The organism is Curtobacterium caseinilyticum, assembly GCF_030363035.1.
In the GTDB taxonomy this organism is placed as follows: domain Bacteria; phylum Actinomycetota; class Actinomycetes; order Actinomycetales; family Microbacteriaceae; genus Curtobacterium; species Curtobacterium caseinilyticum.
The window spans coordinates 57,672-173,014 of record NZ_JAUCMN010000006.1 but is presented as its reverse complement, the minus strand read 5'-3'; the positions used below and the strand labels follow the sequence as shown (position 1 = coordinate 173,014).

The window sequence follows — 115,343 nt, the reverse complement described above, 5'->3', positions numbered from 1 at the left end:
TCCCAGGCGATGACGACGGCGCCGGACTTCTTCGCCGCGGCGACCTGCGTGCCGAGCTGCGAACCGTCGGCGGCACCGATGATGATCGCCTTCGCGCCCTTGGTGATCATCGACTGGATCTGGCCCTGCTGGTCCGGGACCGGGTTGCCGGCGTTCGCGTACTGGATGTCGGCCTTGAAGCCGGCGTCCTCGATGGACTTCTCGAAGGCTTCACCCGCGAGCACCCAGTTCTGCGAGGTCTTGGCGGGGAGCGCGACGCCGATCAGGGCGCCCTTCTCGATCTTGACGTTCGAGGCGCCGCCCGACGCGGAACCGGAGCCGGAGTCGTTGCCGCGGGCCGAGCAGCCGCTGAGGGCCAGGCCCGCGACGAGTGCCAGACCGATGCCGGCGATGAGCTTCTTGCGCATGAGATTGCTTTCTCTTCGTTGAGGAGTGGTGCTGTGGTGGTGAGGGATCGTGCGGGCGGCCACCGGTGCGGCCGCCCGCCACGCGTTACTGGACGTTGACCTTCTCGGGCTGGTCCTCGATGCTCCGCGGCTGCTGCGCGGCCACCGTGTTCTGTTCGGTGTCCTTCCGCTGGAACTGCTTGAGCATGCCGCCGATCAGGGACGGACGGCCCTGCGACTTGGAGTAGACGTCGAAGGCGACGGCGACGAGCAGGACGAGACCGCGGATGATCTGGACGCGGTTGGACTCGAGGCCCACCAGCGAGAGACCGTTGGACAGCAGGGCCATGACGAGACCACCGATGATCGACCCGGAGATCGTGCCGATGCCACCGGCGACCGCGGCGCCACCGACGAACACGGCGGCGATCGCGTCGAGCTCCCAGCCGGTGCCGTCGGCGGGGCCCGAGGCGCCGGAGTAGCCGACGAAGACCATGCCGGCGATCGCGGCCAGGACGGACATGTTCATCATGACGAAGAAGTTGACCTTGCGGGCGCTGACGCCGGAGAGGACCGCGGCGTTCGCGTTGCCACCGACCGCGTAGACCTGGCGGCCGAAGATCGTGTTCTTGGTGAGGAAGCCGTAGACGATGGTCAGGACACCGAGGATGATCGCGACGACCGGGATCGAGGTGCCTGCAGGGCCGGCGGCGAACAGGTACGTCGCGACGAGGGTGACGGCGACCAGGATGCCCGTGCGGACGATCGAGACCCAGAGCGGGACGACCTCGGCCTGCATCTTCTTGCGACGCTGGCGACCGCGGAACTCGAGGAAGACGAGCACCAGGCACGTGACGATGCCGAGGATGAGCGTGCCGTTCGAGAACCCGAAGTCCGGGCCGAAGTCGGGCAGGAAGCCTGAACCGATCTGCGCGTAGTCGTCCGGCACCGGCTGCGAGGTCGAGTTGCCGATGATCTGGTTCGCACCGCGGAAGATGAGCTGGCCGGCCAGGGTCACGATGAAGGCCGGGACCTTCACGAACGCCACCCAGAAGCCCTGCCACGCACCGACGGCCGCGCCGACCGCCAGGCCGAGGATGATCGCGGCCCACGCCGGGAAGTTCCACTGCGCCATCGACTGGGCGACGATGATGCCCGTGAAGGCCGCCACCGAACCGACCGACAGGTCGATGTGCCCCGCGATGATCACCATGACCATCCCCAGCGCCAGGATGAGGATGTAGGAGTACTGCAGGAAGACGTTGATGATGTTCGTCGGCTCGAGGATGAGCCCGTTGGTCAGGATCGAGAACAGGATCAGGATCGCGATCAACGCGATGATCATGCCGTACTGGCCGATGCTGTTGCCCTTGCCGAACAGCAGTTTCAGGTTCTTCATGAGACGAGTGCGCCCTTCTGCGCGGAGGTCATGCTGCGCATGAGCGTTTCGGGATCGGCCTGGCCCGCGGGGACGTCAGCCGTGATCTGGCCCTCGAAGATCGTGTAGATCCGGTCGGAGAGGCCGAGGAGTTCGGGGAGCTCGGAGGAGATGAGGATGATGCCCTTCCCCTGTGCCGCGAGCTGCTGGATGATGCCGTAGATCTCGAACTTCGCGCCCACGTCGATGCCGCGGGTCGGCTCGTCGAGGATCAGCAGGTCCGGGTCGGTGAACATCCACTTCGACAGGACGACCTTCTGCTGGTTCCCGCCGGACAGCTTGCCGACGTTGTCCTCGACCGACGGCACCTTGGTGCGGAGCATCTTCCGGTACTTCTCGGCGACGTCGTACTCCTTGAGGGAGTCGACGACACCGGCCTTCGAGATCTTCGGCAGGTCGGCGGCGACCGTGGAGCGCTTGACCGTGTCGAGCAGGTTGAGGCCGAGCGCCTTGCGGTCCTCGGAGACGTAGCCGAGGCCGTTCGCGATCGCCTGCTGGACGTTCGTGACCTTGATCTCGTGGCCGTCCTTGATGATCTGACCGTCGACGAAGGTGCCGTAGGAGCGACCGAAGATGCTCATGGCGAGCTCGGTGCGACCGGCGCCCATCAGGCCCGCGAAGCCGACGATCTCACCGCGGCGGACGTGGAAGTTCGAGCCCTTGGCGACCAGGCGCGAGGGGTCCTGCGGGTGCTGGACGGTCCAGTTCTTGACCTCGAAGAAGACCTCGCCGATCTTCGGCGTGCGGTCCGGGAAGCGGCTCTCGAGCGAACGACCGACCATCCCGCGGATGATGCGGTCCTCGTTGACGCCGTCGCCCTTCACGTTCAGGGTCTCGATCGCCTTGCCGTCACGGATGATCGTGATCTCGTCGGCGATCTGCTCGATCTCGTTGAGCTTGTGGCTGATGATGATGCTCGCGATGCCCTTGGACTTCAGCCCGACGATCAGGTCGAGCAGGTGCTGCGAGTCGTTCTCGTTCAGCGCGGCGGTCGGCTCGTCGAGGATGAGGAGCTTGACGTCCTTGTGCAGGGCCTTCGCGATCTCGACGAGCTGCTGCTTGCCGACGCCGAGGTTCTTGATCTGCGTGTCCGGGTCCTCGTCGAGGCCCACGCGGGCGAGCAGGTCCTGGGCGCGGAGCTGCGCGCTGGTCCAGTCGATGACGCCGAAGCGGCCGGGCTCGTTGCCGAGGAACAGGTTCTCGGTGATCGACAGCTCGGGGATGAGCGCGAGTTCCTGGTGGATGATGACGATGCCGGCCTGCTCGGACTGCTTGATGTCCTTGAAGCGGACCTCTTCGCCCTCGTAGACGATCTCGCCGCTGTAGGTGCCGTACGGGTAGACGCCCGACAGCACCTTCATGAGCGTGGACTTGCCGGCGCCGTTCTCGCCGCAGATCGCGTGGATCTCGCCGGCGCGGACGCTGAGCGACACGTCCGAGAGCGCCTTGACACCAGGGAACTCCTTGGTGATCGACCGCATCTCGAGGATGGTCTCGGCGCTGGTGACGGACCTGGTGGCCAGGTCCGGTCCCTGTGGGGTTGACGCCACGGTGCATCTCCTTCTGCCGCTGCGGTGCGGCAGTCCTTCGGGTGGTGAGCTGCGGCATCGGGGGCGCAGGAGCACCTGCGTGGACCTCGTTGTCGCGTCCGGTGTCCTGCTGCGGGTCGTTCCCGACCCGGAGTGTGACAGCCATGTGACCGTTCACATCAGCAGAACGGAGGTAATTTACGCACAGCCCCGTTGCGGCTGTCAATTCGGTTTGGTCGCGTTTGTGTAACGGCCCGCGTGATCTGGCGGAACCCGGGCGCGGCCGTCCCCCGAGGTGGGGTGTCGGCGGGCCGGCACGCGGGCACCGGGCTGGTCCGGACGCGGGCACGAGGGCGCGTCGGTGGAGCAGTAACTGTCGGGTCCGGCGGTCGTACCAGACGTCTTCTGCTCCACGGACGCGGCACCGGCGCTCGGCACGGCAGGACGGGCGGACGGGAGGCGCGGGGCGGGCCCGCCCCGCGCCTCCCGTCCGGCCGGTGGTCGCGTCAGCGACGCCGCGGTGCGCCCGTCGACCCGCGCACCACGAGCTGCGGCACGAGGTCGACGGGACGGAGCGCTTGGTCCTCCGACGGCAGGAGCAGCTCCACGCAGCGTCGCCCGAGCTCCGGGAAGTCCACCTGCACGGTGGTCAGCGGCGGCCAGAGGTGCTTCGCCTCGGGGATGTCGTCGTAGCCCACGACCGACAGGTCACCTGGCACGTCGAGCCCGTACGACCGTGCGGCGTGCATCACGCCGAGCGCCATCGCGTCGTTCGAGCAGAAGATCGCGGTGCAGTCCCGGTACCGCAGGAGCTCGCGGCCGGCGTGGTAGCCGAAGTCCGCCGTCCAGTCGCCGAGGATCGGCGGCACGACCGGCATGTCCCGGTCGGACATCTCGCGCAGGAAGCCCTGCATGCGGGCCTCGGCCTCGATCCAGTCCTGCGGCCCGGCGATGTGCCGGACGTACTCGTGCCCGAGGTCGAGCAGGTGGGCGGTGGCGAGCCGGGCGCCCTCCATCTGGTCGATGAAGAGCGTCGTCGGTTCGTCGCCGATGCTCGTGCGGAGCGCCACGTAGGGCGTCCGCATGCCGAGCTCCTCGATCAGGTCGAAGACGCGCTGCTGCGGGGCGATGACGATGATGCCCTCGACGTCCTGGTCGAGCAGGTGCCCGAGCCCGTCCCGCACGGCCTCGTCGGTCGCGGCCGCGATGTTCGACGTCGTCACGGAGTAGCCCCGGGTCACGGCAGCGTCCTCGATCGCCTGCATCGTGGCCGCCGGTCCGTAGTGCGACCGCTGCGCCGTGAGCACGCCGATCGTGTGCGTCCGGCTCGTCACGAGGGCACGAGCGGCGCGGTTCGGCCGGTACTGCAGCTGCTCCATCGCCGCGAGGACGCGGTCCTTGGTCTCGGCGCGGATCGCGTCCGAGTTGTTGAGCACCCGCGACACCGTCTGGTGCGAGACGCCGGCGACCCGCGCGACGTCGCGGATGCTGGGCGAGCGCGGTTGCTGTGTCCGCGGTGACGCCATCGTTGCTCTCTCCCGCCCGGGGCCGTGGCACCTCGATGTGCACGTTCACATTCCGAGCCAGATCATTATGCACGCCCACGGCCTCCGCGCCAGCCGAGCCGGGGCTGGACGTCGGGGCCGCGGTGCTGCGGAGGTCTACAGCCAGTTGCGCTTCCGGAACACCAGCCAGAGGATCCCGGCCAGCGCGAGCATCGCGACGATCGCCACCGGGTAGCCGTACCGCCAGTGGAGTTCGGGCATGTGGTCGAAGTTCATGCCGTACACGCCGGCGATCAGCCCCGGGGCGAACAGGATGGCCGCCCACGACGAGATCTTCTTGACCTCCTCGCCCTGGCGGTGCGCGGCCCGGGCGAGCTGGCGGCTCTCCTCGCCCTGCGCCAGCGACGCGCTCGTCATGCGTCGCATGGCCTCGTTCTGCTCCTGGCTGACCAGCGTGGCGTGCAGCGTGAGCGCGTTCTCGAGCAGCGCCCGGAACGAGTCGACCCGCTCGGTGACGCGCAGCGCGTGGTCGAGCACGTTGCGCAGGCGGTGCTGGACCTCGTCGTCGACGCCGTACTTGTCGGCGCCGCGCAGGAGCCCGCGGACCATCGCCGGCACCGGAGCGGTGGCGCGCTGGAACGCCAGCACCTCGCTGAGCAGCTGGTAGATCCGCTTCGACACGCCGGGGTCGACCTGGCCGGCGAACAGCTGGTCCTCGATCGCGTCGACCTGGTCCTGGATGACCTCGACGACCGGGGCGTAGCCGTCGACGATCTCGTCGAGCACGGCGGCGGTGACGGCCTCCGAGCCCTTCGCCAGGAACTCCGGATCGGCCTCGACCCGGCAGCGCACGGCGGCGAGGTCGGGCTTCGCGGCGTGCCGGACGCTCACCACGAAGCGGGCGCCGACGAACAGGTGGACCTCGCCGAACTCGACCTCGTTCGTGTCGGCGCGGTGCCACGCCGGCCGCAGGACCAGGAACAGTGTGTCGCCGTAGCGCTCGAGCTTCGCCCGCTGGTGTCCCTTGCGAGCGTCCTCGACGGCGTTCTCGTGCAGGCCGAACTCGTCTGCGACGGCCGCGAGCTCGGCGTCGTCGGGCCGCAGCAGGCCGATCCAGGCGAGGTCGCCGCCGAGGTCGCCGCCGAGGCCGGGGGACAGGGTCGTCGGACTGCCGACGCGACGTCCCGCGACGTAGACGGCGTTGTCGATGCGTGCCATGTCGTGCTCCTCGTGCTCGGGAGCAGGCAGGCGCGAGTCCCCGGGCCGGCCGGGGCAGGGCGGGCACGCCCTCCGGTCGTTGCGGAGCGGAGCGTGCGTCAGCGAACGGGCACGGCGACGACCGGGGCGGTCGTCCGGCCCGATCGAGGATGGTCACCCGACATCGCGCCTCACCTGCCCTTCGGTTCGTCCGTGGCCGCCAGGGCGCGACCGACGGGCAACGCTACTCCGCGAGCGGACGCACGTCGAGCCGGGGGCAGGCAGGGCGCAGGCAGGGCAGGACGCCGGCAGGGCGGGGCGCCGGTGGGGCGGGGCGCCGGTGGGGCGGGGCTGGGCAGCGGTCCGCCCGGTGGTGCGGGTCGGTCAGCGGGTGACGTGCAACCCCTGCTGCTCGAGCTCGGCGAGCTGCCAGCCGAGCCACGGGCTCCACGCGAAGGGCGCACCCGCGACGGACTCGCGCAGCGACTCCTCGGAGACCCAGGCGTACTCGGCGACCTCGTCGTCCGCGGGGGCGGGCACGTCGTCCGTGACCGCGCGGAACACCGGGCAGACCTCGTTCTCGACGATGCCCGAGGCGTCGACCGCGCGGTAGCGGAAGTCGGGCAGCACGAGCTCGACGTCGCGGACGGTGATGCCGAGTTCGCGCGAGGCGCGGCGGGCGATCGCGTCCTCGAACGCCTCGTCCGGGCCGGGGTGGCCGCAGAACGTGTTCGTCCAGACGCCCGGCCAGGTCTTCTTGGTCAGCGCGCGACGGGTCACGAGGACCTGACCGTCGGTGTTCCGCACGTGGCACGAGAACGCGAGGTGGAGGGGCGTGTGGTCGGTGTGCACCGCGAACTTGTCCGCGGTGCCGACCGGGGTACGGTCATCGGCGAGCAGGACGACGGTTTCCGGGAAAGTGTTCATCTGCCCCGATAGGTTAGGCCAATGAGCGAGGAAGCGGCCACCGTGGCGCACATCGACCTCGCACTGGTCGACGACTGCATCGAACGCTTCTTCGCGGTGTCGTCGGCTCGTGCGCGTCGGTTCGGCAGACCGTCCGAGGAGCTCTGGCGCGTGCTCCGCAAGGCGAGCATGGGCGGCAAGCGGTTCCGGCCCCGCATGGTGCTCACCGCGTACGCCGGCCTGGGCGGCACCGACGCCCACGCCGCCGCCAACGTCGCCGCCGCGTACGAGCTGCTGCACACCGCACTCGTCGTGCACGATGACGTCATCGACCGCGACTGGTCGCGCCGTGGCGAACCGAACGTCGCCGGGTCCTTCCGTGACACCGGCACCACCGGTGGGCTCGCGCTGCCCACCGCCGAGCACCGCGGGCTGAGTGCGGCCGTCATCGCGGGTGACCTCGCGCTCGCCGCCACGACCCGGTTCATCGAGGCCTCCGGCGTGACCGGCGAGCGTCGGGAGCAACTGCTCGAGATCCTCGACGACGCGGTCTTCGCGAGCGCCGCGGGCGAGATGACCGACGTCGACCTCGCCCTCGGTGTGATGCCCTCGGTCGACGAGGTCCTGGCGATGGAGCGGGCCAAGACGAGCGTGTACTCGTTCGAGGCGCCGCTGCAGTCCGGTGCCGTGCTCGCCGGCGCCCCGCAGTCCGTCGTCGAGGCGCTCGGTGCCTTCGGGCGCGAGGTCGGCATCGCGTACCAGATCGTCGACGACCTGCTCGGGGTCTACGGCGACGAGACCGTCACCGGCAAGTCCGTGCTCGGTGACCTGCGCGAGGGCAAGCGCACGATGCTCATCGCCCACGCGGCGACCACCGACTGCTGGGACGACATCGCCCCGTACCTGGGCGACCCCGACCTGACCGAGGAACGCGCGGTCGAACTCCGTGCGACCCTGGAGACCTGCGGCGCGAGGTCCGCGGCCGAGGCCCGGATCGCCGAGCACGCCGCCCTCGCCCGCGCCGAGCTCTCGGCCCTGCCCTACGAGCTTGCCGAACGACTGGAGCACCTGGTGTCCGAACTGCTGGAGCGCGTGCGGTGACCCAGACCGCACCGCCGCGTCTGCCCCTGTACGACGCGACCGCCGAGGCTGCGTCCGGCGTCGTGATCGAGCGCTACTCGACGTCGTTCGGGCTCGCGAGCCGACTCCTGACGAAGGACACCCGCGAGCACATCCGGAACGTCTACGCCCTGGTCCGCGTGGCGGACGAGGTCGTGGACGGCCCGGCGACCGAGGCCGGTCTCGACCACGACCTCGCCCGCACCGTGCTCGACGAGCTCGAGGCCGACACCGAGCGGGCGATCGCGCTCGGCTTCTCGGTGAACCCCGTCGTGCACGCGTTCGCCCGCACCGCCCGCACCACCGGGTTCGGACCCGAGCTGACGAAGCCGTTCTTCGCGTCGATGCGGATGGACCTCGAGCGCACCGAGCACGACCAGGAGTCGTTCGACCGGTACGTGTACGGCTCGGCCGAGGTCGTCGGCCTGATGTGCCTGCGCGCCTTCGTGCACCGCGCCGGCCGGCCGACGTTCGACGACGCCGTGCTCGTGGACGGCGCCAGGGCCCTCGGCGCCGCGTTCCAGAAGGTCAACTTCCTGCGGGACCTGCACGCGGACTTCGAGGTGCTCGGCCGCTCGTACTTCCCGGGCGTCGACGTCCGCACGTTCGACGAGGGGACGAAGGAACGCCTGGTCGCCGACGTGCAGGCGGACCTCGACCGCGCCGCGCTGACCGTGCCGCTGCTGCCCGCCGACGCGCGCAAGGCCGTCGGGCTGGCGCACGCGCTGTTCCAGGAGCTCAACGACCGCATCGCCGCCTGCCCGGCGGACCGACTGGTCACCACGCGGGTGCGCGTGCCGAACCCGGTGAAGGCGCGGCTGGCCGCGCAGGTGCTCGCCGGGCGCGCGCCGCTGCGGTCGCGCGTGACCCACCACCGGCCGGGAGGCTCCTCGTGACCCCGCCACGCGCCTCCCGTCCGACCGCCCCCGGCTCGAAGCGCACGGTGCCGGCCCGACGTGCCGTCGTCGTCGGCGGCGGCATCAGCGGACTGGCGTCCGCCGCGCTCCTGGCGCGGGACGGGTACGCCGTCACGGTGCTCGAGCAGCGCGACCAGCTCGGTGGCCGTGCCGGCTCGTGGGAGCGGGACGGCTTCCGGTTCGACACCGGGCCGTCGTGGTACCTCATGCCCGAGGTCTTCGACCACTTCTTCCGGCTGCTCGGCACCACCGCCGACGCCGAGATGGACCTGGTGGAGCTCGATCCGGGCTACCGCGTCTACAGCGAGGGACACGACGAGCCGATCGACCTGCTCGCCGACCGCGAGGCGAACATCGCGCTCTTCGAGTCGATCGAGCCCGGCGCCGGCGAGCGGCTGCGGAAGTACCTCGACTCCGCCGAGGACACCTACGCGATGGCCGTCCGTCGGTTCCTCTACACGACGTTCCAGGACCTGACGAAGCTCGCCGCACCCGACGTGCTCCGTCGTCTGCCGAAGCTCGCCCGCCTCCTGCTCCAGCCGCTGTCGACGTTCGCCTCGAAGGCCGTGCGGGACCGTCGGCTCTGGCAGGTCCTCGGCTACCCGGCGGTGTTCCTCGGGACGAGTCCGTACGCGGCGCCGAGCATGTACCACCTGATGAGCCACCTCGACCTGGCCGACGGCGTGCTCTACCCGAAGGGCGGCATCACCGAGGTGATCTCGGCCGTCGAGCGGGTCGCCCGGCGCGAGGGCGCCGCGATCACCACGGGCGCGGCCGTCGAGCGGATCGTCGTCGAGGACGGGCACGTCACGGGCGTGGTGCACCGCGACGCGTCCGGTGCGTCGCACACCGTGCCCGCCGACCTGGTGGTGAGCGCCGCCGACCTGCACCACACCGAGCTGCACCTGCTCGACGCGGATCACCGGACCTACCCGGAGCAGCACTGGCGGAAGCGCGACCCGGGGCCGAGCGCCGTGCTCGTCTACCTCGGGGTCGACGGCCCGGTGCCCGGACTGCTGCACCACACCCTGGTCTTCACGGCCGACTGGGAGGCCAACTTCGGCGCGATCTTCGGGAAGGACCGGCACGTGCCGGACCCGGCGTCGATCTACGTCTGCGCGCCCTCGCTGACCGACGACACCGTCGCACCCGAGGGGTCGAGCAACCTGTTCGTCCTCGTGCCACTGCCCGCCGACCTGTCCATCGGCAAGGGCGGCGTCGACGGGGCCGGCGACGCCGAGGTCGAGCGGATCGCCGACCGTGCCATCGACGTCATCGCGGAGCGCTCCGGTGTGCCGGACCTGCGCGACCGGATCCGCGTCCGTCGCACGATCGGTCCGCAGGACTTCGCCGACGACTACAACGCGTGGAGCGGCTCGATGCTCGGGCCGGCGCACACCCTGGCGCAGAGCGCGTTCTTCCGCGAGAAGAACGTGTCCGGCAAGGTCGAGGGGCTCTACTACGCGGGTGCCTCGACGACGCCGGGGATCGGCCTGCCGATGTGCCTGATCAGCGCCGAGGTGCTGCTCAAGCGCATCCACGGTGACACCTCCACCGAGCCGCTGCCGACGCCGTTGCCGGCGTCGGGGCGGGCCGGGGCGTCGTCGTCGGTGTCCGCCCGGTCCGCGGGCTGATGCCGGGGGCGTACCTCGCCGGACTCGTGGTGTCGATCGCCGGCATCGCCGTGCTCGACGCCCGGTACCGGTTGTTCTTCTGGCGGAGCCCCGTGCGGGCCGCGGCCGTGATGCTGATCGGGCTCGTGTTCTTCCTGGTGTGGGACGTCGCCGGGGTGCACCTCGGCATCTTCTTCATCGGGCACAACGACCTGCTGACCGGGGTGTTGCTCGCACCCGAGGTGCCGCTCGAGGAGGTCTTCTTCCTCGTGCTGCTCTGCTGGACGACGATGGACCTGTTCGGAGCCCTGCGCCCCGTCGTGGCCCGGTGGCTCGACCGGTCCCGCCCGGACCACGTCGACGAGGGACGTCGCTCGTGACCGGGACGACGACGTACGCCCTGCTCGCGGTGCCGTTCCTGGCGGTGGCGGCGCTCGTCGCGGTGGCTGCCGGCATCGTCGCCGCCCGTCGTCGCGGGGTCGGCGAACGCCGGGTCGGTGGTCGGTGGGTCGGCATCGTCAGCGCCGTGGTCGCGGGAGCGGTCCTGCTCGTGATGACCGGCGTCTTCAACAACGTCATCGTCGGGCTCGGGATCGTCGCGTACGACCCCGCGCTCGTCTCGGGCGCGCGCATCGGCCTGTTCCCCGTCGAGGACCTCGCGTACTCGATCGGTGCCGCCCTGCTGCTGCCGAGCTCCTGGGTCCTGCTCGAGCGCCCGGGCACCGAGCGCCCGGACAGCGAGCGCCCAGGGACCGATCGCCCGGACACCGGGCGCCCTGGTACCGAGCGCGCGGGCCGCGCGGTCGGTGCCGCGCGGCCGGTACGGTCGGAGCGCCCGCGCCGGCCGTCCCGCCGACCGGACCAGCCACCCCGCCGACCGGAGGAGACCCCGTGACCGTGAGCAGTGCCTCCAGACCGTCGACGCTCCGCGCGCTCTTCGTGTCGTCGCGGCCGATCAGCTGGGTGAACACCGCCTACCCGTTCGGCGCCGCCTACCTGCTCGGCAGCGGGGTGGGCGTGGACGGCGGTGGCGGCTTCTCGCTCGTCGCGTTCCTGGTCGGCGTCGTGTACTTCCTCGTGCCGTACAACCTGGCGATGTACGGGATCAACGACGTCTTCGACTACGAGTCCGATCTGCGGAACCCGCGGAAGGGCGGGGTCGAGGGGGCGCTGCTCGACAAGAGCGTGCACCGGGCCACGCTGTGGGCGGTCGTCGTGACGAACGTGCCGTTCCTCGTCGCGCTCGTCGTGCTCGGCGCCCTGAGCGGCAACGGGCCGTGGTCGTGGCTGGTGCTCGCGATCAGCGTCTTCGCGGTCGTCGCGTACTCGGCACCGGGGCTCCGGTTCAAGGAGAAGCCCTTCCTCGACTCGCTCACCTCGTCGACGCACTTCGTGTCGCCGGCGGTCTACGGGCTCGCGCTCGCCGGCCCGCACTGGACGCCGGCGCTCGTCGCGGTGTGCGTGGCGTTCTTCCTGTGGGGCGTGGCCTCGCACGCGTTCGGCGCCGTGCAGGACGTCCTGGCCGACCGGGCCGGTGGCATCGGCTCCGTGGCGACCGTCATCGGGGCCCGGGCCACCGTGCGCCTGGCGTTCGTCGCGTACCTCGTGGCCGGCGTCGCGCTGCTGTTCTCGGACTTCCCGGGGCCGATCGCCGCGGTCGTGGTGATCCCCTACGCCCTCAACGTGCTGCCGTGGTGGAACGTCACCGACGCGGGGGCGGAGGCGGCGAACGCGGGCTGGAAGCGCTTCCTCTGGATCAACTACCTGGCGGGGTTCATCGTCACGATGGCGCTCATCGCATACGCGTTCACGCACTGACGCGGCCGCGGCGGGCGCACCGGGCGCGCCCGGTCCGCCCGCGCCGCACCCCGCCCGTCCCGCCGAGGTTCCGAAATTCCGGAACATCGGCCGGCTGGACGGCGAGTCGTGGAACCTCGGCGCGGCACACGCGGCGAGTCACGGAACCCCGTTGACGAACGTCCGGGCAAGCCGGGCGAGCCGGGCCCGCCCGGCGGTCCTGCACGCCGCGTCCGGGGCCCCTGACAGACTGGACGCACGCGCCGCGGGAGTCGTGGTGCGCCGGTCACGAAGGAGTGCACGCATGACGGTCCGCATCATCCACGTCGGTCTCGGAGGTTGGGGCGGCAACTGGGCCCGCACCGCCATCCCGCAGGTCACCGAAGTGGAGGTGGTCGGGCTCGTCGACCCGGTCCCGGCGACGCTGGACGCCGTGCGCGCGGACCTCGGCCTGCCGGAGACCGCCGCGTTCGCCTCGCTCACCGAGGCCCTCGCCGCGGTCGAGGCCGACGCCGTCGTCATCACCGCACCGGCCGTCACCCACGTGCCGCTCGCGCTCGAGGCGCTCGAGGCCGGCAAGCACGTGCTCGTCGAGAAGCCGTTCGCCAACTCCACCGAGGAGGCGCTCACCGCCGTCCGCCGCGCCGAGGAGCTCGGCCTCGTGCTGCAGGTCAGCCAGAACTACCGCTGGTACCCGGCGCCGCGTGCGGTCAAGGAGCTGCTCGCGGCGAAGGAGCTCGGCGAGCTCTCGGCGATCAACATCGACTTCCGGCAGTGGGACAACGACCAGCCGGTCGAGACCTACCCGCACTACCGGTTCCCGCACCCGATGATCAACGACATGGCCATCCACCACTTCGACCTGATCCGCATGGTGACGGGGCAGGAGGCCGTCCGCGTCTACGCCCGCGCTTCGTACCCGTCGTACAGCAAGTACCAGGACGAGGCCGTCACCTCGATGATCATCGAGCTCGAGGACGGACTCGTCGTGAGCTACCGCGGCAGCTGGCTCTCGCGCGCGCCGAGGACCGCGTGGGCGGGGGAGTGGAGCATCCAGGGCGAGGACGGTGAGATCTGGTTCACGAGCCGCGACGGGTCGCCGAGCGAGATCGCGGGCGACCGGGTCACGCTGCGCGCCGACCAGGACGCCGAGGCCGAGGCCGTCGAGCTCCCGACGCTCGAGCACACGGACCGGCAGGGCGGGCTGCAGGCGTTCGCGCGCTCGGTCGAGGGCGGCCCGGCACCGGAGACGAGCGGACGCGACAACCTGCGGAGCCTCGCGATGATGGAGGCAGCGGGTCGCTCCGCAGTGTCCGGCGTCCCCGAGGACGTCGTCCTGCCCGAGTAGGCCGCCTCGGGTCCCGGGCACACCTGGTGGCTTCGGGTGTACCTGGTGGTTCCGGGCGTACCTGGGTCCGTGCGTACCTGGTGGCTTCGGGCGTACCTGGTGGGTCCGGGCGTACCTGGTGGTGGCTTCAGGCGTACCTGGCGCTTCCGTGCGTACCTGGCAGACACTGGCGCACCTGGCAGTTCCGGGCGTACCTGGTGAATCCGGGCGTACCTGGTGGCTCCGTTCGACCCGGTACGCCCGTTCCCACCAGCCATCGCGACCGTTCTGGGAAGGAACGGGCACGCGGGAACGCACGTCACGACGGACGGGAGGCACGGGGCGGCGCCGCCACGCGCCTCCCGTCCGTCGTGCACTCGGCGTCACTGCCGCGCGAGCGACAGACGGACGCCTCTCCCGCGCATCCTGTCGCTTCCGCGCCACGGTCAGAGCGACGCCGGCCCCGCGCCGCCCCGCGCCGCGCTACGCCCGCGCCGCGCTACGCCCGCCCCGCGGCGCGGCGCGGCCGCCCCGGCCGAACGCGGGCCCGTGGCCGGGCCCGCTACGCGACGCCGGCCACGCGGCGCGCCTGCGCGGCCGCGGCGCGGCCGCGGCGCGGCCGCCCCGGTCGAAGGGCCCGTGACCGGGCCCGCTACGCGACGCCTGCGACCCGCCGGGCCTGCGCGACCGCCGCGCGGACGCCCCGGTCGAACGCGGGCCCGTGGCCGGGCAGGACGTGCCGTGCCTCGGTGTCCTCGAGGCGGGCGAGCGACGCGACCGCGGTGTCCACGTCGGCGGTCGCGGCCGGGGCGACGATCCGCGGCCCGATCCCGCCCGTGTACGGGTCGAAGGTGACGAGGGCGTCGCCCGCGATCAGCGCGTCACGGTCGGCGAAGTGCAGCGCGACGTGCCCGTCGGTGTGCCCGGGCGTCTCGATGATCCACGGGTTCCCGGGGACCTCGGCACGGGACACCATCGGCTCGGTCTCGTCGATCCCGTCGACGGTGGCCGCACCGGCGAGCAGCATCCGACCGAGCGGCGCGAGCCCGCCGGGGTGCACCGCGACGAAGCCGAACCGGTTCGTCTGCGGCCGGTACGAGTACGGGTGCGCGGCGAGGTCCCGGTCGCCCGGGTGCACGTGGACGGGCGTGCCCCACTCCCGGTGCATGCGCGCCGCGGTGCCCACGTGGTCGAAGTGCCCGTGCGTGAGCAGCAGGGCCTCGACCCGGGCCGGCGAGTACCCGAGGTCGTGCACGGCGAGCAGCAGGTGTGGCCACACGGCGGGGAGCCCCGCATCGACGACGAGCAACCGGTCCCCGGTCTCGACGAGGTACGTGTTGGTGTGCGCGATCTCGAGGCGGTGGATCCCCTCGGCGACGTCCCGGAACAGCATGGCCTGCACCGTAGACCGCGGCTGCTGGAGGCGGTACCGGACCGATCCTGGTAGGCACGACACATGGCCAAGGACAGCATCCCCGAGCTGGAGCTCGCGAACGTGCGCACGCGCGAACGCCTGACCGACAGCGTCACCGAGATCAAGCGGCGCTCGGACGTTCCTGCTCGCGCCCGGCTCGCGGTCGCGAAGACCCGGCAGCGCTGGCACCGCGACCCCACCCCGCTCGTGGCGATGGGCGTCACCGCGGCGGCCGGGATCGCGGCGATCGTCCTCGGCACGCGCATCGGCCGGACGGACGCCGGGCACCTGGACCGCCCCGCTGCCTCGACGGCGTTCACCGCGCTGCTGCCGTTCGGCGCTCGGGGCGGGTTCGACGCCGACCAGGCGAAGGACGGGCGCAAAGGTCGGAAGGCCCGCCGCAAGGCGGCCGAGGAGTCCCTCGAGCGCGACCCGGTGCACAAGAACCGGGTGAAGCAGCGCGCGGGCATCGCTGCCGTGCAGCGTCGGGCGACCAAGAACCGCAAGCAGGCCGCGAAGCGGTCGAAGGCAGCGGCGAAGGCCGCGGCGAAGGCGAAGGGCTAGACGATGGCGCGCAAGGAGCAGGACCTCCAGCAGGACATGCAGCACAAGCCGTCGCCCGACGACCCCCGGAAGCCGGACAGCCCGACGGACCTCACCAAGCCGTCGTTCACGTACACGCTCAAGAAGACGCTCCGCGAGTTCTCGAGCGACCAGTGCACCGACCTGGCGGCGAGCCTGACGTACTACACGGTGCTCGCGCTCTTCCCCGGGCTGCTGGCCGTGGTGTCGATCCTCGGGCTCGTGTCGAACCCGAAGGACACGATCGACAGCCTGCTCGAGGTCATCACGAACGTCGGGGGCGGCCAGGTCGCGGACCTGCTCCGGAGCCCGGTCGAGGGCCTCGTCCGCTCGCCCGCGGCGCCGATCACGTTCATCGTCGGTGTGCTCGGTGCGCTGTGGTCGGCCTCCGGCTACGTCGGTGCCTTCGGCCGCGCGATGAACCGCATCTACAACGTCCGCGAGGGCCGACCGATCTGGAAGCTCCGCCCGACGATGCTCGGCGTCACGGTGTTCACGGTCGTGCTGCTCGTCGTCGGTCTGCTCGTGCTCGTCTCCGGACCACTCGCCCGGGCCTTCGGCGACGTCATCGGGCTCGGCGACGTCGCGGCCCTCGTGGTGTCGATCGTGCAGTGGCCGATCCTGCTCGCGGTGATGATCGTCATCGTCGCGGTGCTCTACTACTGGGCGCCGAACGTCCGCCAGTCGAAGTTCAAGTGGGTCAGCGGCGGTGCCCTGGTCGGCATCGGCATCTGGATCATCGCGAGCGTCGGGTTCGGCTTCTACGTCGGCAACTTCTCGAACTACAACGCCACGTACGGCTCCCTCGGTGGTGTCATCGTCTTCCTGCTGTGGATCTGGATCACGAACAACGCGCTGCTGTTCGGCGCGGAGTTCGACGCCGAGCTCGAGCGCGGACGCCAGCTGCAGGCCGGCATCCGCGCCGAGGAGGACATCCAGCTCCCCGAGCGCGACACCCGCCAGATCGAGAAGCAGGACGAGAAGCACGCGCAGGACGTGCTCGAGGGGATCAAGATCCGCGAGAGCGCCGGTCGCACGAAGGACTGACGGGTCCGGCGCGGCGCGCGCCGGTCCTGCACCGGCGCGGCCGTGACCGGCGCTCGTCCACAGCCTGGAGGCGCGGTGCCGCCCCGCCTCGCCGGCTCCGTAGGGTGGGACGCATGACCGACACCGCACCTGCCGCCGCCCGTCCGACCGCACTCGTCACCGGGGCGACCCGGGGGATCGGTCGGGCGATCGCGCTCGACCTCGGCCGGACGCACCACGTGCTCGTCGGTGGGCGGACGGCAGCGGCGGTCGACGAACTCGTCGCCGAGCTGCCGAGCGCGGCGCCGTTCGTCGGGGACCTCGGTGCCGGCGACGTGCCCGCGCTGCCCGGCCGGCTCGACGTCCTCGTGCACAGCGCCGGGGTCGAGCAGGGCACCCGGATCGCCGACACGTCGCGCGAGGTCTGGGAGCAGGTGTTCGCGACGAACGTCTTCGCCGTCGCCGAGCTCACCCGCCTGGCGCTCCCTGCGCTCCGAGCGGCGCGCGGCATCGTCGTGCCGATCAACAGTGGCTCCGGGTTCACGGCGGGCCCCGGTGGCGGGGTCTACGCGGCGTCGAAGTTCGCGCTCCGGGCCTTCGCCGACGCCCTGCGTGAAGAGGAGCGGGCGAACGGCGTCCGGGTGTCGAGCGTGCACCCCGGCCGGACCGACTCGGACATGCAGCGTGCCCTGACCGAGAAGCTCGGCGAGGACTACGACACCGCGTACTACCTGGCGCCCGAGGACGTCGCTGCGGCCGTGCGGACCGTCGTCGACCTGCCGGAGCGCGGCACGATCGAGTCGCTCGCCATCCGGCCGACCCGGAAGCGCTGACCCCGGGCGAGCGGCCGGGTGCGCCCTCGGCCCCTGGTCGAGCGGCCGGGCTGTCAGGCCTCGGGGAGGTACTCGTGTGCGAAGGACGGGACGACCGCGGCGATGTGGTCGAAGTCGTGATCGGCGGTGAGCACCACGGCCGCGTTGGCAATCGCGTACGCGGCGATCTGCACATCGACGGTCCCCGCGCCACGGACGTAGCCGCCCGCCCAGAGAGCCGTCTGGATGGCGAGGACGTCATCGACGCCGGGGTGTTCATCGGCAGGGAGCCACTGCGCCATGTCCTCCCGGAACGCGGCGTGCTCGTCCGCATCGCGCGCGGAGAAGCAGTACTCGAGCACCTGTGGCGGGCAGGCCAGGATCAGGTCCCGTGCAGCGATCTCCTGCAACCGCCGCGTCATCGCCGGGAACCGTGCCGCCTTCCACCAGACGGAGTTGTCGACGATGAACGCCGTCACGCGTCGTCAGCGGGGACGCCGGGCGAGCGGTAGTGCACGACGGGCGCGTGCGTCTGCTCGTCGGTGAACGTGCGGCCGAGGATGCGCTCCACGGCTGCTGGCTGACGGCGGACGGCGATCAGCGTCTGCAGTGCGCGTGTCACGACGTCTCGGTTGGTCCGCGCTCCCGTGAGCGACTTGGCGATGTCGAGGACGTCCGGATCGAGATCGATGGTCGTCACGGTCATGATGTGCTCCGCTCTTCTGGTCCCAGTACTATACAACCGCTTGTATAAACGGCGACTCCTGATCAGGCCGCAACTCGATCCGATCCGTCAGGTCGAGCCGCTCGAGGAACGCCTCGTCGTGGCTCACCACGACGAGGGCTCCCCGGTACGCCCGCAGCGCGTCGACGAGCTGGTCGACGCTCGTCAGGTCGAGGTCGTTCGTCGGCTCGTCGAGCACCAGGAGCTGCGGCGGCGGATCGGCGAGCACGAGGGCGGCGAGAGCGACCCGGAAGCGCTCCCCGCCCGACAACGACCCGACAGGTCGACCGACGGTGTCGCCACGCACGAGCAGCCGAGCCAGCCGGTTGCGCAGCTCGGCGTCGGGCACGTGCGGCGCGGTCCGCCGGACGTTCACGAGGACCGAGGCGTCGTCGTCGAGCCCGTCCCGCCGCTGCGCGAGGTAGCCGGACCGGTCGACGTGCGAGACCGCTGCGGTGTCGGGCAGCGGGTGCTCGCGGGCAGCCGCGCCGCCGACGAGCTGCTCGAGCAGCGTCGTCTTGCCGACACCGTTGTCCCCGACCACGGCGAGACGCTCCGGACCCTCGATGACCGTGTCCCGGCCCCGGACCGTGATCGTCGCGATCCGCCGTGACGCGGGGACGTCCGGGTCGGGCAGCGCGACGTGCAGGGACTCGTCGTCGCGGAGTCGCAGCTCGGCCTCCCGCACCGCGGACCGCGCCTGCTCCTCGGCCGAGCCGTGCGCCGCCCGGAGCCGCCCGGCGGTCTGCTCCGCCTGTTTCCGCTGCTCGTTCGCCAGGATCTTCGGCACGGACCGAGCGGCCTCGCGCCCGGCCCGGGCCCGTCGGGCGATCTTCGTCTCGGCCTCGATGCGCTGCCGCTGTTCGGCGCGGTGTCGCTGCTCGGCGACCCGGACCTCGCGGGCGACGGCTGCCTGCTGCACGGCGAGGTGCTCCTCGTACGCACTGAACGTCCCCCCGAACACCGTGGCCGATCCGCTGCGGAGCTCGACGGTCTCGTCGACGTGCTCGAGCAACTCCCGGTCGTGGCTCACGACGACGAGGGTCCCGCGCCACGTGTCGACCAGGTCGAGCAGGGCTGCCCGGGACCGGCGGTCGAGGTTGTTCGTCGGCTCGTCGAGCAGGGCGATCGGACGCCCGCGCAGCCGGATGCCGGCGACCGCCGCGAGCACCGCCTGCCCGCCGGAGAGCGTCCCCACCGGTCGGTCGAGGTCGACGCCGTCGAGGGCCGCGACGTCTGCGAGTGCGGCGGCTGCCCGTTCCTCGACGTCCCAGTCGTCGCCGATCGTGTCGAAGTGCTCGGGTGCGGGGTCGCCGCCGAGGATCGCGCGCAGCGCCGTCAGGGCCGCGCCGACGCCGAGCAGGTCGGCGACGGTGTCGTCCGGACGGGTGACGAGCCGCTGGGGCAGGTGGTCGACGGGGCCGGTGGTGCGGACGGAACCGGACGTGGGGTGGAGCTGACCTGTGACGAGCCGGACCAACGTGGACTTGCCGGCCCCGTTCCTCCCGACCAGGCCGGTGCGGCCACGGCCGAAGGCGGTGGTCAGGTGGTCGAGCGCGACGGAGCCGTCGGGCCAGGTGAAGGTGAGGTCGTGCAGGACGACGGACGGTGTTGCGGGCATGGGGGTGCCTCCGGGATCGTGAGCTGGGCGCACGACACCGATCCCGCTCGACGCGCCGACGGCACGACAGGGGGAGCACCCGAGGGGGCGCGACGACCAGGGCGCCCGACGGGGCGCGACGATCACGGTGTCAGCGCGAGGACTGCGCGGTACCGGTGATCGACAGCAATGCGGCTCTTCCGTCGGGGACCCCCGTGACCGCCACCCGTGCCGCCGGTCGGTCTCCCGCCCCGGCAGCCCCGCGATGACGACGAGGTGCTGCCACGCTAGCCCTGGTGCAGCGTCGGGGCAAGAGGTGACAGGCTGGGGGCATGCCGGAGAACCTGCTGCCCGACCCGACCGCGAACCCCGCGACCCTGCTGCCCGAGGAGCCGGAGGTGACCGCCGCGCTCGCCGCCGACGCTCCCGTGTCGAGCGTCGTCGTGTCGCACCCGTCCTCGAGCCTGGCGTGGGCTCTGCTCGCCGACGAGGCCTGGGAGCGCGGGGCGACCCTCGAGTCCTACGCGTACGCCCGCGTGGGCTACCACCGCGGACTCGACGCGCTGCGGAAGGCGGGCTGGCGCGGTGCCGGGCCGGTGCCGTGGTCGCACGAGCCGAACCGGGGCGTGCTCCGGGCGCTGTTCGCCCTGCGCCGCGCGGCCGAGGCGATCGACGAGCCGGGCGAGCCGGAGCGCCTGACGGACTTCCTCGACCAGAGCGACCCCGAGGCGCTCCGCGCGCTCTCCGCCGGCGAGTAGCGCGGCGGCTCGGGCTCGCCCTGCACCTGCGGAACCAGGTTCCGGACACAGCACCACGGAAGAACGCGGTGTCGTGTCCGGAACCTGGTTCGGCGCGGGAGCTCCTCGCCCGCGCCGCCCCGTGCCCTACCCGAGCACCACGCTCCACGAGAACGCCTGCGGCCACAGCTGGTGCTCCGGCAGCACGTCGAGCCCGCACGCCCGCGACCCGAGCCCGTGCTGCGCCGCATCGAGGTACAGGTACGTGTGGTCCGGCGTCGGCAGCTCGTACGGGTGCATCGCCTGCGCGAGCTGCTGCGCGGTCCACGGTGAGAGCGTGAAGCCCGCCCGGTGCGCCCCGACGGTCGACACCGTGAACGGACCCACCGCGAGCGTCCGCAGCCCGGGACGATGGCCGGTCTCCTGCGGCATCGAGTAGTCCACGGTCAGCGAGCGCACCGGGGCGGAGAAGCGGCCGACCCGAGCGGCGTGCGACGAGTCCGCGTAGGACTCCGCCGGCCCGGTCCCGAACCACTCCGCGGTGTCGTCGAGCAGCGACGCCGGCAGGTCGAACCGCACGCCGATCCGCGGCCAGGTGACGTCCCACGCCCCGAACGGCACCGCGTCGGTCTGCAGCAGCAGCCCGTCGTCGGTGAGCGTCCAGCGGTGCGTGACGTCGACGCCCCACCCGCTGTTCGCCGCCGCGACCCGGATGCGCTGCTCGAGGCCGTGCGCGGTCCGGTCGACGGACACCAGTCGGTGGGTCAGCCGGTCGAGCCCACGCTCACGCCAGCGGACCGCGGACGCCGGAGCGTCCGGGTCGCCGACGCCCTTCGTCAGCACCGGATCGGCCGTCTCGTACCCGCCCTGCGAGGCCAGGCTGTCGTTGTCCGTCGGCGCACGCCACAGCTCGAGCCGCGGCCCCGCGACCTCGTGCCCCTTCCAGGACACCAGGTCACCGCGGGCGGTGAAGGTCCCCTCGCCGAGACGGTCGCCGTCCCAGCCCTGCCGGGAGGCCCTGGGCACGTCCGCCGCGCGGCTCGCCACGAGCCGCTGCGTGCGTGCGACGACGTGGCCGGTGTCCGCCCACGCGGTCGGCCCCGCCAGCTCCGCCGTCACGTCGAGCCACAGCTCGTCACCGGGGACCAGGGACGCGGCGTCCGCGGCGGCCGCGAGCACCTCGTCGGGCACCGGGACCGTGGCCGACTGCCGGGCCGCGACCACACCGGGGGTGAACCGCCCGCTCGCCTCGACGACGCCGTTCCGCGCGAGGGTCCAGCAGAACCGCAGCCCCGCCGTCGATGCGGAGTGGTACCGGTTCTCGACGAGCACGGTCGTGTCCGAGAGCGAGAACCGGATCGGGGCGACCACCGCGGCGAACTCCGCCAGGCCCGGGGTCGGGGTGTCGTCGGGCAGCACGAGGCCGTCCATCACGAAGTTGCCGTCGTGCACCACCTCGCCGAAGTCACCGCCGTACGCGAAGTAGTCCTGCCCGTCGGCGGTCTGCGCGAGCAACCCGTGGTCCCGCCACTCCCAAACGAACCCGCCGTGCAACCGCGGGTACTTGTCGACCAGGGCCTCGTACTCGGCGATCTGTCCGGGGCCGTTGCCCATCGCGTGCACGTACTCGCAGTGCAGGAACGGCTTCGAGCGCTGACGCGCTGCCTCGGCCGGACCGCACTCGAGCAGCGGGGTCTCCGGCCCACCACCGATCGACTCGGTCTCCTGCAGCGTCGGGTACATCCGCGAGTACACGTCGGTGTAGGCGCCGGTGTAGTCGCCCTCGTAGTGCACGGGGCGTTCGTCGTCGCGGTCGTGCACCCACTGCGCCATCGCGGCCAGGTTCCGGCCGGTGCCGGACTCGTTGCCGAGCGACCACATCACGATCGACGCGTGGTTCTTGTCGCGCTCGACGGTCCGGGCCATCCGGTCGAGGTAGGCGTCGCGCCAGGCCGGGTCGTCCGAGGGGTTGCCGACCCAGTCGGTGAACAGGAACCCGTGGGTCTCGAGGTCGCACTCCAGGACCACCCAGAACCCGAGCTCGTCGGCGAGGTCGAGCACGCGGGGGTGCGGCGGGTAGTGCGAGGTGCGGATCGCGTTGACGTTGTTCCGCTTCATCAGCGCCATGTCCGCGCGGGCGTGCTCCTCGTCGAACACCCGGCCCCGGACGGGGTGGGTCTCGTGCCGGTTCACGCCGTGGAACACGACCCGCTCGCCGTTGACCAGGAAGCGATCGCCGACGATCGCCACCGTGCGGAAGCCGAGCCGGAGCGAGACGGTCTCGCCGTCGGAGGCCACGGTGGCGTCGTACAGCTTCGGCACCTCCGCGCTCCAGGGTTCGACGCCCTCGACCGTGATCGGCGCGACGTCGTCGGCGGACGCCCACACGACGTCGACCCCGGCCTCGGGCACGGCGAAGCGCACCGGGAACACGGCGTCGAGCGTCGGGAACGTGATCGTGCCCGTACCGGTCTCGGGCCGTCCCGAGGCCGCGGTGCCCGCGGTCGCGGCGCCGCCGAGGGTCGCCGTCCAGCCGGCGCGCACGAACACGTCGTCGATCGGTGCGGCGGGCCGCGCGAGCAGCGTGACGTCACGGAAGATGCCCGGCAGCCACCACTGGTCCTGGTCCTCGAGGTACGAGGCGGCGCTCCACTGGTGCACCCGGACGAGCAGCTCGTTGGTGCCCGGCTGCAGCAGCGACGTCACGTCGAACTCGGTGGCGAGCCGCGACCCCGTCGACCAGCCCACGAGGGACCCGTTCAGCCACACCCGGAAGTGCGACTCGACGCCGTCGAAGCGCAGCAGCACGCGGGCGGCGCCGTCGAACGAGTCCGGCAGCGAGAACGTCCGCCGGTGGTCGCCGGTGGGGTTCTCCTCGGGCGGGTGCGGCGGGTCGATCGGGAACGGGTACTGCAGGTTCGTGTAGCTCGGCGCACCGTGTCCGTGCAGGACCCAGTGCGACGGCACGGGGATGCTGCCCCACTCGTCCTCCGCGGCGGACACCCCGGGCACCGGGACGTCCGCGACGGGCGACCACCAGAAGTCCCACTCCCCGTTCAGCGACAGGGACGGGGCGTCGGTGTGCAGCCACGCCCGCGGCGCGAGTCGGGTGTCGGACCCGGGCGCCGTCGAGGCGAGCGCCGCGAGTGCATCGGGCGTGGTGGACGTGGGCGAGGAGGACGAGTGAGCAGCGATGGTCAACCCTTGACCGATCCTTCCGTGAGGCCCCCGCGCCAGAAGCGCTGCAGGACGATGATCGCGATCACGAGCGGGATGACCGAGACGAGCACTCCGCCGGTGGTGAGCTGGTAGAACTCTGGCAGACGATCGACCTGTGCCCGCCAGTTGTTCAGTCCCAGTGTGATCGGGTACAGCTCCTGGTCTGCCAGCATGATGAGCGGCAGGAAGAAGTTGTTCCAGATCCCGACGACCTGGAACAGGAACACCGTGACGAGCGCGGGCGTGAGCTGGCGCAGCACGATGCTGTGGAAGATCCGCATCTCGCCGGCCCCGTCGATGCGGGCCTGCTCGAGCAGTGCCGTGTCGACCGAGGCCGCCGCGTACACCCGGCAGAGGAACAGCCCGAACGGACTGACGAGGCTCGGGATGAGCACGCTCCAGTACGTGTCGGTCAGGCCCATCGTCGAGAAGAGCAGGAACAGCGGCAGCGCCGTCGCGGTCCCCGGCACGAGCACGCCGCCGAGGATCGTGCCGAACACGAGCTGGCGGCCGCGGAACTCGTACTTCGCGAGCGCGTAGCCGCCCGCCGCCGCGAAGTACGTCGCCAGGACCGCGCCGACACCCGAGTACAGGACGCTGTTCGCGATCCAGCGGACGAAGATCCCGCCGTCGTACGAGAACACCTGCTGGATGTTGCTGAACAGGGCGAACTCGCCGCCGAACCAGAACCCGTTCGTCGCGAAGAGCGCGCCCGTCGTCTTCGTCGCGGCGATGACGACCCAGTACAGCGGCACCAGGAAGTAGATCGCGACGATGACGAGGATGCCCGTCACGACGATCTGTGAGCCGGGAGAGCGGTCGAGCTTGCGACGCTGGTGCGCCGTGATCGACGTGGTGTCGACGGGCACGGCGGTCTTCGCCGTCGCCGGCGCCTGGATGGTCTCGCTGGTCATGCTTCATGCCCCCTTGCGGTCAGCCGGGAGGCCCGTGGCGGCCCCGGTGGTCGTGCTGCGGTCCGTGACGCTGGTCGCGGTGCGCGAGCCGGTCGCGGTGCGCGACCCGCCGCCGGTGGTGACGCGCCCCTGGAGCGCACGCCGCGCCTCCAGGCCGTCGCGCTTGGCACGCTTCCGCTGGTCGCGCTCGTGCTTCGGCGCGCGGTTCGTCAGCGCGAGGAACGCGAACGACAGGACGAACGCGGCCAATGCGATGATCACGGCCTGCGCGCTCGCGACGCCGTACTCGTTGAAGGCGAACGCGTTCGTGTACGCGGCGTAGTTCGGCGTGTACTCCGTGTCGATGGCCGGTGCGACCGTCGACAGGATCTGCGGCTCCGCGAAGAGCTGCAGCGTGCCGATGATCGAGAACACCGTCGTGAGCACCAGGGCCGGAGCGATGAGCGGGATCTGGATCCGCCATGCGACCTGGAACGCGTTGGCGCCGTCCACCTTCGCGGCCTCGTAGACCTCGCCCGGGATCGACTTCAGCTGCGCCACGATGATGAGCATGTTGTAGCCGGTGTACGTCCACGTGACGATGTTCGCGATCGACCAGAGCACGCTGTCCGCACCGAGGAAGTCCGGCTGCAGCCCCACCGACTGCAGCAGGTCGACGATCGGGGACAGGCCGGGCACGTACAGGAACGACCAGAGGATCGTCGCGATGACGCCCGGGACGCCGTACGGCATGAAGTAGACGGCCCGGAAGAACGCGGGCCAGCGGGCGCTCGCCGACTCCAGCAGCAGTGCCAGGATCGTGCAGGCGATGATCATGACCGGCACCTGCACGATGCCGAAGAGCAGCATGCGGCCGATCGACGCGACGAAGCCGGCGTCGTTCAGGGCGGTCACGTAGTTGTCGAAGCCGGCGAAGCGGCCCGTGACGCCGTCCTCGCCGAACAGGCCCTCGCGGTCGACCGTCGTGAAGCTCTGGAACAGCGCGCTGATGATCGGGATGACGAACGTCAGCACGAACAGCGCCAGGAACGGGGCGAGCAGGATCCACGGGGCGCGCTTCTGGGCGCTCGTGGCCTTGGTGCTTGAGCGGAAGCCGGTGCCCGGCCGGGTGACGGTCGTCGGGCGGTCCTGGGTGGCGGTCATCGTGCGGTCCTCACGCTCAGGCCCTTGTCGCGGAACGACTGGACGATCTCCCGCTGGGCGAGCTCGACGGCGTCGGTGAGCTTGAGCCCACCGGTGAGCTTGCGGCGGAACTGGTTCTGCAGGCTCGTGAAGGCCGACTGGGTCACGGGGGACCACGACCACTCGAGGTTCTGCTCCTGGGCCGAGGGGACGAAGACCTCCTCGTTGTAGTTCTGGCCGGAGAACCACTCCGACGGCTGTTGGCGGGCCTTGCCGATGTAGTCCGCGGCGGGTGACCACCCGATGCCGCAGTACTTGATCATCGCGTCGACGCCCTCCTTCGAGGTGGTCATCCACGTGATGAACTCGAGCGCCTCCGCCGGGTGCTTCGCGTTCGCCAGCACGGCGGCCGTCGAGCCGCCGATCGAACTCGAGCCGTACCCGGTGCCACCCCACGTCTGCATGGGTGCGACCTTCCACTTGCCCTCGCCGCCCTGCACGGACTGGATGAGGGCGTCGCCCCAGCTCGCGCTCGTGACCGCGGCAATCTTCCCGCTCGCCGCGGCGGCGTACCAGCCGGGGGAGTACGCGCCGGCGCTGGTGTCGACGAGCTCGTCGTCGATGACCCCGTCGAAGAACTCGGCGACCATCATCGTCTTGTCATCGGTCATGTCGACGACCCAGGCGTCGCCGTCGGTCCGGAACCAGCGCGCGCCGGCCTGCTGCGCGTACGCGGCGAACGGCGAGGCGTCGGCCACCGGGAAGACCTCGAGGTAGTTGCCGTTGCCCGTGCCACGGACCTTGTCGGCCAGGTCGCGCCACTCGTCCCACGTCGTCGGGGGTTCGCCGCCGGCCTGCTCGAGGATCGCGGTCTGGTAGTAGAAGCCCATCGGGCCGGTGTCCTGCGGGATCCCGTAGACGCCGTCGACGAACTGGACCTGCGACCACGCGGCCTCGTCGTAGCGGTCCTGCACGTCCTTCGCGCCGTACCGGGCGAGGTCGACCAGGCCGTTGGCGAGCATGAACTCCGGGATCTGCCGGAACTCGACCTGCCCGATGTCCGGACCACCGCCGGCCGCGAGCGCCGAGTACATCTTCTGGTACCCGCCGGCGTTGCCGCCGGGGATCCAGTTCGCGGTGACCTGGATGCGGGGGTTCTTCGCGTTCCACACGTCGCAGACCTTCTGCAGGTCCTTGAGCCAGGCCCAGTAGGTCAGCTGGACGGTCGCGCCACCCGCTGCGGCGGGGACCAGCGGGGCCTTGTTCACGTTCGTCGAACCCGGGACGGCGCAGCCGGCGAGCAACCCCGCCGCGGCCGTGCCGAGCCCGAGGCCCAGCAGGTTCCTTCTCGTCATCACACGTCGGGATGGTGTCGGCGTCATTGCCTGAGCTCCGGTTCGTCGTCGGATCGGGTTCTCCGCCAGCAAAGCACAAAGCCGAGCGAAGCTGTGCGTTCACGAAGATTCACAGGGGGCCGTGACCGGATCGTGCTCGTGCTCGTGTCCGTACTCGGCTGCGTGTTCGCTCTGACCTCCGAGCGCCACCAGCGCCGAGCGCGCAGCGTGGTCGGCACGCAGAACACCGAAGCCGCGAGCGGCCCGACAGCGCCGTCGGCGGCACGAACGGGAGGACAGCCCATGACCGATCGAGGCAGCAGCACGAACGGACCCCGGATCGACGACGAACTCGCGCACGAGGCGCAGAGCATCGTGCAGGGCCACGGCAGCAACGCGCACGTCGAGGAGTTCCGGCAGGCAGAGCCGGTGCCGGACGACACCGACGACGCCGAGACCGTGACGGCGTCCGGGTACGACGGCGAGGTCGAGGGGGCGCTGCGACCCGACACGACGGACACCACCGCCGACGGCTCCGGGTCCGACGCCGTCTTCACCACCGAGAGCGACGAGGACGGGGGCCGCTGATGGCCCAGACCACCCGCGAGGCCAGCGCCCTGCAGTCCGAGGTCGTCCAGGCGCTGCAGGCCCCCGGTACCTGGACCTGGGCGTACGTCGACGCCTCGGGCAACCGTGAGGACCCCCGGCGCATCGCCGCGCTGCAGCGACGGACGGTCTCGGACTCGCTCAAGGGGCAGGGGTCATCGGCCCGCGCCCTCGAGATCATCGAGGAGGAGCTCGTCGAGCAACCGGGGGTGCCGGCACCGGTCGCCCGCTACGTGCTCGTGCGCGACGACGACCTCGTGCTGAGCGAGGTGCTCCCCGGCCACCTGCACGGCCAGGAGTCGATCGGCACCGGGGCCGTCCCCGACCTGCTGCCCCTGCTCGCCCACCGCCCGTTCGACCTGCCGTTCCTGGTCGTCACCGTCGGCCGCGAGGGCGGTGGCTTCCGCGGCTACCGCCTCGGGCACGCGCCGAGTGGTGCCGCCGAGGACGAACAGCGAGTGCAGGGCCGCACCGACACCCTGCACAAGGCGAAGTCCGGCGCCGGGTGGAAGCAGCCGCACTGGCAGCAGCACACCGAGGAGATCTGGAAGCAGACCGCGGGCGAGGTGGCCGCGTCGATCGAGGAGGCCGTCCGCGCGACGTCGCCGCGACTCATCGTCGTCGCGGGAGACATCCGCGCCCGGGAGCTCCTGCGCGGTGAGCTCTCGACGGCGACCCGCGCGCTCGTCACCGAGGTCGCGGTCGACCCGCGTGCCGACGACGCGTCGGAGAAGGCGCTCGTGCAGCACGTCGACCTGGCACTCGCCCGGATCCTCGCGTCGCGGCGGCACGACGTGCAGGACCTGCTCCGCACGCACGAGGGCCGCGGCGACAACGAGAGCGTCAGCGGGCTCGGCGCGGTGGTGTCGGCGCTGCAGCAGGCCCAGGCCGCGGTCGTCGCACTCGACGCGGGCGCCCTGGGCGACCGTTCGTTGCTCGCGCTCGACGCGGCACCGTGGGTCGCGACCGCTCCGGAGCAGGCGGCCGGGGCGACGGTGCTCGGGCACGTGCCGGCGGTCTGCGCGCTCGTCCGGGCGATCGTCCTCACCGACGCCGAGCTCGTCCTGGTGAACGCGGCCTCGCTGCCGAGCGGTGCCCCCGCGTCGGCGCTCCTGCGCTGGCCCGTCGGCCCCACCGTCCCCGCCTGATCCTGCCGTCCGTTCCGCGAAACGCCACGTGGGCGGCTCCTCGCAGCGACATCCCGCTGCGAGGAGTCGCCCACGTTGCGTCTTGCGGGCTGAACGGGTCGGGTCGGGCCGGTTCAGCCCGTGGCCGGGTCAGTCGTGGGAGCGATCGGCGCGCGGGACGACCGGCAGCGCGAGCAGGGGCAGGGCGGCCACGATCGCGAACGACGCCGCGAAGCCGAGCAGCCCGACGAGCGCGCCGACACCCGGGCCGACGGCGCTCGCCGCCAGGAACTGCCCGGTGTTCTGCGCCCCGAGCGCCCGACCGGACCAGGACGGTCCCGCCGCCTCGGCCACCGACGTGTAAGCGAGACCGTTGTCCGCCACCGTGACGCTCGTCGCGACGACGAGGAACACCGCTGCGGCGGCCCAGTGCGCCACGTCGACGAGCGCGAGCACGCCCATGACGACGGCAGCCGCGACCGCCACGACACGGAGGGGTCCGACCCTCGAGCCCGCACGGTCGCTCCACGCACCCACCAGGATCCGCCCGACGGCGCCGACGAACTGCGACATCCCGACGAGGAGTCCAGCCGCCGGTGTCGACCACCCGAGGCCCACGAGCCAGACCAGCCCGTACGTGGAGAGCGTGAACTGCGGCACGACGAGCAGCACCGACACCACGTGGACCCGCCACAGGAACCCCGACGACCGGTACGGGTTGCCCGGGGTCGTCGCGCCGGCTCCGGTGGGCGCCGGTCGTGGTGGGTCGGTGATGCCGGCGGCGCACAGCACGGTGAGCACGGCGCACAGCGCGAACGGCAGGACGAGTGCGGTGCGGATGCCCTGCGACTCGGTGAGCACCGGGACGGTCACCGCGGCGAGCGTCACGCCGAGTGGTTGCGACATCTGCCGGATGCCCATCGCCAGCCCGCGGCGCTCCTTCGGGAACCAGCCGACCACCACGCGTCCGCTCGCCGCGTTCGTCGACGCGCTCGTCATACCGGCCGCGAGGAACGCGATGCCGAGCAGCAGCGGGTCGCCCGCGGTCGCCCACGCAGCCACCACCGTGAGCGTCGTCAGGGCGAGTCCCCCGGCGATGACGACCCGTTCGCCCACCCGGTCGGTCACGGCTCCCCAGGCGATGAGCGTCAGGACCAGGCCGACCGTCGGCGCGGCAGCGAACAGCCCGGCGGACGCGAAGGGCATCCCGCTCGCCACGAGGTGCGGGATGAGCAGCGCCGGCGCGGAGACGACGAGGGTCCCCGCGGCCTGCGCGGCGACGCCGAGTGCGAGCATCGTCCACGCCCGGGCCGGGACGACGGTCGGCGATGCGGTGACGCGCTGTGCAGACACGGTGGTTCCGATCTGGAAGCAGTTGGTATACCACAACGGTATACCAACTCTCGTCGAACCGCACTATGCTGGTCCGCCGTGACCGAGACGACCGAGAACGCCGTGCCCGTGTCGCAGACGAGCCAGCTCTACGACAACCTGCGCGAGGCGATCCTGACCCTCGACATCGCCCCGGGCGAGCGGATCTCGGAGCGCGGGCTCGAGGGGCGGTTCCACGCCTCGCGGACCCCGGTCCGTGCCGCCCTGTCGCGGCTCGAACGCGAGGGCCTCATCCTGCACGAGGGGCGCTCGTGGACCGTCACCCCGATCGACCTCGACGAGATCGCGTCGCTCGCTGAGCTCCGCGGCGTCCTCGAGCCCGCTGCGGCTCGGCTCGCCGTCGCGCGCGCGTCCGCCGAACAGCTCGACGGGGTCCGTGCGCGCCTCGACGGCCTCCGCGGCACCCCGGACCGCGAGGCGGGCATCCGCATGGGCTCGACGTTTCACCTCGACCTCGCCGCACTCGGTGGCAACCGCTTCGTGACCGACGCCATCGCCGACGCGTTGACCCGGCTCGAGCGCACCCGGTGGATCGAGGTGCGCACCGCCGAGGCGCGCGACGCCGCCTGGCACGAGCACAGCGCGATCCTCGACGCCGTGCGCGCCGGCGAGGCGGACCGGGCGGCCGACCTGCTCGCTGCGCACGTCGCGGGGACCAACGATCGCCTGCTCGCCTGGATCGCGCAGGAGCGCCGACGCCTGCGTGGGGCAGGCATGGCCATCGTCGGCAGCGCGGAGCTGCTCGGCGGGACCGACCCGGCCGAGGTTGCCGCGCGCTGACGGCAGCACGCAGGCTGAGACCTCTGCGCGCTGACCGCAGCACGCAGCCCGAGTCGGTCGCGCGCTGACCGCAGTGCGCAGAACGGGTGCCGCGCTGCACCCGCGGCACCGCGGGACGTGGCGACGGGCGGGACGGAGCCGGCCCGTGCCTCCCGGCCGGCTCCTGCCCGCGGGATCAGCCCCTGGTCGTCGGTTCCTCGGAGCCGTCGAGGTCGTGGGCGGCGGACGCCGCCCCGTACTCGGTGTGGGCGAGGAGCGCGTCGCGCACCTCGGCCTCGTCGGTGGTGAGTCGGATGGCGTGCTTGCTGCCGGACCGCGTCGACTGGGACATCGTGTTCCTCCTGTGTGCGTGGGCATCGGTGGTGATGCGCTTCCTCACGGGACGTTCTGAGGTCGCAACAGTCTGCGTCCGCTCGTCCCCGACGCGCAAGCACCTCCGGCGCCCTGTGGAGGAGCGGATTCCGAGCCCGTGCCTAGGATGGTCCGGCCGCGCACCGGCGCGGCGGCCAGGTGCACGTCGGACGGGAGGCACGGCATGAGCACGCAGCGCACCGCACCTCCCACGGTCTACGACGTCGCGTCCCAGGCGGGCGTCTCCATCGCCACCGTCTCGCGCGTGCTCCGCACGCCGGACGCCGTGCGCGAGGGCACCCGTGACCGGGTCCAGGCGGCCATCCGGAGTCTCGGCTACGTGCCGTCGGGCAACGCCAGGGCCCTGGCCGGCAAGCGGACCGGCGTGGTCGGACTCCTGCTGCCCGGGTTTGACGTCGTGCCGGACGAACGCCCCGACCTCGTCACCGACGGAGGTGTCCGCGTGGTCGACGACCGCCGCCACGTGACCCAGCCGTTCTCGTCGAACCTGTACTTCGACGAGGTCCTGCGCGGTGCCGAGACCGAGGCGTGGCAGCGCGGCCTGGCCCTCATGGTGGCGGCGGGGCGCGGGTCCTCGCGGGACGTCATCGTCAACGACGTCGCCGGTCGTGTGGACGGACTCGCGGTCCTGGCCCAGACGGTTCCCGACGACCTGCTCGAGCACGTGGCCCGCCGGATCCCGGTCGTGGTGCTCGCCGACGACCGACGCTCCCACGGCTTCGACTCGGTGAGCGTCGACAACGCCGCCGGCATGCGGACGCTTGCGTCTCATGTGATCGGACGGCTCGGCATCCGGTCGCTGGCGTACCTGGCGGGCCCGATCGACTCGCCCGACGACATGGAGCGCTCGGCGGGGTTCCGACAGGCGCTCGCCGATCACGACCTGGCGGTGTCGGACGTCCGGGTGGTGCACGGGGACTTCGGTCGAGCGCGGGCGCGCGAGCTCGCGGCGGCCCTGTTCGACGGCGCCGACGTCCCCCGCGGCGTCATCTGCTCGAACGACCAGTCGGCGCTCGGGGTGCTCGACGCCGCCGGAGCGCGGGGGCTGCAGGTGCCGGAGGACGTCGCGGTGACCGGCTTCGACGGCATCGACGCCGGGCGCTTCTCGGCGCCGCCCCTGACGACGGTGCACCAGCCGATGGGGGAGCTCGGGCGAGCGGCGGTGCGGGCGATCGTCGACCGGTTCGAGCGGCGCGAGGGACCCCCGCGGGCCGTGCGGCTGCCGGTCGAGGTCCTGCTGCGCGAGAGCTGCCCGCCGGCGCTGTAGTGCCGGCGGCGGTGGTCCGGCCCTGCCGGCTCCGTGCGCCACACCCTGATCGGATCCGGCGACCGGCGGTCGGCGACCGGCGGCCGGCGACCGGCGGCCGGCGACCGGCGACCGGCGACCGGCCGATCGTGTGGACGACGGGCCGGGCCCGTTCGGAGCCCCGATGTCCGGAGCCGAGGTGTGGACGGTGTCAGCGCTCGACTGCTGCGGGGATGCCCTGTTCGACGCGGTCCGCACCGGACGATGGACAGGGGGCGCCGTGGCGCTGGTCGGACGCCGTCGTCGACGGGGGCAAGCTGAGTGCCCGTTCGTACTCCGAGCAGACGGCGTCCCAGGTGTACACGGCCCGGGCGCGGTCTCGGACCCGGCGGCGGAGTGACCGTTGACGGTCGCGATCGTCGAGCAGGTCGATCACGGCGGTCGCGATGGCGTCGGGTTCCGCGGCGACGAAGGCGGCGCCGGTGTCGTCGAGCACCTCGCGGTTGTAGACCGTGTCCCGCGCGACGGTGGGAGCGCCGCAGTGCATCGCCTGCACCAGTGCCGGGTTCGTGCCCCCCACGCTGTGCCCGTGGAAGTAGGCGCTTGCATGGCACCAGAGGGCAAGGAGTCGCGAGTCGTCGGCGACGTGGCCCAGCCAGTGCACTCGGGGGTTCCGCGTGGCGAGTGCTGCGACGCGCTCGTCGAGCTCACCCCCGTACCCGGACGACCCGACGACCACGACCTGGTGACGCTCGGCGATGCGTTCCGCTGCCGTCAGGAACTCCGGGATGGTGTTCTCCGGGACGAAACGGGCGACGACGAGGGCGAACGGCTTGCCGGTCAGGTGGGCGTCGTCAGCGCTGAGGGGGAGCGTCCCCACCTCGCTGCCGCCGTAGGGGATCATCGTGCCCGTCACCCCGAACTCCCGTTCCCAGTACCGACGGATCGCTTCTGCGTCGAAGACCAGCTGGTCCGCGAACCGTGCGGTGCACCAGGCCCCGGCCCGGAAGACCGCTCGCGCGAGCCGGCCCCACTTGGCGCGTTCCCACTCGAGGCCGTCCACGTTGACCACCGAGCGGATGCCGGCGGCCCTGAGCAGAGGGAGCCAGAAGCCGTTGGCGCAGTTCATGACGAGCGCCGCATCGGGCCGACGACGGACCGCGTCGAGCGTCGCGGTCAGTCCGAAGGTGAGCGTGGAGAGCGACTTCGACTCGGCCCCGCGGGTCGTGCGGCGGATCACGCGGGTGTCGAGCGCCGGGTCGTCGTCACGCTCCTGTCCGGGCCGGCCGTACACCGTCACCTCCCGTCCGGACTCCGCGAGGTGCGGGGCGAGGTGCCGGACGGCCGTCTCGAACCCTCCGTAGTACGACGGGTACCCCCGGGTTCCGATGATGGCCATGCGCTGCATACGACTCCCTTTCCGGCAACATTCTACATGTCATTGCCCGAACAGGCGCTATGGGGTGTCACTCCCCGGGTTGCAACGAGTGATGTAAGCGCATACATTGAGCGCAGCACACACTCGACACGGAGGTCGACCGAGCAATGACGCTTCCCCCACAGCGCACGCGCGGGCCCCGCGACCCGCGCCCGGACGGACCGCGCAGCCCGCGCACACCTACCCGCCGCCGCGGCCGCATCGCCGCCGCCATCGCCGGCCTCGCCGTCGTGGCCCTCGTGGCCACCGGCTGCAGCATCCAGGTCCGCTCCCAGCCGGACCCGAGCATCGGCAAGGACACGATGCTCATCAACGCGGACCGCGGCAACCCGCTGTTCGACCGCAACTTCAACCCCTACATCCCGAACGCCCGCACCGCGAGCAAGTGGATGTACGAGCCCCTCATCGAGATCAACCCGCTCGACGGCAAGGGCACCCCGTGGCTCGCGAGCTCGTGGGAGCTGCCGGACGCGCGGACGATCGACATGCCGATCCGGAAGGGCGTCGAGTGGTCCGACGGCACGCCGTTCACCCCCGCGGACGTCCTCTTCACGTTCGACCTGCTCAAGAAGTTCCCGGCGATGGACGTCAAGGGCGCCTGGCAGCACATCGACCGCATCGAGCGGGACGGCGACCACCTCGTCTTCCACCTCAAGGGCGAGGACGTGCCGAGCCTCAACATCATCGGCGCGACCTACATCCTCCCCGAGCACCACTACGGCGGGGTGAAGGACCCGGTCACGTGGCGCGACCCGAACCCGGTCGGCACCGGCCCGTTCGTGCTCGGCAACTACTCCGACCAGCAGTACTCGATGGACAAGAACCCGACGTACTGGCAGGCCGACAAGATCGCGATCGAGCACCTCGTGCTCCCCGCGACGAACACGCAGCTCGACACCGTCACGCGCGGCTACGACTGGGCGTACTCGTTCATCTCGGACGTCAAGGGCACCTGGGGTGCGGCGTCGCCGGACAACAAGTGGTGGTTCCCGGCGGGCGGCGTGATCGGCCTGATCCCGAACCTGACGAAGGCGCCGTACGACGACGTCAACGTCCGCAAGGGCATCTCGTACGCGCTGGACCGCGACGGCATCGCCGAGACCGCCTCCGAGGGCAACCTCAGCGCCGCCGGCCAGACCGGCCTGATCCTGCCGAACCAGGAGCAGTACCTCGACCCGTCGATCCCCGACAAGGGCATGATCACGCAGGACACCGATCGCGCCCTCGCCGAGTTCGCGAAGTCCGGGTACGAGCAGCAGGGCGGCAAGCTCGTCAAGGACGGCAAGCAGCTCGAGATCAACCTGATGACCGCGAACGGGTACTCGGACTGGCTCCGTGCCGCGCAGCAGGTGCAGCGCGACCTCGGGAAGATCGGCGTGAAGGTGCAGATCCAGGCCCCGCAGCCGGCCGGGTACCAGCAGAACATCAACAACGGCAAGTTCGACATGGCGATGGGCGGCATGGGGAACGGCGACGTCTTCCAGGCCTACAACTCCCTGCTGTCGAGCGACTTCTACCAGCCGGTCGGCAAGTCGACGGTGAACAACTTCGAGCGGTACAAGAACGCGGACACCCAGAAGCTCCTCGACGAGTACCGCGGCACGACCGACCGGGGCGAGCAGCGGCGGATCCTGGACCAGCTGCAGGCCATCGTGTACGACGACCTGCCCGTGATCGGCATGTACTACGGCGGACTCTGGGGCCTGTTCAACACCGGCAAGTTCGTCGGCTGGCCGAGCGCCGAGGACCCGTACATGGCACCGCAGAACTACGACTCGGCCCCGCTGCTCATCTTCACGAAGCTCCGGCTCCGTGACAGCGCAGCAGGCAAGCAGATCCTGGAGGAGCAGGCCAAGTGAAGTACATCCTCCAGAAACTCGTCCTCTTCGTCCTCACCCTCTGGGCTGCGGTCACGCTGAACTTCGTGCTCCCGCGCCTCATGCCGGGCAGCCCGTCGGACGCCGCGCTCGCGAAGCTCAGCCAGAACGGCCCGGTCACCGACGCGACGAAGAAGGCCATCGAGGCCCAGCTCGGCGTCCCCAGCGGCAACCTCTGGGACCAGTACGTCAGCTACCTCCACCAGGTCGTCACCCTCGACTTCGGCACGAGCTACACGTTCTACCCGCAGCCCGTCGGTGACCTGGTCGGCCGCGCGCTGCCCTACACGCTCGTGCTCGTCGGCACCGTGACGATCCTGGCGTTCGTCATCGGCACGCTGATCGGCGTCGCCGCGGCCTGGAAGCGCGGCACCTGGCTCGACTCGCTCCCGACCCTGTCCGGCTCGTTCATGTCGACGTTCCCGTACTTCTGGACCGCACTGCTGCTGTTGTTCTTCCTCGGCTACGTGCTGCACTGGTTCCCGACGACCGGGGCCTCGTCCGCGACGAGCGTCCCGGGCTGGAACGGCACGTACATCGGCGACGTCCTGCAGCACGCGGTCCTGCCGGCGGTGACGATCCTCGTGACGAGCCTCGGCGGCTGGATCATCGGCATGCGCAACGCGATGATCAACACCCTCGGCGACGACTACGTCACCTTCGCCGAGGCGAACGGTCTCCGAGGTCGCACGGTCGCCGTCCGGTACGCCGCACGCAACGCGATCCTGCCGAACCTGACCGGCTTCGGCCTGGCGCTCGGCGGCGTGGTCGGCGGCTCGGTGTTGGTCGAGCAGGTGTTCGGCTACCCGGGCATCGGCTACCTGCTGTTCAACGCCGTGATCGGGCAGGACTACCCGCTCATGCAGGCCCTCTTCCTGATGATCACCGTGTCGGTGCTCATCGCCAACTTCATCGTGGACGTCCTGTACGGCGTCCTGGACCCGAGGACGCGCCGATGATCCGTAACTCGCGATGGGCGGCGTGCTCTGCCCACAACCACCACCCGAGGACGCGCCGATGACCAACACGCGCACACCGAACGAGACCGTCGCAGTACGGACCCAAGACGAGCAACAGCAGAACAACGACCAGCAGGCCCCCTCCAAGCTCCGAGCAGCAGCCCGCCAGTTCGGCGTCGTCTGGAGCAACACCAAGGCCCGCATCGGCCTGTGCATCCTCGCCTTCTTCGTCCTCGTGGCGATCGCCGCCCCGCTCCTCGCCCCGTACGGCGCGAGCCAGAACGGCTTCGAGCGCAACGCCGACGCCACGTGGGCGCACTGGATGGGCACCACCGCCGCCGGCGAGGACGTCCTCTCCCAACTGATCTACGGCGCCCGGGTCTCCGTGCTCGTCGGTGCAGTCGCGGGCTTCCTGTCCACGCTCGTCGCCGTCGCGATCGGCCTGAGCTGGGGCTACATCCGCGGCTGGGTCGCCGAGGTCATCGGGTTCATCGTGAACCTGTTCCTCGTCATCCCCGGCCTGCCGCTGATGATCGTCATCGCGGCCTACCTGCAGAACGGCGGCATCGCGGTCATCATCGCCGTGATCGTCGTCACCGGTTGGGCCTGGGGCGCCCGCGTCCTCCGCAGCCAGACGCAGTCCCTCCGCAGCCGCGACTTCGTCACCGCCGCGCAGTTCTCCGGCGACGGTGCGACGCGCATCGTGTTCCGCGAGATCCTGCCGAACATGACGAGCCTGATCGTCGGCAGCTTCTTCGGTGCCGCGACGAGCGCGATCCTCGCCGAGGCAGGCCTCGAGTTCCTCGGACTCGGCGACTCGTCCATCGTCAGCTGGGGCACGATCCTGTACTGGGCGCAGAACTCGAACGCGCTGCTCACCGGTCAGTGGATCCTGCTGTTCGCCCCCGGCCTCTGCATCGCCCTCCTGGCGATGAGCCTGACCCTCATCAACTTCGGCGTCGACGCCGTGTCCAACCCGCGGCTGCGCGAGGGCGCGCGCCGCAAGCGCAAGGAGGTCACCGCATGAGCGGCGCAACCACCGACGGACTGGAGGCCCGTGGCGGCGGCGCCACGCGCCTCCCGTCCGACACGACCCAGCAGGACGTCCTGCTCGACGTCCGCGACCTCTCCGTCGTCTACGAATCGGCCGGCCAGACGGCCGTCCAGGCCGTCGACCACGTCTCCTTCTCGCTGCGCAAGGGCGAGTTCGTCGGCCTGGTGGGGGAGTCCGGCTCGGGCAAGTCGACCCTCGGCTACGCGCTCACCCGGCTGCAGAAGCCGCCGGCGCGCACCAACGGCGGCAGCATCGTCTTCGGTGGAGCGGACATCCGCGACCTCGACGACGAGGCCCTGCGCCAGCAGCGCCAGGGCGGCTTCGCGATGGTCCTGCAGTCCGGGATGAACGCGCTCAACCCGGTGCGCACGATCCGCAACCACTTCATCGACGTCTTCAAGGCCCACGGGCACGTGCCGCGTGAGCGGTGGGACGGTCGGATGCGCGAGCTGATCGGCAAGGTGAAGCTGCCCGAGACGATGCTCGCGCGCTACCCGGGGGAGCTCTCCGGCGGCATGCGGCAGCGCGTCTCGATCGCGCTGGCGCTGTCGCTCGAGCCGCAGCTCATGGTGTTCGACGAGCCGACCACGGCGCTCGACGTCCTCGTGCAGCACGCGGTGATGGACACGATCATCGAGCTGCAGCGCTCCGAGGGCTTCACCGCGATCCTCATCAGCCACGACCTCGGCATCGTGCTCGAGGCCACCGAGCGTGTGCTCGTCATGCACGAGGGACGGATCGTCGAGGACGGCCGCTCGCTCGAGGTCCTCCGCGACCCGCAGGACGACTACACGAAGATGCTGCTGTCGCACTACGCCGACCCCCGCGCAGAGGTCGTCAGCCTGCCGGGGTTCCCGGACCGCTCGCAGCGCTCGGTCTCCCGTCAGGAGACGACGTCGTCGTTCGCCACCGTCGGGTCGCGCGAGCGCAGCGCCGCGAAGAACCCGATCGTCGTCGACCACCTCGTCAAGACCTATCCCGCACCCCGCCGCGGCGAGCCGCCGGTGCAGGCCGTGCGCGACGTGTCGTTCACCCTCGAGCCCGGGCAGTCGCTCGCCCTCGTCGGCCAGTCCGGCTCGGGCAAGTCGACCATCGCGAAGATGCTCACCGGCGTCGAGCAGCCGAGTTCGGGCACGGTGCGCTTCGGCGACACGGACGTGGCGAAACTCGGCAGGCGCGGGCTGAAGGACCTGCGCTCCGAGGTGCAGATGGTGTTCCAGGACCCGTACGCGGCGCTCAACCCGCTGCACACCGTCGAGTACATCCTGTCCCGGCCGATCGCGAACTACACCGGACTCCGCGGGCGTGATGCTCGTCGGCGGATGCTCGAGATCCTCGAGACCGTGGGGCTGACGCCGGTCGAACAGTTCGCGCAGAAGCTCCCGCACCAGCTCTCCGGCGGCCAGCGGCAGCGCGTGGTCATCGCCCGGGCACTGGCGAGCGACCCGCAGGTGATCATCGCCGACGAGCCGGTGTCGATGCTCGACGTCACGCTGCGCGCCGGCGTGCTCGCGCTGCTCGAGGACCTGCGTGAGCAGTGGGGCGTCTCGCTGCTCTACATCACGCACGACCTGCTGAGCGCGCGGCTCATCACCGACGACATCATGGTGCTGCACGACGGCGCCGTGGTCGAGCGGGGGCGCACGGCCGAGGTGCTGCAGCACCCGCAGGACGACTACACCGTGGCGCTGCTGGACGCGGTGCCGAACCCGCGGCGGGCACTGCTCGCATGACCATGTCGTTGGACTTCCCGTCCGTCCCGTCGTTCGGCCACCTCCCCACGCCCGAGGGTGTCGACGTCGTCGGCATCGACCTGCCCGTCGGCCGGCTCACCGCCTACCGCGTCGTCCCCGCGGGGGAGTCGAAGGGCACGGTCCTGATCGTCCCGGGCTACACCGGATCCAAGGAGGACTGGCGCACCTTCATGCCGCTCCTCAGGGACGCCGGCTGGACCGCGGTCGTCATCAGCCGCCGCGGCCAGGCCGACTCGGCCGCGCCCGCGGACCCGTCGGACTACTCGCTCGAGGAAGAAGCGGCCGACGTCGTCCGGGTCGCGGCACTGCTCGACGACGGCGCGCCCGTGCACCTGATCGGGCACTCGCTCGGCGGGGTCATCGCCCGCGAGGCCGCCATCGCCTCGCCGCAGTCGTTCCGCAGCGTCGTGCAGTTCTGCTCCGGCCCGTACGGCTGGCCCTACCGCAAGGTCACGGAACTGACGATCCTGCACGACACCGGCGGCAACCTCCGCCAGCTGTTCGACGCGACGAACCCGCTCTGGGCGTACCGACCCGACGAGGAACTCCCCGACGACGTCCGGATGGTCCGCGACCGCTTCGACGCCACGAGCCCACTGAGCGTCGTCGCGGGCGGGCACATCCTCGAGGACCACACCGACTCGTCCGCCGAGCTCCGCGCGACCGGGCTCCCGGTCCTCGTGGCACACGGCGAGTGGGACGGCGCATGGCCGATCCCGTGGCAGCGGCAGATGGCGGAGGACACCGGAGCACGCTACGAGGTCATCCCCACGAGCTACCACGGCCCGCACGTCGAGAACCCGGCCGCGACCATCGCGCTGTTCGACGACTTCCTCGGCCGGCAGGCGCCGGCTCGCACCTGAAAGGCACCATCATCACCACGCTGCAGTTCCCCGACGGCTTCCTCTGGGGCGCCGCCACCGCCGCCCACCAGATCGAGGGCAACAACGTCAACTCGAACTGGTGGGTGCACGAGCACGAACCCGACACCACCATCGTCGAACCCTCCGGCGACGCCGCGGACAGCTACCACCGGTACCGCGAGGACATCCGGATCGCGGCCGACCTCGGCCTGAACTCCTACCGGTTCAGCATCGAGTGGGCACGCATCGAGCCCGAGCGCGGCCACGTGTCGCGTGCCGAGGTCGACCACTACCGCCGCATGGTCGAGGCCTGCCACGAGGCCGGCATCGAGCCGATCGTCACCCTCATGCACTTCACCGTGCCGCGCTGGTTCGAGCGTGACGGCTTCTGGCGCGCCGACGACGCCGCCGACCTGTTCGCCCGCTACACCGAGGCCGCGCTCCCCGTCGTGCAGGACGGCGTCCGCTACGTCTGCACGATCAACGAGCCGAACATCGCCGCGATGCTCGCCGGGGGCGAGGACGCCTCGAACCTCGTCGCGTACGGCCTGCCCAACCCCGACCTGCACGTGGCGGACCAGCTGCTCGCGTCGCACAAGCGCTCCCGCGAGGTCCTGTCGCAGGTCTCCGGGCTGCAGTCCGGCTGGACCATCGCGACGCAGGCGTTCACGCCTTCCGGCGAGGAGGGGTCCGAGGAGATGCTCCGCGAGTACGGGTACCCGCGCGACGACTGGTACCTCGAGCAGGCCGCCGGCGACGACTTCCTCGGCGTGCAGGCGTACACCCGGACGTTCATCGGCCCCTCGGGTCCGCTGCCCGTCGCCGACGACGTCGAGACGACCCTGACCGGGTGGGAGTTCTACCCCGAGGCCTCCGCCGACGGGCTCCGCAGCGCGTGGGAGCTCTCCGGTCACGTCCCGCTGATGATCACCGAGAACGGCATCGCCACCGCCGACGACTCCCGCCGGGTCGCCTACACGCAGGGCGCCCTCGAGGGGATCCACCGCTGCATCGAGGACGGCATCGAGGTGTTGGGCTACCAGCACTGGTCCCTCCTCGACAACTACGAGTGGGCGTCGGGCTACCGCCCGACGTTCGGGCTCGTCGCCTGGGACCGTGAGACCTTCGCGCGGACGCCGAAGGACTCGGCGCGCTGGTACGGCAAGGTCGCGCAGGCCAACGCGCTCGAGACGCGTCGCGACTGACGCGACCCCGTGTCCGGACTGGAGGCGCGGTGCCAGCTGGCACCGCGCCCCCCGTCCGTCACGTGCCGGCGCCCGCCCCGCCCCCGCCCCCGTCAGCGCCGTCGTCGCCGTCGTCGGTGGAGCAGCAACCGTCGGGTCGCGCACCCGCGGACGACAGTTCCTGCTCCACTGACGTCGGCGGGGCGGGTGACCGTCGTGTCAGCGGGTCGCCTCGTCGCTCGACGGGTCGTCGGCCACGTACGCCTCACCGACGGCGTGTGCGTCGAACCACGCGAGCAGCACCTCTTCCGCCTTGCGCGAGCCGCGCGCGCGGGCGATGTCGAGCGCCGTGCGGCCCTCGGCGTCGAGGACCGTGACGTCCGCGCCGCGCTCGATGAGGGCCTCGGTCGTACCGCGCCGGTCGAACCACGCGGCGGCGTGCAGCGGAGCGAAGCCCCAGCGCGGGTCGACCTCGTCGAGTCCGGTCGGGTCCGCACCGAACCCGTCGAGTTCGAGCGAGAGCCCGCCGACGTCACCGTGCCCGGCAGCCCGGACCGCGGGCGCGGCCCACTCGAGCCAGCCGTCCGGTACCGGGCCGTGCCAGCCGTGGGTGGGGCGTGTCTCCAGGTCGGACCACGCGGACTCGGCGACGGGACGGACCTCGACCACCACGTCGCGGAAGTGCACGGCGAGCTCGCCGGTGGGGGAGAACAGCAGGCGGAGCTCCCAGACGTCGGCATCGACGTGGGCGATCTCGCCGCGGGAGACCTGCACGTCACCGGCGAGGACCGCGAGCGGCTCGGTGTCGGCCGGCTCGAGGACGGCGCGGTCGAACTCGAGCGTCACGCGAGCGTGGTTCCACCGGCGCCAGAGCCCGTCGGGGGTGTCGAGGACCTCGTCGGTGCGAACGACGACGACCGCGCGGACCGTGTGCGTCGGGGTGTCGTCGATGCCCGCGGTGTCGAGGCTGCCGGTCGGCGTCGTGGTCTCGGTCTCGGTCCACTCGGCGACCCGGGCCTCGTTCCAGGTGACGGAGGCGAGGGCGGCGACAGCTGGGGGAGCATCGGTGACGAGGCGGGCGAGATGCTCGGCGTAGCCGTCGACGTCCTCGAGGGAGACGTACCCGACCCCGGGCCAGCCCACTCGACTCCATCGCACGGCTCGACCCTAGCGGGCGTCGTCGTGCGCGGGCCCTGACCGGACGTCGACCACCTCGGGACGAGCGTTCCGGTCTGGCCCGCCGTCTCGTGCTCGCGAGACCGCTCGACGGAGGCGAGCCGTGATCGGACGCTCGACGGTGACGTGGAGCACCACCCCGACCGCGAAGGTGACCACCACCGCGGCGCCGTAGCCAGCCCAGATCCAGCCCGCCCCGCCGAGGCCGAGCAGACCCAGCGCAACCGGGATGCCAGGCGCGATGAACGGGTGCGAGAGGTAGATCGCGTACGTAGCGTCCCCGAGGAACTCGAGCCATCTCGGCACCCGACGGTGGAGCCATGGCTCCGCGGCGACGACGAGCGTCATCGTGACGAGGACAGCGATGCTCTTCGCGATCCGCGCGAAGTCGCTCACCGCGTCGTCCGGTGCTTGCAGCGTCCACGCGAAGCACCAGAGGGCGATGATCCACGTGAACCACAGGAGGAGTCGTCGGTTGTCGTGGTCGGCGGTCCACTTCGCCAGCGCCATGCCCGCCAGGAAGAAGAGCACGATCGGGTCGCCGTAGAAGGCCCAGGCTGGCCACGAGTCGCCTCGGACGACGTGACAGATCGTGAGGACCGATGTCACGAGCGCGCAGAGCGTCATGGGGTTGACCCGGGTCGCGAGTGCGAGCGTGACGAGCGCGTAGAACAACATCTCCATCTCCAGGGTCCAGCCGACACCCAGCAGTGGGACGACCTTGCCGTCGATGTTGCGGCTCGGGAGGAACGCGTAGGACAGCCACACGACACGTGGTGAGAGGGCAGCGTGCAGGACGACCGCCGGTGCCAGCGCGAGCACGAGCACCTTCACCGACGTCAGGATCCAGTAGAGCGGCACGATCCGGATGACGCGGCGCACGGCGAACATCTGCCAGCTCGGGGAGCGTGGCTGCTGCACTGCCAGCTGCATCACGAAGCCGCTGATCACGAAGAACGCGTAGACGCCGAGCCGTCCGCCGTCCCACACGACGACCGAGGGATCGAGGCGCTCCCGCACGTAGAGCATCGTGTGTTCCACCACGACCATGACGGCAGCGATCGCGCGGACCGCCTGCAGGCCGCGGTAGACCTCTCCGGAAGGGATGCTGTTCAGCGGTGTGGATGACCTGAGCATGCTGCGATCGTCCCTCGTCGCGACCGACTGATGTGCATGTTCGACATTTCTGTGGATCACCGTGTCTCGGTGGTTCCGCGCCGACGCCGCGGCACACGGCGTCGCCGTCGTCTGCTCCCCGCGCGGGCGTCGTCGTCCTCCCCGTACCCGTAGCCGTACCCGTAGGGGTCCGCGCCGGAGCGGCGGAGCATCGTGAGGACGATGCCGAGCGGCCGAGAGTCGAGGGTCTCGAGCACCCCGAGGGCGCGGACCAGCTGCTGGTGTCGGGACCGACCGGCTGCCGCGACGACGACGGCTCCGGCTCCGAGCTTGCTGAGGACGGCCGCGTCGGTGACGGGCAGCAGGGGTGGCGAGTCGATGAGGAGGTAGTCGACGCGGGTCTCGAGGTCGTCGATCAGGGCACGCATCGCCCTTGAACCGAGGAGCTCGCTCGGGTTCGGTGGTGTCGCTCCGGCGGGCAGCACCAGGAGCCCGTTCCGACCCCACGGCTGGATCACGTCGTCGAGCTCGGCGCGCCCGACGAGGAGTTCGGTGAGCCCCACGCTGCCCTCGATGCCCATCACCTCGGCGACTCTCGGCCGGCGCAGGTCGGCGTCGACGAGTGCGACCCGCGCCCCGCTCTCGGCGAGGGCGACGGCGAGGTTCGCGGTGGTGGTCGTCTTCCCCTCGCCGGGCATCGCCGACGTGATCACCACCGTCGTGCACCGGTCACGGTCCGGCTCGACGAACAGGAGGTTCGTCCGGAGCCCGCGGAAGGCCTCGGCCGCCGGGCTCCGCGTCCCGGCCTGCACGATCAGGGGTTCGGACGCCGCGTTCGGGTCGAACGAGATCTCGCCCAGGATCGGGGCGTGCGACAGCGCTCGGACGTCGTTGCTGCTGCGGACACGGGTGTCGGTCGCGTGCCGCAGGAGCGCGAGGGCGACGCCGCCGATGAGCCCTCCGGCGAGACCGAGCGCGAGGTTCACGGTCCGGCGGGGCGAGCTCGGGGTGGTGGGCGGCAGGGCTGGGTCGGTGGTCTCGATGCGGACGAGGCTCGGTCCACCGTCCACGGGCTTCTCGAGGTGTTCGGTGACCACCTCGCGGAAACTGGCGCCGATGGCGTTCGCCACCGCGGCAGCACGGTCGGGATCTGCGTCGACGACGGAGACGGTCAGCAGCACGGTGCTCTGCGGGCTGGCGGCAGTCACCCGACCTGCGAGCTCCCTCGGCGTCTCGTCGAGGTGGAGTTCGGCGATGACCGGCTGCAGGACCCGCGCGCTCCGCACGACGCTCGCGTAGGAGCGCGTCTTCTGCTGTGCGGCGTTGTTGCCCTGGCCGATCTCCGTCGCGCTCCCGCTCGAGCCCTGGATCGAGACGAACAACTCGGTCGTCGCGGTGTACGTGACGTGCGAGACGGCCGTGATCGCGAGTGCGGCCCCGATGCCGAGGGCGACGAGGACGGCGACGGTGGTCCAACGGGCGCGGACCACGCGGAGGAACTCTTTGATGTCCATCGGGTTTCTTCCTGGTGTCAGTGGGGGGTGAGGGTCGTGGGCGGCTCGTCCGCGGCGACCAGGGATGCGAGCAACTCGGGCTCGTAGACGGAACGCAACTGACGGTCGTTGCCGCCGCCGTCGACGTTCTCGAGCCGGAGCGGTCGACTGCCCGCGGGTTCGGGGACGTGGACGAAGCGTTCCCACGGCAGTGCTGAGACCGGACGGACGGCCCGTCCTGCGCGGAGGACCGCTCGGTGCAACCACAGGTCGTCTGCGCGAGGGGCGCGCGCCGCGAAGGCGTCGCCCTCGTCGGCGAGCACGGCGAGCACGTCCGGGGTGAGGGCGAGCCCCCATCCACCGCCGGGGACGTGCCGTCGGTCCGCGCCGCCCTCGGCGACCGCGGTCCACTCGTCGTAGGGCGCGATGTCGCCCTGCGTGACGGCGATGCGCCGGACACGGTGCGCGAGGGTGTCGGTCGGGTGGCGTTCGGCGGCGATCACCAGCGTCGCGAGCCAGTCGTGCGGGAAGAACCAGTCGTCGTCGGCGGTCACGAGGAGTTGCCCGTCGGGCTCCAGCGCGAGACCGAAGTACTTCTTGTGCGGCCCCCAGTCCGGACACGATCGGAGCTCGAGTCCGCGGCGCTCGAGCCGGGTGAGCGCGGGTGGCAGTGTCGTGCGCCGAGTCTCCTCGTCGAGCCAGAGCACCAGTCTGCCGGGGCGCAACCGCCCGACCGCGATGCTCTCGATCGCCAGGTGCACGGACCGGAGCCGAGCCCCGTGGGTCGTGAGCGAGACGGTCGGGCCGTCGGGCGCCGTCACAGCGTCCCGCGAGCAGCGGTTCTGTGCGGTGTACCGGGCGACGAGCGCCGCGGTCCTCGCCTTCCGGACGACGAGCGGACGTGGGGGTGTCATGGGGCCTTCCTCCTCGTTCGAGTGGTGCTGATCCGGACGGACACGAGGTCACCGCGTCGGAGACCGAAGAGCGATCGGATCGGGACGTCCGTGGTCCATCGCAGGGCCACGAGGTTGCCGAGGCTGCTGACGGCGTTCCCGACGACGGTCGCGACGGCTGCTCCCATGGCGCCCGATCCGGGAGCGAGCACGAGGAGCGTGACGACGCTCGACACCGCTGCGCCACCGAGCGACAGGGACCGGAGCCCGGGTCGTCCGGCTGCTGCGAGTCCGACACCTGCGATGGAGCCCGGCGTGCTGCCCGCGATCCCGATCAACAGCACGGCGGCCACGGGGACCGCGTCCGAGAAGTCGATCCCGAAGAGCGCGGGGACGGCGAACGGCAGGACCGCTGCCAGGGCCGCGCACGTGAGGAGCGTGGCGCACGTGGTGACGCGCGCCACGCGGCCGAGTGACGTGGGGTCGTTGTCCGCGCTCTGGCTGGAGAACGTCACCTCCCGGACCGCGTTCGACACGACCGTCGGGAGGTCGCTCACGCTGACGGCCACTGCGTAGATCCCGAGCGCTGCAGTCCCGGCCAGCGGCGTGAGCAACGTCTGGTCGAGTCGCACCAGGACGGTGCCGGCGAGCGAACCGAGCCACACGCGGACGCCGTAGGAGAGCAGCACTCCTGTTGTGCCGCCGCGGCCCCCACCAGCTCGTGATCGCGGACAACGTCCGAGGAGCCGGACGTACACGAGTGCGCCGAGTGCAGGGCTCAGAGCGATGGTCAGGACCGCGGCGGGGACGGTGAGTGCGTCGGTCCACGCGAGGGCCGCGATCACGACGAACCGACCGCCGTGGGTGACCGTCCGTTCCAGCGCAACGAGGGTCCACGCCCGGAGGCCGGCCGCCGCCGCCTGCAGGAGTGCCGCAGCCAGGTTCGGCACCAGGGTGAGGGAGGTGAGACCGATCAGGTCGCCGAGCTGTCGGTCCGACCCGGCGAGGTCGTTGCGGACGAGCCCGACGACCGCCGCGGCCAGGAGTCCGATCACGACCGCGACGGGGGTGGCGGTCGCGAGAGCGCGGCGCGCAGTGACGGAACCGCGTGCGACGACGTGGGTCACCGCCGCAGGCAAGCCCAAGGACGTCAGCGCGGTGGCGAGGAGGAGCGGGGCCGTCGCAGCGGCCGTCGCGCCGCGCCCGGTGACCTCGAGCGACGTCGCGAGCACGGGGGCGGTGCCGAGCGCAGCGAGTGGCGCGACGCCGTTCCCGAGGACCGTGACGAGGACGTCTCGACCGGTCCGGGTCATCGGATCGCCCGGAGCTCGTCGGCGGAGGGGCGACACTCCTGCTGCCGGGCGGTGCTGTCCACGCCTTCGATCGCGAAGCCGGCGAGCATGCAGGCAAGCGTCGGCAGCCCGCCGGGTACGGCGATCGAACTGAACGTCTCGGCGCAGACCACGACCACGGCGGCGGTCATCGCTCCGCCCGGGACGGAGGTCCCCGAACGGGCACGCAGCAGCATCATCACCTGGGACGCGACGAGCGCGACGGCCGGGAGGGCCCCCCAGTCGAGCGCGATCATGATCAACGGGTTCTCGAAACTCGTACCCAGTCCCAGGTCCCGTGCCGTCTCGGTCGCCTCGTCTGCACCACCGCCGAGGAGCGGCGAGGCGAACGCCGCCGGCAGCCCCACGGTGATGCCCGTGAACCGCGCGTCGGCCGACCCGTCGTCGTCGGCGAGCTTGGCGGCGAAGTCGACGAGCAACGAAGGACTGACCGCGAGGATGACCATCACGGCAGCAGCCCCCGCGGTGAGGACGGCGGCACCGTGCAGGAACGGCATGCGACGGCGCGCGACGACCCCGATGAGTCCGAGCAAGCCCGCGACCAGGGCAGCCCGGGACTGGGTCGCGACGATGGTGCACAGCAGGAGGAGGCAGACGGCACCTGCGGTGCGGTCGAGGCGGAGACCCGTCGCCAGGGGCAGCGCGGCGGCCAGGAACAAGCCGAGGGTCAGGGGGTGGTCCATCGTGCCGAGTGCCCGCTGGAAGTCGGGGGTCCACCAGTACGCCTCCTCGAACGCGTCGAGGTACGGCTGCCGCAGGGCGCCGATCTGCACCGCGAGGGAGACGCCCGCTTCGATCGTCGCGAGCCCGAGCACCGTGTGCCCGAGCAGACGACCGGCGCGGCGGTCTTCCTTGACTGCGCGTTGCACCAGGAGGTACCCGAGTGGTGGCGTCACCACGGTGGTCAGGAAGGGGCCGGCCACCGCCGCTGAGTCCGCCGCAGCGGTGACCGCCGCTCCCGCGACGAAGACGGATCCGACGACGCTCAGCGCCGGCGCCGCGGTCAGGTCGGCGAGGTACTGCGGGAGCCGGGTGGCGAGCTGCAGGGTCGCCACCGCGAGCACGACGAGCGCACCGAGGTTCAGGCCCCCGGTGAGGGCCGCCGAAGTGGCCTCCGGCACGAAGACGAACGCGACGAAGGCGGCGAGGACCCCGACGACCACGCGCTTCACGGCCAGGACGGCGACCACGGCAACGCCGACGAGGACCAGTGCGGTCACGACGTCGCTCCCAGCGGCACGAGGAAGCGCTGCCACGCCGCGGAGGTCCGCGCTTCCGCTGCTCGTGCGAGCCCGCGACGCTCCTCCGCGTCCATCGCGACGGTCCTCCGGATGGCGTCCCGGTACGCAGCCGCGCGACCGGGCAACGGGAGGGACGGGTCGACGAGCAGGGACGAGTCGTCGCCGTGCAGCATCCGGTGGGCCGAGACGTCGGTCCCGACGAACGGGACGCCCAGCTCGGTCGCCCGTACGGCCACGCCACTCTGGTAGACCCGGCGGTAGGGGACGAGCACGACGGTCGCGGTCGCGATGAGCTCGTCGAACTCGTCTTCGGGCAGGAACGCGTCGTTGATCGTCCAGCCGGAGACCGGCGGCCACCCAGCGCCGTGCACCTCGAGCTGGGTTTCGTGGCCGATGGCCGCGGCGATCGCGGCCATCGCCTCGACGTCCCGGTCGCCCTTGTACCTCCCGAGCACACGGACGACCGGCTGCCCAGACCCCGCGGACGGCGCCGGACCGTCTCCTCGCAGCCGCATCGGGTGCGGGGCCAGCGCGATCGACGACCGGAGGTGAGCTGCCGCGACGTCGGCCTGCGCCTCCTCACCGTGGACGAGGACCGTGGTGTTCGTCCCGAGGCCGCGTGCCACGCACCGCGCCACCCGTCCGTACCCGGCGGACCGCTCCAGCGGGCGTGGGTCGTGCACGACGACGACGCTGCGTCGGACGCCGGCCAACCTGGCCAGTGCGAGGTCCAGCCAGCCGAGCACCGGCCACGTGACGATGAGCAGGGCCCCGTGGTCTCCGGAGGACCGGATCTGGAGGAGGGCGCGGACGTGGTCGGCCAACCAGGAGAGGGGACCACCGTCTCGCGCGCACGGCTCGGCGATGTCGGCGCGACTGACGTTCATCCCGAGGTCGACCAGTGTCGCGACCAGGGCGTCCGTGTAGTGCTGGAGGGCGCGACCGAGGGGGTTGACGATGACGACGTGGTCGCGCGCGGTGCGTGAAGCACTGGTCTTCCTCATGACGAGCCTCCTGGGTGTGTTCTCGGGCAGGCGGGAGTGCTGCCTCGGTGATGACGAGGCGTCTGCGCCTCCTGGTGCGTGACGGTTCGTCGTCGAGGGCCGGGGCGGTCAGGACACGTCGTGCAGCCAGCGGTCCGATTCGATGCGGCCGTCGACGGCGGGCAGCGCGGCGATGACGTCGGCTCGGGGGAGCGGAGCGTTGATCGCCCGGAGCAGTCCTGCTGTCAGGTCCGGGACCCGGTGCCCGTCGACCGGGAGGACGACGTGGCCGTGCTCCTCGAGCCATGGCGCAAGGCCCGTCTGCGCCGTCGTGACGACGGTCGCTCCGACAGCCAGCCCCTCCTTGATGGGGAGCCCGATCTGCTCCGTCCACCGGCCGTCGGGGACGGACGGGGCGACGACGACCTGCGTCCTGGCGAAGTGCGAGAGGACCTCGTCACGCGTGACCTGTCCGAGCACGCTCCGCGACGACGGTGCGAGCGCGGCCCAGGACCGCACCTCTTCGAGGAGCGGTCCGCCGCCGAGCACCACGAGGTGAGCGTCCGGACGGGCCTGTTCGACGGCGGGCCACGCCCGCATGAGTTCGTGGACGCCGCTGCGGTCCGCGAGGAGGCCGGCGAACGCGACGCTCGACGGCACCGCTCGTGACGCAGTGCCCGGTCCTGGCGAGGGCAGCTCGAGGATCGTCCTGTACTCGACGCCAGCCACGAACGGGAGGCTGTGGTACAGATCGCGCGCCGGCCCGGATGCAAAGCAGATGCGGTCGACCGAACTGCGGATGACCAGGCCGAGCAACGCGGCCGTGCAGGCGGTCGTCACTCGCGAGGTCGGACGTCGACCCCCGAGCAGGCGGGGGAGCGGGGTCAGTTCCATCGCGTGCACGACGGTCCGGCGGCGACGGCGGGCCACCAGCGCGCCGAACCGCCAACTGCTGCTGAGGAGCAGCCACGCGGGGAGGAAGCGCATCCAGAGCGGTTCAGGGAGTTCGAGGGTTCGTTGCTGCGCGGAGAACAGCCGTCGCGCCGCCCCCAGGATGCTCACGCGCTCGTGTTCCGGGGGGATCGGTAGACCGTCGAGGTCGTACTTGAGGCCGCAGTACAGGGAGACTGCCGCCGTCATCTGCGGCGTGCGTTCGAGGTGCACAGCGCGGAGTTCGGGGACGAGTCGGATGGAGTCGGGCGGGGGAGTCATCGGTATCGGGTGCGACCACCTGACGGCGGTGGACGTGCTGACTGTCGAGCGGACAGCCAGCACGTCACGCTCATCGGGCGGCCGTGACCTCGTTGCCGTCTGCGACGTTGGTCGTGTCGGGTGCTTCGCCGCGGTAGGTGATCGTGTTGCCGCTGCCCAGTACCGACAGGGTGTCGAAGTGGCCACCCTTCACGGTGACGCCGGAGCCCTCGATGCCGAGCTTCTCGGCGTCTCCCACCGTCACCTGGGTGTTCGACAGCAGCAGGAACACCGACTTGCACCCTTCGGCGAGGGCCTTCGCGGCCTTCTTCGCGTCCGTGACGGTGAGGACGCCGTCGGTGCAGGTGTTCGCAGCGGGCGCCGCAGCTGCTGCCGAGGCCGACGGGGTTGCGGTCGGCGAGGCCGACGACGAGCGGTCACCACCCGCGGTGCAGCCAGCGAGCAGGGTGGCGACGACACCGGCGGTGACGAGGGCGGGGAGGGTCTTCTTCACGGTTCTCCTTGGTGGCCTAACAAGTGATATCAGTTTAACACATGAAATACGACGGACTCTGATGCTTCGCCGAAGGGGCGAGCAGGCCATGCCTGCTCGCCCCTTCGGGGTTGCGGTCCGTCAGTTCGTGGTGGTGATGTTCCGGGTGAGGACCTCGGGGGTGGTGGACCCGGGCGCGGTGTACTCGACGTGGAGCGCGTAGCCCTGGGCTCCGAGGTAGGCGGTGCCGCTCCAGCTGCCGTCGGGGCCGACGGTGAGGGGCGTTCCGGTGACGACGCGGTCCTTGGTGTGCCAGTTCCAGATGGTGACCGTGCCGCCCGGAGCACCCTCACCGGACACGGCGATGGTGCCGTTGGCCGTCAGCGGCACGACCGCGCCTTCCGCCGGGTTGGTGAAGGCGAAGGGCTTGGTCGCTGCTGCCGCGGCGACGGTGATGGTGCGGGTGAGGGACTGGGTGGTCTTGCCCGGCTCGGTGTACTCGACGAACAGGTCGTAGCGGGTGTTCTGGTTGTTGAGTTCACCGGTGAGCGTGAGGCTGCCGGTCGCGCCGATGGTGCCCGAGGCGATCACGCGGTCCTTGCCCGACCAGTTCCAGATCTTCACCTCGGTGCCGGTCGTGCCCGTGATGGCGAACGGGACCTTCTTGTCCGCCGCGACGACGGTGGACCCCTCGGCGGGGCTGCTCACCTCGAACGGCTGGGTGACCATGTCACTGCTGGCGACGGTGATGGAGCGGGTCAGGGACTGGGTGGTCTTGCCGGGCTCGGTGTACTCGACGAACAGGTCGTAGCGGGTGTTCTGGTTGTTGAGTTCACCGGTGAGGGTGAGGTCTCCGGTTGCGCCGATGGTGCCCGAGGCGATCACGCGGTCTTTGCCCGACCAGTTCCAGATCTTCACCTCGGTGCCGGTCGTTCCCTTGATGGCGAAGGGGACCTTCTTGTCCGCGGCGACGACGGTGGAGCCTTCGGCGGGGCTGGCCACCTCGAACGGCTTCGACACGGAAGTGGGGTCGACGTGGACGTGGTGGGTGCCGGAGACAGGAGCCTGCCCGGGAACCGTGTAGGTGGTGACCAGGGCGTAGTCGACGCCGTAGGCGAGCTCTCCGGTGCCGGTCCAGGTGCCGGAGCTGTTCACGGTGGTGTCCACGACGGTGCGGCCGGGCGTGCCGGTGGCGATGCGGACCTTCGCGCCGGGCTCTCCGGTGCCGGTGAAGGTGATCTGCTTCGTCGGGGACGTGATCGTGGACCCGTCCGCGGGGGACTCGATCACGAGGGGCTTCGCGGTGGACTTGCCCGGGTTGACCGTCAGCTCCGCCCGGGTGCGGTTGTAGCCCTTGGTGATGCCCTCGGCGACGAGCGTGTACTCGCGGTCCTCGAGGCCGTCGACCGACGCGAACCAGGTGTTGTTCTTCGCCGCGGTCGTCGAGGCGAGGACGCCGTCCGTGCCCTTCTCGTAGACCTTGACCTCGGTGCCCGCGGGAGCGGTGCCCTCGAGGTCCAGTGCCTCGCCCGGCTCGAGCACGAAGTCGTCATCGGGCGAGGTGACCACGACGCCCGCGCCGTAGTCGATGTCGAGGCTGACCCGGCCGTTGTCCTGACCTCGGATCTCCTGCCCGACCGTGAGTTCGTAATTGCCGGGCATGTTCGGCGCGGTGATCGGAGTCGACCACTTGCCCTCAGCGTCCGCCTTCACGGTGACGAGGTCGTTCTCACCGTGCCGGACCGTGACCCTCGCATTCGGCTGAGCGGTCCCGGAGACCTGCACGACCGTGTGGACATCATCCCCGAACGTCGCCGTTGCGGTCACCGGCGCGACCTCGAGCTTCACGTCAACAGTCGTCGACGCGACGACCACGCTGCCCTCCCGCGCCTCCAATTCGACGGTAGTGGTTCCGAGCTTCAAACCGCTGAGATACGCCGAGTACTTTCCGTCAGTTACGGACGCGGTCTTCTGTTTCGCCAGCCCCGCCTCGTCCGTCCACTTAACCCGAACAGACGTCACATCGGAGGGCACCGGACCTGAGATTGTCGCCGTCCCCGCGTTCACATCCGTCTGCGTGACTTCTGCCGCAAATGTTTTGAGGTGGACCACGTCGCCACCGGCAGCATTCTCATTCCAAAGGTAGTTCCTCGCGCCAGTGAAGCTCACGAAATAACCCGGGGTTTCGACGAATGAAAGGGCGGGTCCCTTCACGTAGTCGTTGGAAGTCGTAGCCCACTTGATCAGCTGCGATCGAGACCCATTGCAGGGGCGCGGTAGAATGGCTACAAGCTTGCCCGAGTTGGTGAGGCAGAGGCCATTCCGAGAAACGGCTCCCTCATGCCCCTCGACGGGAAGTTGCCACGTCTCCGCAAACTGCTCCGCCGCCTCCCTCGTGGCCTGCGGGTTGGCCAGGAGACGTTCGCCGCTAGTAGGTTCGCCGAGCCCGTTGAAGGCTTTAGATGTGTCCTGCAGCACGATCATGGCTACCTGCGTGGCGCTCGTGCTGTTGCTTGCGCCAGCCTCGCTCGGCTGTTGCGGAGTGCCAGCGTGAGCTGCAGCCGGCCCGAAACTCAACCCGGTGACGATGGTGGCAGCAGCGAGCCCGGCGGCCCCGACTGCGCGGAATGTCTTCTTCATGTATGAGGAGGTGTCTTTCGTGCGTGCCGTGCTGACACACGGCTCCAACATGGACATATGAAATATTGCATTGATCACCGCTCACCTCCTGCGTGTGATGCATACCTGAACCTGCGCCCCCTCGACGCAAGTTCCCCCCTCCCGTGCTTGACACGCCTGCCGACCGGAGTAAACTTGAGCCCAACGGACGCAAGTCCGAGCAGACTTCATCACTCCAGCGAAAGGGAGCCCCATGGGACGTGCAGTAGGCATCGACCTCGGAACCACCAACTCCGTCGTCTCCGTACTCGAAGGTGGCGAGCCCACCGTCATCGCCAACGCCGAGGGGCTCCGCACGACGCCCTCGATCGTGGCGTTCACGAAGGACGGCGAGGTGCTCGTCGGCGAGACCGCGAAGCGCCAGGCCGTCACCAACGTCGACCGCACCATCGCGAGCGTGAAGCGCCACATCGGTACCGACTGGAAGGTCGACATCGACGGCAAGAGCTACACGCCCCAGGAGATCTCGGCCCGCACCCTCGGCAAGCTCAAGCGCGACGCCGAGCAGTACCTCGGTGAGGACGTCACCGACGCGGTCATCACCGTCCCGGCGTACTTCAACGACGCCGAGCGCCAGGCCACGAAGGACGCCGGTGAGATCGCCGGCCTCAACGTCCTCCGCATCATCAACGAGCCCACCGCCGCGGCGCTCGCCTACGGCCTCGACAAGGGCAAGGAGGACGAGCTCATCCTGGTCTTCGACCTCGGTGGCGGCACGTTCGACGTCTCCCTGCTCGAGGTGGGCAAGGACGACGACTTCTCCACGATCCAGGTCCGTGCGACCTCGGGCGACAACCGCCTCGGCGGCGACGACTGGGACCAGCGCATCGTCGACCACCTCGTCAAGAAGTTCAAGGCCGAGCACGGCGTGGACCTGTCGACCGACAAGATCGCGAAGCAGCGCCTGAAGGAAGCCGCCGAGCAGGCGAAGAAGGAGCTTTCGTCGCAGATGTCGGCGAACATCCAGCTCCCGTACCTGACGCTCACCGCCGACGGCCCGCTGAACCTCGACGAGACCGTCTCGCGTGCGCAGTTCGAGCAGATGACCTCCGACCTGCTCGACCGCACGAAGAAGCCGTTCAACGACGTCATCAAGGAGGCCGGTGTCAGCGTCAACGACATCGCGCACGTGGTGCTCGTCGGTGGCTCGACCCGCATGCCCGCCGTGGCTGAGGTCGTCAAGTCGCTGACCGGTGGCAAGCAGCCGAACCAGGGCGTCAACCCGGACGAGGTCGTCGCCGTCGGCGCCGCGCTGCAGGCCGGCGTGCTGAAGGGCGAGCGCAAGGACGTCCTCCTCATCGACGTCACGCCGCTGTCGCTCGGCATCGAGACCAAGGGCGGCCTGATGACGAAGCTCATCGACCGCAACACCGCGATCCCGACCAAGCGGAGCGAGACCTTCACGACCGCCGACGACAACCAGCCGTCGGTCGCGATCCAGGTCTTCCAGGGCGAGCGCGAGTTCACCCGCGACAACAAGCCGCTCGGCACCTTTGAGCTGACCGGCATCGCCCCGGCTCCCCGTGGCGTTCCGCAGGTCGAGGTGACGTTCGACATCGACGCGAACGGCATCGTGCACGTGTCCGCGAAGGACAAGGGCACCGGCAAGGAGCAGTCGATGGTCATCTCCGGCGGCTCGTCCCTGCCGAAGGAGGACATCGAGCGCATGGTCCGCGAGGCCGAGGAGCACGCGGCCGAGGACAAGGCCCGCCGCGAGGCCAACGAGCGTCGCAACCAGGCCGAGCAGCTCGTCTACTCGATCGAGAAGCTCATCAAGGAGAACGACGAGAAGCTCCCCGCGGACGTCAAGTCCGAGGTGCAGGCCGACGTCGACGCCCTGAAGTCGGCCCTCGCGGGTGACGACGACGAGGCCGTGAAGACCGCCTTCGACAAGCTCAACGAGTCGCAGGGCAAGCTCGGCCAGGCGATCTACGCGCAGCAGGACGCCCCGGCGGCCGGCGGCGAGCAGGCGGCGGGCGACCAGGGCCAGCAGCAGGCGGACGACGAGGACATCGTCGACGCCGAGGTCGTGGACGACGAGGACGACAAGGACAAGAAGTAACGATGCCGGATCCCAAGGACAACGTGCCGAACGAGGACGAGCCCCAGGTCGAGGGCGACGCCACCAACGCGCAGGAGCCCGAGGACCTCATCGAGGCGGAGGGGCCGGACGTGGAACTCCCCACCGACGGCCCCGCCGCCGGCGGCCCTGCCACCGACCAGCAGTCCGAGCAGGCCAGCGACCTCACCCCGGAGGACCAGGCGCTGCTCGACGACGCCGCTCGTGGCATCGAAGAGGACAAGCTGTCGCAGGCCGACCGTGACCTCGTCGCCGACATGCGTGCCGACATGCTCCGCGCGCAGGCCGAGCTGGTGAACTTCCGGAAGCGCGTCGAGCGTGACCGCGAGGCGAACCGCGACGCCGTCATCGCCGAGGTGGTCCGCGCCCTGCTGCCGGCCCTCGACGACCTGACCCGCGCCGAGGCCCACGGCGACCTGACCGAGGGCCCCATGCAGGTCATCGGCCAGAAGATCCGCGGCGGCTTCGAGAAGTTCAAGCTGGTGCAGATCGGCGAGAAGGGCGAGCTCTTCGACCCGAACGTGCACGAGGCGATCGTGCAGCTGCCCACGCCGGGTGCGACCGACCAGACCGTGGCGGACGTCGTGGAGCCGGGCTACAAGCTCGGCGACCGCGTGCTCCGTGCGGCGAAGGTCGCCGTCGCGGTCCCGGCCTGACATCCGGGAGGAGGTAGGGATTCATGGCCAGTCAGGACTGGTTCGACAAGGACTTCTACAAGGTCCTCGGCGTCGACAAGACGGCGAGCGACGCTGAGCTGAAGAAGACCTACCGGAAGCTCGCCCGGCAGTACCACCCGGACTCCAATCCGGGTGACGCTGCCGCCGAGTCCCGCTTCAAGGAGATCAGCGAGGCCTACTCGGTGCTCTCCGACAAGGAGCAGCGCGCCGAGTACGACCAGGTCCGCGCCATGGGCTCCGGCGCCCGCTTCACCGCGGGTGGCCCGGGCCAGGGCGGCGGCTTCGAGGACGTCTTCGGCGGGATGTTCGGCCAGCAGGGCGGGCAGCGCGTGCGCTTCGGCCAGGGCGGTGCCCGTGGCGGCGCCGGCGGCTTCGAGGACATCCTCGGCGGCATGTTCGGCGGCGGCGGTGGGTTCGGACAGTCGTCCGGCGGTTTCCGCGGCTTCGGTGGTCCGACCAAGGGCCGCGACGTCACGGCGTCGACGACCCTCGACTTCGCCACCGCGATCGCCGGCGACACCGTCAAGCTCTCGCAGGGCAACGGGCGTCCGGTGAACGTCCGCATCCCCGCGGGGGCCGCCGACGGGCAGAAGATCCGTCTGCGCGGCCGCGGCGAGCCGAGCGCGGACGGCGGCGAGGCTGGCGACCTCGTGGTCACCGTCAGCGTCCGCAAGCACCCCGTGTTCGAACGCGACGGGCAGCACCTCCGTGTGGACGTCCCCGTGACGTTCGTCGAGGCGGCGCTCGGCGCGACGATCCAGGTCCCCACCCTCGGTGGTGACCCGGTGAAGCTCAAGGTCGCCCCCGGCACGCCGTCGGGTCGCGTCCTGCGCGTCAAGGGCCGCGGTGTCACGACGAAGAACGGCACGGGCGACCTGCTCGCGACGGTCCAGGTCGCGGTGCCGTCGCACCTGTCGGACAAGCAGCGCGAAGCCGTCGAGGCCCTCCGCGCGGCCCTCCCCGACGAGGATCCCCGCGAGGACCTCCTCGCAAAGGCGCGCAGCTAGCGCTGCTCGCACCAGCCAGCCTGGAGGCTCGGCGCGGCTTCCTGACGGACGCTCGCCGAGCCTCCAGGCTGGTTCTGCACGCAGCGAACGACGGAAAGGAACCAGCCATGACCGACATGGACGAGAACTCGCCCGTCTTCGCGATCGCGGTGGCGGCGGAGCTCGCGGAGATGCACCCGCAGACGCTGCGGCAGTACGACCGGCTCGGCCTGGTCGTGCCGGGCCGCACCCGCGGCGGCTCACGGCGGTACTCCATGCGCGACGTCGCGCAGCTGCGGGAGATCGCGCGCCTCGGGTCCGAGGGGGTGTCGCTGGAGGGGATCCGACGGGTCCTCGACCTCGAGAACGAGAACCGCGTGCTGCGCGACCGTGTGCGGGAGCTCGAGCGTGCCCTCGCGGACCAGCTGATCGCCCGGCCCGGCGCCCGCGTCTTCGCGGCGACCACCACCGGTGGGGCCGTGCCGCTCCGTGCCGGCATGCGGCCGCAGCGGAACACCGCGGTGGTGCTGTACCGGCCGCAGCGGTGACGGCGGACTGAAACATTGGATACCAGCCTCCGGTTGACTGGTTCATGGTTCATCCGGACCACGAATCAGGAGGAGACATGGAACGATCACGGACGCTGGTCGCGCTGACCGGCGTACTCGTCCTCGCGGTGATGGGGCTGACGGCTCCCACGACGCCGGCGAGTGCAGTGACGGCGACGGAACCGGCGGTGTCGCAGCGCGCGGTGTCGCAACGCACGGTGGCGAACACGCCGACAGGGGTGAGCCTCACGCCGATCGACGACAAGACGTACCGGGTGACCGGGAACCCCCGCTGCGGGCTCATCGAGTACACCTGCCAGATCCACGTCGGTAACGTCGGCGACGACAGCACCAGCAACTACCACTGGGACGGCGGAACCTCCACGGCGGAGTTCGCGTTCTCCTGGGAGTACGGCGAGACGCGGACGCCGCAGTACTGGACGTACGCCTGCTCGATCTTCGACTGCAGGAACTCGGCGACGGTCACCTCGGCACCGGTCACCCGCCCCTACCCGCAACGGTCGATCACCGCGGAGGTGCAGAGCAAGAACGACGGCGCCCGGTCGGCGGTCGTCACCGGCACCGCCACGGGGAAGGCGGTGATCAAGCGGAACGGTCGGCAGGTCGCCACCGCCTCCGACGCGGCCACCGGCACCTGGAGCACGACCGTGACGGGCCTGGCGGTGGGCCGGAACACCCTCGTCTTCGAGCAGTGGGTCGACGGCCGGTACCGGGACCAGGCCTCGGTCGTGGTGGAGATCGGGCCGACCTCCGGCCAGATCGTCGGGAACGCCGGGTCAGCCGAACTGCGACGCGGCGAGACGACCTCGGTGAACGTGGGCTACACGGCGCAGTCGGCGTTCTCGACCCCCTCGGGGACGCTGCGCTTCACCGCTCCCGCAGGAACGACGTTCGCGACCGGCCAGGACCGGATCCGGGGACAGTACCTGGACGGGTCGACGTGGCGGGACTTCGGCGGGGACTCGCTCGTCGACGGCGTCCGGTCCGCCGACGGGACGACGTACTCCTACACGCTGGCGAACCGCAACTGGGCCGTCGCGAAGGGGCAGCAGTTCCGCTTCGCGATCGGCGTCGTCACCCTGGCGGGCGCCACGACGACCTCCGGAGAACTCCGCGGGGCGCTCGCCGGTTCCTTCCCCGGGGCGACGTTCGACACGGTCGCCGTGACGACGACCACGGTGGTCGGCGACCCGCTCACCGCCCGCGTCGTCACCACCGATCCGCTGCAGGGGACCGCTCGCCTCGACGGAGCGACCCCTGCGGGGACGTCGCGGGTCGACGTCACGTGGACCCGGAACGGGAGCGACGTCACGAGGACCGCGCAGCTCGCCGGCGACGGCACCTGGTCGATCACCGCGGACGGACTCCCGCTCGGCACGACGACGGTGCACGTCGTCGCCCGCGGTGCCGGTGGTGCGCAGATTGCCATGACGGACGTTGAGGTCGTCCTCTCCATCGCCGCGTTCACCGCGCAGGCGGCGTTCCCCGACGACGTCACCGCCCCCGTGGTGGTGTCCGGGCGTGGGCAGGCGGGTGCGACGGTCGAGGTCCGGGACGGCACCACCGTCCTGCGGAGCACCACGGTCGGCCCCGACGGGACCTGGTCGGTCACCTTGGCCGCCCCCGGTCGAGGTGGCACGGTGCGCGTGACGGCGGTGCAGGTCGTCCGACAGGCCGACGCCGACTCGGTGCCGTTGTCGATCGACTACGGGACCGCGGTCCGCATCCTGTCGCCCGGGAACGGCTTCGAGATCACGCCGATCTGGGACACCGTCCGGGTGTCCGGGCGCGCGGAGCCGGGAGTCGTGGTCCGTCTCGGCGATGAGAACGGCCCCGTGGACGGGTACGGCTCCGTGACCGTCGGGGCGGACGGGCGGTGGGCGATCACCACGCCGGCGCTCGAGCACCGCGACCAGGTCCTCGTCGCCACCGCGGTGTCGAAGGGGGCGAACACGACGACGGCCTCCCTGCAGCTCCGTGCCGGGTAACCGGGCGCGCTGAGCGGGACGGCCGCGGCCACCTCGTGTGGCCGCGGCCGTCCTCCTGTCGGTGCGGAGGTCGCGGACCGACCGGCCGCAGCGGATCGCTCAGTGTTCCGGCGGGTCGAAGACCTCGCGCAGTGTGGCGTCGACCGCCGCGCAGCGCCTCGGCCACGGACGCTCCCCGGCAGGCGGGCAGGTCGTCGGCCGCTGCGCACGCACCTCGGCGATCACCCGGCGGACACAGGCGCTGCACACGTCAGGTCCTCGCCCGGTCGGGGTCCGGGAGCAGGTGGATCGTGCACGACGCACGCTCCGCCAGGCGGCCGTCACGGCAGTCGACCGCCACGCGGAGCGCCACCAGGCCGTTGCGGATGTGCTCCCACGGCAGGGCCGCCCGCACGTCGTCGTGGCGCAGCCGGAACGTGAGCCCGTCGAGGGCACTGCTCAGGGTCGAGGTGAGGAGCGGGTTGCTGCAGGCCGAGATGAACGACCGGTAGACGGGCGTCACGGCATCGGCGCCCCACTGCCACGTCGGCATCGCCATGCAGTCCAGGACGAGGCCGATGCGACGGAACAGTGCTGCCCGCTCGCGGTCGTCCAGCTCGCCGATGGTCGAGCGGACGACGCCGCCGAACAGGAGCCCGAGTGCCTGGAGCGTCGGGACGAGTTCCTCGCGGCGGGGGAGCGTCACGCGCGTGTACCGGTTCGGTCGGAACTCGACCAGCCCCAGGTGGGCGAGATCGGAGAGGGCCTCGCGCACCGGGGTCCGGGAGCACCGCAGCCGGTCGGCGAGTTGCTCGTCGTCGAGGAGGGCGCCGGGGGCGAGCACGCCGCTCATGATCTCCGCGCGCAGTCGTTCCCGTGCCTGGTCGCGCAGCCGAGGACGTGCCTCGGCCTCTGGCGAAGTGAACATGCGTCCCTTCCGCTCGTCCATCGTGTCGCACCCCACGTGCTGACACCTCCGAGCGTAGAGCCCCGGGATACCAACGGCGCCGGTGATATACCGCGGTCGTTGCCCGGCGAGCGGGACGTCCACGGTCGCTGGGTACCCTTGGGCGGTGCCCTTCGACTTCGCCGACCACTTCCGGCGCTCCCCGGCCAGCGAGGAGCCCGACCTCGTCGCCATCGACGGCACGGACCGGTTCCTGCTCGACGAGGCGCCGCACGTGCACGGTGACGCCCTCCGGCAGCCCGGCGAGGTCGCCGTCGTCGACGACCGGTACGGGGTGCTGACCCTCGGCGCGATGACCGTGCACGGCGCGTCGGGCGTCCGGGTCGTGCAGGACTCCCTCGTCGGTGTCCGGGCACTGCAGGCCAACGCCGGGACGTTCGGGCGCAGCGGCTTCGTGCTCGCCGAGACGCTCGAGCAGGCGTTCCGCGACGTCCGTCTCGTGCTCCTCCGGCTGTCGAAGTCCAACGACCGCCTCGACGAGACCGCCCGCGCCGTCGCCCGATGGGCGGCTCCCGACGTCGTCCTGCTCTGCGGCGGTGTCTCGAAGCACATGAGCCTGTCGCAGAACGACGTCCTGCGTCGCTACTTCGGCGAGGTGACGGCCTCGCGAGGCCGGGGGAAGTCGCGGTTGCTCGTCGCGCAGGACCCGCTGCGCGCGACCGCGGTCCGCGCGGACGCCACGAACCCGTGGCCACGCTCGGTCCACGTGGACGAGCTCGGGATGACGCTCGTCGCACACGGGGGCGTCTTCGCCGGCACGTCGCTCGACCAGGGCACGCGGGTCCTCCTCGACGTGGTGGACGGCGCGGTGCCGACGGCGCGGACCGCCGTCGACCTCGGGTGCGGGAACGGTGTCATCGCGACCGCGCTGGCGCGCCGCCGACCGGAGATCCGCGTGGTGGCGACCGACGTGTCGGCGATCGCCGTGGCGTCCACGTGGGCGACCGCCGCCGCGAACGGGGTCGCCGACCGGGTGACCGTCGTCCGGTCGGACGCGGGCGACGAGCTCGACGAGGGCTCAACGAAGCTCGTTCTGTGCAACCCGCCGTTCCACGAGGGCACCACGGTGAGCACCGACGCGGCCGAGGCGATGTTCCGGAACGCGGCCACGATCCTCCAGAGCGGCGGGGAACTGTGGTGCGTCTGGAACTCGCACCTGCGCTACCGTCCGGTGCTCGAGCGTCTCGTCGGCCCGACGCGGCAGGTCGTGCGGACGGCGAAGTTCACCGTGACGGCTTCGCGGCGGTCCTGACACGACGGATGGGAGGCCCGTGGCTGCGGAGCCACGCGCCTCCCGTCCGTCGTGTGGTCGCGAGGCGCGACCGTCGGCCGTCAGGCCGGGACGTAGTCGAACGTGTCCGGGTCGGGCCCCGTGCGGTGGCCCTTGTCGAGCGACGTGATCGCCGTCATGTCGTCGTCGGACAGCTCGAAGTCGAAGATCGCGAAGTTCTCCTCGACGCGCGAGCGCGTGACCGACTTCGGGAAGACGATGTCGCCGCGCTGGATGTGCCAGCGGAGGACGACCTGCGCCGGGGTCTTGCCCGTGGCGCCGGCGATGCGCGTGATCGTCTCGTCGTCGAGCACGAGGCCCTGCGCGATCGGCGACCAGGCCTCGGTCGCGATGCCGTGCTCGGTGCCGTAGGCGCGGAGCTCGTCCTGCACCAGGTACGGGTGGACCTCGATCTGGTTGACGGCCGGGGTGATCGTCGTCTCGGCGGCGAGGCGGTTGAGGTGGTGCGCCTGGAAGTTGCTCACGCCGATCGAACGGGCGGTGCCGGCGTGGTAGAGGTCCTCCATCGCCTTCCAGGTCGGGACGAAGTCCGACACGGTCGGAAGCGGCCAGTGGATGAGGAAGAGGTCGGTGTAGCCGCCGAGCAGGTCGGCCGACTTCTTGCCGTTCTCGGCAGCGAGGGCCGGGTCGTGGAAGCCGTTGTTGAGCTTCGACGTGACGAAGATCTCCTCACGCGGGATGCCGGACGCCTCGATGGCTTCACCGACCTCCTTCTCGTTGCCGTACATCTCGGCGGTGTCGATGTGGCGGTAGCCGACCTCGAGCGCCGTCAGCGTTGCTTCCTTGGTGTTCTCGGGCTCGATCTGGAAGACGCCGAAGCCGAGCTGCGGGATGGTCTTGCCGTCGTTCAGGGTGATGTTCGGAACGGTCATGACCTCATGCAACCAAAGGTCCCGCAACGCACGCCCCAGGAACACCCAGGCGGACAGCCGACTCCCCAACCGGTACAACAGGACTGTGCATGAAACATCCTGTGTATCGGTCGTCCGAAGAGGATCCTCTCGTCCGACCGCCGCGCTCGCCGCGCTCATCGTGGCCACGACGCTGCTCGTCGGTGCCGGTCTGGACCCCGACCGCGCCCGGGCGGACGCATCGCCACCTCCTGTCGCCCCGCAGACAGCTGCAGCCGGTGTCCTCGGCGCTGATCCGCGCGTCCTGTTCTCCGAGGACTTCGAGAACGGGCTCTCGACGCAGCCGATCCTCCTCAGCCAGTACGTGGGGCGGAACGGCGAGCGGTACACCGCCGACCCGGCGTGGATCGACCCGTCGCAGTGCAACGGCATCATCACGAGGGTCGGGAGCAGCGCGATGGGGGCGTGCGGGCGGAACCTGCAGCTGCAGGGACTCGCCTACGTCCTGGGGCGCGCGGGTGGCACGGACCCCTCGACGAACCACGCGGTGAGCGCCTGGACCGAGGACCGCAGCGTCCCCGCGAACGCCGTGCAGGTCGAACCGACTGCGCCGACGCCCGTCGGTGCGTCGGGGCGGTTCATCTCCTTCGGCGTGGTCGCTGCCGCCGGTGCGTGCGCCGGGTTCGCTCACCCGAAGCTGAACTTCACGTTGATCGACGGGACCACCGAGCGGAGCGTGTCCGACCACGCGATCGACCCCTGCACCGAGCAGGGTGGCGCGACGTACACCTACGGCGGGGAGACCTACCGGGCCGGCAGGTTCACCTCGAACGGCGGACTGCTCTTCAGCGGCGACACCGTGAAGTGGCGACTCCGGAACCAGCAGGGGGCCTTCAGCGGGAACGACGGCGCGATCGACGGTGTGACCGTCGTCGACTCGACGCCGACGCTGGCGAACGCGTACGCGGGCGACCCGATCATCGGCGACACGGCACGCATGACCGTGCGTGTCGTCAACACATCCGAGCGTGGCTCGAAGCCGGGGTGGTCCTTCGCGGAGGACCTCCCCGACGGTCTCCACATCGCCGCGGACCCGAAGCTGCAGAGCACGTGCCAGGGTGCCGACGTGACCGCGGAGAGCGGCGCGGACGCCGTCGCCGTCCGGAACGGCAGTCTCGCCTACCGTGCCACCGACTGCACGGTGTCGTTCGACGTCGTCGCCGACCACGCGGGCACGTACACGATCCGCGCCGACGACGTCACGGAACACGTCGGGGTCGAGCTCCCGGCGCCTGCCAGCGTGACGTTCCGGCCGGAGCAGAACGTCCTGACCGTCACCGATCGCGCCGTCCTGTCCGACGGGAACGACGACGACGTCGCCGACCTCGGCGAGCAGGTCGCGTTCGCGAGCACGGTCCGCAACGACGGCAACGTCGCGGTGCACGACCTCACGGTGACCGGCGCGAACGGCGCCGTCACGTGTGACAGCGACGCGCTCGCACCGGGGGCCACCGCGGCGTGCACGTCACCGTCGCGAGCGGTCACCCAGGCCGATCTCGACACCGGTCGGATCGAGGACACGGTCGAGGCCGACGCGGTCTCGCGTGCAGGCGAACCGGTCAGCGGGACGGCGTCCGCCGCGGTCGGGACACCCGCTCCTGCGCCGACCATCGGCGCCACGCTGCAGACCGTCGTCGACGGACCGCCGGGCGTCGGGGACGGGATCCGCCTGCGCCTGGAGGTGCGGAACACCGGCAACGTGACCGTGCACGACCCCACGGCCACGATCGACGGCCGACCGGAGTTCCGGACCGACTGCCCGGACGGGCCACTCGCCCCGGGCGCGTCGGTCGCGTGCGACGTCGACGGGAGCCACACCGTCACCCAGGACGACGTCGACCGAGGGGACGTCGCGTTCGCGGCGACCGTGGTGGCGAAGGACGCCCGGGGCGGCGACGTCCGTGCCTCGGCGGAGGCGGGACAGCCGACCGTCGCGGCCGAACCGGCCATCGGCACCCGGGTGACCGCGGCCCTGCCCGACGACGGGGCCCCGGTGCCCGGCACCGTCGCCACCGTGACGGTCCGCGTCACGAACACCGGCAACGTCACCCTGGCGGACCCGTCGAGCGCGGTCACCCGTCCGTCCGGCATCACCGTGACCTGCCCGCCCGGTCCGCTCGCGCCGGGCGCGTCCGTCGCCTGCACCACCGCCGGGTACGCCCTCACCCAGCAGGACATCGACGCCGGCGCCGTCCGGTTCGACGCCCGGTCCACGGGCACCGCGCCCGACGCGACGGAGGTCGCAGCGACCGACACGACGACCCTGGCGGTCGCCCAGGAGGCTCGGATCACCACGACCCTGACCGCCGCGCTCGCGGTCCAGGACCGGGGGCCGCGGGCCGGCGACCACGTCCGGCTCACCGCCGCCGTCACGAACGCGGGCAACGTCACGGTGCGCGATCCCGAGCCGAGCGGGATCGGAGCGTCCTGCCCGGACGGAGCGCTGGCACCCGGTGCCGAGCTCCCGTGCGCCGTCGAGGACCACGTCCTGACACAACGGGAGATCGACGCGGGGACGGTGCACTTCGGACTGCACGTCGTCGCGACCGCTCCGGACGGCCGGTCCGTGGCCGCGGACGACCACGCCGACGTGGCGCTCGCCGCGGCACCGTCGATCGTGGTCGGCGCGACGAGCGCCCTGGCACCGAGCGAGCACGACGTGCCGTTCGCCGGGGACGAGGCACAGCTCACCACGACCGTCGAGAACACCGGCAACGTCACGCTGCACGACGTCGCCGTGGTCGTCCGTGACCGGACCGAAACCGGGGTGCGCTGCCCCGTCGCGGACCTGGCGCCGGGCGACGCGGCCACCTGCGACGTCGACCGCGTGCCGCTGACCCAGGCGGAGATCGATGCGGGGACCGTCCACTTCGACCTCGACGGCAGCGGGACAGCCCCGTCGTCCACCGAGGTGACCGCGACCGCACCGACCGACCTGGTGCTCCCCCGGGCGACCGCGATCACGGCGTCCGCCACGGCGACGCTGGACGAGGTCGAGCACGCGCTGCCGACGGCGGGTGACGGTGTGACGCTCCACCTGGTCGTCCGGAACACGGGCAACACCACCGTGCGGGACACGTCCGCGCTCGTCGTGGACCGACCCGGTACGACGGTCCGCTGCCCCGCGGAAGCGGTCGCGCCGGGCGACGAGGTCGTCTGCGAGGTCGACGGGTACCCGTTGACGCAGGCCGACGTCGACGCCGGTCGGGTCGACTTCGCGTTCGCCGTCACCACGATCGGCGCGGACGATCGACAGGGCACCGCTTCGGCGGACGCCGCGGTCGCGATCGAGCGACGCCCCGTGCTCGACGCGGAGCTGCGCGCGAACCTCGCTGCCTCGGATCACACGGTGCCGCGACCGGGCGACCGTGTGGACCTCGGCGCGACCCTGACGAACGTCGGCAACGTCACCCTGCGCGAGCCGCACGCCGAACTGGTGGAGGTGGCCGACGGCACCGTGGACTGCCCCACTGCGCCGCTCGCACCGCGAGCATCGGTCACCTGCGCCATCGACGGCCACGTGCTGACGCAGAGCGAGATCGAGGAGGGCGTCGTCCGGTTCGCCCTGGTCGGCACCGGGACCGCACCCGACGACCACGAGGCGACCGATCGTGACGAGGTGCGCGTCGACCTGCTCGCTGCGAACCGGCTCGACCTGCGGATGTCCCCCGTGGTGCAGGCCGGGTCGGGGGCGGTCCGAGCTGCAGGGGTTCGTGAGGTGTTCCACCTCGGTGACGTCGTCGCGGTCCGTGGCACCGTGCAGAACACCGGCAACCTCGAGGTGCACGGGCTCCGCGCGGCTGACGGCGACCCGCTCACCTGCGCCGCGGCGACGCTGGCTCCGGGGGCGGAGACCACCTGCGAGGGACGCTTCCACGAGGTGACCGATGCGGACGTCCGCGCCGGTCGGGTGCTGTTCCGGTCGCAGGCCGAGGGACGGGTCACCCGTGCCGACGGCACGACCGAGCAGGTCCAGGGGTCGGCGACGACCGGTCAGACCGACGGGCACGCCGCGGCACCGCGCTCCGCAGCACCGCTCTCCGCCGCACCGCTCCCCGCCGCACCGCCGAGCGCGGCGACGGGCGCCGAGGTCGTCCAGGGCACGGACAGCGCGGCGTCGCTCGAGGCTCGTCCGGTCCGGGTCTCCTCGCAGGTGGTCCGGAACGCGGTCCCGGTCGAGGCGCTGCCCAGCGCGCTCGCGTTCACCGGCTCGGCGGTCTTCGGGGTGGCGCTCCCCGCCGCGGTCGTCCTCCTGCTCGGCGGCGCGCTGCTCCTGGTCCGGACCCGCCGCCGCAGGGACGTCGACGCGCCCCCGGTGACCGAGGACTGAGGACCGGACGACGCCCGAGGAACGACGGACCGCCCCGGACCGGCCACCACCGGCCGCCGGGGCGGTCCCGTTCCGTGCCGAGGAACGGGACGGGTCAGTCCAAGGCGGCGGTGATGTACGCGAGCAGTGCGGCGCCGTACGCCTCGGCCGCGTCCTCGTGCCGGAACGCGCGCCCGGCCCCGTCGATCGTCGCCGTGACGACGAACCCCGCCGTCAGCGAGACGAACGCCGGCCCGAGCAGGTGGCGCAGCTGGTCCTCGCGGGGGAGCCAGAGCGACTCGGACGCCTCGACCGAGTCCAGCGCCCACTCCGTCGTCCCGTTGAACCCGAGGACCGTGCCGCTCGGGTGGTCGTGCCGTTCGACCGTCATCTCGGAGATCGTGTAGACGTCGTCGTCGACTCCCGGCTTGTCGATGACGAACCGGTCGCCCGTCGCCGGGTGCCAGCGGAGTCCGGCGTCGCGGAGCGACCGGGCGAGTTCGACGGTGATCACGGCACCACCCTGCCACGAGCGCTCCCCACGCGACCCGGCTCCCGGCCGTCGCGCGGCCGGGCACGCGGCCGGGCACGGGGCCGGGAGGACGCGTCGCGCGGTCCCGCGACCCGGACGTGTGCGTCGGCAAGGTCGCCGTACTAGCATCGCCGAGCACCCCCGCACGCGACGAGCAGTCGTCCGCGCGCGCGGACGCGACGACGCCTGGGCAACCGGTGCCGCGCCTCCCGGCCGTCCACACGGCCACGGGCACGACCGCCGGCCGGCGTCCCGGTCCGGAGTCGGCGACCAGCCGCCCCGGGTCCCGTCCGCCCCTTCCCGTCCGCCCAGCAAAGGACCCGCATGACCCTCGAGCGCGAGGAACTCCGCGACGACTGGACCGTGGCGATCGCCGGTGACCAGGTGCCGGCCGGAGCGCCGGCCGGCATCGCGGGACGCACGCTCCGGGCCACGGTGCCGGGGCAGGTGCACACCGACCTCGAGCGCGAGGGGCTGGTCGCGGACCCGACGTTCGACCGCAACGAGGACGGCGCGAAGTGGATCGGTCGAGCCGACTGGGCCTACCGACGGACGGTCGACGTCTCGGCTCGCGGCCACGAGCGGGTCGACCTCGTCTGCGAGGGACTCGACACGGTCGCCGAGCTCAGCCTGGACGGTGTCGTGGTCGGCACCACCCGGAACATGCACCGTCGCTACCGGTTCGACCTCAACGAGGTGCCCGGAGCCGCGGGGGAGCGTGAACTCGAGCTGCTCTTCGGGTCGCCCTACCGCGAGGCCGGCCGCGTCGCCGCCCGCGCCGGCGCGATGCCGGGCCCGTACGACGAGCCCTTCCCGTACGTCCGCAAGCAGGCGTCGAACTTCGGCTGGGACTGGGGGCTCACCGCCGTGACGAGCGGGCCCTGGCGTCCGGTCGCGATCGAGCGCTGGTCCACCGCCCGGCTGGCAGAGGTGCGGCCGCTCGTCGACGTCGAGGCGGGCGAGGGCGTCCTCGACGCGCACGTCCGGGTCGAGCGCTCGGGGATGAACGACCTCGACCAGGACGGTGAGGACGACGACCTCGTGCTGGTCGTCACGGTGGCCGGTCCGACGGCGGACGGTGGGACGACGCGGCAGCGGTCGCGGGCGCAGCTGACCCCGAAGGACGACGAGACGGTCGTGACGGTGCGCGTGCCGGAGGTGCGGCGCTGGTGGCCCCGGGGGTACGGCGAGCAGCCCCGGTACGACGTGACCGTCGAGCTGCAGACCGTCGACGGCGAGGTGCTCGACCGTCGCGTCACGAAGACCGGCTTCCGCTCGGCCCGCATCGACACCGCGGACGACGCCGTCGGCAAGCCGTTCACCGTCGTCGTCAACGGCACCGTCATCGACGTCCGTGGCGTCAACTGGATCCCGGACGACGTCATCGTGTCGCGGGTCGACCGCGAGCGCATCGCCGGTCGACTCGGCGTCGCGGCGGACCTCGGCGTCAACCTCGTCCGGGTCTGGGGCGGCGGGGTCTACGAGTCCGACGACTTCTACGACGTGTGCGACGAAGCCGGCCTGCTCGTGTGGCAGGACTTCGCCTTCGCGTGCGCGGCCTACCCGGAGATCGAGCCGATCCGCAGCGAGGTCATCGCCGAGGCGCGGGACAACGTCGCCCGCCTGTCCGGTCACCCGTCGCTCGTCGTCTGGAACGGCAACAACGAGAACATCTGGCTGCACGACGCCGACGGCTGGGCGGACGTGCTCGGCGACCGCGGGTGGGGTCTCGACTACTACCTCGACCTGCTGCCGACGATCGTCGACGCGGTCGACCCGTCACGCTTCTACACGGTCGCGTCCCCGTGGTCCGGGTCGGAGAGCCTTCCCGCGAACGACGTCGACCACGAGACGCACCACTCGTGGGACGTCTGGAACCGGCTGCCCGACGACCACTACCGTGATTCCGTCCCGCGGTTCGTGTCCGAGTTCGGCTGGCAGGCGCCGCCCGCCTGGCGGACCATCCGCGAGGCCGTCACGGACGAACCGCTGCGCGTGGACTCGCCCGGTGTCGTCCACCACCAGAAGGCCGACGACGGCATGGGCAAGCTGGCGCGGGGGATCGAACCGCGCTTCGGGTCCGTGGACCCCGCCGACTTCGACCGCTGGCACTACCTGACGCAGCTGCAGCAGACGCGGGCGATCGCGACCGGCGTCGAGCACTGGCGGACGCACTGGCCCCGGAACACCGGTGTGATCGTCTGGCAGCTCAACGACCTGTGGCCGGTCGCGTCGTGGTCGGCCATCGACTCGGCGGGGCGGCTGAAGCCGCTCGCGCACGAACTGCGGCGTCTGTACGACGACGTGCTGCTGGTCATCCGACCCGTCGCCCGTCCGTCGGACGGAGCGTCCCGTCCGACGACGGACGACCGGCCTGGAGGCACGGACCACGTCGATCGGTCGGCTCCCGCTGACGAGCCGGCCCAGTCGGGCGAGCTTGCGGACACGTTGTCGCTCGGGGTGTCGCCCGGGTCGTTCGGGCACTCGCCCGTCGAGCTCGCGGTGCGCTCCTCCCGGAGCGGCCGCGACAGCGTGGTGCGGGTCCGGCGCATGCACGTGTCCGGCGCGATCCTCGCCGAGGTCACCCTGCCCGTCCGGCTGTCGGAGGCCGGGGTCGCCGTCGTCGACCTCCCCGAGTCGGTCGGCGTCCTCGACGACCCGACCCGGGAGCTCGTCGTCGCGGACATGGACTGGCGCCGCGCGGTGTGGACGGCCGCGCCCGACAAGGACGTGCGGTGGGAACCAGCGCGGTACCGGACGACGGTGACCCCGGCGGCCGACGGTGACGGGCACGACCTGGTCGTCGAGGCGCAGTCGCTCGTGCGGGACCTGCTCGTGCAGCCGGACCGCGTCGCGCCGACGGGGACCGTGGACCGCGGGTTCATGACGCTGCTCCCGGGGGAGCGTGTCGGCTTCCGGGTCCGTGGTCTGTCCGACGCGGAGGCCGCGCAGCTGGTCGAGGGCCCGGTCCTGTGGTCGCTCGCGGATGTCCTCCACACTCCTGTATGACGCATCGTGTACTGATATACTGACCGGGTCCGGTGTCACCGGACCCGGCACGCCATCCGCCTGCCGGTCACTGCCCGGAGGTACTGGATGTCGATCGCGGTGCGTGAGCCCTCGGCGAGCACGCCTCGGCGGGCTGCCCCTGCGGGTGCCCCGCGTGGCTTCTCCGTCGCTGTCGGCATGCTCGACCTCGGGCTGCTCGTCATCGCGTTCGGCGTCGCGCACTCCTTGCGGTTCCCGGGGGACATGTCCCCCCTCGTCGCCAGCCCCGGCCTGACCGAGGTCGTGACGGCCCCGGCGATCATGCTGCTCTGGATGGTGTTGCTCTCCGGCTTCCGGACGCGCGACCCCCGCATCGCCGGGATCGGTGGCGAGGAGTACCGACGGCTCGTGACCGCCAGTCTCGTCGCCGGCGCGACCGTCGCCGTGATCGCCTACGCGGTGCGACTCGACATCGCTCGGGGGTACGTCGCCATCGCGTTCCCGCTCGGGCTGGTCCTGCTCGCCCTGGGGCGCAAGGCCGTCCGCACCGCCCTCGCTCGGCGTCGCGCTCGAGGGCAGCAGCTCCTCGACGTCCTGCTCGTCGGTGACCTCGACGACGTCCGGTACGTCGGCCGCCGCATCGCCGCGATGCCGGCAGCCGGGTACCGGGTCGCCGGCGTCGTGACCGACTGTGCCGCCCCCGGCGCCGAGGTCTCCCTCGGCGGAGCCACGGCCGAGGTGCTCGGCGGCATCGACGACGTGCTCGGCGTTGCGTCCGGAGCTGGCGTCGCTGCCGTGGTCGTCGCCGGCGCCGTGCGTGGCGGTCACGAACGGCTGCGCCGGCTCGGGTGGCAGCTCGAGGAGCGGGGCATCGAGCTCGTCGTCTCCTCGCCGCTCGCCGACATCGCCGCGGGACGGGTGCACGAGCGCCCGGTCGACGGTCTGCCGCTCATGCACATCGAGACCCCGGACTACCGGTGCCGTCGGGGCAAGCGGCTGCTCGACGTCGTGGGGGCTGCCCTCGGCCTGCTCCTGCTGGCTCCCGTGTTCGCGGTCGTCGCCCTGGCGATCCGCCTCGACGACGGCGGTCCGGTGTTCTTCCGGCAGCGCCGGGTCGGCCGTGGCAGGCAGCACTTCTCCATCCTCAAGTTCCGCACGATGTGCGTCGACGCCGAGGCCCGCGTCGCTGAACTCGCGGTGGTGAACGAAGGCAGCGGACCGTTGTTCAAGCTGCAGGACGATCCCCGCGTCACCAGGGTCGGCGGGTTCCTGCGGCGGACGTCACTCGACGAACTCCCGCAGCTCTGGAACGTCCTCACCGGGTCGATGAGCCTCGTCGGGCCCCGCCCCGCGCTGCCGAGCGAGGTCGCGGTGTACGAGGACTTCGCCGACCGTCGGTTGCTGGTCACGCCCGGCATGACCGGGCTGTGGCAGGTGAGCGGCCGCTCGGACCTCGACTGGGCCGAGGGCGTCCGGCTCGACCTGCACTACGTCGAGAACTGGTCGTTCCTGCACGACCTCGTGATCCTCGCCAGGACGATCCCGTCCGTCCTGCGGTCCCGCGGCGCCTACTAGCCGCCCCACCGACCCCGGCCGCGCCTTGACCCGCGACCGGAACGGCGCACCCCCGGAGCGCAGCGGCCTCCGGGGGTGCTGCCGTTGCTGCACGCCGTGCCTGTGCGAACGGTGTCCGTTCCGGCTCCCGCCTGGGCTTCCGGACGGGCGCGGGTTACGATGATCGGACGACGGACTCCCGCTCTCCCGATCGACGATGACCGGGCGGGCGTCGCCAGAACCAGAACTAGGAGACATGATGCTCGGAAACCTGACGGGGATCCACCTGCTGATCATCCTCGGGATCGTCATCCTGCTGTTCGGTGCGACCAAGCTCCCGGCGCTCGCCAAGGGCCTCGGGCAGTCGATCAACATCTTCAAGAAGGAGATGGGTGACGACAACAAGAACAAGAACGACGACGGCACGGTCAACACGGTGGTGACGGACCCCGCGGCGCACACCACGGCGCAGCCGACCGCGCAGCCCGTCGTCAACCCCGGCCCGTCGGTGCAGCCGAATGCGCACTCGACCGCCGAGCCCAAGAACTAGGACACCCAGCCCCGTCCTGTCGGCAGCCCCCGCGACCACTCCGGTCGCGGGGGCTTCGGCGTCCGGGCCCGATCCCGGCTCGGTTCCGGCTCGGCGTCAGCGTGCCGTGGTGGGCGGGTCGTCGAGCGCTCGAGCGGCTCGTCGGACGAGGGCCTCCAACGGCCCTCGACGCCCGGAGCGCTGCACCACGAGGGCGAGGACGACGGCGGCCACGACGAGGACCTGGAACGGTCCCCATCCGCCGAGCGCCGGCAGGGGATCTGGCTCACCGGACCGCGACCAGACACCGATGGCCAGGACGTGCCCGCAGTACAGCGTCAGTGCGAGGCGGCCGACGACGCTGAGCGGGAGGAGGACCGTCGGGGTGAGCCGGGCGACGAGTCCGAGGATCGCGAGCACCGCGAGGGCGACGCCGAGGGCCCCGACGAGCTCGAAGGGCGACCCGGCGTGCGGGGTGACGTCGACGAGCCGCGTCCATGCGATCGGCGGGAACGGCGGGTTCTCCGCGACGAGGTGCGGGCCACCGGCAGGCATCGTCGCCGTCGGCTCGGTGGCGCTGCCTCCGGCCGAGCCGACGGGGATCGTCGTCCCGACGGGTCCCGTCACACCGAGGGCGGCGCCGAGGGCGATTCCGGTGCCGTAGCCGAGCACACCCAGGCCGACGCCCACCAGGAGCGTCCGGCGCACGACGTCGACGCGGTCGAGCCCGAGGCGCGCCACGAGCACCCCCGCGAGGACGATGCCGAACCACGACACGGCTGGGTAGCCGGAGAACAGCAGGCTCGCGATGCTGCTACCGCCGGTCACCTCGACGACGGCCTGACCGACGAGGGCGAGCACGGGGCCGACGACGAGGGACAGCGTGGCCGCGAGCGTGACCCAGCGCAGCCGGAGCCGCAGGAACGGCAGCGCTGCGACGAAGAGCACGGCGTAGGTCGGCAGGATCACGAGCACACCTCCGGGGACCAGGGTGAGGAGGCCGCCGATCGCCAGCAGGGTCGCGGCGCGGGCGAGCACGTGTCGTCGGTCTCGGATCCGACCGTCCTCGCCGGGACCCGTGGTGAGCAGCACCAGGGAGATGCCGGCGCAGAGCGCGAACAGGACCGCGGACCGGCCGTCCACCAGGTCCGGCCAACTCGTCGGATCCGACCAGTCGAACGGGGTGTCGACGACGCCGACGTGCGCGGCGAACATGCCGAGGACGGCGAGCCCGCGGGCGGCGTCGAGGCCGGTGAGTCGCGGGCGGGAGTGAGCGCGGGGGGAGGAGGTGGAGTGGTGCATGTCGGCGATGCTCGCGAGCGCGGTGTTTCGTCGACGCAACCAACCGGTCGCACGACCGACCGACACCCTGACCGAGCGGTACCGCCGCGTGCTCGGCCTGCGACTGCCGCCGTGATCGGCCGGCGACCGCCGCGGGCGAGGATGATGGCGACATGACCGCACCGGCCGCCACGGCCCCGCTCCGCGACGACCGACGGGTGGTCCTCGTGGTCGCGATCCTCGCGTCCTTCGTCGTGGGGCTCGACACGAGCGTCGTGAACGTGGCGCTCCCCGCGATCCGGCAGGACCTCGGCGGCGGGCTCGTCGTGCAGCAGTGGGTCGTCGACGCCTACCTCGTCACGCTCGGGTCGCTCATCCTGGTCGCCGGGTCGCTCTCGGACGTGTTCGGCCGGGTCCGCATCGTCACGTGGGGCCTCGTCGTGTTCGGCGTGGCCTCGGTCGTGTGCGCCGCGGCACCCACGGGCGCGGTGCTCATCGTCGCCCGTGCGCTGCAGGGTGTCGGCGGTGCCCTCGTCACGCCGAGCTCGCTCGCGCTGATCATCGCGGCGTACCGCGGTCCGGCCCGGACGAAGGCGATCGGCACCTGGACGGGGTGGTCGAGTGCGGCGATGATCCTCGGGCCGCTCGTCGGTGGTCTCATCGTCGACGGACTCGGGTGGCGGTGGATCTTCGTGCTCACCGCGCTGCCGATCGTCGTCACCGTCGTCCTGGTCTCGCGGATCAGCGGCGACGTGCACCCGGAGCACCGACCGCGGATCGACGTCGTCGGCGCCGTGCTCGCGGTGCTCGGCGCGGGTGGCGTGGTCCTCGGGCTCATCGAGCAGGAGCGGCTCGGCTGGGGGGCGCCCGTCGTGGTCACCGCACTGGTCGTCGGTGCCGGGTCGCTGCTCGCCTTCGTGCCGTGGGAGCGACACGTGACGCACGCGGGCCGGCCGCCGCTCGTCCCGCTCGACCTCTTCCGCGCGCGGAACTTCTCGGTCGGCAACGCCGCGACGCTCTCGATCTACGGCGCTCTCGGCATGGTCGGCTTCGTCGTGACCCTGTTCGTGCAGGAGGTCTGGGGCTTCCCGGCCTGGCTGGCCGGCCTCGCGACGCTGCCGCCCACGCTCCTGCTCCTGGCGCTGTCGTCGACGGTCGGCGCCCTGGCGGGTCGGTACGGTCCGCGGTGGTTCATGGCCGCGGGTCCAGCGATCGCCGCGGTCGGCGCCCTGCTCATGACCGGTGCCGGGCAGGACCCGCGTGGGTACTGGTGGTCGGTGTTGCCGGGGCTGGTGCTCATCGGCGTCGGGATCGCGACGATGGTCACACCCCTGACGAGCGCGGTCCTCGGATCGGTCCCAGAGTCCGAGGCCGGGGTCGGGTCGGCGGTCAACAACGCCCTCGCCCGGATCGCGAGCCTGGTGGTGGTGGCGCTCGCCGGGGTCGTCCTGGCCGGCGAGATGAGCACGGCGGGCTTCCACCGCGCGGCGCTCGTGATGGCGTGCCTGCTGCTCGCCGGGTCGCTGGTCAGCGCCGTCGGGATCCGGAATGCACCACTGCGTCCGTAAGTTGAGTGGAGTAGACTCAAGTACACCTCGACCGCACGGAAAGGACGAACCATGGCGAACCTCCAGGGCGCTCCCGACTCCCAAGAGCGGCAGAAGACCGCTCTCGAGCAGTACGGCGTCGACCTCACCGCGATCGCCCGGAGCGGCAAGCTCGACCCGGTGATCGGCCGCGACGCCGAGATCCGTCGTGTCTCGCAGGTGCTGACGCGGCGGACCAAGAACAACCCCGTGCTCATCGGTGAGCCGGGCGTCGGCAAGACCGCGGTCGTCGAGGGGCTCGCGCAGCGCATCGTCGCCGGCGACGTCGCCGACTCGCTTAAGGACAAGCGCCTCGTCTCCCTCGACATGTCCGCGCTCATCGCCGGCGCGAAGTACCGCGGCGAGTTCGAGGAACGGCTCAAGGCCGTCCTCAAGGAGATCGACGAGTCCGACGGCCAGGTGATCACGTTCATCGACGAGCTGCACACGCTCATGGGCGCCGGCGGCGGCGAGGGTTCCGTCGCGGCGTCGAACATGCTCAAGCCGATGCTGGCGCGCGGCGAACTCCGGCTGATCGGCGCGACGACGCTCGACGAGTACCGCGAGTACATCGAGCAGGACGCCGCGCTCGAGCGCCGCTTCCAGCAGGTGTTCGTCGGGGAGCCGAGCGTCGAGGACACCGTGGCGATCCTCCGCGGGCTCAAGGAGCGGTACGAGGCGCACCACAAGGTGACGATCAACGACTCGGCCCTGGTGGCCGCGGCGAGCCTGTCGAACCGGTACATCTCCGGGCGCCAGCTCCCCGACAAGGCCATCGACCTGATCGACGAGGCCGGCAGTCGCCTCCGCATGGAGATCGACTCGAGCCCGATCGAGATCGACGAGCTGAAGCGGAGCGTCGACCGTCTGCGCGTCGAGGAGTTCGCGCTCAAGCAGGAGAAGGACGACGCCTCGAAGGCCCGGCTCGAGACCCTGCGTGCCGAGCTCGCCGGCCGCCAGACCCGGCTCGACGAGCTCGAACAGCGCTGGCAGGCCGAGCGCGCGAGCCTCAACCGGATCGGCGAGCTCAAGCAGCAGCTCGACGAGCTCAACATGCGCAGCCAGCGGGCGCAACGAGAGGCCGACTACGAGACGGTCTCGCGGCTGGAGTACGGCGAGAAGCCCAGGATCGAGGCAGAGCTCGCTGCCGCCGAACAGGCCGAGAGTGCCGACCGAATGGTCAACGACAGCGTCACCGACGAGGACATCGCCGCCGTGATCGCCCAGTGGACCGGCATCCCGATGGGACGCCTGCTGCAGGGCGAGACCGAGAAGCTCCTGCACCTCGAGTCCGAGCTGGGACGCCGGATCATCGGGCAGCGCAGCGCCGTCGGCACCGTGTCCGAGGCCGTCCGCCGCACCCGTGCCGGCATCTCCGACCCGGACCGCCCGACCGGCTCGTTCCTGTTCCTCGGCCCCACCGGCGTCGGCAAGACCGAGCTGGCCAAGGCGCTCGCCGAGTTCCTGTTCGACGACGAGAAGGCCCTCGTCCGGATCGACATGAGCGAGTACGGCGAGAAGCACTCGGTCGCACGGCTCATCGGTGCTCCGCCCGGCTACGTCGGGTACGAGGCCGGCGGGCAGCTCACCGAGACCGTCCGCCGTCGGCCGTACTCCGTCGTGCTGCTGGACGAGGTCGAGAAGGCACACCCCGAGGTCTTCGACGTCCTGCTCCAGGTGCTCGACGACGGCCGCCTGACCGACGGACAGGGCCGGACGGTCGACTTCCGGAACACGATCATGATCCTGACGTCGAACCTCGGTTCGCAGTTCATGACCGACCTGACGCTCACGGAGGGCCAACGCGAGGAGGCGGTGCGCGAGCTCGTCCAGCAGGCCTTCCGCCCGGAGTTCGTCAACCGTCTCGACGACATCGTGGTGTTCCAGGCGCTCACGACCGACGACCTCGGCCAGATCGTCTCGCTCTACGTGGACCGCCTCGCACGGCGGCTGTCGGACCGGCGACTCGAGCTGGCAGTGACCCCGGCAGCGCGCAGCTGGCTCGCCGACCGCGGCTACGACCCGGTCTACGGGGCGCGCCCGCTCCGCCGCCTGATGCAGCGGCAGATCGACGACCGGTTGGCGCGCGCGATCCTGTCCGGTGACGTCGGCGACGGGGACACCGTCCGTGTGGACGTGGCCGCGGGCGGCGACGAGCTGACGGTCGAGCCGTTCGAGCTCGCGGAGATCGTCGAGGAGTAGGTCGGACCCGCCCCGCGGTGAGGTGCCGGACAGGAGGCCCGGTGCCGGTCCCTGGGACCGGCACCGGGCCTCCTGTCCGTGCGTCCCTGGCCTCTCAGCCAGCCATCAGGACCGACATGTGCAATACCAGTATGCGCGTACTGGTTGCGGACGACGAGACCTCCCTTGCCGACCTCGTGGCTCGAGGACTCGTCCGGCAGGGCATGGCCGTCGACGTGGCGTACCGCGGCGACGAGGCGGACGAGTTGCTCGCCGTCAACGACTACGACGTGGTCGTGCTCGACCGTGACCTGCCCGGGCTCCACGGCGACGAGGTCGCGCGGCGGGCAGCCGCTCGCGGGGCGTTGACCCGCATCCTCATGCTCACCGCCGCGACGACGCTCGCTGACCGCGTGCACGGCCTCGAACTCGGCGCCGACGACTACCTGGCGAAGCCGTTCGAGTACCCGGAGCTGGTCGCCCGGGTGCGCGCCCTCGGCCGGCGCAGCGTCCCGCCCGTCCCGCCGGTGCTCGAACGCGGCGGACTCCTCGTCGACTCGAACCGCCGCATCGCGACCCGCGACGGGCGCCCCCTCGACCTCACCGCGAAGGAACTCGGGGTGCTCGAGGTCCTGCTCCGGGGGGACGGACGCATCGTGTCGAGCGAGGAACTGCTCGAGAAGGTCTGGGACGTGAACACCGACCCCTTCACGGCGGCGGTGCGGGTCACGGTGTCGAAGCTCCGCAGGAAGCTCGGAGCGCCCGACCCGATCCGGACGGTCCCGGGGCGGGGCTACGCGCTGTGACGCGCGGGTGGAGCATCGGGACCCGGACCGCTGTTGCCTTCGCGCTCGCCACGATGGCCCTCGTGGCCGGCGCCCTGGTCTTCGTGAACCTGGCATCGCAGTGGTCGCTCAGCAACAGCACGACCGAGCTGGCCCGACCGCTGCCGTGGGGCGCGACGACGTCGGTCGGACCGGACCCGGACGTGCGGGCCGACGGCGCCGCCCCGGTCGCGTTCGTCCGTGTCGTGGCCGCACAGCAGTGGCAGTGGTCGGCGGTCGGCGTGGTCGTCGCCGGGGTGCTCGCCGGTGTGCTGGGCTGGCTCCTGAGCCGGAGCGTGCTCCGCCCCATCGACCGGATCACGAGGACGGCGGACCGGATCTCCGCGTCCACGCTGCACGAACGGACTGCACTCGACGGGCCGGACGACGAGGTCCGCCGACTGTCCCGCACCATCGACGCCCTGCTGGACCGACTCGAGGCCGCGTTCGACGCGCAGCGTCAGTTCATCGCGCACGCCGCGCACGAGCTCCGCACGCCGCTCGCGGTGCAGCGTGCCTCGCTCCAGATCGGGTTGTCCGACGGCGACGGACCGCAGGACGTCGCCGCGGTCCGGGCCGAGCTGCTCGAGCAGAACCGGCGGACTGAGCACCTCGTCGAGTCGTTGCTCGTCCTCGCCGAGGCCGAGCGGGGGCTCGCGGACCGCACCGCACCGATCGACCTCGTCGCGATCGTCGCGGACGTCGTGGCGCAGGCCGGTCCCGATGCCGCGCGGGCCGGCGTCGGGATGGAGACGGAGTACGGGGCCGAGCCGGTCGGGCTGACCGGTGAGCCGCTGCTCGTCCGACAGCTCGTCGGCAACCTGGTCGACAACGCCGTCGAGTACAACCACGTCGGGGGCTGGGTCCGCATCCGGACCGGTCTCGAGGGTGTCACCGTGGAGAACACCGGTCCGGTGCTCGACCCCGCCCTGGTCGACGGGCTCGCCGAACCGTTCCGGCGGGGTGGCGAGCCCGGGACGAAGCGGCACAGTGGGCTCGGGCTGTCGATCGTCGCGGCGATCGCCGAGTCCCACGGCTGGACCGTGCACGCCGCGGCTCGTGACGGGGGAGGGCTCCGCGTGTCTGTCGGTGTTTCGCCGATGTGACGTCACGAGGACGCCCCGTGAAACAGGCCGACCGATGTGCTGGGAGCATGATCACCAGCACGAACAAACCGAGATCACCCCGGGCCGCGCGCGTCGCCGCGGTCCTCGTCCTCGCCGTCTCGGCGTCGATCGCCCTGTCCGCGTGCAGCGGCGCAGGGTCTCCGTCGGCCGCCGACACGCAGTCGACCTCCGGCATCGGCGCGCGGTGGGGTGCCTGCATGCGTGACGCCGGGTTCGACGTCGAGGACCCGGCGGACGACATGGTCGCTTCGGGCACCGTGACGATCCCGCAGGGCGTCGACCAGGGGCGCTACGAGGAGGAAGCCGCTTCGTGCTCCGACCGGGTCGGCGTGCAGCGTGCGGACACGAGCGAGGAGCAGAAGTGGGCGCGGCAGTACTCGCAGGTGGCGGACTGCATCCGTGAGCACGGGTACGACGACTTCCCGGAGCAGACCGACGGTGGCATCACCACGCAGGGGTACCCGCGAGCAAGCGAGCCGGAGTTCGAGGAGACGTTCCAGCAGTGCCTCCACGAGTACTCGCCCGACACGAAGACGCAGGCGCGATGAGCGCCGTCCGACCGGGTCGGGCCGTCAAGACGGTCTCCGGGGTGCTCGCCGCACTCGTCGTCCTGCCCGCAGTGCTCGCGGGCTGCGCGACGGCGGCACCCGACACATCGACGAGCACTCCCGCGAGCGTGCACGACGCCGCCGCCTCCGCGTCGTTCACCGCGTGCCTGCGCGAGCAGGGCTTCGACGTCGAGGACCCGACCGGGACCGCCGCGGGGTCGGAGCAGGTGACGATCCCGGACGGCGCCGATCCCGCCGCCTACGGGCGAGCCGTCGAGGAGTGCGCCGCACGGTCCGCACCGGACGGCGCCGCAGAGCCCGCCGAGGAGTTCCGGCCCTCCGCCCGGCAGCGTGAGGCGTTCGGCACCTGCATGCGGGAGCGGGGGCTGCCGGACTTCCCGGACGACGAGCACGGCCAGCAGACGTACGTGCCGTCGGACGAGGGGGCGTTCCTGGACTCCTCGGCGGCCTGCAGCGAGGAGGCCTACGGGCTGCGGACGGAGGTCGCACCGTGACCCGCCGGCCCGCACGTCGCACGCTCCTGGTCGCCGCGGGCGTCCTGGTGGCGCTGGCGGGTGCCGGCGCGGGGACGTGGGCAGTCGTCGGCGACACCACCGGGGCGGACACGGCGACACAGCACCGCTCGGCGCACGCGACGAGCACCGTGACGAAGGGCGACCTCACCGACGCGAAGACGTTCTCCGGCACCCTCGGGTACGGCACCGCCGTCCCGCTCCCGGCGACGGCGCACGGCACGCTGACCTGGCTGCCGGAGCCGGGCTCGGTCGTGCACCGCGACCAGCCGTTGTACGCCGTCGACGAGCGGCCCGTCCGCGCCCTGCACGGACGGGTGCCGCTCTGGCGCCCGCTCGAACGGGGCGTGTCCGGCGAGGACGTCGCCCAGCTCAACCAGAACCTGGCCGCACTCGGGCACGACGTCGCACTCGACGACGTCTTCGGGCCTCGGACGCAGCGGGCGGTCCGGGCGTGGCAGCGCACCCACGACCTCCCGGTCACCGGGGTCCTCGACGGGGACCAGGTCGCGTTCGTGGACGGCGACGTCCGCGTGGACGGGGTGACCGGGCAGCTCGGTGCGCCGGCCGGCGGTGACGTCCTGTCGCTGACGAGCACGAAGCGGGTCGTGACGGCGGTCCCGCCGGAGCAGGACGCCGAGCGGCTGGCGGTCGGGACCTCCGTGACCGTGCGGGTGAACGGCGTCGGTGACCCGATGCCCGGGACGGTCGTCGACAGCCGTCCGACGAAGACGGAGAGCGGTGGGGCCGCCGTCGAGGTGACCATCGCCTTCGAGTCGGGGGACCGGGACCTCCCCGCGGCGGCCACGGCACAGGTCGTGGCGACGGGACGACAGGAGCGCGGCGTGCTCTCCGTCCCGGTGGCAGCCCTGGTGGCCGGGCCGGGCGACGGCTTCGCGGTCGACGTCGTGCGGCGCGACGGGACGACGAAGCGGGTGTCGGTGGACGTCGGGTTCGTCGCCGCCGGGCGTGCCGCAGTCACCGGCGCCGTGCACGAGGGCGACCAGGTCGTGGTGCCGTCGTGAGCGCCGTGGCGCGGTCCGAGCGGACGACGGCGGCTCCCGCGACCCCACGCGACGGGGTACCGACGGTCCTCGCGCTGCGCGACGTCACGAAGGTGCACGGTGACGTCCGGGCCCTGGGCGGGGTGACGCTCGACGTGCGACGCGGTGAACTGGTCGCGGTGGTCGGGCCGTCCGGCTCGGGCAAGTCGACGATGCTGAACATCATCGGGACCCTCGACCGCCCGACGTCGGGGACCGTGTCGGTCGCCGGGGACGACGTCGGGACCCTGTCCGACGACGCGCTCGCACGGCTGCGTGCCGACCACATCGGCTTCGTCTTCCAGCACTTCCACCTGCAGGCCGGCGCGACGGCCACCGAGAACGTCGCGGACGGGCTGCTCTACGCGGGGGTCCGTCGGAGCGAGCGGCAGCGTCGGGCGGTCCGAGCGCTCGAACGCGTCGGGCTCGGTCACCGCGTGGACCACCGGCCGCACCAGCTGTCCGGTGGCGAGAAGCAGCGCGTCGCGATCGCGCGGGCGATCGTCGGCGACCCGACGGTCCTGCTCGCCGACGAGCCGACGGGCGCGCTCGACACCGCGTCCGGTTCGGCCGTCCTGGCGCTCCTGCGCGAGCTGCACGCCGGCGGCACCACCGTGCTCGTGATCACGCACGACCTCGAGCTCGCCGCCTCGCTGCCCCGGCAGGTCCGGATGCGGGACGGCCTGGTGCAGTCGGAGTCGTCGTCGGACGCCGCGGCCCTCGCCGCCGCGATCCGGGGTACCTCGTGACCGCGGCGCGTCCGTTCGGCAGGCGGAGCCTGGGGCCCGGGGACCTGCTGCGCCTCGGCGTCTTCGGGCTCCGGACCCGACCGGGACGGGTCGTCCTCTCGGCGCTCGGCATCGCCATCGGCATCGCGGCGATGATCGCGGTGGTGGGGATCTCCTCGTCCAGCAAGGCCGCTCTCGACCGCGTGCTCGACCAGCTCGGCACCAACGTGCTGACGGTCACGCAGGCCGACGGGTTCGGTGCGACGCCGCCGCTGCCCGCCACCGCGGTCGACTCGCTCGCCCGGCAGGACGCCGTGCAGTCGGTCGCCGGCGTCGGGTCGGTGACCGGCGGGCGGGTCTACCGGAACCCCTTCGTCCCGACCGCGGAGACGAAGGGCATCGGGGTGCTCGCCGCCGAGGGCGACGTCCCCGACGTCCTCGGCGGACGCGTCGCCTCCGGCAGGTGGCTGGACAGCCGGGAGGACGCGCCACCGCAGGCCGTCCTCGGGTCCTACGCCGCCGAGGCGCTCGGGATCCGCTCCGTGGACGCCGACACCCGTGTCTGGATCGGCGGTCAGTGGGTGCAGGTCGTCGGGGTGCTCGGACCGTTCGAACTGGCGGAGGACCTCGACAGCCAGGTGTTCGTGCCCCGGGCGCTCGCCGACCAGCTCGGCTTCGACGGCCACCCCACAGCGGTGTACACCCGGGTCGACCCGGACCAGGTCGCCAGGACCCGGGCGCTCGTCCCGCGAGCGGTGCAGCCGCTGGCCCCGCAGGACGTGGCCGTCACCCGGCCGTCCGACGCCCTCGCGGCGAAGAACGCGACGGACGACTCGTTCACCGGACTCCTGGTCGGCATCGGAGGCGTGGCGTTGCTCGTCGGCGGCATCGGCGTCGCGAACACGATGGTGATCACCGTGCTCGAACGCCGGGCCGAGGTCGGGGTCCGACGCGCGCTCGGCGCGCGTCGGCGGAACATCCGCGACCAGTTCCTGGTCGAGTCGTTGCTGTTGTCGTTCCTCGGCGGCGTCGCGGGTGTCGTGATCGGCGTGGCGGTCACGATCACCTTCGCCGTGACGCAGGGGTGGCCGGTCGCGATCCCGGTGTGGGCCGTGCTCGGTGGGCTCGGTGCCACCGTGGTCATCGGTGGGGTGTCGGGCCTGTACCCGGCGGCGCGCGCGGCGCGCATCCCACCGACCTCCGCCCTGGCGGCCGTCTGAGCAGCCCGCACCGTCCGCACGGCGCACCGGTCTGGAGGCCCGGTGCCGGTTCCTGGAACCGGCACCGGGCCTCCCGGCTAGCGTCCAGTGCATGCCTGAGCTGCCGATCATCCGTCGCCTCACCGACTCCATCGAGCACGCGAGCGTGCTCGACAAGGCCGTCGACCTCGACACGCGCGTCGTGCGGGCCGTCGCCCGGCCGAAGGCCCTGCGGCAACTGCTGCACGGCGTGCCGTTCGGTCACCCGCTGCACCCGCTCATGGTCCAGGTGCCGCTCGGCGCGTGGATCTCGGCGGCCGTCCTCGACACGATCGGTGGGAAGGGCAACGCCCGTGCGGCGCAGACCCTGACCGGCGTGGGGATCGCCTCCGCCGGGAGCGCGTCGATCGCGGGCTACGTGGACTGGTCCGAGCTCTCCATCGAGCAGCGCCGCACCGGGTGGGTGCACCAGGCGGTCAACTGGGTGGGCATCACGTTCTTCGGCCTGTCGTGGTGGCAGCGCCGGAAGGGGAACACCGCCGCCGGCAAGGCGCTCGGGTTCGTCGGTCTGGCGGTCGTCGGTGTCGGCGGGTACCTCGGCGGTCACCTGTCGTACCGCCAGCGCGCCGGCGTGGGGTCGAGTGATCGCGTGCCGTTCGACGACTGAGCTCGCGGTGATCGAACGCCCGTCCCGTTCCAGCGGGGCGGGCGTTCCTGCGTTCGTGTTGGTTCTCTGACGGAACAGTTGCGTTCGTGTGGGTTCCGGACGTACAGTTCCTGAAACCAACGGGAACGAAGGAGTTCGGGCATGTACGCAACGGAGCGGCAGGACGCGATCGCCGCCGCGCTGCAGTCGGCCGGACGGGTGTCCGTCGCCGACCTCGCCGACCACTTCGACGTCACGACCGAGACCGTCCGCCGCGACCTCGACGCCCTCGAGACCGCCGGAGTCCTGCGCCGCGTCCACGGCGGGGCGGTGCCCGTCGGACGCTCCAGCGTGGTCGAGCTCTCCGTCGCCGAGCGCGAGGGGCAGCACGGCACCGCGAAGACGGCGATCGCCCGCGCCGCGATGCGCCTCGTGCCGTCGACCTTCACCGGCTCGATCGCCCTCGACGCCGGCACCACCTGCGCGGCCGTCGCCGCCGAGCTCGCCCGCTGGGAGCCCGCGACCGCCGGAGCGACCCTGACCGTCGTCACGAACTCGGTGCCGATCGCCGCGACCCTGCAGCACAGCGAGCACGTCGAGCTGCACCTGCTCGGTGGTCGGGTGCGCGGGGTGACGAGCGCCGCGGTCGGCACCGCCACGGTCGAGCAGATCGGGGCGCTCCGGCCCGACATCGCCTTCGTCGGCACGAACGGCCTGTCCGCCGGGTTCGGGCTGAGCACCCCCGACGAGTACGAAGCCGGTGTCAAGGGCGCGTACGTCCTCGCCGCACGGCGGAGCGTGGTCCTCGCCGACGCCGCCAAGCACGGGGTCGAGGCGCTCATGCGCTTCGCCCGCCTCGACGAGATCGACACCCTCGTCACCGACCAGGAGCCCCCGGCAGACCTCGCCGTCGCGCTCGCCGACGCCGACGTGGAGGTCGTGGTCGCATGAGACCCGAGAGCGGCACCGTCCAGCACAGCACCCGCATCGTCACCGTGACGCCGAACCCGTCCCTCGACCGCACGATCGAGCTCGCCGGCGAGCTGCAGCGCGGCGCCGTCCAGCGTGCCGTCCGCACCACGGCGGAGCCCGGCGGCAAGGGCGTCAACGTCTCTCGGGTCGTCGTCGCGAGCGGTGGTGACACCCTCGCGGTCCTGCCCGGTGACGAGCTCGACCCCGTCCTGCTCGGCCTCGCGACCCGGGGCATCCCGACCGCCGCACTGCCGATCGGCGCCCCGCTCCGCTCGAACGTCACCGTCACCGAGCCGACCGGCACGACGACGAAGCTCAACGAGCCCGGACCCTCGCTCGCCGGGCGGCTCGACGACCTCGCCGCGCTCGTCGCCGACGCCGCGGGTCCCACCCCGACCGGCCCGGCCGCCCGCTGGGTGGTCTTCGCCGGGTCGCTGCCGCCGGGGCTCCCCGACGACGCACTCGCCGTGCTCGTCCGTGCGGTGCGCGAGCGCCACGGCGACGCGGTCCGGATCGCTGTCGACTCGTCGGGCGTCCCGTTCACGGCGCTGCTGCAGTCCGGTGAGCGGATCGACCTGGTCAAGCCCAACGCCGAGGAACTCGCCGAGGTCGTCGGCGGGGACCCGGACGTCTACGAGCAGGACCTCGAGGCCGCCGTCGCGGCCGCCCACCGCCTGCGCGAGAAGCACGTCGACACCGTGCTGCTCACCCTGGGCAGCGCGGGCGCCGTGCTCGTCTCGGGCGAGGGCAGCCACGTCGCCGCCGCACCCCGCATCGTCGCCCGCTCGACGGTCGGCGCGGGCGACTCGTCCCTCGCGGGCTACCTGCTCGCCGAGGTCGCCGGAGCTGCCGCGTCCGAGCGTCTCGCCCAGGCCGTCGCGACGGGGGCCGCCGCCGCGGCGCTGCCCGGGAGCGACGTCCCCGCCCTCGACCACACCGACCCCGGCAGCGTGACCGTCCGGACCCTGCACGCGACGCAGGTCCCGGCACCGATCGCCTGAACCGGCCCAGCAGCACCACCCCCGCAGCACCACCCCGAACCAGCACTGCCCGCGCCACGGCGCCACTGCAAAGGAGCAACCCCATGTCCGCAGACACGACGCAGCGCCTCATCAGCGCTGACCTCGTCGGCCTCGACGAGGACCTCGGCGCGACGTCGTCCGACGTCATCCGCGTGCTCGCCGACCGCGTCGCCGCGACCGGCCGCGCGGCCGACGGAGCCGTCCTGGCCGAGGACGCCATCAAGCGTGAGGCGAGCGTCGGCACCGGCGTGCCCGGCGGCATCGCGATCCCGCACGCGCGGTCGGCGTCGGTGTCGAGCCCGACGCTGGCGTTCTCGCGCCTGGCCCGGAAGGTGCCCTTCGGTGCCCCGGACGGCGACGCCGACGTCGTCTTCATGATCGCGGTGCCGGAGGGTGCCGACAAGGACCACCTCACCGTCCTGTCGACCCTCGCCCGGGCGCTCATCCGCGACGACTTCACCGCCGCGCTCCGTGCCGCCGCCACCCCGCAGGAGGTCGTCGACCTGGTGCAGCGCGAGGTGGGCGGCGAGGTCGCCGCAGCCGGCGTCGGGAACGCGAGCAGCGCCTCCCGTCCGTCGACCACCGACGCAGCAGGCGCGACCGCCGCTGCCGGCGCGGGCGCGTCCGGCACCGCAGGTGCCCGCAAGGTCATCGTCGGCGTCACCGCCTGCCCGACCGGCATCGCGCACACCTACATGGCGGCCGACGCCCTCGTCGCCGCTGCCGAGCGCGCCGGTGCCGAGATGCACGTCGAGACGCAGGGCTCCTCGCAGGTCGAGCCGCTCGACCCGGCGCTCATCGCCCGCGCCGACGCCGTCGTGTTCGCGGTCGACGTCGACGTCCGCGACCGCGGCCGGTTCGCCGGCAAGCCGCTCGTGTCCGGACCGGTCAAGCGCGGTGTCGACGAGCCCGACGCGATGATCGCCGAGGCCATCCGTGCCGCCGACGACCCGCACGCCGCGCGCGTCCAGGGCGGCGCCGCGACCGCGTCCGAGTCGAACGGGGCCGACGAGCACTTCGGTCAGGCGCTCAAGCGCTGGTTGCTCACCGGTGTGAGCTACATGATCCCGTTCGTCGCGGGCGGCGGGCTCCTCATCGCCCTCGGCTTCCTGCTCTCCGGCTACGCCATCGCGCTCCCGCACGGTGACTCCGGGCAGAACAACGCCGTCTACACGCTGACGAACTACACGCTGCTCAACCTGCCGCCGGAGGGCCTCGGCTACTACCTCGGCGCAGCGGCGTTCCAGATCGGCGGAGTGTCGCTCGGGTTCCTCGTCGCCGCGCTGGCCGGCTACATCGCCTACGCGATCGCCGACCGTCCGGGCATCGCGCCGGGCTTCGTCGCCGGGTCGATCGCCGTCTTCATGAACGCCGGCTTCCTCGGCGGGCTCGTCGGTGGTCTCATCGCCGGTGCAGCCGCATACTGGATCGGACGGATCCCGACGTGGCGTTGGCTGCGTGGCCTGATGCCGGTCGTGATCATCCCGCTGTTCGCGTCGATCATCGCCTCGGGGCTGATGCTCCTCGTACTCGGCGGGCCGATCGCGTGGCTGATGACCCAGCTCACGGCGTGGCTCAACTCGCTCAACGGCGCCTCGGTGATCCTGCTCGGCGTCATCCTCGGCCTGATGATGGCGTTCGACCTCGGCGGTCCGGTCAACAAGGTCGCGTACTCGTTCGCCGTCGCCGGGCTCGGTGCGGGCACCGCGAGCAACGTCGTGCCGTTCGAGATCATGGCCGCCGTGATGGCCGCGGGCATGGTCCCGCCGCTGGCCCTGGCGCTGGCGTCGACCCTCCTGTACCGCAAGGGCTTCACCAAGCCGGAGCGCGAGAACGGCAAGGCGGCGTGGCTGCTCGGTGCCTCGTTCATCTCCGAGGGTGCGATCCCGTTCGCCGCAGCCGACCCGCTGCGGGTCATCCCGGCGTCGATGGTCGGTGCCGCGGTCACGGGTGCGCTGTCCATGGCGGCGGGCGTCACCTCGCGGGCGCCGCACGGCGGGGTGTTCGTGTTCTTCGCGATCGACTCGTTCGTGATCTGGGTGCTCGCGATCCTGGCAGGCACGGTCGTCTCCGCGCTGGTGCTGGTCGCCCTGAAGAAGTGGGTGCGCCGCGCTCCCGCCGCGGACGCCGCTGCTGCGCAGCAGGCCGCGGTGGCCGGCGAGACGGTCGGCCAGCGCGCGCCGGCCGCCGTGTAGCGGTCATCACCACCTGACGGACGGGCGCGCCCCGCTCAGCGGCAACGCGAAGCGTTGCGCGGGGCGCGCCGACCGAGCCTGCGAGGGAGGCCCGTGGCGGATCCGCCACGGGCCTCCCGTCCGTCATCCCCGCGAGACGCCCCCCCGAGACGCCCCCGCCACTGCCGCGCCCGACCCGCGTCGTCGAGGTTCCGCGATCGCGGAACGTCGCGCGCCCAGCCGCCCCTCCGTGGAACCCCGGCGATCGGCCCGCGGTGCGTCGTGGAACCCGGGCGACCGGGAGTCGGGCGCGTCGAGCCGTGTGCATCGCGCGGGTGCGCACCGCGGTCTGTCAGGACACTCAGGGACACTGGCGGCATGACGACCGCCCTCACGCTGCCGCCGACCCTGTCCGTGACCACCACTGCAGCCGGGTCGCGGCCGGAGGGCACCGAGGACATGGGCGGGCTGTCCGGCCTCGTCCTGCAGCTCATCGACGCGCTGGGGGAGTGGGGCGTCGCGCTCATGCTCTTCGTCGAGACGGTCTTCCCGCCGATCCCGTCCGAGGTGATCCTGCCCCTCGCGGGCTTCCTCGCCGGAGCCGGGCGGATGAACCTGGTGCTCGTGCTGCTGCTCGCCACGCTCGGCTCGTACCTCGGCGCCCTGGTGCTCTACTGGCTCGGCGCGGCGATCGGCTTCGAGCGGACCGTCCGCTGGCTCGGCAAGCTGCCGCTCGTCGACGAGGACGACTTCCGCAAGGCCGCCGACTGGTTCCACCGGCACGGCAAGAGCGCGGTGTTCTTCGGACGCTTCGTGCCGATCGTCCGGAGCCTCATCTCGCTGCCGGCGGGTGCCGACCGGATGCACCTCGGGACGTTCTCGGTCTTCACCATCATCGCCAGCGGCATCTGGAACAGCGCGCTGGTGCTGCTCGGGGCGGCGTTCGGCACCCAGTACGACAAGGTCGAGCAGTACACGGAGTGGATCGACCGCGTGCTGTACGTGGCGATCGCGGTCGTGGTGGTGACCTTCGTCGTGCGCCGGGTGCGTCGAGCCCGTGCGCAGCGGCACGAGCGGACAGCGGACACCGGGCCGGACGGTCGGCCGGACCCGGCCGTCCGCGGACGCCGCCGTGCGACGCCCACGAACGACTGACGGGTCACTTCTCCGTGAGGGCTGACTCCTTGTGCGCGGCCTTCTTGCCGGACTTCTCCGACTCGACGATCCAGTACGGGTCGTCGTCGGTCGGCTTGAAGTCCTGACCGTCGAACGTGAAGTCCTCGGTCTTCTTCTCGACGAGCTTGCCGGTCGTCTTGCCCTGCGAGGTGTTCCAGTGCACCTCGTCGCCCTTCGACAGCGCCATCTTGTCCTCCTTGCGTAGTGTCCCGGGTCGGTGGACCACGGACGCTACCCGCACAGATCCGCGGATCCACGGCGGTCTGTCCCCCATCACGATGTCGTAACGCCCCAGCGGGACGGGGTCGGGACGCGTACCGTTGACGACGAGTCAGCACGTCGGCAGCCGCCGCGGACCCGATGGCTCCGGACGGAACGATGTACCCCATGACCCTGGTCGACAGCGCACGAGCCGACACGGTCCTCGCGGGCCGCTACCGGCTCGTCAAGCTCATCGGGACCGGTGGCATGGGATCCGTGTACGAGGCCCGCGACGAGCACACCTACCGCGCCGTCGCCGTGAAGCTCTTCGCGACGCCGGACTCGATGACCACGGCCGACCGGGTCCGCCAGGAGCGCGAGATCCGTCTGCTCAGCATGCTCTCGCACCCGGGCCTGGTGCCGCTCTACGACGCCGGTACCCACGACTTCGAGGACGGCCCGCACCGCTTCATCGTGATGGAGCTCATCGCGGACACGACGCTGCTCCGGCGGCTGGCCAGCGGCGCCCTGCACAACTACGAGGTCGCCGACCTCGGCGCGCAGCTCGCCGACGCCCTGGCCTACGTGCACTCGCGCGGGATCGTGCACCGCGACGTCAAGCCGGCGAACATCCTCATCAACGACGAGGGTGCGTCCGGTTTCGCCCGCTCGGTCAAGCTCACGGACTTCGGCGTCGCCCACTTCGTCGACGGTTCGCGTCTGACGAACGACGGCACGATCATCGGTACCGCCGCGTACCTCAGCCCGGAACAGGTCGCGGGTGAGCCGATCGGCTTCGCCACCGACGTGTACTCGCTCGGCCTGGTGCTGCTCGAGTCGCTGACCGGCAAGCAGGAGTACTCGGGCACGCTCATCGAGGCCGCCCTGGCACGCCTGCGGCACGACCCCCACGTCCCCGACGAGGTCGGTCCGGACTGGAAGGACCTGCTCGCCAAGATGACGCACCGCGACCCCGCGCGGCGTCCGACGGCGGTGGCGGTGGCGAACGCGCTGCGCGGCGGGTCGACCCAGATCACCGGCCCCGTGCCCCTCGGTCCGGACCGCACGAAGCACAAGCGCGACACGAAGCTGCACCGGGCGGCGCACCGGCACGCGAAGCGCGGGACCTTCACGGCTGTCCGCCGCTGGCGTCGGCGGAACGTCCTGGTCGGGTCGTTCGCCACGTTCGGCGTGCTGGCGGCCTGCGCGGCGGCCTACGTCGCGGGCACCCTGCACTGATCCACGTCCCACCGCAGGGACGTCCCTGGCAGGATGGGACCATGAGCGACCAGCGCTGGATCAAGATCTGTGGCCTGTCGACGCCCGAGACCGTGGACGCCGCCGTGGACGCCGGTGCCGACGCGGTCGGGTTCGTGTTCGCCGCCGGGAGCCCTCGCACCGTCACCGCGGACCTCGCCAAGGAGCTGGTCGAGCGGGTGCCCGACGGCATCGACGCCGTCGGCGTCTTCCGTGACCAGCCGATCGACGAGGTCGTCGGCATCGCGTCGGAGGTCGGGCTCACCACCCTGCAGCTGCACGGCCGTGAGTCGGCCAGCGACTTCGCCCGCGCCCGCGACGCCGGCTTCTTCACCATCCGTGCCGTGTCCACGGAGGACTACCTGCGCGAGAGTGCCGAGGAGCGCGCGTCCTTCGACCACGACCTGCTCCTGCTCGACGCGGCCGTCCCCGGCAGCGGCCGGCTCGTCGAGCCCACCTCGATCGCGGGCAAGGTGGACGAGGCCTGGATCCTCGCGGGCGGGCTGACGCCGGCGAACGTCGTCGCCGCCGTCGAGGCGCTCGACCCCGACGGCGTGGACGTGTCGAGCGGCGTCGAGTCCGAGCGTGGCGTCAAGGACGCCGCGAAGATCCGGTCCTTCGTCGAGGCGGTCCGCAGCATCCCCTGAGACCTCCTGCGGCCCTGGACGGGGCCGTGACGGACGGGAGGCGCGGTGCCGGCTGGCACCCCGCCTCCCGTCCGTCAGGTGCGCGTCAGCGCAGGGTGGGGATGAGCTCCGTCAGGAACGCGTCGGTGTCCTCCCAGCCCTCCACCGCGTGGCAGGGCACGCCGAGGGCCTTCACCGGGTAGTCGTTGCCCTCGGGGTCGAGCCGGTCGCCGACGAAGAGCATGTCGTCGAGCGCGATGCCGGTCAGCTCGGCGAGGCGGCGCATGCCGTAGGCCTTGTCGATGCCCTTCCGGGTGATGTCGACGCTCGTCGACCCACCAGAACGCACCTCGAGGTCGGGGAGCTCCGCCTGCACGAGCCGGCGGAGGTGGTCCTTCTTCTCGCCGGTCGGGTCCCAGCGCTTCTTCACGTCGACCGGTGCGGACTGGCCGAGCGCGGAGAACGTGATCTGCGAGCCGCGGTCCTCGAGGATCGCGCCCCAGGTCTCCGACTCCCAGTACCCGGCGGCCTTGGCCTGTGCCTCGACGGCGGCGAGGGCACGTGCCTTCTCGTCGTCGGTGAGGTCCTCGGCGTACTGCAGCGCCCAGTCCGAGCCGGACCAGCGGTAGTACGCCGTGCCGCACGTCGGGAGCAGGTGCAGGTCGTCGAGGACGAGCCCGTCGCGCTCGCGCAACGGGTGCACGAGCTGCTGCTCGAACTGCTGGAAGTTGCCGCCCGAGATCACCGCGACCGGCACGGTGGCGAGCAGGGACGCGAAGGTCTCGAGCATGCGCGGGTCGAGGGGGGACTTCGACGGCGCGAGCGTGTCGTCGAGGTCGAAGGCGACGAGGCGGGGCGTGGTCATGGGACCGATTCTGTCAGGTGCTCGTGTCCGGTCGCTGCCGTCGCCCGCGGTTCAGGCCCGGTGCGTGCTCGGCACCCGGTCGCGCGCGTAGGTGATGTCGGTGTACCCGTGCGGGGCGGGGTTGCCGTCCTCGTCGAGGTTGACGAAGACGATCTCGTCGATGGTCAGGATGCTGCGGTGCGTGAAGAGGTTCCTGGCCTCGGCGCGCATGGTGAGCGACGTCCGGCCGAAGCGGGTGGCCACGAGACCGATCTCGACGATGTCGCCCTCGCGCGCGGACGACACGAAGACGATCTCGGACATGTACTTCGTGACCACCGCGCCGTTGCCGAGCTGGATGATCGCGTACACGGCTGCCTCCTCGTCGATCCACCGGAGGAGGCTCCCGCCGAACAGGGTGCCGTTCGCGTTGAGGTCCTCGGGGCGGACCCACTTGCGCGTGTAGAAGTTCATCTCCGGCGCCGTGGGGACGTCGACGGGGCGGTCGGGTTGCTGCTGGTGCTGATCCATGTCCGTACATGGTACGACGGCCGGCCCCCGTCGGGACCGGCCGTCGTGTGGCTCGGCGTGGTGCGCGTGGTGCGCGTGGTGCGCCGGCAGTGTCTCGCGTCGTGGCGCCCGTCGTGCGGACTACTCCTTGACGAGGACGACCTCCTCGAGGGGCAGGCGGGTGCGCGGGGCGACCTCGCGCTCGGCGGCCTTCTCGTCGAGCTGCGACGGGTCGGCGACGGTGCCGATGGCGGTCACCGTGTAGGGGAGGAAGCGCTCGGGCAGGTCGAACGCGGCGCGGAGGCCCTCGGCGTCGATGCCGGCCATCTGGTGGACGTGGAGCCCCTCGGCGTGGGCCTGCACGGTCAACGCGGCGAGCGACTGGCCGAGGTCGTACTGCGCGAACGGACGCGGCTCGCCGTCCTCGGTCACGGTCTCGAGGACGCCGACGACCAGGGCGCTGGCGCGGAACGCCCACGCGGCGTTGAAGCCGAGCAGGTTCTCGTTGATCTTGGCGAACGTCTCGGTGCCACGGCGGCCGGCGACGAAGCGGCGCGGCTGGTGGTTCATGGCGGATGCGGCCCAGCGGGCGGCCTCGAGGACGGCGTCGAACTGCGCGTCCGAGATCGTCGCGGTCTCGTCGTAGGAGCGCGGGCTCCAGCGTTCCTCGAGCAGCGGCACGAGCGGCTGGCTGGAGTCGGTCGAGCGGGAGAGCGTGTCAGTCGTCGCGGTCATGGTGCGTGCAACGGCGGCGGTCGCCTCCGCATTTCCACCCTGTGAGCAGTCACATGCACGCCGGGTGCCCAGGGGGCTGCGAGGATGGGGGCGATGGGTGGCGTGTTGACGGGGTTCGCGATCATCGGCGCGATCATCGGCGCCGGGTACGTCGTCGGCCGCGTCCGGCTGCTCGGCCCGCACGCGCAGTTCGTGATGAGCCGGCTGGCCTTCTTCGTGCTGATGCCGTGTCTGCTGTTCCACACGATCGCCACCGCCCACATCGAGACGCTGCTGTCACCGATGCTCTGGGTGTCGCTCGTCAGCGCCGTCACCGTGGCGCTCGTGGCGGTCGTCCTCTTCCGCCTGGTGCTGCGGCGGTCGGTCGCGACGACCACGGTCGGGGCGCTGGCCTCCGGCTACGTCAACGCCAACAACATCGGACTCCCCGTCGCCGTCTACGTGCTCGGGCAGGCGACCGCGGTCGTCCCGGTGATCCTGCTGCAGCTCGTCGTGCTCGCACCGCTGGCCCTCACCGTGCTCGACGCGGCGACCGCGGGCGGGGGCGGCTGGCGCGCGCGTCTGGCGGGGCCGTTCCGGAACCCGATCATCATCGCCTCGCTCGCCGGCTTGGTCTGCTCGGCGCTGCGGATCGAGTTGCCGGCGCCGGTGCTCGAGCCGTTCTCGCTGGTGGGTGCCGCGGCGGTGCCGGTCGTGCTGCTGTCCTTCGGGATGAGCCTGCACGGCGCCGCACCGCTCCGTGACCCGGCGATCCGACCGGACGTGCTCGTCGCCTCGGCGCTCAAGCTGCTCGTGATGCCGGCGGTGGCGTTCGTCGTCGCGCGGTTCGTGTTCGGTCTCGACGACCAGGACGTCTTCGTGCTGACGACCCTCGGGGCCCTGCCCGCGGCGCAGAACGTGTTCAACTACGCCCAGCGGTACCAGGCGGCCGTGCCGGTGGCGCGGGACGTCGTGCTCATCTCGACCGTCGGCGCCGTGCCCGTCCTGGTCGTCGTCGCCGCGCTCCTGCACCCGTAGGCGCCGGCGCCGGCGCCCGCGCCCGCGCCCCGCTGTGCCTGCGCCGGGGTGGCGGTCGGTGTCAGAAGATCATCGGGCGGTCGTCGTCGAGCGAGGTCTCCAGGTCGAGGTCGACCGACACCGGGACGTGGTCGCTCGGCGCGTCGCCCTTGCGCTCGTCGCGGTGGATCGTGGCGCCGACGGTGACGTCCGCGAACGCCTGTGAGCCGAGCACGAAGTCGATGCGCATGCCCTCGTTGCGGGGGAAGCGGAGCTGCTTGTAGTCCCAGTACGTGTAGCCATCGGGCACGATCGGGCGGACGACGTCCTGCAGCCCCCGCGCCTCGAACTCGCGGAACGCCGCACGCTCGGGCTCGCTGACGTGGGTCGCACCCTCGAAGACGCGCACGTCCCAGACGTCCTGGTCGAGCGGCGCCACGTTCCAGTCGCCCATCAGTGCGAGCGGGGTGTCGGGCTCGGCCTCGAGCCACTCGGTGGTGCGGTCGGCCAGCTGCGCGAGCCAGTCGAGCTTGTACGTGTAGTGCGGGTCGCCGAGCTCGCGGCCGTTCGGCACGTAGAGGCTCCAGAGGCGCACACCCTCGACCGTGACGCCGATCGCACGGGCCTCGACCGGCAGGTCCGGCCCCTCCTGGCCCTTGAGGAACCCGGGCTGCCCGGGGAAGTCCCGCGTCACGTCCTCCATCGGCAGACGGCTGGCGAACGCCACACCGTTCCACTGGTTGAGGCCGTGCGCCTCGACCTGGTACCCGGCGGCCTCGAACGCCTCGACCGGGAACTGCTCGGGCTTGCACTTGATCTCCTGCATGCCGAGGACGTCGACGTCCTCGCGCACCAGCCAGTCGACGATCCGGCCCACTCGGGTGCGGACGGAGTTCACGTTCCAGGTCGCCACGCGCATGGGATCGAACCTACCGGTGACGGCTGGCACGCTGCTCGCGCGCTCGCGGTGTCCGCTCCTGGCTAGAGGCCGACGCCCCGCGCCGCCATGAAGGGTGCCGGGTCGGTGGTCGCGCCGCCGATGTGGACCTCGAAGTGCAGGTGGCAGCCCGTCGAGTTGCCCGTCGAGCCGACCAGGGCGATGAGCTGCCCGGCCGAGACGCGCTGGCCGGGGGAGACCCGGAAGCCGCCGTTCACGATGTGGCCGTACGCGGTCGAGACACCGCCGCCGTGGTTGATGCGGACGTAGTTGCCGTAGCCGCCGTACCAGCCGACGTACTCCACGGTGCCCGCTGCCGCCGCGACGATCGCCGTCGAGCAGCCGCTCGTCAGGTCGAGGCCGTCGTGCTTCGTGACGCGTCCGGTGATCGGGTGCACGCGGTACCCGTACGGGCTGATGACGTACCCGCCGCCGGGGCGCACCCAGCCGGTGCCCGACCCGGAGCCGACGCCGCCGCCTCCACCGCCACCCGTGCCGCCGACGGGAGCGCCCCCGCCACCGCCACCGCCACCGCCACCGCCGGAGTTCGCGGCCGCCGCCGCTGCCGCACGCTGGCGCTCGAGTTCGCGCCGCGCTGCCTCGGCGGCTTCGCGCCGGGCCTTCTCCTCTGCCGCCTTGCGGACCTTCTCGCCCTCGGCGAACTCGGCCTCGGTCCGGATGCGCCCAGAGGTGAGCGTCGCGAGCTGTGCGTCGAGCCGCGCCTTGTTCTCCTGCTGCTCGTCGTAGGCGGTCTGCACCTTGTCGGCCGCCGCCTGTGCCGCCTGCATCTTCCGCTCGGCCTCGGCCGCGAGCTCGTCCAGTGCCTTCGACGCCCGGTCCGCTTGGGCCGTCAGCGAGCGGGCGACCGCGGCGTCCGCGCTGGCCGCTGCTTCGACCCGTTCGGCCTGCTCCGACAGCTTGCTCAGCGCACCGAGGTCGTACAGCAGGTCGCGGGCGTCCTCGCCCTCGGCCAGCACCGACGCGGTGACGTCCGCACCGCCGTGCCGGGCCATCTGCGCCGCGAACTGCCCGGCCTGCGACGCGCTGCGCTCGGCGATCTCGGCGTGCTCCTCGGCGTCGGCCCGGAGCTTCTGCTCCTTCTCGGCGGCGTCCTGCGCGTCGCTCTGCGCCTCGAAGAAGTCGTCGCCGAGGCGCTTCGCCTCGGCCTCGGCCGCCTTGACCTCGTCCGCGAGGCCCGAGATGATGCCGCGGATCTGGGTGATCTGCTCCTGCTTCGCGGACTCCTGCCCGCGAGCGGCCATGACCTCGTCCCATGACGGGTACTTCGCGGCACTGGCGCTCGGCGCGTCGACGAGCACCGTCGCGAGCAGACCGGCCAGGGCCAGACCGGTGGCGAGGAGTCGCAGACGAACGGTGGGGCGCGGGACGCGGTGGCTGGCGGGACGAGTCACGGGGTCGAGCCTATACATCCGTACAGACGATCCGACACGCCGCCGCGCCGCCTGTGGACAACTCCCGCTCGTCCGGGCGTCCGGCTCAGAACCCCCGCTCGCGCCGGATCCGGTCGGCGCTGCCCACCACGTCGCGCTGCAGCACCGCGGCTCCCGGGGTGCCCGCGTAGTCGTAGACGTCGAACCCGGTGCAGTGCGTGATCGTCGCCGGGGCGCCGAGGGAGTCCTCCACCGCGGTGGTCCAGAGGTCGTTCGCCCCGATCACGACGAACGTCGGCTCCGCGTCGCGGTAGGCCCCGAGGTCGACGAGCCACGGGTACGTCTCGAACGTGTCCTTGACCTGCAGCAGCTCGACGTCGGTCGACGCGTACGCCGCCAGGGGCCGGACCGTCCAGAACTGCCCGACGCCGGTGACCTGGCGACCGTCCGCCCAGCGGTCCAGGCACGCGGCAGGCGTGTACCGCGCGGTGGCGACCGCGGCGACCGTGCCCGGCGCCGTGGCGATGCCGGTCACCAGCACGAGGGCGGCCGCGACCGCGAGCACCAGGCGGACCGTCCGCCGCGGGCGGTGCACCCGGGTCCGGCGGACGGCGGTGCGCGCGAGTTCCGCGACGGCGACGAGTGCCAGGAGCGGTGCCGTCACGACGGGTTCCAGGTACCGCGGCGTCGGTGAGCCGGCGACGACCACCCCGACGGAGACGGCCACGACGGTCACGAGCGGCAGGACCGTCGCCACGAGCACCGTCCGCGCCGTCCGCACCCGCCACGCCCACACGGTGCCGCCGGCTGCGAGGAGCACGCCGACGAACAGCAGCAGCAGCCCCGCGTCACCCGCCGCAGAGCCCGCGCGGTCGTCGGTCAGCGCCGCGAAGAACGCCAGGGTCGACAGGGCCTGGTCCGGGTGCACGTAGGTCGACGGGTCGAGGGACACGAACGGCGCGAGCGGGATGCGGAGCAGGTACCCGACGACCGACCCGGCCACGAGCGCTCCGGACGTCCACGCCGCCGGTCGCCAGGGGACGCGCCGTGCGGCGGCGAGGAGCCCGAGGGTCACGACCACGGGACCGGCCGACCACGGCACGTACAGGGGGTTCGACGCCGTCGTGCACGCCGCGACGAGCACCGTCACGACGAGCACGGTGACCGACGCCCGGCCCGTGCGCACCGTGCGGAGCACGAGCACGGCGGTGCCGAGCACGGCGAGCAGGGCGCCGTAGTAGTAGGTGGTCGTGAGGAGCAGGGACCCGAGCTCGAGCGACACCGCGGTCGCCGACGACTCCGTCAGCACGACCGCCGTGACGAACCCCAGCGCGAGCGCGGACACCGCGATCCGGGCCGACCGTCGCGCTGCCGGCATGAGCTCGTTCGCCGCCGCCCGCACGAGCGCGTACACGGCGAGCAGCACGAGCACGCCGTTGAGCGCGAGCGCCTGCTGCGGCGTCGCCGTGACGAGCGAGCAGAGCAGGTACACCGGGAGCTCGGGGAAGAAGAACAGCGACGGCGACATCGCCCACTCGAACGGCTGCCCGAGCCGGATCGAGCGCTCGACGAGCGGCAGCAGCACGGAGTCCCCGTCGTACCAGAGCAGGGCGACCCGCTCGGTCGCCACGACGTGTCGGAGGGCGATGACGGCCAGGGCCAGCGCGACGGCGGCGCCCAGTGCCTCCCGGCCGACGGCGGCCACCCGCCCGCGGCGGGGCGGTGGACCGGGTCGGGGAGCGGCCGACGCCTCCGACTCCGGGACGGACAGGGACATGAGCCGGAGCGTACCGAGGTCGCCGTGGCGCCGTCTGCGCACGGCGGCTGACGGCCGACGGGCGCGATCCGGGGCCGAACGACTACCCTTGTGGGCTGTGACCGACACGCGCGACCAGTTGATCCAGCACATCTCCGACGATGCGGTGTTCCACGGCGACTTCACGCTGACGAGCGGCAAGCAGGCGTCGTACTACATCGACCTGCGGAAGGTGAGCCTCGACCACCGCGTCGCGCCGCTCATCGGACAGGTCATGACCGACCTGCTGCAGCAGGTGCCGGACGTCGACGCGGTCGGTGGCCTGACCATGGGAGCCGACCCGATCGCGAGCGCGGTCCTGCACCAGGCAGCCGCCCGCGGGCTCGCGTACGACGCATTCGTCGTGCGCAAGGAGCCGAAGGACCACGGTCGCGGCCGCCAGGTCGAGGGCCCGGACGTCCGCGGCAAGCGCGTCGTCGTCCTCGAGGACACCTCCACCACCGGCGGCTCCCCGCTCAAGGCTGCCGAGGCACTCGAGCGCGAGGGCGCGATCATCGCGGCCGTCGCCGTCGTCGTGGACCGCGACACCGGCGCGAAGGAGCGCATCGAGGCCGCCGGGTACCCCTACTTCGCCGCGATCGGGCTGGCCGACCTGGGGCTGAGCGCGTGACCGGGGAGCGTCCGGACGACGCGCGCGAACCCGACGGTCCGTCCGGCCCGGCAGACGGGACGGACGGACAGGAGGCCCAGCGCGCGTCCGCCTCGGACGCTCCGTTCCGGGGACTCCGGAGCGCCGCCGACATCTTCGGTGCGCCGCGTGCGGAGGACGACTGGCCCTCGCGCCGCGAGCGGCGCGAGGCCGAGCGGGCTGCCCGCGAGACGGGGGCGCCGCTGCCCGAGCCGTTCGAGCCGGAGCCGGGTGTCACGAGCCAGGGGACCTCGGCTGGGTCGTCGGGGCCCGATGACGAGGACGCGGGTGCGACGCAGGCCATCCCGATGAGCGACGAGCTGCGCGAGCCGTCGGTGAACCCGCAGGCGGCCGTGGAGCACCAGCGGGAGACCCTGGGCGACCGGATCCCGCCCGCGGCGCCGGTGCCGCCGACGAGCACGGCGTCACACCCGTCCTCGATCTCGCTGCCGACGGCGATGCGCCACCGTGACCAGCGCGCCGCCGAGAACCGGGCAGTCGACGAGGAACGCCGTCGGACCGACCCCTTCGGGCAGGGCCGCAGCGACGTCGACTGGCTCGGCCGGGCGACGGGGTCGCAGCCGCCGGCACCCGAGCCGACGCCGACCGGTCCGGTCGCGCAGCCGATCGGGGTCGGGAACGTGCTGCCGCCGACGCCGGCCGCGCCGACGAACGAGCCCCCGAGCTTCACCGAGCTGCTGCGACTGCAGGCCGTCGACGATGCCGACGGTGCGGGTGCCGGCGCGGTCGGTGGTGCTGCGGCCGAGCGGCCCTTCGACTGGGCGATCCGTGACGACGAGACCGGCGAGGTCCCGACGACGCTGACCACCGACCGCTTCGACACCACCGCGTTCGGCGCGGGTTCGTGGTCGCTCGCCGACGAGGCCGACGACGACGTCGTGTCCGGCGAGGTCGACACCCCCGCAGGCGGGCTGCCGACCGGACTGCTGCCGGCTCCGCGCGGGGACGCTGCGGCGACGACCGCGCTGCCCGCCGCGGGCGAGGACGCTGCGGCGACGACCGCGCTGCCCGCCGCGGACGAGGACGCTGCTGCGACGACCGCGCTGCCCGCTCCTGCCGACGGACGCTCGCCCGACGCCGAGACGCCGGCTCCGACCCCGGTGTCCGCCACTCCCTGGTGGACCGTGCCCGATGGCACCGTGCCCGACGACACCGAGCCCGACGACACCGTGCCCCCGGCCGCCGCTCCGCCCCTGGTCGAGCCCGCCGCTCCCGAGACCACCAGCGCGTACCCCGCGCACCTGCCACCCTCGGTCGGGCAGGACCTCGGCGCGCTCGCCGACGCCAGCCGCTCCGACACCAGCCGCTCCGACGCCGTCCGCTCCGACGCCGGCCGCTCCGGCGCGGGGCCGCACGACGACGACCAGGACGGCCGCGCCGGTCGTCTGCCCGCCGCCGCTCCGGAGGACCTCGACCAGTCCGAGTGGGACGGCCGCGAGACGAGCGACACGAGCGCCATCAAGGACCTGTTCGGCACCGCGGCCGTCGGCCAGCTCGGCGGGACCGGGTACGACCCGGACGATGCCGGCACACGCATGATGCCGGCCGTCGGCGAGGGCGCCCGGCCCGCAGCACCCGCACACGCACCGGGCCCGGGCCGCACGAGGTACGGTGCGGCGGCGACCGGCCCGGCCGCCGGGTCCGGCGGCAACGGCAACGGCGACCGCGACAACTTCATCAACGAGGGGTTCGGCCGCCTGCGCAGCGAGGGCAAGCGCGGCAAGCAGCTCCTGATCGTCGGCGCCGTCGTGCTCATCGTCGTGCTGCTCGTCGCCGTGTTCGGGCTCACCCGCTGGATCCTCGGCAACTCGATCGACGAGGAGAGCGCCCCCGCAGCGTCGACGTCCTCGCAGGCCGCCGCACCCTCGGCAGCCCCGTCGCAGGAGGCCGCGGCACCGTCGTCGACGCCGGAGTCCCAGTCCCAGGCCCAGACGCTGCAGTTCGCCACGACCCCCGCGGCACCCGGGGTGCACCCGTGGAACGAGCTGGCCGGCGGCGAGTGCCTGTCACCCTTCACGAACGCGTGGTCGGAGACCTACACGGTGGTCGACTGCAGCGTGCAGCACATCGCGCAGCTGACCGCGCGCGTGCCGGTGCGCGGCCAGCAGTGGCCGGGATCGGACGCCCTCGGGGCGCAGGCCTCGCAGGTCTGCCAGAGCTCGCAGGCCATCGACACGGCTGCGGCGGCCGCCTACGGGGACGTCCAGGTGCAGGGCTCCTACGCGCCCGACCAGGCGACGAGGGACAGCGGGAACCGCTCGATCTCGTGCTTCGCCACGCGGTCGTCGGGCCAGCCCCTGACCGGCTCCCTGGCGCCCGACGGCGCCTGACGGGCTCGTCGGCCGCGCACCACGCACCTTCGACGGTCCCCGCAGCGAGGTTCCGCTGCGAGGAACCGCCGATCGTGCGGCCCGCAGAGCGGCGGGCGGGATCACCACATCGCGTGGCCGCCCGGGTCAGGACGCGGCCGGGACCTTCGCGGACGCCTCGTCGAGCGTGCGGAGCTCCTCGGCGCTGAGCTCGAGGTCAGCGGACGCCAGGAGCGCCGGCAGCTGATCGGTGTTCCGCGCGCTGGCGATCGGCGCGACGACGTCCGGACGGGCCTGCAGCCACGCCAGCGCGACCGAGGCGATCTCGACGCCGTGGCCCGAAGCGATCTCGTCCAGCGCTCCCACCACGGCGAGGCCCTCGTCCGAGAAGTAGCCGGAGACCTGGCCCTCGCGGTCCTTGCCGGCGAAGTCCTCCTTGGTGCGGTACTTGCCGGTCAGGAACCCGGCGGCCAGGGCGAAGTACGGCACGACGCCGAGGCCCTCCGCGGCGGCGAGCGGCGCGATGTCCGACTCGTACGGCTCGCGGGTCACGAGGTTGTAGTGCGGCTGGATCGCGACCGGCAGCGCCAGACCGTGCTCCTTCGCGATCCGGATCCACTCCTCGGCCCGCGGGCGCGAGTAGTTCGAGATCGCCGTGTACCGGACGAGCCCCTCCTGCACGAGCTGGTCGAACGCGCGGACGGTCTCCTCGAGCGGGGTGTCCTGGTCGTCGAAGTGCGCGTAGTACAGGTCGATGTGGTCGGTGCCGAGCCGTTCGAGGCTGGCTCGGGCTGCCGCGGCGACGTTCTCGGCGGACAGCCCGCTGTACTGCGGGTGCTGCGAGACCTTCGTCGCGACCACGACGTCGTCACGCTTGCCCGACGCACGCAGCCACGAGCCGATCACCCGCTCGGACTCGCCGCCCTCGTTGCCAGGAGCCCACGCCGAGTAGACGTCCGCGGTGTCGACGAAGTCGCCGCCGGCACCCGTGTAGGCGTCGAGCACCCGGTGCGAGGTCTGCTCGTCGGCGGTCCAGCCGAAGACGTTGCCGCCGAGGGCGAGGGGGAACACGTGCAGGTCACTGGTTCCGATGCGGGGCATGCGGGGTCCTTCCTTGTCGTGAGGTGCCGGGCCGTCGGCCACGGCCGCTCCACGCTATGCCTCGCCCCCGTCCACGGGACCAGCGGGCACACGGTGTTGCATGAGGGGATGACCACCCTCGCCGACGCCCTCAGCGATCCCCGTTCGTCCGCCCGACTCCGTGCCGTGATGGCCGCCGGCACCGAGGCACGGCCGGACGACCTCGAGGTGCTCGTCGAGCGGTGCGCCGTGGAACCGGACCTGCAGGTGCGCGAGGCGCTGACGTGGTCGCTCGTCCGACTGCCCGCCGAGGTCGTCGTCCCCCGCCTGGTCACGGAGCTGCAGCGCCCCGAGGCACAGGCCCGCTCGCAGGCACTCCACACGCTCTCGAAGATCCGCGACGGGTCCGTGTTCCCCGAGGTCGCTGAGCGGCTCGGCGACGACGACCCCGGCGTCCGCCGGACCGCCTGGCGCGCAGCGGTCCTGCTCGCCCCGGACGACGAGCGCGCTGCGCTGGCCCGACGCCTGTCCCGTGAGCTCGGGCAGGGTGACCGCGAGACGCGTCTGGCGCTGAGCCGGGCACTCGTGACGCTCGGCGAGGACGTGGTCGCTCCGGTCCTGGCAGACGCGTCGGCCCGACGCGGCGATGCCGTCCGCGAGCACGTCGCCGAGACCGAGCGCCTGTTCGCCGACCCGGACGCCGGTTCGGCGCTCGCGCTGGCGCGCGCTCGACGCGAGGTGGCGCTGGGACGCAGCCGGCGCGCGTCCGGCTGACCACCCGGCGGACGGGAGGCGCGGTGCGGGGCCGCCCAGCGCCTCCCGTCCGTCGCACGGTCGCCGTGGGTCGTGCCCGCCCTCGCGTCGCCCGCCATCCCGCACCCCGCCCTCCCGCACCCCGTCCTCGCGTCGCCCGCCCTCCCGCACCCCGCCCTGCGCCCTCCCACGCGCTGTTCTCCCACGCCCGCCCTCCCGGTGGTGGAGCAGAAGACGTCGGGTACGCACTCCCGACTCGACGTCTTCTGCTCCACGGAAGCGGGCGGCACGTCAGGCGGGGCCCGCGAGGCGCACGCTGTCGGTCCGCGTGGCTCCGGGGCGGGCTGCGGAAGACCCGGATTCGGGCCGACGAAGAGAGCCGATCGGCTTGCGTGCGCCGATCGGAGCGCGCCAAGCTGGGTGACGAAGGGGAGTAGCTCCCAGCGCGTGCATCGACACACTGGCCATCACGACGATCGGCCCGGTGCACCACCCGCACGGTCCCACCCGTCGGGCGAGCGAGACCTTCGGCCGTCCTGCCGTGGCCGAAGCGCACCCCCACCCCGCGTCTTCCGGTGCGGCCCCGACCAAGGGACCACCCCGTGATCGACACCTCACCCGTCCGCGCCCTCGACGCCGACGCACCGACCGCCCGCATGGGCCGCAGCGCCTGGGGACGCATCGCGCTCTGCGTCGTGCTCGCGCTGCCCGCCGTGGTCTTCCGCATCGGCGGCTTCGCCCCGGACCCCGTCGTGGACCTGCTCGTGTTCGGCGGTGCCGTCGTCGCCGCCTCGTTCCTGCTCGCCTGGGCCGCCGAGGCCGCGCAGAAGGACATCAGCGGTGCGCTCGCGATCGCGATCCTCGCGCTCATCGCGGTGCTGCCGGAGTACGCGGTCGACCTGTACTACGCGTTCCGTTCCGGGTACGACCCCGCCTACGAGCAGTTCGCCGCCGCGAACATGACCGGGTCGAACCGGCTCCTGCTCGGCTTCGGCTGGCCGCTCGTCGTGGTGATCTCGCTGCTCGTCGCCCGCCGGTACGTCCGCGCCGGGGCCCTGCCGGCGTCCGCGACGAAGGTGCTGCAGCTCGAGCCGTCCTCGCGGCTGGACATCGGCTTCCTGGCGCTGCTCGCGGTCGTCGCGTTCCTCATCCCGCTGATGGGCTCGATCCCGGTGTGGTTCGGGTTCGTGCTGCTCGCCGCGTTCGTGGCGTACCTGTGGCGTGCGTCGCAGGTGCCGGACGACGGCGACGAGGAGGAGATGGTCGGCATGGCGGGCACCATCGCCGCGATGCCGCAGCGTGCGCGCCGGTGGACGATCGTCGCGCTGTTCGTCGTCGCCGCCGCGGTGATCCTGTCGTCGGCGGAGCCCTTCGCGGACGCCCTGGTCGCCTCGGGCAGCGCCCTCGGCATCGACAGCTACTTCCTGGTGCAGTGGCTGGCGCCGCTCGCGACCGAGGCGCCCGAGTTCATCGTCGCCGCGCTCTTCGCGCTGCGGGGCATGGGCGGCGCGGCGATCGGCACGCTGATCGCGTCGAAGGTCAACCAGTGGTCGCTGCTCGTGGGGTCGCTGCCGATCGCGCACGTGCTCGGCGGCGGGACCTCGGGCGGCCTGCCGCTCGACGCTCGGCAGGTCGAGGAGTTCGTGCTCACCGCGTCGCAGACCGTGCTGGGCGTGGCGATCATCATCGCGCTGCGCTTCCACCGGTGGTCGGCGATCGCGCTCGTGGCGCTGTTCGCGGTGCAGTTCGTCGTGACGGACACGAGCGGGCGGTGGGTGCTGAGCGTGGTGCACCTCGTCGCCGCGGTCGTGGTGCTGTGGGTCAACCGGAGGGACGTCCTGCCGACGCTGCGGGCGCCGTTCCGACGGCAGACCGTCTGACGAGCGGGATGTCGGCGCGCCCGGTGGGGTGCGTCGAGGTTCCAGAATCCTGCATCCTCGGCGTCACGACGGGTACCACGTGGAACTCGGACGACACGCACACGGCGAGTCGTGGAACCTCGACGAGGGCGTGAGGACGGGGGTGTGAGCACGAGGGCGTGAGCACGAGGGCGTGGGCACGAGGGGGTGGGCACGAGGGCGTGAGCACGAGGGCGTGAGCACGGGCGCGGTGGGGACGCCGCGGCCGCGAGCCGCCGGGGCCGCGGGGGCAGCAGCCGCCCGCGTCAGTCGTCGTCGGGGGCGAGCCAGATCGCCGAGGCCGCGGCGGCGGGCAGGTCGACGAGGGACTCCGCACCGGTGGTGTCCCGACGGGCGACGGCGATCACCCCGGCGTAGTCGCGGACGCGCTCCACGCGCAGGTGCGTGCCCAGTCCCACCCCGAGCTCGTCGAAGTAGCGCAGCAGCGCCGGGTCGTCGTCGGACACCCGGTCGACCACGCCGCAGGCACCGGGTTCGATCGATCCGAGCAGTGTCCCCGGCGACGCGGGCACCGTGCCGTCGGCCGCGGGGATCGGGTCGCCGTGCGGGTCGTGCGTGGGGTGCCCGAGGTCGGCGTCGACCCGGTCGAGGAACGTCTCCGAGACGGCGTGCTCGAGCGCCTCGGCCTCGGTGTGGACCTCGTCCCACGAGTACCCGAGGCGCTGCACCAGGAACGTCTCGATCAGCCGGTGCCGACGGACCATGGCCACCGCGACCTGCTGTCCGAGCGGCGTGAGCACCACCCCGTAGTACGGCGTGTGCTCGATGAGCCCGTCGCGGTCGAGCTTCCGCAGGTTCCCCGACACCGTCGACGCCGAGACCCCCAGGGCAGCGGCGATGTCCCGCGTCGCGAGCCCCTCGCCGCCGCGCTCGGTCGACTTCCACACGAGCTTCACGTAGTCCTCTGCCATGGTGGAGAGGGAGGGCAGGCGCATGCGTCAATGGTACGGACGACGGGCGACCACGACGGCACCCGTCCGGCGCCGCCGCTGGCCGGTGCCCCCGTCGATCGTGCTCGGCCTGCTGCCGCTCGTCGCCTTCGCCGCCGTTAGTGCCTGGCGCTCGCGGCCGAGCGACGACTACAGCACGCTCGGGCAGACGGTCGAGAGCGTCGTCGGGGCGCTCGTGCTGCCCGAGGGCATCGCGGTGCTCGTGCTCTGCGCCTACGTCACCGCCCTGGGCTGGTGGCCGATCGCGACCGTGGACCGGCGCCGGGCGACCCTGCGCTGGACGCTCACCGCACCGGCCCTGATCGCCGCGGTCTGCCTGGCCCGACTGCCGCTCGTCGACTGGGGCGCGCAACCGGTGCAGTACTTCGTGCTGCTCGCGGTCGGGGTGCTCTTCGTCGGGGTGTTCGAGGAGCTGCTCACCCGCGGGGTGCTGGTCGTCGGGCTCCGCCGCCGCCTGCCCGAGTTCGGCGTGTGGATCGCGTCGTGCGTGCTGTTCGGGCTGCTGCACTTCCTCAACGTGCTGGCCGGGGCGGGGGTCGGCGTCACCGTCGTGCAGGTCGTGTTCGCGGCGTCGTTCGGGTCGACGCTGTACCTGGCTCGCCGCCTGACCGGGAACCTGCTCGCGCCGGTGCTGCTCCACGCGTTCTGGGACTTCGGGTCGATCGCGGTGACGGCGACCGTCGGTACGGGCGACCTGTCGCGGATGGTGCCCGCGGGGCTCATCGGGCTGTTCGCCTTCGCGGTGCTCGCCCTCGGCATCGTCGCCGGCGGCGTGGTCGCCTGGCGGGACGACCGCGCCCGTCGCCTCGGGCGCCGGTGGCGGACGGTGCCGTCCATGGAGGCGCTCGCGGTGCAGGCAGGCGAGCCGCGCCTCCCGTCCGCCGTCTGACCGACCGCGACATCCGCCGACCACGCTGCGGAAGCCCCGCTCCGGGGGCATGCGCGCGCGCTGCGGAAGCCCCGCTCCGGGGGCATGCCCGCGCGCTGCGAATGCCCACAGCCTGCGGTCCGGTTCACCCCCGCGTGGGGGACCGTTCGCCGTCCGGCAACCACCCGTCCCTAGGTTCGCCCTGTTTCCACACCGGAACTACAGGAAGGGGCGTCGCCCACCGGGCGACCACCACACATGCGCAGACCCGCCCTCCGCGGAGTGACCGTCGCCACCGTGGCGACCGCACTCGTGATCGGCTCCCCGCTCGCCGCACAGGCCGCGACGTACCCGAGTGACTCCACCAAGCCCGACCTCGTGTCGCTGCTCAGCGGCTACGACCGGTACTGGTCGTCGAACGGGGTGAACGACCTGCACGGCACCGTGCAGGATCCGTCGACGCTGGCCACGAACGACCAGCTCACGTCGTGGATCAACCAGCACGCCACGAAGGCCCAGCAGTTCCGTGCACTGCAGGACGCCGAGTACGACAACGCCGACCGCACCGCCTACGACCAGTCCTTCACGGTGTCACAGGGGCTCGGCGACGCGCTGAGCGCGCTGTTCGTCGAGGGCCGGCACGACGGCGCCCTCCCGCTGACCGACGCGCTCATCAAGTCGACAGGCGGCACGAGCGGCGCCTTCGTCAGCACCGGCGACGCCAAGGCCCACTACAGCTACCCGCGGCCGTACCTGCCCACCGACACCGCGGCGACGCTGCCGGTCGGCGACGACACGGCCAGCTGCGACCCGGCGACCGTGAACGCGTCGTCCCTCGCCGCGAACCGCACCGGCAAGGCCTGGGCGGACGCGAAGGGCAACCTCACGATCACCCGCGTGCCCACCGTCACCGACACGACGCACGAGTTCTCGCCGAACGACGTCGTGCTCGACGCCGGGTACGGCACGAAGGGCATCTGCACCGGCGGCTCGTACCCCTCCGGTCACACGACGACGGCGTACCAGGCGGGCATCACCCTCGCCACGCTCGTGCCCGAGCTCGCGCCGGAGATCCTCGCCCGCACCTCCGAGGCCGGCAACGACCGCATCGTCCTCGGCGTGCACTACCCGCTCGACATCATGGGTGGCCGCATCGCGGGCGAGGCCGCCCTCGCCGCGCGCTGGTCGGACACGCAGTACCGCACCGAGGTCCTCGAACCCGCCCGTGCCGAGCTGACGAAGTACCTCGAGGCGAAGTGCGGCGACACCCTCGCGAACTGCATCGCGGCAGAGCAGCCGTACACGGACGACCCCTACGGCGGCCAGGCGGTGCCCGGCGGTACCGCGCAGGTGGTCACCGACCGCGCCTCGGCCGTGCAGGTCTACCGCGAGCGCATGACCTACGGGTTCGCGAAGACCGGTACCGCCGGCCTCGCCCCGTCGGTCCCGACCGGTGCGTCGAACCTGCTGCTGACGACCTTCCCGACCCTGACGGACGCGCAGCGCACCGCGGTGCTCGCGCAGACCGAGATCGCGTCGGGCTCCCCGCTCGACCAGTCCGGCACCGCGAACGGGTCGTGGGAGCGCCTCGACCTCGCCGCCGCCACGAGCGCGACCGTCGCGGTCGCCGCGGACGGCTCGGTGAAGGTCGTCGCCACCGGTGGTGCGGCGCGCGTCGTCTCCGGTGTGCTGACCGCCCCCGAGGGCACCTCCGTCGAGGCCGGTCACCCGATCGCGCTCGCCGGCACCGGCCTGCCCGCCGGCGCGACCCTGCAGGTCGTGCTGCACTCAGACCCGGTCGAGGTCGGCACGCTCACCGTCGGCGCCGACGGCACCGCCAGCGGTCCGGTGACGATCCCCGCGGGCACCGCGACGGGAGCGCACTCGCTCGACCTGGTCGACGCCTCGGGCGCCTCGGTGCTCGTGTCGCCGCTCGGCATCACGGTGACGGCCGCGCCGTCCACCGGCGGAGCCGGTGCCGGGTCCGGCACGGGTGCCGGCGCGGGCGGTGCCGGGGCGACCGGCACCGTGCCGGTCGGCGTGCACCTGCCGGTCGTCAGCGGCTGACGGTCGTCACCTCCCGACCGTCGCGTCCCACTGCTGGACGGGAGGCGCACGGCCAGCCCGTCGCGCGCCTCCCGACCGTCGCGTCCCACCGTCGGACGGGAGGCGCGAGACCAGCCCGCCTCGCGCCTCCCGTCCGCACCCACCGGACGCCCGGCGCGTGGTCGGTCGGCCACGTGCCTCCCGTCCGCCTCGTCACGTCCCACCCCGGAGCCCTCCCGTGCAGCACCAGAAGACCTGGACCACCGTCGGCATCGCCGCCGCCGTGGTCGCCGTCGCCGCGATCGGCGTCCCCCTCGTGACCGGCGCGACCGGCAGCGATGCCGTCCCCGCCGCAGCGACGCACACTCCGGCCGCGACGGCCGCCGCCGTCCCGAGCGTGCCGTCCGTCGGTGCCGCGACGCTCGCCGCACTGCCCGAGGCGCGGTACTCCGCCGTCGTCGCGGGGCTGCTGCCCGTCGACCACACGGTCGGGTCCGCCGAGGTCTTCCACCTCCGCACCGACGCCCCGCTCTTCGGAGACGACCGGCAGCACCCCGTCGCACGGTTCGCGAGCCGCGACTTCCTCGCGCAGCCCACGACCGTCGTCGGGCTGCGGCGCGAGGGCGCGTGGGAGCTCGTCCTCACGCCCGCCCGGCAGGAGCTGCCGTCGAGGGCGTCCGGACACGCAGCGGCCCAGACCGCCGCGTGGCTGCCCGCGGCCGCGCTCGAACAGGTGTCGACGCCGACGGAGCACGTGGTCATCTCGACCGCGGCGCAGACCGTCTCGATCGTCGACGCGTCCGGGAAGGTCGTCCAGCGCTTCGCGGCCGGGATCGGCACGGCGGACACGCCGACGCCGACCGGGGTCACCGGGTACCTGGAGCAGCGGTACGTCGACCCCGCGCAGGGCACCGGCGACCACCCGATCCAGCTGACGTCGCTGCACTCGAGCGCGTCCGACGAACCGTACGGCGGCTCGGACGGCGGGCTGATCGGGCTGCACTGGAACGCGGCGGCCTCGGGCGCGGTGTCGCACGGCTGCGTGCGGCTGTCCGCCGAGGCCGTGGCGGCGGTCGACGCGCTGCCGCTCGGCACCCTCGTCACGGTCGAGTAGCGTGCTGCCCCCTCCGCGGCGCGCAGCGCGTCCGCTAGAGCTCGACCTCGATCGGCTCGGGGCGGACGAGCTCGTGCACGCCGGCGATGACCTCGCTGGGACGGAACGGGTAGCGGTCGATCTCGGCCTGGTCGCTGATGCCGGTCATCACCAGGACGGTGTGCAGCCCCGCCTCGATCCCGGCCTGCACGTCGGTGTCCATCCGGTCGCCGATCATGCCGGTGTTCTCGGAGTGCGCCCCGATCCGGTTCATCGCCGAGCGGAACATCATCGGGTTCGGCTTGCCGACGACGTACGGCTGCTTGCCCGTGGCCTTCTCGATCATCGCGGCGATCGCGCCCGTCGCGGGCAGGACGCCCTCGGCGCTCGGCCCGGTCGCGTCCGGGTTCGTCACGATGAAGCGGGCGCCGTCCCGGATCAGGCGGACGGCCTTCGTGATCGCCTCGAACGAGTAGTTCCGCGTCTCTCCGACGACGACGTAGTCGGGCGCGGTCTCGGTCATGATGAAGCCGGCCTCGTGCAGCGCCGTCGTCATGCCGGCCTCGCCGATCACGAACGCGGAGCCGCCGGGCATCTGCGAGCGGCAGAAGTCCGCCGTCGCGAGGGCGCTCGTCCAGATGCGCTCCTCGGGCACGTGCAGCCCGGAGCTCCGCAGACGGGCGCTGAGGTCGCGCGGCGTGAAGATCGAGTTGTTCGTGAGGACGAGGAACTCCGTCCCCTCGTCGAGCCACTGCTGGATGAGCTCGGGAGCGCCCGGCAGCGCCTGGTTCTCGTGGACGAGCACGCCGTCCATGTCGGTCAGCCAGCACTCGACTTCGTCGCGGGTCGCCATGGCCACAGCGTACCGGGGAGGGGCTCGGGCGAGCCCGTTGGCCACCCGACCAGCAGGGCCTGGCCGACCGGACACCGACCGGCGTTCGGCTTTCAGCTAGGGTTTTCGGGACACGTACCGGATCAAGGAGAGGCCTCTCGTGCTCGTCGACCCTGACGCCCCCGGCAGCGCACCGCGGCCCGCGTCCGCACCCGAACCGCCTCGTCGCCGTCGCGGCCGCCCGAACGTGCTCAGTCGCGACCAGGTGATCGACGCGGCCACGGCCATCGCCAACGAGGAGGGCCTCGACCGGCTGTCCTTCCGTGCCCTCGGCGCCCGGCTCGGCGTCGCACCGATGACCGTCCACCGGACGATCGGCGGCCTGGACGACCTGCACGCCGAACTCGTCCGGCGCACCGTCGACGAGTTCACGGCCACCTTCGTCTGGCCGGAGGACTGGCGCTCCGTGGTGCACGTCTTCGCGTGCACCTTCCGCGACCTCATGCGCACCCACCCCCTCGTGCTCGAGTCGCACAGCCAGCGCGCCCCGCTCGCCTCGACCGAGTCGGACGCCGTCGTCGCGAAGGTCGTCGGTGCCCTGCAGCAGGCGGGTCTGCCCGAGCGCGAGGCGATGTACGCGTTCTTCGTCGTGTACGACTTCGTGGTCGGGCACGCCGGGGTGCAGGTCGGTCGCGGCGACTCCGAAGCGGGCCGACCGGAGCGGCACCGGGTCGTGGGCGAGATCCTCGGGGAGCACTCGTACGACGACCGCTTCGCCCTCGGCCTCGACATCATCACCGCCGGCATCGAGGCCCGCGTCCGCTCGGTGACGGACCCGGCCGGGTCCTGACCGACGCGGTCGGCGGATGACGACGATCGCCGGACGGGAGGCGCGGGGCACGCGCCCTACGCTGGTCACGTGACCGAGCGCCTCCCGTCCGACCCCGCGGTCCCGTCACCGGGACCGGCCCACCCGGCCGGCGCCGCTCCGGAGCTGCCGCCGACGCACGAGGCCACGACCAACGGCGTCGGCCCGCACCCCGAGCCCTGGCCGGACGACCCGCGGCTGGACCCCGAGCTCCTCGCGGCCGGGGACACCCGCAACGTCGTCGACCGGTTCCGGTACTGGTCGATGGACGCGATCGTCGCCGAGCTGGACACCCGACGGCACGCGTTCGACGTCGCCATCGAGAACTGGCAGCACGACCTGAACATCGGGTCGATCGTCCGGAGCGCCAACGCGTTCCTCGCCGGCACCGTGCACGTGATCGGACGGCGGCGGTGGAACAAGCGCGGGGCGATGGTCACCGACCGCTACCAGCACGTGCGGTACCACCCGGACGTCGCCGCGTTCCTCGACGCCATGCGCGAGGACGGGCGACCCGTCGTCGCGATCGACAACACCCCGGGTGCCGAGCGCATCGAGACGGCGGCGATCCCGGAGCGGTGCGTGTTCCTGTTCGGGCAGGAGGGCCCCGGGCTCACCGACGAGGCCGTGGCCGGTGCGGACGCCCACCTCGAGATCACGCAGTTCGGGTCGACGCGGAGCATCAACGCGTCGGCCGCTGCGGCGATCGTCATGCACGCCTGGGTCGTGCGGCACGCGGTGCTGCCCGACTGAGCCGGGGCCGCGCCGCTGCGCCGCTGGCCGCTCGCGCGAGACTCGGCTGGGCGGACGTCTTCGCGGCTCCGGAACCACGGAAGTGTCCGCGGGCGCGAGCCTCGGGGCCCGGTCCGACTCGGCCCGGCGCGGCCCGGCCCGGCGCGGCCCGGCGCGGCGGCGGGCGGGCGGGGCGGGTCAGCGTGCGGCGGTCGTCCGGCGGGCGACGAGTCGGGGTTCGACCAGGGTCTCGTGCGCCGGTGCCGAGGGGTCGGCGATGCGGGCGAGCAGGCGTTCCCCGGCACCGCGGCCGATGTCGACGCTGCGGTCGTCGATGCTCGTCAGGCCGACGTACGCCGTGGCCGCGAGCGGGGTGTCGTCGTACCCCATGACCGACACGTCCTCGGGGACGCGCAGGCCCCGGTCGGCGAGACCGGACATCGCGCCGAGCGCCATGACGTCGTTCGCCGCGAACACCGCCGTGACGTCGGGGTGCGCATCGAGGAGGAGCCCGACGGCCTCGGCACCGGCGGCCTCGGTGGGTTCCCCGGGCATGACGTGGGTGACGACCGAGGCGCCGGACGTGGCGGCGGCGACCCCTGCCTCCAGGCCGGCCCGGCGTTCCGCGGAGGCGGCGGAGCGTCCGCCGACGAAGCCGATGCGGGTGTGGCCGAGGGCGAGCAGGTGCTCGGCCGCCATGCGGCCGCCGGCGCGGTCGTCGTTCGCGACGGTGTCGGCGCGGGGGAGGGTCGCGCGACCGCCGGCGACGACGACCGGCATGCTCGCCGGGATCGCGAGGTCGGTGTCCGGCTCGCCCGCGATGACGATGCCCTCGACGCGCATGGACAGGAAGCCCTCGACGGGGGAGACGTCGAGACCGGTGTTGAGGAAGCGGTCCGCCACGACGAGGCGGTGGCCCTGGTCCTGCAGTGCTTCGCGCAGGCCGGTGAGCAGGTCGACGAACCACTGGTTCCGGAAGTCGTCGAGCACGACGCCGATCGTCCGGCTGCGGGTGCCGGCGAGGGAGACCGCCGCCGTCGAGGG

99 protein-coding genes (2 of these 99 cut by a window edge) are annotated in these 115,343 nt (G+C 72.0%); 57 read left to right on the top strand and 42 right to left on the bottom strand.

The features are described 5' to 3' along the window. The 6 genes from QUG93_RS10295 to idi form a co-directional block, all read right to left on the bottom strand. Positions 1-407, bottom strand: partial view of a substrate-binding domain-containing protein gene (locus QUG93_RS10295; protein ID WP_289473810.1) — the start only. The gene continues 709 nt to the left of window position 1, outside the view; the window shows 407 of its 1,116 coding nt (coding positions 1-407); it begins with the start codon at positions 405-407; its stop codon lies off the left edge, out of view. Positions 408-492: 85 nt separating this feature from the next. Beyond that, positions 493-1,785, bottom strand: coding sequence for a multiple monosaccharide ABC transporter permease (gene mmsB, locus QUG93_RS10290; protein ID WP_289473809.1), 1,293 nt, complete (start codon positions 1,783-1,785; stop codon positions 493-495). Then, positions 1,782-3,305: a multiple monosaccharide ABC transporter ATP-binding protein gene (gene mmsA, locus QUG93_RS10285; RefSeq protein ID WP_289473891.1), complete on the bottom strand. Its 1,524-nt coding sequence runs from the start codon at positions 3,303-3,305 to the stop codon at positions 1,782-1,784. Before mmsA ends, mmsB begins: the two co-directional genes overlap by 4 nt. A gap of 554 nt (positions 3,306-3,859) precedes the next feature. Next, complete coding sequence (locus QUG93_RS10280; protein ID WP_289473808.1) at positions 3,860-4,879, bottom strand: LacI family DNA-binding transcriptional regulator; 1,020 nt, start codon at positions 4,877-4,879, stop codon at positions 3,860-3,862. Between the two features lie 135 nt (positions 4,880-5,014). After that, positions 5,015-6,076 (bottom strand): magnesium and cobalt transport protein CorA, encoded by a 1,062-nt coding sequence (locus QUG93_RS10275; protein ID WP_289473807.1) that lies wholly within the window; start codon positions 6,074-6,076, stop codon positions 5,015-5,017. Positions 6,077-6,439: 363 nt separating this feature from the next. Further along, positions 6,440-6,982, bottom strand: coding sequence for an isopentenyl-diphosphate Delta-isomerase (idi, locus tag QUG93_RS10270; RefSeq protein ID WP_289473806.1), 543 nt, complete (start codon positions 6,980-6,982; stop codon positions 6,440-6,442). 21 nt (positions 6,983-7,003) lie between these two features. Here idi and QUG93_RS10265 point away from each other — a divergent pair, with 21 nt between their 5' ends. From QUG93_RS10265 to QUG93_RS10235, 7 genes are all read left to right on the top strand, one after another. Next, positions 7,004-8,062, top strand: a complete 1,059-nt coding sequence (locus QUG93_RS10265; RefSeq protein WP_289473805.1) for a polyprenyl synthetase family protein — start codon at positions 7,004-7,006, stop codon at positions 8,060-8,062. Then, positions 8,059-8,976: a phytoene/squalene synthase family protein gene (locus tag QUG93_RS10260; RefSeq protein WP_289473804.1), complete on the top strand. Its 918-nt coding sequence runs from the start codon at positions 8,059-8,061 to the stop codon at positions 8,974-8,976. The genes QUG93_RS10265 and QUG93_RS10260 overlap by 4 nt, the downstream gene beginning before the upstream one ends. Beyond that, the gene (gene crtI / locus QUG93_RS10255) at positions 8,973-10,631 is read left to right on the top strand and encodes a phytoene desaturase family protein (protein ID WP_289473803.1); all 1,659 of its coding nucleotides are present in this window, start codon (positions 8,973-8,975) and stop codon (positions 10,629-10,631) included. The genes QUG93_RS10260 and crtI overlap by 4 nt, the downstream gene beginning before the upstream one ends. Beyond that, positions 10,631-10,990 carry a lycopene cyclase domain-containing protein gene (locus QUG93_RS10250; RefSeq protein WP_289473802.1) on the top strand — a complete coding sequence of 120 codons (360 nt, stop codon included), beginning with the start codon at positions 10,631-10,633 and terminating at the stop codon, positions 10,988-10,990. Before crtI ends, QUG93_RS10250 begins: the two co-directional genes overlap by 1 nt. After that, complete coding sequence (locus QUG93_RS10245) at positions 10,987-11,505, top strand: lycopene cyclase domain-containing protein (protein WP_289473801.1); 519 nt, start codon at positions 10,987-10,989, stop codon at positions 11,503-11,505. The genes QUG93_RS10250 and QUG93_RS10245 overlap by 4 nt, the downstream gene beginning before the upstream one ends. Continuing rightward, on the top strand, positions 11,502-12,428 hold the full coding sequence (locus tag QUG93_RS10240; RefSeq protein WP_289473800.1) for a prenyltransferase: 927 nt from the start codon (positions 11,502-11,504) through the stop codon (positions 12,426-12,428). Before QUG93_RS10245 ends, QUG93_RS10240 begins: the two co-directional genes overlap by 4 nt. A 283-nt stretch (positions 12,429-12,711) precedes the next feature. After that, positions 12,712-13,755 carry a Gfo/Idh/MocA family protein gene (locus QUG93_RS10235; RefSeq protein WP_289473799.1) on the top strand — a complete coding sequence of 348 codons (1,044 nt, stop codon included), beginning with the start codon at positions 12,712-12,714 and terminating at the stop codon, positions 13,753-13,755. A 631-nt stretch (positions 13,756-14,386) separates the two neighbouring features. Here the strand turns inward: QUG93_RS10235 and QUG93_RS10230 are convergent. After that, positions 14,387-15,127: an MBL fold metallo-hydrolase gene (locus tag QUG93_RS10230; protein WP_289473798.1), complete on the bottom strand. Its 741-nt coding sequence runs from the start codon at positions 15,125-15,127 to the stop codon at positions 14,387-14,389. Between the two features lie 63 nt (positions 15,128-15,190). On the opposite strand from QUG93_RS10230, the gene QUG93_RS10225 reads away from it, so the two are divergent. From QUG93_RS10225 to QUG93_RS10215, 3 genes are all read left to right on the top strand, one after another. Continuing rightward, positions 15,191-15,712, top strand: coding sequence for a hypothetical protein (locus QUG93_RS10225; RefSeq protein WP_289473797.1), 522 nt, complete (start codon positions 15,191-15,193; stop codon positions 15,710-15,712). A gap of 3 nt (positions 15,713-15,715) precedes the next feature. After that, a complete protein-coding gene (locus QUG93_RS10220; RefSeq protein WP_289473796.1) occupies positions 15,716-16,777 on the top strand; it encodes a YihY/virulence factor BrkB family protein in 1,062 nt (353 codons plus the stop codon). Positions 16,778-16,890: 113 nt separating this feature from the next. Beyond that, a complete protein-coding gene (locus tag QUG93_RS10215) occupies positions 16,891-17,589 on the top strand; it encodes an SDR family oxidoreductase (protein ID WP_289473795.1) in 699 nt (232 codons plus the stop codon). A gap of 53 nt (positions 17,590-17,642) precedes the next feature. Here the strand turns inward: QUG93_RS10215 and QUG93_RS10210 are convergent, their stop codons facing one another. Genes QUG93_RS10210 through QUG93_RS10200 form a run of 3 tightly spaced genes read right to left on the bottom strand, consistent with a single transcriptional unit; the run spans position 17,643 to position 19,913 of the window. Beyond that, positions 17,643-18,047: a PIN domain-containing protein gene (locus tag QUG93_RS10210; RefSeq protein ID WP_289473794.1), complete on the bottom strand. Its 405-nt coding sequence runs from the start codon at positions 18,045-18,047 to the stop codon at positions 17,643-17,645. Then, complete coding sequence (locus QUG93_RS10205) at positions 18,044-18,274, bottom strand: type II toxin-antitoxin system VapB family antitoxin (protein WP_289473793.1); 231 nt, start codon at positions 18,272-18,274, stop codon at positions 18,044-18,046. The genes QUG93_RS10210 and QUG93_RS10205 overlap by 4 nt, the downstream gene beginning before the upstream one ends. Before the next feature lie 28 nt (positions 18,275-18,302). Beyond that, on the bottom strand, positions 18,303-19,913 hold the full coding sequence (locus QUG93_RS10200; protein WP_289473792.1) for an ABC-F family ATP-binding cassette domain-containing protein: 1,611 nt from the start codon (positions 19,911-19,913) through the stop codon (positions 18,303-18,305). Positions 19,914-20,224: 311 nt separating this feature from the next. Between QUG93_RS10200 and QUG93_RS10195 the strand changes: the two genes are divergently transcribed. Next, positions 20,225-20,650, top strand: coding sequence for a DUF3151 domain-containing protein (locus QUG93_RS10195; RefSeq protein WP_289473791.1), 426 nt, complete (start codon positions 20,225-20,227; stop codon positions 20,648-20,650). Between the two features lie 126 nt (positions 20,651-20,776). Here QUG93_RS10195 and QUG93_RS10190 read toward each other — a convergent pair whose 3' ends face one another. From QUG93_RS10190 to QUG93_RS10175, 4 genes are read right to left on the bottom strand one after another with little or no spacing between them, the layout of a single operon-like run. Beyond that, the gene (locus QUG93_RS10190; protein WP_434533103.1) at positions 20,777-23,824 is read right to left on the bottom strand and encodes a glycoside hydrolase family 2 TIM barrel-domain containing protein; all 3,048 of its coding nucleotides are present in this window, start codon (positions 23,822-23,824) and stop codon (positions 20,777-20,779) included. A 2-nt stretch (positions 23,825-23,826) separates the two neighbouring features. After that, positions 23,827-24,762: a carbohydrate ABC transporter permease gene (locus QUG93_RS10185; RefSeq protein WP_289473790.1), complete on the bottom strand. Its 936-nt coding sequence runs from the start codon at positions 24,760-24,762 to the stop codon at positions 23,827-23,829. 3 nt (positions 24,763-24,765) lie between these two features. Then, positions 24,766-25,905: a carbohydrate ABC transporter permease gene (locus QUG93_RS10180; protein ID WP_289473789.1), complete on the bottom strand. Its 1,140-nt coding sequence runs from the start codon at positions 25,903-25,905 to the stop codon at positions 24,766-24,768. Continuing rightward, complete coding sequence (locus tag QUG93_RS10175) at positions 25,902-27,239, bottom strand: ABC transporter substrate-binding protein (protein WP_289473788.1); 1,338 nt, start codon at positions 27,237-27,239, stop codon at positions 25,902-25,904. The genes QUG93_RS10180 and QUG93_RS10175 overlap by 4 nt, the downstream gene beginning before the upstream one ends. Before the next feature lie 282 nt (positions 27,240-27,521). Here QUG93_RS10175 and QUG93_RS10170 point away from each other — a divergent pair, with 282 nt between their 5' ends. Next, the gene (locus QUG93_RS10170; protein ID WP_289473787.1) at positions 27,522-27,806 is read left to right on the top strand and encodes a hypothetical protein; all 285 of its coding nucleotides are present in this window, start codon (positions 27,522-27,524) and stop codon (positions 27,804-27,806) included. After that, on the top strand, positions 27,806-28,972 hold the full coding sequence (locus QUG93_RS10165; RefSeq protein ID WP_289473786.1) for a baeRF2 domain-containing protein: 1,167 nt from the start codon (positions 27,806-27,808) through the stop codon (positions 28,970-28,972). Before QUG93_RS10170 ends, QUG93_RS10165 begins: the two co-directional genes overlap by 1 nt. 129 nt (positions 28,973-29,101) lie before the next feature. Here QUG93_RS10165 and QUG93_RS10160 read toward each other — a convergent pair whose 3' ends face one another. Further along, positions 29,102-30,304, bottom strand: a complete 1,203-nt coding sequence (locus QUG93_RS10160) for an MFS transporter (protein WP_434533101.1) — start codon at positions 30,302-30,304, stop codon at positions 29,102-29,104. A gap of 78 nt (positions 30,305-30,382) precedes the next feature. On the opposite strand from QUG93_RS10160, the gene QUG93_RS10155 reads away from it, so the two are divergent. Further along, positions 30,383-31,123, top strand: coding sequence for a GntR family transcriptional regulator (locus QUG93_RS10155; protein ID WP_289473785.1), 741 nt, complete (start codon positions 30,383-30,385; stop codon positions 31,121-31,123). A gap of 175 nt (positions 31,124-31,298) precedes the next feature. Here the strand turns inward: QUG93_RS10155 and QUG93_RS10150 are convergent, their stop codons facing one another. Then, positions 31,299-31,454 carry a hypothetical protein gene (locus QUG93_RS10150; protein WP_289473784.1) on the bottom strand — a complete coding sequence of 52 codons (156 nt, stop codon included), beginning with the start codon at positions 31,452-31,454 and terminating at the stop codon, positions 31,299-31,301. 204 nt (positions 31,455-31,658) lie between these two features. Between QUG93_RS10150 and QUG93_RS10145 the strand changes: the two genes are divergently transcribed. Then, positions 31,659-32,762 carry a LacI family DNA-binding transcriptional regulator gene (locus QUG93_RS10145; RefSeq protein ID WP_289473783.1) on the top strand — a complete coding sequence of 368 codons (1,104 nt, stop codon included), beginning with the start codon at positions 31,659-31,661 and terminating at the stop codon, positions 32,760-32,762. A 190-nt stretch (positions 32,763-32,952) separates the two neighbouring features. Here the strand turns inward: QUG93_RS10145 and QUG93_RS10140 are convergent, their stop codons facing one another. Further along, on the bottom strand, positions 32,953-34,140 hold the full coding sequence (locus QUG93_RS10140; RefSeq protein WP_289473782.1) for a glycosyltransferase: 1,188 nt from the start codon (positions 34,138-34,140) through the stop codon (positions 32,953-32,955). A gap of 146 nt (positions 34,141-34,286) precedes the next feature. Here QUG93_RS10140 and QUG93_RS10135 point away from each other — a divergent pair, with 146 nt between their 5' ends. The 6 genes from QUG93_RS10135 to QUG93_RS10110 are packed head-to-tail and all read left to right on the top strand — an operon-like array spanning position 34,287 to position 41,891. Beyond that, on the top strand, positions 34,287-36,038 hold the full coding sequence (locus QUG93_RS10135) for an ABC transporter substrate-binding protein (RefSeq protein ID WP_289473781.1): 1,752 nt from the start codon (positions 34,287-34,289) through the stop codon (positions 36,036-36,038). Further along, complete coding sequence (locus QUG93_RS10130; protein WP_289473780.1) at positions 36,035-37,015, top strand: ABC transporter permease; 981 nt, start codon at positions 36,035-36,037, stop codon at positions 37,013-37,015. Before QUG93_RS10135 ends, QUG93_RS10130 begins: the two co-directional genes overlap by 4 nt. A gap of 58 nt (positions 37,016-37,073) precedes the next feature. Beyond that, on the top strand, positions 37,074-38,042 hold the full coding sequence (locus QUG93_RS10125) for an ABC transporter permease (protein ID WP_289473779.1): 969 nt from the start codon (positions 37,074-37,076) through the stop codon (positions 38,040-38,042). Then, positions 38,039-39,802: an ABC transporter ATP-binding protein gene (locus QUG93_RS10120; protein WP_289473778.1), complete on the top strand. Its 1,764-nt coding sequence runs from the start codon at positions 38,039-38,041 to the stop codon at positions 39,800-39,802. Before QUG93_RS10125 ends, QUG93_RS10120 begins: the two co-directional genes overlap by 4 nt. After that, positions 39,799-40,686, top strand: a complete 888-nt coding sequence (locus QUG93_RS10115) for an alpha/beta fold hydrolase (RefSeq protein WP_289473777.1) — start codon at positions 39,799-39,801, stop codon at positions 40,684-40,686. Before QUG93_RS10120 ends, QUG93_RS10115 begins: the two co-directional genes overlap by 4 nt. Positions 40,687-40,694: 8 nt before the next feature. Next, a complete protein-coding gene (locus tag QUG93_RS10110; protein ID WP_434533102.1) occupies positions 40,695-41,891 on the top strand; it encodes a glycoside hydrolase family 1 protein in 1,197 nt (398 codons plus the stop codon). A gap of 198 nt (positions 41,892-42,089) precedes the next feature. On the opposite strand, the gene QUG93_RS10105 is transcribed toward QUG93_RS10110, so the two are convergent. The 10 genes from QUG93_RS10105 to QUG93_RS10060 form a co-directional block, all read right to left on the bottom strand. Beyond that, positions 42,090-43,028 carry an ankyrin repeat domain-containing protein gene (locus QUG93_RS10105; RefSeq protein WP_289473776.1) on the bottom strand — a complete coding sequence of 313 codons (939 nt, stop codon included), beginning with the start codon at positions 43,026-43,028 and terminating at the stop codon, positions 42,090-42,092. Positions 43,029-43,037: 9 nt separating this feature from the next. Beyond that, on the bottom strand, positions 43,038-44,183 hold the full coding sequence (locus QUG93_RS10100; RefSeq protein WP_289473775.1) for an acyltransferase family protein: 1,146 nt from the start codon (positions 44,181-44,183) through the stop codon (positions 43,038-43,040). 56 nt (positions 44,184-44,239) lie between these two features. Next, positions 44,240-45,676: a tyrosine-protein kinase domain-containing protein gene (locus tag QUG93_RS10095; RefSeq protein ID WP_289473774.1), complete on the bottom strand. Its 1,437-nt coding sequence runs from the start codon at positions 45,674-45,676 to the stop codon at positions 44,240-44,242. A gap of 17 nt (positions 45,677-45,693) precedes the next feature. After that, positions 45,694-46,569, bottom strand: coding sequence for a hypothetical protein (locus tag QUG93_RS10090; protein WP_289473773.1), 876 nt, complete (start codon positions 46,567-46,569; stop codon positions 45,694-45,696). Continuing rightward, positions 46,566-47,861 carry an oligosaccharide flippase family protein gene (locus QUG93_RS10085; protein WP_289473772.1) on the bottom strand — a complete coding sequence of 432 codons (1,296 nt, stop codon included), beginning with the start codon at positions 47,859-47,861 and terminating at the stop codon, positions 46,566-46,568. The genes QUG93_RS10090 and QUG93_RS10085 overlap by 4 nt, the downstream gene beginning before the upstream one ends. Next, positions 47,858-49,120 (bottom strand): O-antigen ligase family protein, encoded by a 1,263-nt coding sequence (locus tag QUG93_RS10080; protein WP_289473771.1) that lies wholly within the window; start codon positions 49,118-49,120, stop codon positions 47,858-47,860. The genes QUG93_RS10085 and QUG93_RS10080 overlap by 4 nt, the downstream gene beginning before the upstream one ends. Continuing rightward, positions 49,117-50,145 carry a glycosyltransferase family protein gene (locus tag QUG93_RS10075; RefSeq protein ID WP_289473770.1) on the bottom strand — a complete coding sequence of 343 codons (1,029 nt, stop codon included), beginning with the start codon at positions 50,143-50,145 and terminating at the stop codon, positions 49,117-49,119. The genes QUG93_RS10080 and QUG93_RS10075 overlap by 4 nt, the downstream gene beginning before the upstream one ends. Before the next feature lie 108 nt (positions 50,146-50,253). After that, positions 50,254-51,336 (bottom strand): glycosyltransferase, encoded by a 1,083-nt coding sequence (locus QUG93_RS10070; protein ID WP_289473769.1) that lies wholly within the window; start codon positions 51,334-51,336, stop codon positions 50,254-50,256. A gap of 70 nt (positions 51,337-51,406) precedes the next feature. Then, positions 51,407-51,829, bottom strand: a complete 423-nt coding sequence (locus tag QUG93_RS10065; RefSeq protein WP_289473768.1) for a DUF3060 domain-containing protein — start codon at positions 51,827-51,829, stop codon at positions 51,407-51,409. Between the two features lie 120 nt (positions 51,830-51,949). Further along, the gene (locus QUG93_RS10060; RefSeq protein ID WP_289473767.1) at positions 51,950-54,448 is read right to left on the bottom strand and encodes a hypothetical protein; all 2,499 of its coding nucleotides are present in this window, start codon (positions 54,446-54,448) and stop codon (positions 51,950-51,952) included. A 232-nt stretch (positions 54,449-54,680) separates the two neighbouring features. Here QUG93_RS10060 and dnaK point away from each other — a divergent pair, with 232 nt between their 5' ends. The 5 genes from dnaK to QUG93_RS10035 all read left to right on the top strand — a co-directional run bounded on the left by dnaK (position 54,681) and on the right by QUG93_RS10035 (position 60,787). After that, entirely contained in the window at positions 54,681-56,549 is a 1,869-nt protein-coding gene (gene dnaK / locus QUG93_RS10055) for a molecular chaperone DnaK (RefSeq protein WP_289473766.1), read from the top strand. 2 nt (positions 56,550-56,551) lie between these two features. Continuing rightward, positions 56,552-57,223: a nucleotide exchange factor GrpE gene (locus QUG93_RS10050; protein ID WP_289473765.1), complete on the top strand. Its 672-nt coding sequence runs from the start codon at positions 56,552-56,554 to the stop codon at positions 57,221-57,223. 23 nt (positions 57,224-57,246) lie between these two features. Beyond that, positions 57,247-58,251: a DnaJ C-terminal domain-containing protein gene (locus QUG93_RS10045; RefSeq protein WP_289473764.1), complete on the top strand. Its 1,005-nt coding sequence runs from the start codon at positions 57,247-57,249 to the stop codon at positions 58,249-58,251. Positions 58,252-58,367: 116 nt separating this feature from the next. Then, positions 58,368-58,778, top strand: coding sequence for a heat shock protein transcriptional repressor HspR (locus QUG93_RS10040; RefSeq protein WP_289473887.1), 411 nt, complete (start codon positions 58,368-58,370; stop codon positions 58,776-58,778). Positions 58,779-58,855: 77 nt separating this feature from the next. Then, positions 58,856-60,787 carry an Ig-like domain-containing protein gene (locus QUG93_RS10035; protein WP_289473763.1) on the top strand — a complete coding sequence of 644 codons (1,932 nt, stop codon included), beginning with the start codon at positions 58,856-58,858 and terminating at the stop codon, positions 60,785-60,787. A gap of 250 nt (positions 60,788-61,037) precedes the next feature. Here QUG93_RS10035 and QUG93_RS10030 read toward each other — a convergent pair whose 3' ends face one another. Then, positions 61,038-61,694, bottom strand: a complete 657-nt coding sequence (locus QUG93_RS10030) for a GntR family transcriptional regulator (RefSeq protein WP_289473762.1) — start codon at positions 61,692-61,694, stop codon at positions 61,038-61,040. A gap of 145 nt (positions 61,695-61,839) precedes the next feature. Here QUG93_RS10030 and QUG93_RS10025 point away from each other — a divergent pair, with 145 nt between their 5' ends. Continuing rightward, a complete protein-coding gene (locus QUG93_RS10025; protein ID WP_289473761.1) occupies positions 61,840-62,985 on the top strand; it encodes a class I SAM-dependent methyltransferase in 1,146 nt (381 codons plus the stop codon). An 80-nt stretch (positions 62,986-63,065) separates the two neighbouring features. Here the strand turns inward: QUG93_RS10025 and QUG93_RS10020 are convergent, their stop codons facing one another. Next, positions 63,066-63,896: an aldo/keto reductase gene (locus QUG93_RS10020; RefSeq protein ID WP_289473760.1), complete on the bottom strand. Its 831-nt coding sequence runs from the start codon at positions 63,894-63,896 to the stop codon at positions 63,066-63,068. Positions 63,897-64,056: 160 nt separating this feature from the next. Between QUG93_RS10020 and QUG93_RS10015 the strand changes: the two genes are divergently transcribed. Beyond that, positions 64,057-68,265 (top strand): DUF7507 domain-containing protein, encoded by a 4,209-nt coding sequence (locus QUG93_RS10015; protein ID WP_289473759.1) that lies wholly within the window; start codon positions 64,057-64,059, stop codon positions 68,263-68,265. 94 nt (positions 68,266-68,359) lie between these two features. Here the strand turns inward: QUG93_RS10015 and QUG93_RS10010 are convergent, their stop codons facing one another. After that, positions 68,360-68,758 carry a pilus assembly protein CpaE gene (locus tag QUG93_RS10010; RefSeq protein WP_289473758.1) on the bottom strand — a complete coding sequence of 133 codons (399 nt, stop codon included), beginning with the start codon at positions 68,756-68,758 and terminating at the stop codon, positions 68,360-68,362. Between the two features lie 342 nt (positions 68,759-69,100). Between QUG93_RS10010 and QUG93_RS10005 the strand changes: the two genes are divergently transcribed. The 3 genes from QUG93_RS10005 (at position 69,101) to tatA (ending at position 73,868) form a co-directional block, all read left to right on the top strand. After that, positions 69,101-71,785: a glycoside hydrolase family 2 protein gene (locus QUG93_RS10005; protein WP_289473757.1), complete on the top strand. Its 2,685-nt coding sequence runs from the start codon at positions 69,101-69,103 to the stop codon at positions 71,783-71,785. 177 nt (positions 71,786-71,962) lie between these two features. Then, the gene (locus QUG93_RS10000; protein WP_289473756.1) at positions 71,963-73,339 is read left to right on the top strand and encodes a sugar transferase; all 1,377 of its coding nucleotides are present in this window, start codon (positions 71,963-71,965) and stop codon (positions 73,337-73,339) included. A gap of 235 nt (positions 73,340-73,574) precedes the next feature. Next, positions 73,575-73,868, top strand: coding sequence for a twin-arginine translocase TatA/TatE family subunit (gene tatA, locus QUG93_RS09995; RefSeq protein WP_434533100.1), 294 nt, complete (start codon positions 73,575-73,577; stop codon positions 73,866-73,868). Between the two features lie 96 nt (positions 73,869-73,964). Here tatA and QUG93_RS09990 read toward each other — a convergent pair whose 3' ends face one another. Then, positions 73,965-75,149, bottom strand: coding sequence for a heparan-alpha-glucosaminide N-acetyltransferase domain-containing protein (locus QUG93_RS09990; RefSeq protein WP_289473755.1), 1,185 nt, complete (start codon positions 75,147-75,149; stop codon positions 73,965-73,967). Between the two features lie 152 nt (positions 75,150-75,301). Here QUG93_RS09990 and QUG93_RS09985 point away from each other — a divergent pair, with 152 nt between their 5' ends. From QUG93_RS09985 to QUG93_RS09920, 14 genes are all read left to right on the top strand, one after another. Next, positions 75,302-76,696 carry an MFS transporter gene (locus tag QUG93_RS09985; RefSeq protein ID WP_289473754.1) on the top strand — a complete coding sequence of 465 codons (1,395 nt, stop codon included), beginning with the start codon at positions 75,302-75,304 and terminating at the stop codon, positions 76,694-76,696. Between the two features lie 51 nt (positions 76,697-76,747). Then, entirely contained in the window at positions 76,748-78,916 is a 2,169-nt protein-coding gene (locus tag QUG93_RS09980; protein ID WP_289473753.1) for an ATP-dependent Clp protease ATP-binding subunit, read from the top strand. A gap of 131 nt (positions 78,917-79,047) precedes the next feature. Further along, positions 79,048-79,701: a response regulator transcription factor gene (locus tag QUG93_RS09975; RefSeq protein ID WP_289473752.1), complete on the top strand. Its 654-nt coding sequence runs from the start codon at positions 79,048-79,050 to the stop codon at positions 79,699-79,701. Further along, positions 79,698-80,825 carry a sensor histidine kinase gene (locus QUG93_RS09970; protein ID WP_289473751.1) on the top strand — a complete coding sequence of 376 codons (1,128 nt, stop codon included), beginning with the start codon at positions 79,698-79,700 and terminating at the stop codon, positions 80,823-80,825. Before QUG93_RS09975 ends, QUG93_RS09970 begins: the two co-directional genes overlap by 4 nt. A 47-nt stretch (positions 80,826-80,872) precedes the next feature. Next, the gene (locus QUG93_RS09965; RefSeq protein WP_289473750.1) at positions 80,873-81,394 is read left to right on the top strand and encodes a hypothetical protein; all 522 of its coding nucleotides are present in this window, start codon (positions 80,873-80,875) and stop codon (positions 81,392-81,394) included. After that, positions 81,391-81,909 carry a hypothetical protein gene (locus QUG93_RS09960; protein ID WP_289473749.1) on the top strand — a complete coding sequence of 173 codons (519 nt, stop codon included), beginning with the start codon at positions 81,391-81,393 and terminating at the stop codon, positions 81,907-81,909. Before QUG93_RS09965 ends, QUG93_RS09960 begins: the two co-directional genes overlap by 4 nt. Next, positions 81,906-82,952, top strand: coding sequence for a peptidoglycan-binding protein (locus QUG93_RS09955; protein ID WP_289473748.1), 1,047 nt, complete (start codon positions 81,906-81,908; stop codon positions 82,950-82,952). Before QUG93_RS09960 ends, QUG93_RS09955 begins: the two co-directional genes overlap by 4 nt. Further along, positions 82,949-83,719: an ABC transporter ATP-binding protein gene (locus tag QUG93_RS09950; RefSeq protein WP_434533099.1), complete on the top strand. Its 771-nt coding sequence runs from the start codon at positions 82,949-82,951 to the stop codon at positions 83,717-83,719. The genes QUG93_RS09955 and QUG93_RS09950 overlap by 4 nt, the downstream gene beginning before the upstream one ends. Beyond that, positions 83,716-84,918, top strand: a complete 1,203-nt coding sequence (locus QUG93_RS09945; protein ID WP_289473747.1) for an ABC transporter permease — start codon at positions 83,716-83,718, stop codon at positions 84,916-84,918. Before QUG93_RS09950 ends, QUG93_RS09945 begins: the two co-directional genes overlap by 4 nt. 91 nt (positions 84,919-85,009) lie before the next feature. After that, positions 85,010-85,564 (top strand): DUF2231 domain-containing protein, encoded by a 555-nt coding sequence (locus QUG93_RS09940; RefSeq protein ID WP_289473746.1) that lies wholly within the window; start codon positions 85,010-85,012, stop codon positions 85,562-85,564. Positions 85,565-85,705: 141 nt separating this feature from the next. Next, positions 85,706-86,494, top strand: coding sequence for a DeoR/GlpR family DNA-binding transcription regulator (locus QUG93_RS09935; RefSeq protein ID WP_289473745.1), 789 nt, complete (start codon positions 85,706-85,708; stop codon positions 86,492-86,494). After that, positions 86,491-87,516: a 1-phosphofructokinase family hexose kinase gene (locus QUG93_RS09930; protein ID WP_289473744.1), complete on the top strand. Its 1,026-nt coding sequence runs from the start codon at positions 86,491-86,493 to the stop codon at positions 87,514-87,516. Before QUG93_RS09935 ends, QUG93_RS09930 begins: the two co-directional genes overlap by 4 nt. An 83-nt stretch (positions 87,517-87,599) precedes the next feature. Then, positions 87,600-89,732 (top strand): PTS fructose transporter subunit IIABC, encoded by a 2,133-nt coding sequence (locus QUG93_RS09925; protein WP_289473743.1) that lies wholly within the window; start codon positions 87,600-87,602, stop codon positions 89,730-89,732. Positions 89,733-90,089: 357 nt separating this feature from the next. Beyond that, positions 90,090-90,866, top strand: a complete 777-nt coding sequence (locus QUG93_RS09920) for a DedA family protein (protein ID WP_434533098.1) — start codon at positions 90,090-90,092, stop codon at positions 90,864-90,866. A gap of 4 nt (positions 90,867-90,870) precedes the next feature. Here the strand turns inward: QUG93_RS09920 and QUG93_RS09915 are convergent, their stop codons facing one another. Continuing rightward, the gene (locus tag QUG93_RS09915; protein ID WP_289473742.1) at positions 90,871-91,074 is read right to left on the bottom strand and encodes a hypervirulence associated TUDOR domain-containing protein; all 204 of its coding nucleotides are present in this window, start codon (positions 91,072-91,074) and stop codon (positions 90,871-90,873) included. A 200-nt stretch (positions 91,075-91,274) separates the two neighbouring features. Between QUG93_RS09915 and QUG93_RS09910 the strand changes: the two genes are divergently transcribed. Both QUG93_RS09910 and QUG93_RS09905 read left to right on the top strand, forming a co-directional pair. Further along, the gene (locus QUG93_RS09910; RefSeq protein WP_289473741.1) at positions 91,275-92,327 is read left to right on the top strand and encodes a serine/threonine-protein kinase; all 1,053 of its coding nucleotides are present in this window, start codon (positions 91,275-91,277) and stop codon (positions 92,325-92,327) included. Positions 92,328-92,368: 41 nt separating this feature from the next. Continuing rightward, positions 92,369-92,992, top strand: coding sequence for a phosphoribosylanthranilate isomerase (locus QUG93_RS09905; protein WP_289473740.1), 624 nt, complete (start codon positions 92,369-92,371; stop codon positions 92,990-92,992). An 85-nt stretch (positions 92,993-93,077) separates the two neighbouring features. On the opposite strand, the gene QUG93_RS09900 is transcribed toward QUG93_RS09905, so the two are convergent. From QUG93_RS09900 to QUG93_RS09890, 3 genes are all read right to left on the bottom strand, one after another. Continuing rightward, positions 93,078-93,836: an HAD-IIB family hydrolase gene (locus QUG93_RS09900; protein ID WP_289473739.1), complete on the bottom strand. Its 759-nt coding sequence runs from the start codon at positions 93,834-93,836 to the stop codon at positions 93,078-93,080. Between the two features lie 51 nt (positions 93,837-93,887). Next, positions 93,888-94,346, bottom strand: a complete 459-nt coding sequence (locus QUG93_RS09895; RefSeq protein ID WP_289473738.1) for an acyl-CoA thioesterase — start codon at positions 94,344-94,346, stop codon at positions 93,888-93,890. 120 nt (positions 94,347-94,466) lie between these two features. Next, a complete protein-coding gene (locus QUG93_RS09890) occupies positions 94,467-95,060 on the bottom strand; it encodes a nitroreductase family protein (RefSeq protein ID WP_289473737.1) in 594 nt (197 codons plus the stop codon). A 93-nt stretch (positions 95,061-95,153) separates the two neighbouring features. Between QUG93_RS09890 and QUG93_RS09885 the strand changes: the two genes are divergently transcribed. Then, positions 95,154-96,077, top strand: a complete 924-nt coding sequence (locus tag QUG93_RS09885; RefSeq protein ID WP_289473736.1) for an AEC family transporter — start codon at positions 95,154-95,156, stop codon at positions 96,075-96,077. A 61-nt stretch (positions 96,078-96,138) separates the two neighbouring features. Here QUG93_RS09885 and QUG93_RS09880 read toward each other — a convergent pair whose 3' ends face one another. From QUG93_RS09880 to QUG93_RS09870, 3 genes are all read right to left on the bottom strand, one after another. Further along, the gene (locus tag QUG93_RS09880) at positions 96,139-96,975 is read right to left on the bottom strand and encodes an exodeoxyribonuclease III (RefSeq protein ID WP_289473735.1); all 837 of its coding nucleotides are present in this window, start codon (positions 96,973-96,975) and stop codon (positions 96,139-96,141) included. Positions 96,976-97,037: 62 nt separating this feature from the next. Beyond that, complete coding sequence (locus QUG93_RS09875) at positions 97,038-98,405, bottom strand: M23 family metallopeptidase (RefSeq protein ID WP_289473734.1); 1,368 nt, start codon at positions 98,403-98,405, stop codon at positions 97,038-97,040. Between the two features lie 85 nt (positions 98,406-98,490). Beyond that, complete coding sequence (locus tag QUG93_RS09870; RefSeq protein WP_289473733.1) at positions 98,491-100,161, bottom strand: hypothetical protein; 1,671 nt, start codon at positions 100,159-100,161, stop codon at positions 98,491-98,493. A gap of 97 nt (positions 100,162-100,258) precedes the next feature. Here QUG93_RS09870 and pyrE point away from each other — a divergent pair, with 97 nt between their 5' ends. Together pyrE and QUG93_RS09860 are read left to right on the top strand one after the other, a co-directional pair. Continuing rightward, positions 100,259-100,810, top strand: a complete 552-nt coding sequence (pyrE, locus tag QUG93_RS09865; RefSeq protein ID WP_289473732.1) for an orotate phosphoribosyltransferase — start codon at positions 100,259-100,261, stop codon at positions 100,808-100,810. Continuing rightward, positions 100,807-103,179, top strand: coding sequence for a hypothetical protein (locus QUG93_RS09860; RefSeq protein WP_289473731.1), 2,373 nt, complete (start codon positions 100,807-100,809; stop codon positions 103,177-103,179). The genes pyrE and QUG93_RS09860 overlap by 4 nt, the downstream gene beginning before the upstream one ends. A gap of 126 nt (positions 103,180-103,305) precedes the next feature. Here the strand turns inward: QUG93_RS09860 and QUG93_RS09855 are convergent, their stop codons facing one another. Continuing rightward, complete coding sequence (locus tag QUG93_RS09855) at positions 103,306-104,259, bottom strand: aldo/keto reductase (protein ID WP_289473730.1); 954 nt, start codon at positions 104,257-104,259, stop codon at positions 103,306-103,308. Between the two features lie 108 nt (positions 104,260-104,367). On the opposite strand from QUG93_RS09855, the gene QUG93_RS09850 reads away from it, so the two are divergent. Beyond that, positions 104,368-105,012 (top strand): HEAT repeat domain-containing protein, encoded by a 645-nt coding sequence (locus tag QUG93_RS09850; protein WP_289473729.1) that lies wholly within the window; start codon positions 104,368-104,370, stop codon positions 105,010-105,012. 581 nt (positions 105,013-105,593) lie between these two features. Next, on the top strand, positions 105,594-106,871 hold the full coding sequence (locus tag QUG93_RS09845; protein ID WP_289473728.1) for a calcium:cation antiporter family protein: 1,278 nt from the start codon (positions 105,594-105,596) through the stop codon (positions 106,869-106,871). 284 nt (positions 106,872-107,155) lie between these two features. Here QUG93_RS09845 and QUG93_RS09840 read toward each other — a convergent pair whose 3' ends face one another. Next, positions 107,156-107,845 carry a metal-dependent transcriptional regulator gene (locus QUG93_RS09840; RefSeq protein ID WP_289473727.1) on the bottom strand — a complete coding sequence of 230 codons (690 nt, stop codon included), beginning with the start codon at positions 107,843-107,845 and terminating at the stop codon, positions 107,156-107,158. Between QUG93_RS09840 and QUG93_RS09835 the strand changes: the two genes are divergently transcribed. From QUG93_RS09835 to QUG93_RS09825, 3 genes are all read left to right on the top strand, one after another. Beyond that, positions 107,844-108,749, top strand: a complete 906-nt coding sequence (locus QUG93_RS09835) for a CPBP family intramembrane glutamic endopeptidase (protein ID WP_289473726.1) — start codon at positions 107,844-107,846, stop codon at positions 108,747-108,749. The genes QUG93_RS09840 and QUG93_RS09835 overlap by 2 nt on opposite strands. Positions 108,750-109,025: 276 nt before the next feature. Next, positions 109,026-110,795 (top strand): phosphatase PAP2 family protein, encoded by a 1,770-nt coding sequence (locus QUG93_RS09830; protein ID WP_289473725.1) that lies wholly within the window; start codon positions 109,026-109,028, stop codon positions 110,793-110,795. 217 nt (positions 110,796-111,012) lie between these two features. Then, on the top strand, positions 111,013-111,888 hold the full coding sequence (locus QUG93_RS09825; protein ID WP_289473724.1) for a L,D-transpeptidase: 876 nt from the start codon (positions 111,013-111,015) through the stop codon (positions 111,886-111,888). Between the two features lie 34 nt (positions 111,889-111,922). Here the strand turns inward: QUG93_RS09825 and QUG93_RS09820 are convergent, their stop codons facing one another. Beyond that, the gene (locus QUG93_RS09820) at positions 111,923-112,720 is read right to left on the bottom strand and encodes an HAD-IIA family hydrolase (RefSeq protein WP_289473723.1); all 798 of its coding nucleotides are present in this window, start codon (positions 112,718-112,720) and stop codon (positions 111,923-111,925) included. A 139-nt stretch (positions 112,721-112,859) separates the two neighbouring features. On the opposite strand from QUG93_RS09820, the gene QUG93_RS09815 reads away from it, so the two are divergent. Continuing rightward, the gene (locus QUG93_RS09815; protein WP_289473722.1) at positions 112,860-113,549 is read left to right on the top strand and encodes a TetR/AcrR family transcriptional regulator; all 690 of its coding nucleotides are present in this window, start codon (positions 112,860-112,862) and stop codon (positions 113,547-113,549) included. Between the two features lie 144 nt (positions 113,550-113,693). Then, on the top strand, positions 113,694-114,320 hold the full coding sequence (locus tag QUG93_RS09810) for a TrmH family RNA methyltransferase (RefSeq protein ID WP_289473883.1): 627 nt from the start codon (positions 113,694-113,696) through the stop codon (positions 114,318-114,320). A gap of 177 nt (positions 114,321-114,497) precedes the next feature. Here the strand turns inward: QUG93_RS09810 and QUG93_RS09805 are convergent, their stop codons facing one another. Continuing rightward, on the bottom strand, positions 114,498-115,343 hold the 3' portion of the coding sequence (locus QUG93_RS09805; protein WP_289473721.1) for a LacI family DNA-binding transcriptional regulator. Its footprint extends 174 nt past the window's final position; only the last 846 of its 1,020 coding nucleotides appear in the window; the start codon falls outside the window, past its right edge; the stop codon is at positions 114,498-114,500.

Coding starts and splice junctions, on each gene's coding strand:
- QUG93_RS10090 (WP_289473773.1), bottom strand. CDS start 46,569: ATGACACCCCCACGTCCGCTCGTCGTCCGGAAGGCGAGGACCGCGGCG.
- QUG93_RS10135 (WP_289473781.1), top strand. CDS start 34,287: ATGACGCTTCCCCCACAGCGCACGCGCGGGCCCCGCGACCCGCGCCCG.
- QUG93_RS10125 (WP_289473779.1), top strand. CDS start 37,074: ATGACCAACACGCGCACACCGAACGAGACCGTCGCAGTACGGACCCAA.
- QUG93_RS10115 (WP_289473777.1), top strand. CDS start 39,799: ATGACCATGTCGTTGGACTTCCCGTCCGTCCCGTCGTTCGGCCACCTC.
- QUG93_RS09975 (WP_289473752.1), top strand. CDS start 79,048: ATGCGCGTACTGGTTGCGGACGACGAGACCTCCCTTGCCGACCTCGTG.
- QUG93_RS10000 (WP_289473756.1), top strand. CDS start 71,963: ATGCTCGACCTCGGGCTGCTCGTCATCGCGTTCGGCGTCGCGCACTCC.
- QUG93_RS10145 (WP_289473783.1), top strand. CDS start 31,659: ATGAGCACGCAGCGCACCGCACCTCCCACGGTCTACGACGTCGCGTCC.
- QUG93_RS09935 (WP_289473745.1), top strand. CDS start 85,706: ATGTACGCAACGGAGCGGCAGGACGCGATCGCCGCCGCGCTGCAGTCG.
- QUG93_RS10195 (WP_289473791.1), top strand. CDS start 20,225: ATGCCGGAGAACCTGCTGCCCGACCCGACCGCGAACCCCGCGACCCTG.
- QUG93_RS09940 (WP_289473746.1), top strand. CDS start 85,010: ATGCCTGAGCTGCCGATCATCCGTCGCCTCACCGACTCCATCGAGCAC.
- QUG93_RS10075 (WP_289473770.1), bottom strand. CDS start 50,145: ATGAGGAAGACCAGTGCTTCACGCACCGCGCGCGACCACGTCGTCATC.
- QUG93_RS09910 (WP_289473741.1), top strand. CDS start 91,275: ATGACCCTGGTCGACAGCGCACGAGCCGACACGGTCCTCGCGGGCCGC.
- QUG93_RS10170 (WP_289473787.1), top strand. CDS start 27,522: ATGACCGATCGAGGCAGCAGCACGAACGGACCCCGGATCGACGACGAA.
- QUG93_RS10250 (WP_289473802.1), top strand. CDS start 10,631: ATGCCGGGGGCGTACCTCGCCGGACTCGTGGTGTCGATCGCCGGCATC.
- QUG93_RS10020 (WP_289473760.1), bottom strand. CDS start 63,896: ATGACCGTTCCGAACATCACCCTGAACGACGGCAAGACCATCCCGCAG.
- QUG93_RS09905 (WP_289473740.1), top strand. CDS start 92,369: ATGAGCGACCAGCGCTGGATCAAGATCTGTGGCCTGTCGACGCCCGAG.
- QUG93_RS10165 (WP_289473786.1), top strand. CDS start 27,806: ATGGCCCAGACCACCCGCGAGGCCAGCGCCCTGCAGTCCGAGGTCGTC.
- QUG93_RS10150 (WP_289473784.1), bottom strand. CDS start 31,454: ATGTCCCAGTCGACGCGGTCCGGCAGCAAGCACGCCATCCGACTCACC.
- QUG93_RS10095 (WP_289473774.1), bottom strand. CDS start 45,676: ATGGACATCAAAGAGTTCCTCCGCGTGGTCCGCGCCCGTTGGACCACC.
- QUG93_RS10120 (WP_289473778.1), top strand. CDS start 38,039: ATGAGCGGCGCAACCACCGACGGACTGGAGGCCCGTGGCGGCGGCGCC.
- QUG93_RS10265 (WP_289473805.1), top strand. CDS start 7,004: ATGAGCGAGGAAGCGGCCACCGTGGCGCACATCGACCTCGCACTGGTC.
- QUG93_RS09890 (WP_289473737.1), bottom strand. CDS start 95,060: ATGACCGCGACGACTGACACGCTCTCCCGCTCGACCGACTCCAGCCAG.
- QUG93_RS09870 (WP_289473733.1), bottom strand. CDS start 100,161: ATGTCCCTGTCCGTCCCGGAGTCGGAGGCGTCGGCCGCTCCCCGACCC.
- QUG93_RS09880 (WP_289473735.1), bottom strand. CDS start 96,975: ATGCGCGTGGCGACCTGGAACGTGAACTCCGTCCGCACCCGAGTGGGC.
- QUG93_RS09965 (WP_289473750.1), top strand. CDS start 80,873: ATGATCACCAGCACGAACAAACCGAGATCACCCCGGGCCGCGCGCGTC.
- QUG93_RS09850 (WP_289473729.1), top strand. CDS start 104,368: ATGACCACCCTCGCCGACGCCCTCAGCGATCCCCGTTCGTCCGCCCGA.
- tatA (WP_434533100.1), top strand. CDS start 73,575: ATGATGCTCGGAAACCTGACGGGGATCCACCTGCTGATCATCCTCGGG.
- idi (WP_289473806.1), bottom strand. CDS start 6,982: ATGAACACTTTCCCGGAAACCGTCGTCCTGCTCGCCGATGACCGTACC.
- QUG93_RS10005 (WP_289473757.1), top strand. CDS start 69,101: ATGACCCTCGAGCGCGAGGAACTCCGCGACGACTGGACCGTGGCGATC.
- mmsA (WP_289473891.1), bottom strand. CDS start 3,305: ATGCGGTCGATCACCAAGGAGTTCCCTGGTGTCAAGGCGCTCTCGGAC.
- QUG93_RS09900 (WP_289473739.1), bottom strand. CDS start 93,836: ATGACCACGCCCCGCCTCGTCGCCTTCGACCTCGACGACACGCTCGCG.
- QUG93_RS09820 (WP_289473723.1), bottom strand. CDS start 112,720: ATGGCGACCCGCGACGAAGTCGAGTGCTGGCTGACCGACATGGACGGC.
- QUG93_RS09960 (WP_289473749.1), top strand. CDS start 81,391: ATGAGCGCCGTCCGACCGGGTCGGGCCGTCAAGACGGTCTCCGGGGTG.
- QUG93_RS10070 (WP_289473769.1), bottom strand. CDS start 51,336: ATGACTCCCCCGCCCGACTCCATCCGACTCGTCCCCGAACTCCGCGCT.
- QUG93_RS10220 (WP_289473796.1), top strand. CDS start 15,716: ATGGCGCGCAAGGAGCAGGACCTCCAGCAGGACATGCAGCACAAGCCG.
- QUG93_RS09980 (WP_289473753.1), top strand. CDS start 76,748: ATGGCGAACCTCCAGGGCGCTCCCGACTCCCAAGAGCGGCAGAAGACC.
- QUG93_RS10185 (WP_289473790.1), bottom strand. CDS start 24,762: ATGACCAGCGAGACCATCCAGGCGCCGGCGACGGCGAAGACCGCCGTG.
- QUG93_RS09915 (WP_289473742.1), bottom strand. CDS start 91,074: ATGGCGCTGTCGAAGGGCGACGAGGTGCACTGGAACACCTCGCAGGGC.
- QUG93_RS09885 (WP_289473736.1), top strand. CDS start 95,154: ATGGGTGGCGTGTTGACGGGGTTCGCGATCATCGGCGCGATCATCGGC.
- QUG93_RS10225 (WP_289473797.1), top strand. CDS start 15,191: ATGGCCAAGGACAGCATCCCCGAGCTGGAGCTCGCGAACGTGCGCACG.
- QUG93_RS09930 (WP_289473744.1), top strand. CDS start 86,491: ATGAGACCCGAGAGCGGCACCGTCCAGCACAGCACCCGCATCGTCACC.
- QUG93_RS09835 (WP_289473726.1), top strand. CDS start 107,844: ATGCGTCAATGGTACGGACGACGGGCGACCACGACGGCACCCGTCCGG.
- QUG93_RS10140 (WP_289473782.1), bottom strand. CDS start 34,140: ATGGCCATCATCGGAACCCGGGGGTACCCGTCGTACTACGGAGGGTTC.
- QUG93_RS10230 (WP_289473798.1), bottom strand. CDS start 15,127: ATGCTGTTCCGGGACGTCGCCGAGGGGATCCACCGCCTCGAGATCGCG.
- QUG93_RS10180 (WP_289473789.1), bottom strand. CDS start 25,905: ATGACCGCCACCCAGGACCGCCCGACGACCGTCACCCGGCCGGGCACC.
- QUG93_RS10275 (WP_289473807.1), bottom strand. CDS start 6,076: ATGGCACGCATCGACAACGCCGTCTACGTCGCGGGACGTCGCGTCGGC.
- QUG93_RS10050 (WP_289473765.1), top strand. CDS start 56,552: ATGCCGGATCCCAAGGACAACGTGCCGAACGAGGACGAGCCCCAGGTC.
- QUG93_RS10215 (WP_289473795.1), top strand. CDS start 16,891: ATGACCGACACCGCACCTGCCGCCGCCCGTCCGACCGCACTCGTCACC.
- dnaK (WP_289473766.1), top strand. CDS start 54,681: ATGGGACGTGCAGTAGGCATCGACCTCGGAACCACCAACTCCGTCGTC.
- QUG93_RS10235 (WP_289473799.1), top strand. CDS start 12,712: ATGACGGTCCGCATCATCCACGTCGGTCTCGGAGGTTGGGGCGGCAAC.
- QUG93_RS10280 (WP_289473808.1), bottom strand. CDS start 4,879: ATGGCGTCACCGCGGACACAGCAACCGCGCTCGCCCAGCATCCGCGAC.
- QUG93_RS10205 (WP_289473793.1), bottom strand. CDS start 18,274: ATGACCGTGACGACCATCGATCTCGATCCGGACGTCCTCGACATCGCC.
- QUG93_RS09920 (WP_434533098.1), top strand. CDS start 90,090: ATGACGACCGCCCTCACGCTGCCGCCGACCCTGTCCGTGACCACCACT.
- QUG93_RS09855 (WP_289473730.1), bottom strand. CDS start 104,259: ATGCCCCGCATCGGAACCAGTGACCTGCACGTGTTCCCCCTCGCCCTC.
- QUG93_RS10040 (WP_289473887.1), top strand. CDS start 58,368: ATGGACGAGAACTCGCCCGTCTTCGCGATCGCGGTGGCGGCGGAGCTC.
- QUG93_RS09985 (WP_289473754.1), top strand. CDS start 75,302: ATGACCGCACCGGCCGCCACGGCCCCGCTCCGCGACGACCGACGGGTG.
- QUG93_RS10030 (WP_289473762.1), bottom strand. CDS start 61,694: ATGTTCACTTCGCCAGAGGCCGAGGCACGTCCTCGGCTGCGCGACCAG.
- QUG93_RS10100 (WP_289473775.1), bottom strand. CDS start 44,183: ATGCTCAGGTCATCCACACCGCTGAACAGCATCCCTTCCGGAGAGGTC.
- QUG93_RS10085 (WP_289473772.1), bottom strand. CDS start 47,861: ATGACCCGGACCGGTCGAGACGTCCTCGTCACGGTCCTCGGGAACGGC.
- QUG93_RS10060 (WP_289473767.1), bottom strand. CDS start 54,448: ATGAAGAAGACATTCCGCGCAGTCGGGGCCGCCGGGCTCGCTGCTGCC.
- QUG93_RS10200 (WP_289473792.1), bottom strand. CDS start 19,913: ATGCCCGCAACACCGTCCGTCGTCCTGCACGACCTCACCTTCACCTGG.
- mmsB (WP_289473809.1), bottom strand. CDS start 1,785: ATGAAGAACCTGAAACTGCTGTTCGGCAAGGGCAACAGCATCGGCCAG.
- QUG93_RS10175 (WP_289473788.1), bottom strand. CDS start 27,239: ATGACGAGAAGGAACCTGCTGGGCCTCGGGCTCGGCACGGCCGCGGCG.
- QUG93_RS10045 (WP_289473764.1), top strand. CDS start 57,247: ATGGCCAGTCAGGACTGGTTCGACAAGGACTTCTACAAGGTCCTCGGC.
- QUG93_RS09840 (WP_289473727.1), bottom strand. CDS start 107,845: ATGCGCCTGCCCTCCCTCTCCACCATGGCAGAGGACTACGTGAAGCTC.
- QUG93_RS09895 (WP_289473738.1), bottom strand. CDS start 94,346: ATGGATCAGCACCAGCAGCAACCCGACCGCCCCGTCGACGTCCCCACG.
- QUG93_RS09990 (WP_289473755.1), bottom strand. CDS start 75,149: ATGCACCACTCCACCTCCTCCCCCCGCGCTCACTCCCGCCCGCGACTC.
- QUG93_RS10035 (WP_289473763.1), top strand. CDS start 58,856: ATGGAACGATCACGGACGCTGGTCGCGCTGACCGGCGTACTCGTCCTC.
- QUG93_RS09925 (WP_289473743.1), top strand. CDS start 87,600: ATGTCCGCAGACACGACGCAGCGCCTCATCAGCGCTGACCTCGTCGGC.